This is a genomic window from Caulobacter sp. 1776 (genome assembly GCF_040545685.1).
In the GTDB taxonomy this organism is placed as follows: Bacteria; Pseudomonadota; Alphaproteobacteria; order Caulobacterales; family Caulobacteraceae; genus Caulobacter.
This window is the reverse complement of record NZ_JBEPMI010000007.1, coordinates 171,881-287,223: the sequence shown is the minus strand read 5'-3', so window position 1 is coordinate 287,223 and position 115,343 is coordinate 171,881. Positions and strand designations below refer to the sequence as shown.

Sequence of the window (115,343 nt, the reverse complement as noted above, 5' to 3'; positions counted from 1 at the left end):
TTGACCGCAATCACGGGCGAGGCCTCGGTCGCGCCGTAGCCTTCCAGCACTGGCACGCCGCCGAACTTCTCGCCGATGAGGTTGTGTGTCTCCTCCCGAACCTTCTCGGCGCCACAGACGATGAACTTCAGGCCCGAAAGCTCGTCGCTCTCAGCGGAGCGGGCGTACTGGTTGACGAAGGTGTCGGTGGCCAGCAGCACCGAGGCGCCGGCGTCCTTCAGCAGTGGCGGGATCTGCTTGGTATGCAGCGGTGAGGGGTACTGGAAGGCCTTCATGCCGGTCAGCAGCGGCAGGATCACCCCGCCGGTCAGGCCGAAACAATGGAAGACCGGCAGCGGATTGAAGAACACCCAGGCCGGGTCCAGCGCGATATGCGCGGCGATCTGCTGGGCGTTCGACACCAGATTGGCTTGGCTCAACACCACACCGCGCGGCGCGCCGAAACTACCCGAGGTGAACAGGACAACGCCCTTGTCCGACGGCTTGGCCGGGGCCCGGAAATGACGGGGGAAGAAACCCGCCGCGGCCGCGAACAGCTTGTCGGGCAAGCCGATCGTGGCGCGTACATCCTCCAGATAGGTGATCTCGGCGTGGTCGCCGATGGCGTCGATGATGTCGTGCAGCTTGCCCAGCTCGATGAACTTGTGGGCGGTCAGCACGCGCTTGACCTGGGCCAACTTGCAGGCGGCCTTGATGTTTCGCAGGCCGGCTGTGAAGTTCAGCATGGTCGGCACGCGGCCGAAGGCGTGCAGGGCGAAGAAGGTCACGACCGAACCGGATCCCGACGGCAACAGCACGCCGACATTCTCGCCCGGCTTGGTCATCGCCGCGATCTTGCGGCCCAACGCGAAGCTGGCGCGGATCAGATCCGTATAGCTCAGCGGGTTGCGATCCTGATCTTCCAGGATCGATTTCTTGGCGCCGTACTTGTCACGAGCGTCGATGAGGGCGTCGAAGATGGCCTTTTGACCAGCTTGCGCGTCGTAAGCTACCGCCATACCGGCGAAACCTCCCCGAAGAGCGATAGGTGCTCTCGTTCGTTAAACGCCGAGTCTGCCGGGGAAGGTTCAGCTTTGCAAGAAAGAGTCACGAACCGTGAGGTTCAGCCCTTGCGGCGTAAGGCCTTGGCCTCGATGCGAGCGCGGATGAAATCGACGATCGCCGCCAGCCAAGGGTCGCGAATGGCGTCCGATTCCAAGTGCAGGTCATGGCCTGCGCCCGGGTAGCGGGTCTCCTTGCAGTCGACCATCGCGGCGCATAGACGGCGCTGGGGCGTGGCGGTCACCGCCTGGTCCCGGCCGGCGTCCAGCATCAGCGTTGGGCCGTCGGCCTTGCGAATGTCGCGAGCCGCGGCCTCCGAAGCGTCGAAGAAAGCCGCGAACCAGCCCAGGCTGCGACCGCCCATTCGCAGGTCGGGATTGGCCAGCATCCAGGCGGCCTGGACCTTGCCACGTTGCGGATCATGGGTCGCGCCCGATTGGACGCCGTCGGGTCCATCGCGCCGCCAGCCGGACTGATCCAGCGTGCGGATCCAGCCCAGACGCAACGTCCGCATGGCCGGCGCGAACCGCGCGAAGTCCTCGCGCGATCGAGGCGCGGCGGTCAGGCCGAAGGCGGGCGAGGACAGGATCAAACCGTCCATCGACAAGCCCTGCTCAGCCGCCCGCAGGGCGACAAGACCGCCTTCGGAATGGCCGAGCACCACGAACGGGATGTCCATCCGCGGTCGGACCACGCCGTTGGTCAGGGCGCGGACAGCCGCGACGTCGGGATCGAAGCTGTCGGCGTGGCCGAGATCTCGCCAGGGCGTGGCGCGTTCGGATCCGCCCTGACCTTGGCGCTCCAGCACCCAGACCGTAAAGCCCTGGGCGTTCAGCGCCGACGCCGTTTCGAACCAGGCCTCGGCGCTTTCGCCATAGCCGGTCAGGATCAGGATCGTGGCGCGCGGCGCAACGGGCGGGGCCGAGACACCGTAACGCTGGATCAGCCCTTCGCCACTCCGGACGTAGCCCCAGCTCCACCCCTGAGGCGGATAGAAACGCGAGCCCAATGAGGGCGGCGTCCGTGTCTCGGCGAAAGGCGCGCGCGAGGCTCCGTCGCCGCAGGCGGAGACGGTCAGAACCGGGACGAGGGCCAGGGCGACAGCAAGGAGACGGCGACGCATATGGCCCAGTCATTTCGCGCGTCGTCGCCTTAAGCAAGATCAAGCGCTTGATCCGGAGGGCAAGAAGACCGATTTAGGCGCCATGGCCACGGTGATCGACACCCTGAAGGCTCGCGGCTCGGAAGACCGGGCGGCGCGCCATCCCGAAAAGCAGAACCGCCCCGATACGCCGGTGCTTCGCAAACCCGATTGGCTGCGCGTCCGCGCGCCGGGCTCGGGTCAGTACAACGAGACCAAAAGCATCGTGCGCGAGCACAAGCTGACCACGGTCTGCGAGGAAGCGGCCTGTCCGAACATCGGCGAGTGCTGGAGTCAGAAGCACGCGACCATGATGATCATGGGCGAGATCTGCACCCGGGCCTGCGCATTCTGCAACGTCACCACCGGCCTGCCCACTCAGCTGGATCCCGACGAGCCGCGCCGCGTGGCCGAGGCCGTCGCCAAGATGGGTCTCAAGCACGTGGTCATCACCTCGGTGGACCGCGACGACCTGATCGACGGCGGCGCCCGCCACTTCGCCGAGGTGGTCACCGCGATCCGCGCCGCCGCGCCGGGCACGACCATCGAGATCCTGACCCCGGACTTCCTGCGCAAGGACCGCGCCGAGAACGTGGTCATCGACGCCCGTCCGGACGTCTTCAACCACAACCTCGAGACCGTGCCGCGGCTCTATCTGAAGATCCGGCCCGGCGCCCGCTACTATCACTCGCTGCGCCTGCTGGAGCGGGTCAAGGAGCGCGATCCTTCCCAGTTCACCAAGTCCGGCCTGATGGTCGGCCTGGGCGAGACCAAGGAAGAGGTCATGCAGGTGATGGACGACATGCGCTCGGCCGGCGTCGACTTCATCACCATCGGCCAGTACCTGCAGCCGACCCGCAAGCACGCGGCGATCGACCGGTTCGTGACCCCGGAAGAGTTCAAGGCCTATGAGGCGATCGCCCGAGCTAAAGGCTTCCTGATGGTCTCCGCCAGCCCGCTGACCCGCTCGTCGCACCATGCGGGCGAGGACTTCGCCAAGCTGCAGGCGGCGCGGCGCGCCCTCGACGCGCGCACGGCGTAAAGCCTTGCACCGCCATGTCGTCACGCGCGTGCTGCCGTACGCGCCTGAGCAACTGTTCGAGCTGGTCGGAGACGTCGAGACCTATCCTAAGTTCGTGCCGTGGATCACGGGCATGCGCACCTGGAACGGCCGTGTCGATGGCCCCGTCAGCACGGTCGACGCCGAGGCCCAGGTCGGCTTCTCGTTCCTGCGCGAGAAATTCGCCACCCGCGTTCGTCGCGACCGCGAGGCGCTGAGCATCGACGTCAGCCTGCTCTATGGTCCGTTCAAGCGCCTGGCCAACGGCTGGCGTTTCGTGCCGGAGGGCGACGTCACCCGCGTCGAGTTCGTGATCGACTTTGCCTTCAAGTCGGCGATGTTGGACGCTCTGCTGGCCTCCAATATCGACAGGGCCGCCAACAAGCTGATCGCCTGTTTCGAGGATCGCGCGCGGCAGATCTACGGCGTGAACGCTTAGTCCTTCTTCGCCACCGCTTCCTCGATCCGCTCCTCGAAGTCACCGAGGTTGGCGAACAGGTTTTCGATCGCGAAGACCAGACCGAATACCCGCGCGGCGTCGTCGAACTCCAGATCGCGGGTGACCCCTTCAGCGCGCAAACCCTCGACACAGGTCTGGAACGCCTGGTGCGCCGCGGCGAACGCGATGCGGTCGGGTCTCGCGCCGCCGGCCAACAGGTCGGCCGTTCCGCGCAGAAACCGCGCGCTGGCTTCCAGCATGTCGGCGGCGGCGGGGGAGAGATCGGCGGCGGGCAAGGGCTCGTGCAACGTTCGACCCACCATCACCGTATCGTTGCGCAGCCGCCAGAGCGTGCGGGGCAGGGCCTCGGAAACCGAACGGTCGCTGAGCTTGCTGGCGCTCTCGCGATCGGCCTCGGTGACAGCCGTTTGGAGTTTGGCTAGCGCCGCCCGGAGATCGTCCTGAGCCCTCAGATAGTCAGTCGGCCCCGGCGTCCCGCGCAGAATCAGGACGTAGCTGTCGAGGATATGGGCCTGCAGGCCGGCGATCTTCTGGACGCTGGCAACGACCGAGGTATGGGCCCTGGCCGGAAAGATCAGCAGGGTGGCGGCGACGCCGACGATGCTGCCGACTGTGATCTCGGCGACCCGGAGGGCGGCTGCGATCAGCGGATCCATGTGGGTGGTCGTGCCGATCAACATGATTACGGCGGTGACCGGCGCCACCTTCAGGGCTGGCCGGATCGAAACCACGAAGGCGAGCAGCGCCACGGTGACGCAGAGGATCAACCCGCCGAACTGTGGCCACCGGGCGTGGAAATAGGCGGCCGCGGCGCCGGCTAGGGCGCCAACGACCGTGCCCATGAAGCGCTCGACCGAAGCCGTGATGGTCGCGCCCAGGCTGGACTGCACCACGATCACGGCTGTGAAAACGGCCCAGTAACCCTGCGGCAGACGCAGTAGGGTCGCCAGGGCGAAGGCCGCGCCGACGGCGGCGGAGACGCGGATGGCGTGGCGGATTTCGGTCTTGCGAGCGGCCGCGGCCTTCAGCGCCCTTTGCGAAAGATGGACGCCGGCGAAGCGTCTCCAGTCGCTGGGCGCGGTCTCGGGCACTAGGCCACCGCCTCGCGAAGCATTTGCAGCGCCGTCCGCACCGCCGCCAGTTGGACGGCCTCGCGCGTCTCGCCCTCGAACCGTTCGTGTCGATGGACGACCGATCGATTGGCGCGGGCGACGGCGAAATGCACCGTGCCGACCGGCTTCATCGGCGTGCCGCCGCCAGGACCGGCGATGCCCGTGATCGCCACCGCGACGTGGCCGTTGCTCTCGCGCAGCGCGCCCTCGGCCATCATACGCGCCACCGGTTCGGAGACCGCGCCATGGTCGGCGATCAGGTCGCCGGGCACGCCCAGCATCTCGGACTTGGCGCGGTTGGTGTAGGTGACGAAGCCGCGCTCGAAGACGTCCGACGCGCCGGAGATCGAGCAGATCGCGCCAGCCACCAGCCCGCCGGTGCAGCTCTCGGCCGCGACCAGACGCAGCGACTTGCCGCGCGCCTCGTCGATTAGCAGTCGGGCCAGGGTCTCGATGTCGAGCGGAAACATGCGGCTCTCCGGATTCGCGCCTTCAGCTTAGCCCGTTCAGGCCGGTGTCTCGATGGCCACGACAGCCGAAGCCGCCAATCCTTCGCCCCGACCCGTGAAGCCCATTTTCTCCGTCGTCGTCGCCTTGACGCTGATCCGGTCGACGGGCAGGTCCAAGATCCGGGCCAACCGCTCGCGCATGGCTTGGCGGTGCGGTTTGATCTTGGGGCGCTCGCAGATCAGGGTCACGTCGACATTGACGATCGCGCCGCCCTTGGCCGTCACCAATTCGGCGGCGTGCTTGAGGAACTGGTCCGAAGCCGCGCCCTTCCATTTCGGATCGGTCGGCGGGAAATGGTCGCCGATGTCGCCTTCGCCGATCGCGCCCAGAATAGCGTCGGTCAGGGCGTGCAGGCCGGCGTCGGCGTCGGAATGGCCGATCAGCGTCTCGTCGTGCTTGATGGCCACGCCACACAGCCAGACTTCTTCGCCTGGACCCCAACGGTGGGCGTCGAAGCCCTGGCCGACCCGGGTGATGCGCGCGGCGCCGGCGAGTCGTTCGGCCATGGCGAAATCCTCGGGATAGGTGAGTTTCATCAGAAGCGGATCGCCCGGCGCGATGGCCACGCGACCGCCGGCGGCTTCCACCACCTGGACGTCGTCGGTTGGCTCGCCGCCGGACCAGGCGGCGTAGGCGTCGAGCAGGGTCTTGCGGCGCGCGGCCTGCGGGGTCTGGGCGCGCCAGAGGTGCTCACGCGGCGTCGTGACCGGATTGGCGCCCGGCTCGGCGCGCTTCAGCGTATCGGCGACGGGGAGGGCGGGCAGGGCGGCGTCCGCCGACCCGAGCGCTTTCAGAACGCCTTCGATCGTCGCGCCGCTGAGGAACGGCCGGGCGGCGTCGTGGATCAAGACCGGCTCGTCCTCGGGGCGATGTTCTAGGGCCCCGAGCCCCGATTGGACGGACAATGCTCGGGTCGCGCCACCGCGGGCCACATGCCAGCCGGAAAGACCGGCCAGCACCTCGGGCAGCGATATTTCGCCGTCCTCGGTCGTCACGATAACGATTTCCGCAGCCCCGGCCGCGAGGAAAGCCTCGACGGACCAGCGCAGAACGGCTTTACCCGCCACCGGCCGCCACTGCTTGGCCTGGCCGGGCCCGGCGCGGGTTCCCGAGCCGGCGGCGACGATCACGGCGGAAAAAGTCATGGCGGCTGTTTAGTCCGGTGGCCGCGCTTGTCCAGCCAATCCGGGCTTTACTGCGCCGCACAATGTGCCTAAAAAGATAGCTACGGGGATGATCACAAAATGAGCAACAAGCTCGAGGTCGGCGGGATCAAGGTCCCCGGTCGTGTGTGGATCGCACCCATGACCGGGGTCTCGGACCTGCCCTTCAGAGAAACGGCCACGGCGCTCGGCGCGCCTTACGTGGCGACGGAAATGGTGGCCAGCGCGGAGTTCGCGCGGGGACGGCCCGACGTGGTGCGCCGCGCGGCGGTCGGCGAAGGCTTGCCGCTGACGGTGATCCAACTGGTCGGTCGCGACGTCGCCTTCATGGCCCAGGGCGCGCGGATGGCGCAGGACGCCGGGGCCGAGATCATCGATCTGAACTTCGGTTGTCCCGCCAAGGAAGTCGCCGCCGGCGCCGCCTGTGGCTCGGCCTTGATGCGCGAGCCCGATCTGGCCGAAGCCCTGGTCGCCGCCGCCGTCCAAGCCGTCGACGTGCCCGTGACTGTCAAGATGCGCCTGGGTTGGGACGACGCCAGCCTCAATGCGCCCGAGATCGCCGCGCGCGCCGAGGCTGTCGGGGCCCAGGCGATCACGGTGCATGGCCGCACCCGCAACCAATTCTACAAGGGCGTGGCCGACTGGACGGCCGTCGCGGCAGTCAAGAAGGCCGTTTCCGTGCCGGTTCTCGTCAATGGCGACATCGTTGATGGCGACAGCGCCCGCATGGCGCTGGAGCAATCCGGCGCGGACGGCGTGATGATCGGACGGGGCGTCTATGGCCGTCCCTGGATCGCCAGCGCGATCGAGGCCGCCCTCGAAGGCCGCGGCTTCGCCGAGCCCGAGGCCGAGGAACGCTTGGCTATCGCGCTCACCCATTTCCGCCGCAGCCTCGACTTCTACGGCGAACGCCTAGGCCTGAAGATGTTCCGCAAGCACCTGGCCTCGTACATCGAGGCCGCGCCCTGGCCGGAGACCGCGGATGAACGACGCGCGGCCCGCGCCGCCCTATGCCGTCTTGAAGATCCCGCCGCCGTGGAAGCCGCCCTGCGCGACCTATGGCTGGCGGGCGGGAGATTAGCCGCATGACCGACCGTGCCCGTGTTCTGGGTGGCGTCGCCCCCGAGGCCTTGAAGGCCGCCGCGTTCGATCTCAGTCCCGAGCCGGCCCTGGTGGTCGACCGCGAAGGCGGGCTGGTGGCCGTCAACGAGGCCGCCGAGGCGCTGTTCGGTCATGGCCTGTCGCTGCTGGCCCGTGGCCGCTTCCGCGCCGCCCTGCCGCCGGGCTCGGTGCTGGTGGCGTTGCTGGACCGGGCGATCTTCGAGGGCGCGCTGGTTCGCGAACACGGTGTCGAGGTCAATCTGTTCGGCCAGCCGCCATTCGAGGCCGACGGCGCCGCTGCGCCGCTGGGCGACGGCTCGGTGCTGCTGACGCTGCACGTAAAGGGCGTCCTGGGCGTCGACAAGGCGGCCGACGCCGCCGGCCTGCGTTCGGTCGTCGGACTGGGCAAGATGCTGGCTCACGAGATCAAGAATCCGCTGGCCGGAATTCGCGGCGCGGCCCAACTGCTGAAGACCGGCGCCAGCGCCGTCGATCAGCCGCTGGCCCAGTTGATCGTCGACGAAACCGACCGCATCCGCCGCCTTGTCGACCGCATGGAGGCTTTTTCCGACGAAGCGCCGACCCCGCGCGAGCCGGTCAATATTCACCAGGTGCTGGACCGCGTCCGGGCCCTGGTCGCCAACGGCGTCGCCGACGGCCTGCAGCTGAAAGAGAGCTACGACCCTTCGCTACCGCCGGTCTGGGGCGACGAGGACCACCTGATCCAGGTCTTCCTGAACCTGACCAAGAACGCCGCCGAGGCGGCCCACATGCGTGGCGACGATCGCGGCGTGATCTCGATCCACACGGCCTGGCGCCCCGGCGTTCGCGTTCGCGGGGCCGACGGCAAGACCGCCAGCGGTGCGCCTATCGAGGTCAAGGTTATCGACAACGGCCCCGGCGTGCCGGCCAGCCTGCGCGACCACTTGTTCCAGCCCTTTGTCACCACCAAGGCCAATGGCACCGGCCTTGGCCTGGCCCTAGTCACCAAACTCGTCACCGCCCACGGCGGTCTGATCGACTTCGAATCCGAGCCCGGCCGCACCGTCTTCCGTGTGCTGCTTCCCGTGGCCCCCGAAACCGCCTCCGGAGACGCCTGAGCATGAACGCCGCGAGCAAGAAAATCCTGATCGCCGACGACGATAGCTCGGTGCGGCTGGTGCTCAGCCAGGCCTTCACCCGTCTCGGCTACCAGGTGCGCGCCACAGGCAACGCCACGACGCTGCTGAAGTGGGTCACCGATGGGGAGGGCGACCTCGTCGTCACCGACGTGATGATGCCCGACGAGAACGTGTTCGACGTGCTGCCGCGCATTCGCAAGGAGCGGCCCAAGCTGCCGATCATCGTGATGAGCGCCCAGAACACGCTGTTGACGGCGGTCAACGCCGCTGACGCGGGCGCCTTCGAGTACGTCTCCAAGCCTTTCGATCTCGACGACGTGACCGCCGCGGCGCGGCGGGCCCTGTCGCGTCCGGCCGACGCCGAGGCCTCCAAGGCCCAGGCCCGCGCCATGCGCGACGAGCGTCTGCCGCTGATCGGCCGTTCGGCGCCGATGCAAGAGGTCTATCGCACCATCGCCCGCCTGGTCGGGGCCGACCTGACGGTCTTGATCCTGGGCGAGAGCGGCACCGGCAAGGAGCTGGTCGCCCGCGCCCTGCACGAGTTGGGACGTCGCCGCGACGGCAAGTTCGTGGTCCTGAACCTGGCCGCCGTGCCTCGTGAGCGGGTCGAGGTCGAGTTGTTCGGGCGCGGCGAGGGCGACAATGGTCGCCTCGTCGAAGCCGACGGCGGCACTCTGTTCCTGGACGAGATCGGCGACATGCCGCTGGACGCCCAGACCCGCCTGCTGCGGGTGATCGACGGCACCGAGCCGGTGATCAATCCCAAGACCGGCCGCCGCCCGAACGTGCGGATCATCGCCGCCACCAACCGCGACCTGCGGGGCCTGATCCAGCAGGGACTTTTCCGGGAAGATCTGTTCTTCCGCCTGAACGTCGCGCCGGTGCGCCTGCCGCCGCTGCGCGACCGGGTCGAAGACATCCCGGACCTGGCTCGCACCTTCCTGCTGCGCGCCGCCCGCGAGGGCCTGCCCGCCAAGACGATCGACCAGAGCGCCCTGGATCGCCTGAAGACCCATCCCTGGCCCGGCAACGTCCGGGAGCTCGAGAACCTGATGCGCCGGATGTGCGCCCTGTACGCCGAGGAGCTGATCAGCGCCCGCATCGTCGACCGCGAACTGCAGGACCATACGCCAGCGGTGCGCTCGGAAGAGGGGCCGGTGACGCTGTCGACCCTGGTGGAGCGACACTTGGCCTCGCATTTCGCCGACCAGCCCGATGGCGTTCCGCCGCCCGGGCTCTATGACCGGATTCTGGAGGAGGTCGAGCGGCCGCTGATCCAGCTGACCCTGTCGGCCACACGCGGCAACCAGGTGCGGGCGGCGGAGATCCTAGGCCTGAACCGCAACACCCTGCGCAAGAAGATCCAAGACCTCGGCGTGGAGATGACTCGCGGCCGTCGCTAGTCGGCACTGCTGAAGCTTTATCAGCACATAGCTGTTGAATTTAGGACACACGCTCCTAAACTCCGCGCCGATGTCTTCAGTGGCTTACGCGACGGGATCGGATGACCCGCCGACCCGGTTCAGCCGGGCCTGGTGGCGGGAGCTTCTGCGGTCGCGCTATTTGACGGGCGGCGGCTACGCGCTGGCGGTGATCCTGACCGTCGCCGGCGTGGCGCTTGCCTCGTCGCCTCCGAAAACCGATTCGATCAGCACGGCCAGCACCGTCATCCTTGTGGTGCTGAGCTTCAATCTGGTGCTGATCCTGGGCGTGGCCACGGTGGTTGGCCTGCGCCTCTATGACCTGATCGACGCCCGGGCCAGCGACGCCGGCGCGCGCCTGCACCTGCGCTTTGTGGGCCTGTTCTCGCTAGCCGCTGTCGCGCCGGCGGTGATCGTGGCTCTGTTCTTCGGCGTGCTGGTCAATCGCGGCGTCGACGGCTGGTTCAGCCAGCGGGTCCAGACCGTGGTCGGCAATTCGGCCAAGGTCGCCAACTCATACGTCGAGCAGCAGACGCGCTATATTTCCGAACATATCGGCCCCATGGCCGCCAACCTGAACGAGGCCGCACCGGCGCTGGCGCACTCGCCGGTGGCCTTCGGGCATTTCTTGGCCGAAGAGACCAAAGGCGCCGGCTTCGCCGCGGCCTACGTGCTGGATCGCGATGGCCGCATCCTGGCGCGCGCCGAACTCAATGACGCCCCGCCGTTCCTGGCTCCGCCACCGACCAGCTATCAGGCGACTGACAGCGGCGAGGTCACCGCCCAGCGCTTCGTGTCCGCCGACCTGTTCCGGGCGCTCTATAAGCTGAAAGCCTTTCCGGACGCCTATCTCTATGTCGTCCGGCCGATCGAGAAGGGCATCCTGACCCACCTGATCGAGACCCAGGATGCGCTCGTCTCGTACCGCGACGCCGAGCGCAGCCGGGGGCGCATCCAGGCGATCTTCGGGCTCAGCTATCTGGAGACGGCGCTGCTGGTGCTGGTCGCGGCTATCTGGGTGGGCATCGCGGCGGCCAATTCGATCGCGGGCCCCGTCGCGGGCCTCGTGGAGGCGGCCGGCCGGGTGTCGGGCGGCGACCTCGACGCCCGCGTGGAGGCCGACACTGGTCCTGACGAAATCAGGGCGCTGTCCAACGCCTTCAACATGATGACCAGCGAACTTCAATTGCAGCAGGCCGCGCTGAAAGCCGCCAGCCTCGACGCCGAAAGCCGACGCCAATTCATCGAAACGGTGCTGTCTGGTGTCAGCGCCGGCGTCGTCAGCCTTGACGAACGCGGCATGGTGTCGGCCGTCAATCGCCGGGCCGTCACGTTGCTGGACCTGCCGGGCGACGCCTTGGGCGTCGACCTGATCCAGCTCGCTCCCGAGTTCGGAACGGTGATGGAGGCGCTGCAGGAAAGCCGCCCCGATACCGACGTCGAGGTCGACATCATGCGTGACGGCGAGACCCGCCGTCTGCGCGTGCGCGCCGCCGGCCACGTGGCCCAAGGGTTGGTGCTGACCTTCGACGATATCACCCGCCTAGTGGCCGCCCAGCGCAACGCCGCCTGGAAGGACGTGGCGCGTCGCATCGCCCACGAGATCAAGAACCCGCTGACGCCGATCCAACTCTCGGCCGAACGCCTGCGCCGCAAGTACCGCAAGGAGATCGCCAGCGACCTGGAGACCTTTGATCGCTGCACCGAGACGATCATCCGCCAGGTCGGCGACATCGGCCGGATGGTCGACGAGTTCTCGGCCTTCGCGCGGATGCCCGCGCCGCGCTTCGAGCCGGCTAACCTGACCGAGATGCTGCGCCAGGCGGTCTTCGCCCAGCGGTTCCAGGACGCCGAGATCGAGGTGAAGCTGGAAGAGCCGGGCGGTGAGGATGTCTGGGTGACCAGCGATGAGCGGATGATCGGGCAGGTTCTGACCAATATCCTGAAGAACGCCGGCGAGGCCGTGGGCGCGCGTCGCCTGGCCGAGCCCGGCTTGCGCGGCCGGATCACCGCGACCCTGGTCTCGGACGCCGATGACCTGTGCGTGACGGTCGAGGACAACGGCGTTGGCCTGCCCGCCAAGGACCGAGATCGTCTGACCGAACCCTATGTGACCACCCGCGAGAAGGGGACGGGCCTCGGCCTGGCCATCGTCAAGCGGATCATGGAGGACCATGGCGGCGGCCTGGTTCTCACCGATGCGCGCGAACTCCCCGGAGCCCGCGTGATCCTGAAGTTTCCGACGACAGCGCGCCTGCCCGTCGCGGCCCAGAGTGGCGTTGAGGAGATGATATGAGCGCCGACGTTCTTGTTGTGGATGACGAGGCCGACATCCGCGAACTGGTGGCCGGCATCCTGGAGGATGAAGGCTACGCGGTTCGCACGGCCGCCGATTCCGATCAGGCCCTGGCGGCCATTCGCGCCCGCAAGCCCGCGCTCCTGGTCCTGGATATCTGGATGCAGGGCGGCGGCATGGACGGCCTTGAACTGCTGGACATGGTCAAGGGGTTGGATGCCGACCTGCCAGTGATCATGATCTCCGGCCACGGCAATATCGAAACCGCCGTCAGCGCCATCAAGCGCGGCGCCTACGAGTTCCTGGAAAAGCCGTTCAAGTCCGACCGCCTGCTGCTGGTGGTCGAGCGGGCGCTAGAGGCCGCCGGATTGCGCCGCGAAAACCGCCGCCTGCGCACCCAGACCCTGGCGCCGGACGGCCTGATCGGCAAGTCGGCGCCGGCCCAGGCGTTGCGCCAGCTGATCCTCAAGGTCGCGCCGGCCAACAGCCGCGTGCTCGTCTCAGGACCGCCCGGCTCGGGCAAGGAGCTGGTGGCGCGCCTGATCCATGGCGCCAGCACCCGCGCCCGCCAGGAGTTCGTGGCCGTCAGCGCCGCCGGCATGGCGCCGGAGCGTCTGGATGTCGAACTGTTCGGCGAAGAAGGCGAGGGCGGTCGTCCGCGCAAGATCGGCGTGTTCGAGCGCGCCCACGGCGGCACGCTCTATCTCGATGAAGTGGCCGACATGCCACGCGAGACCCAAGGGCGCATCCTGCGGGTCCTGGTCGAGCAACGCTTCCGCCGGGTGGGTGGCGACAATGACGTCCAGGTCGACGTTCGGGTTATCTCGTCCAGCTCTCGCGACCTGCGCGACGAGATCGCCGCCGGACGCTTCCGAGAGGACCTTTTCCACCGTCTAAACGTGGTGCCGGTGCGGGTGCCGGGCCTGGCGGAGCGCCGCGAGGACATTCCGGAACTGATCAACTTCTTCGTCGAGAAGATCAGCGAGGCCACGGGTCTGCAACGCCGCAAGCTAGGCGAGGACGCCCTGGCCACGCTTCAGGTCCAGACTTGGCCAGGCAATGTCCGCCAGCTGCGCAACAACGTCGAGCGGATGCTGATCCTGGCCTCGGGCGAGCCCGGCGACCTGATCACGGCCGAGATGCTGTCGGGCCAAGATCAGCCCAGCGCCGGCAATGCGGGCGCGATCGGGGCCGAGCGGATCATTGCCTTGCCGCTGCGCGAGGCCCGCGAGCTGTTCGAGCGCGAATATCTGAACGCCCAGATCCTGCGGTTCGGCGGCAACATCTCGCGGACCGCCAATTTCATCGGCATGGAGCGCTCGGCGCTGCACCGGAAGCTGAAGTCCCTGGGCGTCGCCGGAGCCCGGGCGGAAGAGGAAGAGTAGATGTCGCGTTTCGCCTATGTGAACGGCCGCTTCGTGCGTCACGGCGAGGCCGCCGTCCATATCGAGGATCGCGGCTACCAGCTGGCCGACGGCGTCTATGAAGTCTGGGCGGTGTTCGACGGCAAGCTGGCCGACGCCGAGGGCCACTTCGCCCGCCTGTGGCGCAGTCTGGACGAACTGCGCATCGCTCATCCGATGAGCGAGGCGTCCCTGACGCTTGTGCTGCGCGAGGCCGTGCGGCGCAATAAGGTCAAGCAAGGTCTCTGCTATCTGCAGGTGACCCGTGGCGTGGCCAAGCGCGACCACGCTTTCCCCAATCCGGCCGTACCGCCCGCTGTCGTGATCACCGCCAAGTCGGTCGATCGCGCCGCTGCCGACGCCAAGGCCGCTCAAGGCGCTTCGATCATCTCCGTGCCCGAGAACCGCTGGGGCCGTTGCGACATCAAGTCGATCGGCTTGCTGCCCAACGCCCTGGCCAAGCAGGCCGCCCGGGAACGGGGCGCGATCGAGGCGTGGTTCGTCGACGACCTGGGCCTGGTCACCGAAGGCGCCTCGTCCAACGCCTGGATCATCGATGCGGAAGGCGCGCTGCGGACCCGCGACACCAACGCCAACATCCTAAGGGGCGTAACCCGTTCGACCTTGCTGGAGGTCGTCCGCGAGAGCGGCCTGCCGTTCAGCGAAAAGCCCTTTACGATCGCCGAGGCTCAGGCCGCGAGGGAGGCCTTCATCACCGGCGCGGGCTCGCTGCTCACGCCGATCGTTCAGGTCGACGGCGTCAAGTTGGGCGATGGCAAGCCGGGCGAGGTGGCGATGCGGCTACGGCGTCTCTATATCGAGCGTGCGCGTCAAAAAGCCGTCTGAAGTCGGAGCGATATTCGGCACGGAGGGCTTTCGCCGACGCGACCTTGCGGAAATTTTCACTGACGGCTTGTCGCTTTCAGCGAAAAATCATCTAGCATGGTCTTGTTTGTGTGGGGGGCGTGTGGCCCTCCGAGAACAATGAGAGGGGAACCCCCGAATGTCCGCCGAAAAGAAACAAAACCTTCAGGACACCTTCCTGAACAGCGTGCGCAAGTCGAAGACGCCGCTCACCATCTTCCTGGTCAACGGCGTCAAGCTGCAGGGCGTGGTCAGCTGGTTCGACAACTTCTGCGTCCTTCTGCGTCGTGATGGCCAGTCGCAACTGGTCTATAAGCACGCCATCTCCACCATCATGCCGGCGCAGCCCGTTCAGCTCTATGAGCCCAGCGCCGACTCCGACGACTGAATTTAGAGACGCTTGTCCAAATCCACATCCAGGTCGATTGACCACGCCGCGCCGATCCTGAAGGCGCTCGTCATCCATCCGGCGCGGCAACTTCGCGGCCAGGCGGCCCTTCAAGCCCGGGATCCCAACGCCCGGCTCGAAGAGGCCGTCGGCCTCGCGGTCGCGCTCGATCTCGACGTCGTCGAGACGATGATCGCGCCGCTGCGCGCGGTCTTGCCCGCGACCCTGTTCGGCAAGGGCAAGGTCGAGGAGTTCGCGGCGATCTGCGAGGTCGAGCATATCGACGTCGCGGTCTTCGACGACCAGCTGACTCCGATCCAGCAGCGCAACCTGGAAAAGGCGCTGAAGGTGAAGGTCGTGGACCGCACCGGGCTGATCCTAGAGATCTTCGCCCGTCGGGCCCGGACCCGTGAAGGCCGTCTGCAGGTCGAGCTGGCCAGGCTCGAATACGAGCGCTCGCGCCTCGTTCGCACCTGGACCCACCTGGAACGCCAGCGCGGCGGCACCGGCAACACCGGCGGCCCCGGCGAAACCCAGATCGAGCTCGACCGCCGCCTGATCCGCGACAACATTCTCAAGCTCAAGAAAGAGCTGGAGGAAGTGCGTCGCACGCGGACCCTGCACCGCAGCGCCCGCAAGAAGGTCCCGTATCCGACCGTCGCCCTGGTGGGCTATACCAACGCCGGCAAGTCGACGCTGTTCAACCGGCTGACCGAGGCCGAGGTACTGGCCAAGGACATGCTGTTCGCGACGCTGGACCCGACCTTGCGCACCGTGAAGCTGCCTGACGGGCGTCCGGCGATCCTGTCCGACACCGTGGGCTTCATCTCCGACCTGCCGCACGAGTTGGTCGAGGCCTTCCGCGCCACGCTCGAGGAAGTGCAGGAGGCCGATGTCGTCCTGCACGTCCGCGACGTCGCCAATCCCGACAGCGAGGCCCAGGCCCGCGACGTCAAGACGGTGCTCGCCGAGCTCGGCGTGACGTTCGACGAGGGCAAGACCGTCGTCGAGGTCTGGAACAAGGTCGACCTGCTGCCCGAGGAAGAGCGCGAGATCGTCGAGGGCCAGGCGCGTCGCGCCGAAGCCTCCGCTGTCTCGGCGGTGACGGGCGACGGCTGCGAGGCGCTGCTGCGCCGGATCAGCGGCCTGATCGACGACTCGCCGCCGGTCGAGGTCCAGCTGGGCGCCCATCACGGCCAAGCGCTGGCTTGGATCTACCGCAATGGTCGCGTGCTGAGCCGCTATGAGGCCCCCACCGGCGAGGTCCGCCTGGTCGCCCGCCTCGACGCCCAGGCCCTGGGCCGCTTCGAGCGCCAGTTCCCGGACGCCGAAGTCCAGGCGGCGGACTAGGCCTTCTCCGCCGCCTTGGCGTCGTTCCACAGCGCGTCCATCTCGGCCAGGTCCGACTGGTCGGGCGTCCTGCCGCGCTGGGCCAGTCCCGCTTCCACGAAGGCGAAGCGGCGGGTGAACTTGGCGTTGGTGGCGCGCAGGGCGTCTTCCGGATCTACGTCCAGCTTGCGGGCCAGGTTGGCGCAGACGAACAGGATGTCGCCCAGCTCCTCGCGCGCCTTGGCCATGTCGCCGGCCTCGATCTCGACCGCGATCTCCTCGGTCTCCTCGCGCAGCTTGGCCAGCACCTCGGCCGCCGTCGGCCAGTCAAAGCCGACGCGTGCGGCGCGCTTGGTCAGTTTCACGGCCCGGGTCAGGGCGGGCAGGCCGGCCGGGACGTCGTCCAGCACGCCGGTCTTGGCCTTGGCCCTGCGCTCCTCGGCCTTCAGCTGCTCCCAGCCGGCCACCTGGGCGGAAAGGTCGTCATAGGCGTGGTCGCCGAACACGTGGGGATGCCGGCGGATCATCTTGTCATTGATGGCCGCGGCGACGTCCTTGAGGTCGAAGGCGCCCTGCTCCTCGGCCATGCGCGCGTGGAAGACCACCTGCAGCAGCAGGTCGCCCAGCTCTTCCTTCAGCTCCGGCAGGTCGTTGCGCTCGATGGCGTCGGCGACCTCGTAGGCCTCCTCGACCGTGTAGGGCGCGATCGTCGCGAAGGTCTGCTCCAGATCCCACGGACAGCCGCCGTTCGGATCGCGCAGCTTCGCCATGATCTCGATCAGGCGGAAGAGAGGATGCTGATCTTCACTCGGCGGGGCCAGGGGCTGTGAGGGCGACATTCGGACTCGACTCGGCTGCGGGCTGCGCGGGATCCGTCGCCGCGTCCCGCGCCGCGAGTTGGCGCTGGATCTCGGCGAGACGGTTCGCATCCAGCGGATAGCGCAGCATGATCGCCGCGACCAGCAGTCCCATCGCGGCCGGCACGACCGCGTAGAGAACCGTCAGCGCCGTCTCGCCGGTCGCGGTCGGCGCTTTCGGGTCGAAACCCAGCCAGGCCAGCACCGGGAAGACCCCGATCGCCAGGGCGTAGCCCAGCTTCAGGGTGCCGGTGACGATGGCGTAGAGCAAGCCCGTGCGATCGACGCCGCTCTCCAGTCGCTCCTCGTCGCCGATATCGGCCATCATCGAGCGCACCAGCATCGGGGCGGCGGTGTAGGGCAGGCCGGCCAGGATCAGGATGACCATGCCGATCCCCGAATTGCCGGGCGGGGTCAGGACGGCGGCGAACTGCACGATGGCGTAGAGCACGCCGCCCAGCGCCATGGCGCGGTGCTTGCCGAGCTTCTTGGCCAGGATCGGCCACAGCGGCGCGCCGGCCAGGGCGGCCAGGAAATAGACCAGCAGCAGGATCCCGGACTGGGCCTTGTCGAAATGCTTGATCCGCTCGAAGAAGAAGATGAACAGCGCGCCGGCGATGCCGGGGGCCACGCCCATCAGCAGGTCGGCGGCCAGCAGGCGGCGCACCGACGGCCGGGTCAGCAGGGCCAGGTACTGCCGGATCCCGGCTTCGTGGCGCATGACGGGCGCAGGCGGTTCGCCGACCCTCCAGACCGCCAGCAGGATGGTGACCGGCAGCAGCGTCACGATGAACCAGCCCATGGCGCGGATGCCGGCCACATGATCGCCGTTGGTCAGCTTGGCCATCAGCGGCGGCAGGCAGAGGACCAGGATCATGCCGACGACATTGCCGCCCTGCCACCAGCCATAGATGCGCGAGCGCTGCTGATAGTCGCTGGACAGCACGCCGCCCCAGGCCGTGTGCGACAGCACCGCCATCGAATAGCCGGCATAGGTGACCAGCAGCCAAGCCCAGAGATAGAGCGCCGAGGTTCCGGGCTTGCCCATGAACAGCGCGAAGGCCCCGACGCCGACGATCGGCATGCCCGCCAGCATCCAGGGCCGGAAGCGGCCGAGGCGGGTGCGGGTGCGGTCCATCATCCCGCCGACGAACGGATCGAAGGCGATGTCGATCAGCCGCACCAGCAGGAAGGCCGCGCCTACCGCCGACAGCGAGAGCCCGATGGTGCTGACATAGAATTCCGGCAGATAGACCACCAGAGGCAGGCCGAGGGCGGAGAGCGGAATGGTGGGGGCCGCGAAGGCGGCCAGGGTTCCGGCCGACTTTCTTTGAGATGAAGGGGCCTCGGACATCTCGTTACTCCTCCCCGCGCTGTTGATCGCGCTCGTTCACTGGGCCGCTGAACGGCTGTTTGAACCAGTGTGCGAGCAATGTTCGCCGAACGCCAGCCTGTTCCTCGCGACGAGATGAGAGGAAGCATACGGGAGGTTTTTGGACGGGGACGAAAGAGGCTGAACGCTCGTGCTCACATCACCCCTCTCTCTTCGAGAGAGGGTTCAATTCCCGCGCTCCGACGAGCGTTCACCTTGCGGCTTTAGCCTCAGCGGCAGCCCCGCCGCCACGAAATAGACTTCGTTCGCCGTCGCGGCGAGCCGCTGGTGCAGACGGCCAGCCTCATCGCGGAACCGGCGTCCCAGCGGCGTCTCGGGCACGATCCCCAGCCCCACCTCGTTGCTGACCAGCCAGAGCCGGGCCGGGCAGGCCGCCACCACCGCGATCAGTTCGGACGCCGCCGCCTCGACGTCATGCTCGGCCAGCATCAGGTTCGACAGCCACAAGGTCAGGCAGTCGACGACCGCCACCGCCTCGGCGGGGAGGGTGGTGATCGCCGCCGGGAGCTCCAAGGGCGCCTCCACCGTGATCCACGATTCGCCTCGGTCGGCCCGATGCCGCGCGATCCGCTCCGCCATCTCGTCGTCGAACGCCTGGCCGGTGGCGATCAGCACCGGACGCCCCGCGCCGGCGGCGGTTTCCGCCGCCTTCTGGGCGAAGGCGCTTTTGCCGGAACGGGCTCCGCCCAACACCAGGGTCGAGGTCATGGAAGCTCCACATTGACGGTGTGCGGCGCAGCATATAGGGCTGACGACGCGTCAGGCTCCTCGAAAGAGGATTAAAAGGGAACGAGGTTCAAGACCTCGGCTGCCCCCGCAACTGTAAGCGGCGAGCTCTCGCGTCACAGGCCACTGGGGTCAAAAACCCTGGGAAGGCGACGCCAAGAGCATTGACCCGTGAGCCAGGAGACCTGCCCGGCGCGGTCGTTCATCGCTTGGCCGGGGTGCGCCAAACGAACGGGGTCTCCCGAGAAACGACTGTCACAGGACCGCGTGTCGGTCCGAGGCGTACGCGTGGCTTTCGAGCTTGCGGGTGTGTCTTGGATCAGCGCGCGGATCGTTTCGAACGGGAAGTAGAAGACCATGATCCGAGCGTTTCTCAGCTCCACCGCCCTCGCCACCGTCCTCGTCGCCAGCCCCTTGCTTTCAGGCGCCGCGATGGCCGACGACCAGAAGGCGCCCGAGGCCGACGTCGCCGGCAAGGTCGGCGCCAACGGCGTCGCCGAGCTGGTCGTCACGGCCACCCGCACCGCCCAGCCGATCGAGAAGGTCGGCGCGTCGGTCACCGTCCTGACGCAAGGCGCGATCGAGGCCAGCCAAGCCATCTCGATCACCGAACTGCTGGCCCAGCAGCCCGGTGTCAGCTTCACCCGCAACGGCGGGCCGGGAACGACCACCAGCCTGAACATCCGCGGCGCCGAGAACCAGCACACGGTGGTGCTGATCGACGGCGTCAAGCTAAACGACCCGTCCTCGACCCAGGGCGGCTTCAACAGCGGCAACCTGCTGGTCGGCGACATCTCGCGCATCGAGATCCTGCGCGGCGCCCAGTCGACCTTGTGGGGCAGCCAGGCCATCGGCGGCGTGGTCAATATCGTCACCGCCGAGCCGACCAGGCCGTTCGTCAGCTCGGCCGACGTCGAGGTCGGGGCCCGCAAGACCGGCTATGTCCGTGGCGGCCTCGGCGGCGCGACCGACAAGGTGGTCTGGCGCCTGGCCGGCGGCTATTACACGACCGACGGCTTCTCGGCCTACAAGACCGGCAAGGAGAAGGACGGCTACCAGAACGCCGGCGCTTCGGGCCGCGTGCGCGTCCAACTCACCGACACCGTCTCGGCCGAGGTCCGCTCGGTCTATTCGCGCGGCAAGAACGATTTCGACGGCTTCGCCGGCGACAGCCCCGAGTTCGGCCGCACCAAGGAGCTGGTCGTCTATAGCGGCCTGAACTTCGCCCTACTGGACGGTCGCTTCAACAACCGGGTGGGCTACGCCTATACCGACACCGACCGCGCCAACTATAACCCGGCCCGCGCCGTGCCGATGACCTTCGACTCCGCCGGCAAGAATCGGCGCTGGGAATATCAGGGCGTGTTCGCGATCAGCGATGCGTGGTCCGCCTCGTTCGGCGCCGAGAGCGAAAATTCGCGCATGCGCACCCGCTCGCCGACCGTCGCCCAGCCGCTGATCCCGTTCCGCACCGGCAAGGTCGGCGTCGACAGCGTCTATGGCCAGCTGCAGGCCGAGGTGGTCCCGGGTCTGACCCTGACCGCCGGCCTGCGCTACGAGGATCACGACACCTACGGCTCGCATACCCTGGGCCAGGCCTCGGCCGCCTGGGCGCTGAACGAGGGCAACACGGTCCTGCGCGCCAGCTTCGGCCAGGGTTTCCGCGCCCCCGGCCTCTACGAGCTCTACAGCGAATACGGCAATCTCGCCCTGTCGCCGGAAGACTTCGACAGCTGGGACGCGGGGATCGAGCAGCGCTTCCTGGGCGGCAAGGCCCGCGCCTCGGCGACCTGGTTCCATCGCGAGGCCGACAACGAGATCCGGTTCTTCTCGTGCACCGGCGCTCCGGATCCGCTGTGCGCGCCGGGCGGGGCGCCGCGCTTCGGCTATTACAACAATGTCCAGAAGACCAAGGCCCAGGGCCTGGAGCTGATCGGCGAGCTGAAGCCGGTCACCGGCCTGACGCTTACAGGGAACTATAGTTATACCGACGCCGAGTCCGACTCCGGCGCCAGCAAAGGCAAGCAGCTGACCCGTCGCCCGAAAAACATGGGCAACCTGTCGGCGACTTATCGGTGGCCGGTCGGCCTGACCACGGCGGTGGCCGTCCGCTATGTCGGCAAGACCTACAACAACGACCTGAACACCCAGGTGGTCGCCGGCTACACGACCGTCGACCTGCGGGCTTCGTACCCACTGAAGGACGGTCTTGAGCTGTTCGGCCGTGTCGAGAACGCGTTCGACAAGGACTACCAGACCATCCTGAACTACGGGACGCCCGGTCGCGGGGCCTTCGTGGGCCTGCGGGCGCGGTTCTAAGCGGCGTAACGGGCAGATGGCGAAGATGAGCCCTCTCATCGGCGCCTTCCGGCACGGCGGCCGTCTCCGCGAGGCGATGGCCGCCTATCCGGACGCGCCGCGTCCCTGGCTGGATCTCTCGACCGGGGTCAATCCCGAGCCGTGGACCGGCCAGCGGGCGCCGGCGGACGCCCTGCGGCGGTTGCCGGATCCCCTGGCGCTCGTCGACTTGGAAGCGGCGGCCGCCCGGGCTTTCGGCGTGGCCGATCCCGGACGCGTGGCCGCCGTCGCCGGCGCGGAAGCGGCCCTGCGGCTTCTGCCGAGCTTGATCGGCGGCGGGGAGGTCGCCCTGGCGTCGCCGATCTATGGCGGCCATCGCGAGGCCTGGGCGTCGCCGCCGCCGCACATGGTCGCGTCGCTGGACGCGCCGGAGGTCGAACGGGCCGACGTGCTCGTCCTGGTCAATCCGAACAATCCCGACGGCCGGCGGATCGCGCGCGCAAGGCTCGCCGCCCTGGCGACCGAACGGTCCGACCAGGGCCGTTGGACGGTCGTGGACGAGTCCTTCGTCGAGGTCGCGCCGGAACTCAGCGTCGCCGATCTCGAGATCGATCGGCTGGTGGTCTTGCGATCGTTCGGCAAGTTCTATGGCCTACCAGGTGCGCGCTTAGGGTTTCTAATTGGAAACAAGGTGTTCTCGCGGGAAGTTCGTGCTCTGCTCGGCGACTGGCCCTTGAGCGCCGACGCCCTGGCCTTGGGTCTGGGCGCCTATGCCGACGATATCTGGCGGTCGACGGCGCGCGCTTGGCTGGCCAGCCAGACCGCCCAGGTCGACGCGGCCCTAGCCGAGGTCGGGCTGAAGACCATCGGCGGCTGCGACCTGTTCCGCTGGGTCGAAGTCCCCGACGCTCACGGCCTGTTTTCCCGGCTTTGCGCGCGCGGCGTGCTGACCCGCCCGTTCGCCGACCGAACCGACCGACTTCGGATAGGTCTGCCTTCTCGAAGCGATTTCAATCGTTTCTGTCAAGATTTTCGGGTGACGCGAGCATGACCGCGAGCCGTCGCGAGGTCGTCGGCGGCGCCCTGGCGCTGGCGGCGGGCGGGCCGCCCAAGGTCGCGCCGCGCCGGATCGTATCGCTGAACAGCTGCCTGGACGCCATGCTCGTGCACCTCGCCGATCGGGGTCAGATCGCCGCGCTCAGCCACTACGCCCGCGAGCCGCAGGGCTCGACCGTCGCCGCCCAAGCCAGGACCCTGCCGTTCACCTGGGAGAGCGCCGAGGAGGTCATCGCACTGCGGCCCGACCTTGTCCTGGCCAGCCAGCACTCGGCCTTGGCCACTCGCAACGCGCTGAAGCGGCTGCGCACGCCCGTCCAGCGCTTCAAGGTTCCCAAGTCGGTCGAGGAAAGCCTGGCCCAGGTCCGCAGATTGGCCGGGCTGATCGGCCATCGCGAGCGCGGCGAGGCCCTGGTCGCCCGCATCGAGGCGGCCATCGCCGCCGCGACTCCGACGCCGGGCGCGCGGCGGCTCAGCGCCCTGATCTACCAACCCAACGGCTTCGCGGCGGGACCCGGCACCCTGGTCGACGAGATGATGACCCACGCCGGCTTCGACAACGTCGCTCGCCGCTATGGCCTCAAGACCTGGGGCAATGTTTCGCTCGAACGGCTGCTGGCCGATCCGCCGCGCGTGCTGCTGGTCGGCGAGCCCGGGCCCGGCGCGCGCAGCTGGGCCGACCGGGTCATGACCCATCCGGCTCTGAAGTCGATCTCCGGCCGGATGCGGCAGGTGAGGCTGCCTGAAAAGCTTCTCTATTGCGGCGGACCGGTGCTGATCGAGACCGCCGCGGCCCTGACCCGGGCTCGCGCCCAAGCGCTGAAGGCGGGAGCATGACGCCGCGAACCCATAAGCCGGTATCCCCCTGGCTGGTCTGCGGCGTCCTGGCGGGGCTGTTGGTCGCCCTGTTCGGCGTCAGCCTGTGCGCCGGCCGTGTCTGGGCCCCCTGGAGCGCCTGGATCTCGCACGGCGTCGACCCGCGCTGGGCCATCGTCTTCGGCCTGCGACTGCCGCGCACGATCCTGGCGATCCTCGTGGGCGGCGCCTTGGGGCTGAGCGGCGCGGCGCTGCAAGGCTACACCCGCAATCCGCTGGCGGATCCGGCCGCGCTGGGCGTCTCCACGGCGGCGGCGCTGGGCGCGGTGCTGACCCTCTATCTGGGCGCGGCGAGCGAGGCGACCTGGATCCTGCCGCTGGCCGCGATGATCGGGGCGGGCCTGGGCGTGGCGGCGCTGCTGGGCCTGGCCGGGGTCACCTCCAGCATCGTCACCTTCATCCTGGCCGGCTTCGTCATCCAGACGGTCTGCGGGGCCGCCATCGCCCTGGCCCTGAACCTCGCGCCCAATCCGTGGGCCGTGAACGAGATCGTCAACTGGCTGATGGGCTCGCTGGCCGACCGCAGCGTCGAGGAGGTGCGGATCGCCGCGCCGGGCGTCCTGGTCGGCGGCGTTTTGCTGCTGAGCCTGGGCCGCTCGTTGGACGCCCTGACCTTGGGCGAGCAGGGCGCTAGGTCACTGGGCGTCGAGCTCTCCCGTGTTCGCCTGCTGATGGCCATCGGCGTAGCGGTGGCGGTCGGCGCCAGCGTCGCGGTGACTGGCGTCATCAGCTTCGTCGGCCTGATCACGCCGCACCTGCTGCGACCGCTGCTGGGCTCGAAGCCGAGCGCGGTGCTGGCCCCGTCGTTCCTGGGCGGCGCGGCCCTGACCTTGGGGGCCGACATCCTGGTGCGCATGACCCCGGCGGCCAGCGAGATCCGGCTCAGCGTCGCCATGGCCGCGCTGGGCGGACCGTTCTTCCTGGCCATGCTGATCTCGATGCGACGGAGGCTGGCGTGAGCTTGGAACAGACCCTCCGCGCCGATGGGCTGGCGATCAGTCTCGGCGGCCGCCAGGTGTTGGGCGGGATCACCGCCGACTTCGTCCGTGGCGAGCTGGTTGCGATCGTCGGTCCCAACGGCGCCGGAAAGTCCACGTTGCTCAATGGTCTGGCGGGCCTTCTTAAACCCGATAACGGGGCGGTTCTGCTGGACGGCGCGCCGATCGCGACCTTGCCAGGGCGACAACGCGCGCGTCGTCTGGCCGTCCTGGCCCAGACGCCTGAGATCGCCTGGGACGTCGATGTCCGCGCCTTCGTCGGGCTGGGGCGGACGCCGCACCTGGGGGCCTTCGGTACCAGCGCCGAGGACAGGACGATCATCGACTCCGCCATCGCCTCGGCTGGCCTAGAAGCCTTCGCCGAGCGCCCGGTCACGCGCCTGTCCGGCGGCGAGCGGGCCCGCGCCCTGATCGCCCGCGCCCTGGCCGGCGAGACTGACTGGCTACTGGCCGACGAGCCGCTGACCGGCCTGGACCCCGGTCATGCCCTGGACGCCCTGGCCCTGTTCCGTCGCCTGGCCCACGATCAGGGCAAGGGGGTGATCATCACCCTGCACGACCTGAACCTGGCCGCGCGCTTCGCCGATCGGGTGCTGGTGTTGAGCAACGGCGACCTCGTCATCGACGGATCGCCCGAGATCGCCCTGACGCCCGAGATCCTGTCGAGGGTCTACGGCGTCGTCGTCCGTCGTCATGCGGGCGAGGGCGGGCCGCTGATTGAAGTGGTGGCCCGTGTCGGCTAGCCCCTGGATCGTCCTCGGAGCCGCCGCGCTGGATGCCGTCGTCGGCTATCCGGACGCGCTGCATCGGCGGGTCCCGCACCCGGTGGCGTGGATCGGCGCGCTGATCTCGACGCTGGAGGCGAAGTTCAACCGCCCGGCGTGGGGAGAGCTCACGCGACGTCTGCTCGGCGTAGCGACCCTTCTGATCATCGTCGGCGTCAGCGGGGCGGCTGGCGGGTTGATCGCCCGATACGGCGGTCCGTGGGCGACCGCGATCGTCGGCGCTCTAGGTCTGGCCCAGCGCAGCCTGTTCGACCATGTTCGGGCGGTCGCCAAACCCTTGAGCCTCGGTGATCGCGCGGCCGCGCGAATGGCCGTCGCCAGGATCGTCGGTCGTGACGTCGAACGGCTCGACGAAAACGGCGTGGCGGCGGCCGCGATCGAGAGCCTGGCCGAGAGCTTCAACGACGGCGTCGTTGCGCCCATTTTCTGGTTCGTCGTCGGCGGGCTGCCGGGACTGTTCGCCTACAAGGCCGTCAACACCGCCGACAGCTTGATCGGCCACCGCGAGCCGCGCTGGTGGTCGTTCGGCTGGGCCTCGGCAAGGGTCGATGACCTGTTGAACCTGATCCCGGCTCGACTGGCTGGCGCCCTGATCGCCCTGGCGGGGCGCGGGGGCTGGCGGGTGATGCTGCGTGACGCCGGCCAGCACGCCTCGCCGAACGCCGGCTGGCCCGAGGCGGCCATGGCCGGCGCGCTCGGCGTCCGGCTGGGCGGCCCCGCCTGGTACGACGGCGCGCTGTCCCCACGGCCCGTTCTGGGCGAAGGTCGCGACGCCGATCCGGCCGACCTGTGGCGCGCCTTGCGAGTCTATGTTCTCGCCTGCGCGATCCTCTGGTCGATGCTGATCCTGGGAGGACTCGCATGGCCGCGCTGATGATCCAGGGCTGCGGGTCCGATGTCGGCAAGTCGGTGCTGGTCGCCGGACTGTGCCGACTGTTCGCCAATCGCGGCCTGACCGTCCGGCCGTTCAAGCCGCAGAACATGTCCAACAACGCCGCGGTCACCGCCGACGGCGGCGAGATCGGCCGCGCCCAGGCGTTGCAGGCCATCGCCTGCCGCACGCCGCCCACGGTCGACATGAACCCGGTGCTGCTGAAGCCGCAGAGCGATGTCGGCGCCCAGCTGGTCGTGCTCGGCAAGATGGCCGGAACCTGGAAGGCGCGCGGCTACCAGGAGCGCAAGGCGGCGTTGCTGGACACCGTGGTAGAGAGCTTCCGCCGCCTGGAGGCCGAAAGCGACCTCGTCATCGTCGAGGGGGCCGGCAGTCCGGCCGAGATCAACCTGCGCGCCAACGACATCGCCAATATGGGCTTCGCGATCGCGGCCGACGTGCCGGTCGTACTGGTCGGCGACATCGATCGCGGCCACGTCATCGCCGCCTTGGTCGGCGCCCACGCCGTGCTGGACGAGGCCGATCGCGCCATGATCCGCGGCTTCCTGATCAACAAGTTCCGCGGCGATCCCAGCCTGTTCCAGGACGGCCGGGCCGAGATCGTCCGCCGCACGGGATGGCCAGACCTGGGCATGGCGCCCTGGCTGGCGGCGGCGCGGCGGTTGCCGGCCGAGGACGCCGTGGTGCTGGACCGGTTCGCCGGGCCTGGCCAGCGCAAGGTCCGCATCGTCACGCCGATGCTGTCGCGGATCGCGAATTTCGACGAGTTCGACGCGCTGCGCGCCGAGCCCGAGGTCGACTTCGCCTTCGTCCCGCCGGGAACGCCGCTGCCCGGCGACGCCGATCTGGTCATTCTGCCTGGGACCAAGGCGACCTTGGCCGACCTGGCTTTCCTGCGCGCCCAGGGCTGGGACATCGATCTGGCGGCCCACGTCCGGCGTGGCGGCCGCGTGCTGGGCGTCTGCGGCGGCTACCAGATGCTGGGCCGCCGCGTTTCCGACCCTGAAGGCGTCGAGGGCGCGCCGGGGTCCGTCGAGGGGTTGGGTCTGCTGGACGTCGAGACCGTGATGACCGGCGACAAGACCTTGCGACCGATCGCGGGCCGGCTGCCTGGCGGCGCGCGCTTCGAGGGCTATGAGATGCACATCGGCCGCACGACCGGCGCCGTCTCCCCCATGTTGACCTTTGAGGATGGCGCCACCGACGGCGCCATCTCGCCCGACGGGCGCGTGAGCGGCTGCTACGTCCATGGCCTGTTCGACCGAGGCGAGGCGCGGACGGCGCTGCTGGCCGAGCTCGGCGCGACCGCCGAGGGCGTCGATCAGCTTGTCCGCGTCGACCAGGCCCTGAACGAGATCGCCGCCGCGCTCGAACAGGCCTTCGACATTCCCGCTCTCGCGGCCCTGGCTGGCCTGGAGACCTTCCAATGACCCTTCCCATCGTCACCGCCGTCGACCAGGCCCATGCCGCGCCGCTGCGCGCCCTGATCGACGGCAAGGCCAAGCCGCTGGGCGCGTTGGGCCGCCTCGAGGACCTCGCCATCCAGCTGGGCCTGATCGCTGATGGTCCGCCGCCGACGTTCGAGCGGGCGCTGCTGCTGGTGTTCGCCGGCGATCATGGCATGACCGCCGACGGCGTGTCGTCCTATCCCGCCAGCGTAACCCAGGCCATGGTCGCCACCTTCCTGGCCGAGAAGGCCAGCGCCAATGCCCTGGCCAAGGCTGTCCGCGCCGAGCTGCGCGTGGTGGACGCCGGGGTGGACGCCGACCTTCCCGCCCATCCCAAGCTGCTGGACGAGAAGGTCCGCCGAGGCTCTCGCAACGCCGCCGTGGAGCCGGCTCTGACGCCAGAGGAGGTCGCCGAGGCCCTGGAGCGCGGCGTCCGTATCGCCCGCGAAGCGGCCGCCGAAGGCTTCGAGCTGCTGGCGCTCGGCGAAATGGGCATCGGCAACACGGCCTCGGCGGCGCTGATCATGCATCGCCTGGCGCCGGCGCCGCTGGTCGAATGCGTCGGGCGCGGCGCCGGGCAGGACGACGAGGGCCTGGCCCGCAAGCTGGCCGTGCTGGAACGGGCGGCGGCGCGGTCGGCCGCCACGGACCCCTTGGCGGTGCTGGCCGAGTTCGGCGGCCTCGAGATCGCGATGATGGCCGGGGCGGTGATCGGCGCGGCGTCGGCGCGGATCCCGGTGCTGGTCGACGGATTCATTGTCTCGGCCGCGGCCCTGGCGGCGATCCGCATCGATCCGGCGGTCAAGGACTATTGCGTGTTCTGCCATCGCTCGGCCGAACGCGGACACCAGCGCATGCTCCAATCGCTGGAGGTCGAACCGTTCCTGGATCTAGGCTTGCGCCTAGGTGAGGGGACCGGCGCCTTGCTGGCCCTGCCGATCATGCGCGCCGCCTCGCGACTGCTGAGCGACGTGGCCAGCCTCGACGATGTCTTGAACGGGCGGCTCTGAGCGTGGGGTGGGCGCGCCATCAGGTCCGGTTGCTGCTCTGCGCGATCCAGTTCCTGACGCGCGTCCCGACGCCGAGCCTGGCGACCTTCCAGCCCGACTGGATCACCCGTTCGGCGCGCTATTTTTCGCTGGTGGGGCAGGGCGTTGGGGCGATCTGCGCCGTGATGCTCGTTCTGGTTGAACGGATCTGGAGCGCGCCAGTCGGAGCGGTGTTGGCCCTCGCGGTCGGCCTGCTGATCACCGGCGCCTTCCACGAGGACGGCCTAGCCGATACAGCCGACGGCCTGGGCGGCGGCCAGACGCCCGCGCGCCGCCTGGAGATCATGAAGGACAGCCGGATCGGGACCTACGGCGTCTGCGCCCTGGTCCTGGCCCTGGCGCTGAAGGGAACAGTGCTGGCTACGACGCGGGTCGAGACGGCGGCCCTGATGCTGCTGGCCGCGCATGGCCTGGGTCGCGCCGCCGCCGTCGCGGTCATGCGCCTGACGCCCTACGCGCCGAGCGGCGAAGCCGGAAAATGGAAGCCGGTTCCCGACGGCGTTCGGACCGTTGAGACGCTCGTCGCGCTCCTGATCGCCCTCTGGCCGTTGGCGTTTTTGCCGTTGAACGCCGCGCTCGCCGGCCTGGCCGGCGGCGGCGCGCTCGCGATCGGTCTCGCGCTGTTGGCGCGTCGCCTGATCGGCGGCCATACGGGCGACGTCCTCGGCGCGGTCGAGCAGGTGTTTGAGGTCGGGTTCCTGCTGGGCGCGGCCGCGCTGGCATGAGGCTGCTGGTGGGACCGATTTCGGCGGTAGAGCGCTTGCTCAGCGACCAACGGGTGGACCATGTGCTGTCCCTAGTCTCGCCGGAGGGAGAGGTTCCGGCCGTCACGGCGCCCCGGACCTTGATGCGCTTCAACGACATCATCGAACCGCGAGACGGGCTGCTCGCGCCGTCGCCGGAGCAGGTCGCGGCGATCCTGGCCTTGCCTGAGGTCCTGGGGGCCGCCGCTACATTGCTGGTCCACTGCCACGCGGGCGTCAGTCGCTCGACGGCGGCGGCCTACATCCTGGCGTGCGCGGCTCGGCCGGCGGGGGAGGAAGAGGCCTTGGCGGCCTACCTTCGCGCCGCCTGTCCGGAAGCGACGCCGAATGCCCTCATGATCGCCCTGGCCGACGAGCAGCTCGGACGCGGCGGGACGATGACGCGCGCCGTCGCCGCCATAGGCCGGGGCGCCGACGCCTTCGAGGGAGCGGTGATCGACTGGCGGCTGGGCTAGCGCTTCAGCGGGCTCATCGGCAGCTCGATCCGCACCAACTTCCAGCTGAAGAGCCCGTGACGCTCCAGGACCAGGCCGAACTCGCCGTGATCGTCGGCCTTGTCGCGATAGGTCACCCGAAAATGGTCGAGCCCCTGATAGGCGTAGTGGGTCTCGGTGTCGGACTTGGTCTTGGGCTCCGGCTTGGGCTGCTCCATCGGCGGCGCGTCCTTGGAGAGTTCGATCTTCGACGGGGCCCGGTTCGTCGCGACCATGTTGGCGATGGCGTCGGGGGTCGCGTAGGCGTCGACGGCCTTGTCGACCACGCCAACCAGCAGCATCTGGCCGAAGGCGGCGAAGGGGTTGTCGCGCAGCTCCGGGTCCTCGGCGAACGACCGGGTCATCGCCGCCTTGAGCTGGGCTTTCAGGCTCTCGCGCACGGCCGGGAAGTCGACCTTCTGTTCCAGCTTGTCGCGATCGCCGGCCTTGGCCGCCGCCGTCAGGCTGTGCAGCGCCAAGATCGGCGAGGCGAAATAGCCGGCGACCATCAGCGCCAGGACAAGGCCCAGGCCGGCGGCGAGGATGCGGTTCGTGCGAGTCATCAAGTTCTCCCGCCTCGATAGGGGCAGACGGGAGAACCAGGGTCAACCTGACGCTCAGCGCGTCGGCGGCCGCGAGGCGCGCAGGATCTCGGCCCAGACCGCGGGCCGCTTGCCGGTGCGCTTCACCAGGTCGTCGCGCAGCGCCAGGTAGCGGCCGTCCAGCAGGCTGGCCAGGGTGTAGGTGCCGACGCCGTTGCCGACGTCCCAGGCGTGGGGCGCGTATTCGGCCTGGCCCGAGGCGGCGCGGTCGCGGTCGAACTGGATCTTGGAGTTGGCGAATTCGATGTGGGTCTTCTCGCCCTTGGCGAAGGCCGCCAGCCAGTCCAGCGAATGGGGCAGGCTGGCGCCCGTCGGGCTCTTCCAGGTGAACCAGTCCTCGCCGTGGGCCTGGGCGGCCAGCGCGGCCATCATCAACGGATCGAGGTCGTAAGTGACGTAGTGCAGGGCGTCGCGTTCGTGGAAGTCGAACATCGAGCCGTCGGCGTACAGGTTGACCGTGATCTGCTTGCGGAAGGCTTCGCGGGCGCGGGCGATCACCTTGGCGTCGCCGGTCTGGAACGCCGCCATGGTCGCCAGTTTCACGCGATGACTTTGCCAGTTGGTATTCGAGTTCCGCGTGCCGGCGTCCATGGCGTCGAGATAGCCGACGGCCATCTTTCGCCAGAAGGCGTCGACCTTGGCGCGGATCGGGGCGGGCAGGTCGTCCTCGGTCAGGTCGTAGGCCATGATCAAGGTGTCGAAACCCGTCTCGTCGATCGGGTTGAACGAGATCTCGTAGATGTCGGCCCAGTTCTCGAGATAGCGCCCCGTCGCCTCCAGGAACCGACGATCGCCGGTGAGACGGTAGGCGAGGGCGAAGTTGAGCACGATCGGCTGATCTTCGCGGGCCTTGAGGCTGATCTCACGGATGCCCTTGCCGGGCAGGGTGCCTTCGGTGTGCGCGTGGGGGATGGCGGCGGGCGGGCGGTCCAGGGTCGCCGTGGCGCGGGAGATCACCATTTCCGAGAGCGCGGGCGCGACGGCGCCCTTGCCGAAGGTCGGGCCCAGCAATCCATAGTCGGCGGCGTGCGCCGTGGACGCGATGGCGGTCAGGGCGCAAGCGGCGAGCCATGCGGTTTTCAAGGAGGCCTCCCTAGTCTTTTCGCCAGCATGGGTCGCGAGCGTTGCGGCAAGATATCTGACCAGCGGCGAGGTTTGTCAATTATTGGTCATGCCAATATTCAAATATTGGTCCGACCGTTCACGCGGAAATTCAAGGCGCCGGTTTCGTGACCGATAACGCCTCGCCCGGACGAGCGGTCGGCCGAAACGCTTGTGTTGCGCCGCGTTCCTGACCATCTTCCCGCCCTTCAAGGGGAGCCGCGCTTGACGTCCAAGAGACCGACCATCGACGACGTCGCCCGACTGTCGGGCGTGGCGCGCGTGACGGTGTCCCGAGTGCTCAACGGCGGCCCCAACGTCCGCGACGAGGTCCGCGCCCGCGTCATGCAGGCCGTCGAGACGCTGGACTACAAGGTCAATCCCCAGGCCCGCAGCCTGGCGGGCGGCGCCAGCCGGCTGCTGGCCTTCGTCTTCGCCTCGGATCCCGAGAACGACCCGAATTCGTATTACGAGTCCGCCCTGGAGCTGGGCGCGCTGCGGGCCTGCCTGGCGCTGGGCTACCAGGTGCTAATCCAGAACGTCCCGGACCAGACCCCCGACTGCCACAAGCGCGTCCTGGAGCTGATCACCAGCCAGCGCTGCGAAGGCCTGATCCTGTCGCCGCCCTATAGCGACGACGTCGCCTTGATCGAGGCCGTGCTGGCCCAGGGCTGCAAGGTCGTGACGGTGTCGCCGGGCGGGCCCAGCAAGGGCCGGTTCGACGGCGTGGGCGTCGACGACGAGGCCGGCGGCTACGACGTCACCCGCGAGTTGTTGCGCCTGGGCCATCGGCGATTCGGCTTTCTCGCGGGCCTGGAGGGCCACCTTTCCGCCGATCGACGCCTCAAGGGCTTCCGGCGCGCCCTGGCCGAGCAGGGGCTGGACGACAAGGACTGCGTCGTGGTGCGCGGCGACTTCACCTTCCGCTCGGGCACGCATCTAGCGCCGCGGCTGCTGGACCATCCGCTGCGCCCGACGGCCCTGGTCTGCGCCAATGACGACATGGCGGCCGGCGTGCTCTCGGCGGCCCACGCGCGCGGCCTGAGCATCCCCCAGGACCTGTCGATCACCGGCTTCGACGACGCTCCGGTCGCGGCCATCGTCTGGCCGCCGCTGACCACCGTGCATCAACCCGTCAAGGTGCTGGGCCAGCGCGCCGTCGAAATGCTCGTGGCCCGCCTGACGGGGGCGAACCTCGCGCCGGAGCCGGTGTTCCAGCAACTGGAGCACGCCGTTGTGTCGCGCCTGACGACGACGGCGATCTAGGGTCATCCTCAACGATTTTGTTTCGTCCTTGACAACGTTGTCGCCTGTGTCGCTTATTGGAAGCGCTTCCAACGTCACGCAAGCGCGTTGAGTCACGACAAAAACAAGAAATTCACCGCCGCCTGGCGGTTCAGAGGGGAGAGCTAAAATGCGAAACCGCATGACGAGCGGCGGGCGTCCGTCCATTCGACGCTTCTACGCCACGGCCTCGGCCGCCGCGATCACCCTAGCCATCGCTGGCCCCGGCGTCGCCTGGGCGCAGACGGCGGAAAAACCGCAGGACGACACCGTCCAGGCGATCGTGGTCACCGGCATCAAGGCCGGCATCCAGAATTCCATCAACATCAAGAAGAACGAGACCTCGATCGTCGAGGCCGTCTCGGCCGAGGACATCGGCAAGCTGCCGGACGTGTCGATCGCCGAGTCGATCGCGCGCCTGCCCGGCCTGGCCGCCCAGCGGGTCAACGGCCGCGCCCAGGTGATCTCGATCCGCGGCCTGGCCCCGGACTTCACCACCACCTTGCTGAACGGCCGCCAGCAGGCCAGCTCGGGCGACAACCGCGCCGTCGAGTTCGACCAGTATCCGTCGGAACTGCTGTCGAGCGTCGTGATCTACAAGACGCCGGACGCCCAGGTCTCGGGCATGGGTCTGTCGGGCACCGCCGACCTGCGCACCGTGCGTCCGCTGGCCTATGGCAAACGCGCTCTGGCCCTGAACCTTCGCGGCGAGAAGACGTCCGGCAAGAAGCTGAACGACGACTCGCACAATGTCGGCGGCCGCTTCAGCGCCAGCTACATCAATCAGTTCGCCGACGACACGATCGGCGTGGCCATCGGCTACGCGCACCTCGATTCACCCTCGCAGGTGAAGCACTACAAGGCGTATGGCTACGAGGCGTTCCCGAACGACTCGACCTCGCCGGACAGCGCCGACGGCGCCTTGATGCTGAACGGCCAGGAGGTCTTCGCTACGTCGCGCAACAACAAGCGCGACGCGGTCATCGGCATCTTCGAATACCAGCCGAACGACAGGATCCACTCGACGCTGGACCTGTACTACTCGACCTTCAAGCAGAAGGAGACGACGCGCGGCGCCCAATGGTTCTCGAACCCGTATGCCGATGGCGCGACGTTCACCGGCGTCACCACCGGAGACGAGGGCGGCTCGAAGTTCGCGACCGGCGGCGTGCTGAACCACGGCGTTCCGCAGCTGCGCAACGACTACAACACCCGCATGGACCAGCTGTTCTCGGCCGGTCTGAACAACGAGTTCCAGCTGACCGAGCACACCCGCTTGGTCGCCGATCTGTCCTATTCGTCCAACAAGCGGAAGGAACAGATCATGGAGACGTACGCGGGTTACGGCCGCGGCGTCGGCGGCGTCACCGGCGCCACGCCGGATGTGGGCCGCACCTATGACACCATCGGTTTCAAGGTCGCCGACAACGGCTTCTCGCAATATGACGAGGGCTTCAACTACGCCGACGCCAGCAAGGTCACCCTGGGCGATCGCGCGCCCTGGGGCGGCTGGGGTCACGACGGCTCGATCCGCTTCCCGCACGTCAAGGAAGATGTGAAGGCGGTCGACATCCGTCTCGAGCATGAGATGGACGGCTTCGTCACCCAGCTTTCGGCCGGCGTGAACTATACCAAGCGCGACAAGGGCAAGACCGTCCTGGACAACGACCTGTTCCTGAAGAACGGTCGCCAGCAAGTCTATGTCGACGCGGCCGACCTGGTCGACCCGACCAACCTGGGCTTCGCCGGCTTCGGCGACGTGCTCAGCGTCAAGATCGGCGACGTCTGGCGGAAATACTACAACTGGGCGCCGATCCTGGACGCCAACTACTACGACAAGAACTGGGACATCACCGAGGAGGTCACGACCTTCTTCGGGCGCGCCAACTTCCAAGCCGGCGACCTGCGCGGCAATATCGGCGTCCAGGTCGTCAAGCAGAAGCAGGAATCCAGCGGCGTCGTGATCAACGGCCTGGCGTCCGGTCAGCCGATCGTGCCGACCAAGATCAACGCCAAGGACGACTACACCGACGTCCTGCCCAGCCTGAACCTGATCTACGACCTGGGCGGCGGCCATCGCCTGCGCTTCGCGGTGTCGAAGACCATGGCGCGTCCGCGCATGGACGACATGCGGGCCAACGTCACGCCGGGCTTCAATTCGCTGGTCTGCTCCAGCCAGCCCTGCGGTCCGGGCACGACGGTGAACCCGTGGTCGGCCTCGGGCGGCAATCCGCACCTCAAGCCCTGGATGGCGAAGGCCGCCGACCTGGCCTACGAGTGGTATGTCAGCCCCGCGACCTATCTGTCGGTGGCCGGCTTCTACAAGAAGCTCGACACCTACATCTACCAGCAGACCGGGACGTTTGACTTCACCGGCATCCCGATCCCGGTGGGGGCCAGCATTCCGGCGGGCACCACGATCAACCCCATGGGCCAGATCACCCTGCCGGCCAACGGCAACGGCGGTACGGTCAAGGGTCTGGAGTTCAGCGGCGCGGTCGATTTCGGCCAGTTTGCCGAGTTGCTGAAAGGCTTCGGCGTCCAGGGCAGCCTGTCGCTGACCAAGTCGAACCTGAACCCGACCACCAACACCGACCCGAAGGCCAAGGTCCGCATCCCGGGCCTTTCGGGCACGGTCTACAACCTCACCGGCTACTATGAGCGCGGCGGGTTCCAGGCGCGGATCAGCCAGCGCTATCGTTCGGCCTTCAAGGGCGAAGTGGTGCAGCTCTACGCCACGCGCGGCTTCACCGAGATCCTGGCCGACAAGCAGGTGGACGCCCAGATCGGCTACACCTTCCAGGACGGCCCGATGGAGAACCTGGGCTTGCTGCTACAGGTCAACAACCTGACCAACTCGCCGTATCGGACCCGTCTGGGTCTCGACAATGGCGGGACCAAGACCAGCAGCGGCGCCTCGCTGCCGGAGACCTACGAGAAGTACGGCCGTCAGATCCTGTTCGGCGTCAACTATCGGTTCTAAGCAGGAGGCTGAACCCGCTGCTCTCCCCAGCGGCCGGGCTCGCCAGGCAAGAACCAACGGAGGCGGGGCCGCGTGAGCGGCCCCGACCTTTGCTCAACGGGAGGCGGGTGGTTGCAACCGCTCAAGAAGATACTGATCGCCGGCGGCGGGTCCGCCGGATGGATGACGGCGGCGCTGTGCTCGCGCCTGTTCCAGGGCCTGTACGAGATCGTCCTCGTCGAGTCCGAGGAGATCGGCACGGTCGGGGTGGGGGAAGCGACCATCCCCGCCATCAAGAAGTTCAATGAGCTTTTGGGCCTCGACGAGGACGACTTCCTGCGCAAGACGCAAGGCACGTTCAAGCTGGGCATCCAGTTCAACAACTGGTGGCGCAAAGGCGAGAGCTATCTGCACGGCTTCGGCGTGATCGGTCAGGACCTGGGCTGGCTGCGCAGCCACCAGTACTGGCTGCGGATGCGCGAGCTGGGCCGCGCGCCCGACTTCAACAACCTGGCGATCAACAACGCCATGGCGCTGCGGGACAGGTTCATGCGTGCCCGGCCGGATATGGCCGAGTCCCCGATCGGCCATATCGCCCACGCCTTCCATTTCGACGCTGGCCTCTACGCCAAGCATCTTTCCACCTACGCCCAGGCGCGCGGCGTGACGCGGCGCGAGGGCAAGATCGTCGATGTCACGCTGCGGTCCGAGGACGGCTTCGTCCAGTCGGTGACCATGGACGACGGCGCGGTGATCGCCGCCGACTTCTTCGTCGACTGCTCGGGCTTCCGGGGCCTGATCATCGAGCAGGCCCTGAAGACCGGCTACGAGGACTGGACCCGCTGGCTGCCCGCCGACCGGGCCATCGCCGTGCCGTCCGAACGGTCGGAGCACTTCACCCCCTATACCCGCTCGACCGCGCACGACGCCGGTTGGCAGTGGCGCATCCCGTTGCAGCACCGCACCGGCAACGGCCACGTCTATTCTAGCCAATATATCGACGACGACGAGGCCGAGCGCGTCCTGCTGGCGAACCTGGACGGCGCCCCGCGGGCCAATCCGCTGCGCCTCCGCTTCACGACCGGCAAGCGCAAGAAGATCTGGAACAAGAACTGCGTGGCCGTGGGCCTGGCCAGTGGTTTCATGGAGCCGCTGGAGTCGACCAGCCTGCACCTGATCCAGTCGGCGGTGATCCGCATGGTGCGCCTGTTGCCCGACGCTGGCTTCGACCCGGCGACGATCGACGAGTTCAATCGCCAGAGCGATTTCGAATACGAGCGCATCCGCGACTTCATCATCCTGCACTACAAGGCCACCGAGCGCGACGACACGCCGTTCTGGCGGTACTGCCGCGACATGGAGGTCCCCGCGACCCTGCGGCGGAAGATGGACCTGTTCGCCGCCAACGGCCGGGTATTCCGCGAGGACGACGAGCTCTTCACCGAGGAAAGCTGGATCCAGGTCTTCCTGGGGCAGGGGATCATCCCGCGCGGCTACGACCCGCTGGTCCGGGTCCACTCGGACGAGGACATCGCCCGATACCTCGGCGACATCGAAACGGTCATCGGCAAATGCCTGAACGTGATGCCCAGCCACGCCGAGTTCGTGGCGCGGACGTGCCAAGCGCCGCCGCTGAACGCGACCCCAGTTCCCATCCCATAAAGACGCTTACACGGAGTATCGCCATGACGACCGCCGCCCAGCCTTCATCCGCCCTGCGGATCCTGTGCCGGACCACAGCCGCCGTGGCGTTGCTCGCCTTCACCCCCGTCTCCGGCGCCGTGGCCGAGGTCACGCCGACCAAGGCCAGCGCTCCGCTGACCCCGCGCGCCAATGATCCGGCCTGGGCTCGCGCCGACGCCCTGGTCAAGCGGATGACGCTCGACGAGAAGATCACGTATCTGCACGGCCTGTTCCCGCCGATGACCAAGACGGTCGCGGCCGACATGATCCCCTCGGCGGGCTATGTGCCCGGCGTGCCGCGCCTGAAGATTCCGACCTTGCGCCAGAGCGACGCCAGCCTGGGCGTGGCCAACCAGGTCGAGCAGCGCAAAGGCGATGTCGCCACGGCCCTGCCGTCAGGCCTGGCCCTGGCCTCGACCTTCGAACCGTCTCTGGCCTACCAGGGCGGCGCGATGATCGGCGCCGAGGCTCGCGCCAAGACCTTCAACGTGCTGCTGGCCGGCGGCGTGAACCTGACTCGCGACCCGTGGGCCGGCCGCAATTTCGAATATCTCGGCGAGGATCCGTTGCTGGCCGGTGAGATGGCCGGCGAGTCGATCAAGGGCGTGCAGAGCAACCACATCGTCTCGACGATCAAGCACTTCGCCCTGAACGCCCAGGAGACGGGTCGCCACGTGATGGACGCGCAGATCGACGAGGCGGATCTGCGCGAGAGCGACTTGCTGGCCTTCCAGATCGCCATCGAAAAGGCCAATCCGGCCTCGGTGATGTGCGCCTACAACAAGATCAACGGCGATTGGGCCTGCCAAAACGACTTCCTGCTGAACAAGGTGCTCAAGCGCGATTGGAACTATCCGGGCTGGGTGATGTCGGACTGGGGCGCGGTGCACAGCACGGTGAAAGCCGCTCTGGCTGGTCTCGATCAGCAGTCCGGCCAGGAGCTGGACACCCAGATCTTCTTCGGCGACGACCTGAAGGCCGCCGTAGCCAAGGGCGAGGTCAGCCAGGCGCGCGTCGACGACATGGTGCGCCGCATCCTGCACGGGGTGATCACCTCGGGCCTGATGGACGACCCGACGCCCGCGACCGCCCAGCCGATCGACTACGCCGCCCACGCCAAGGTCGCCCAGGCCGTGGCCGAGCGCGGCTCGGTGCTGCTGAAGAACGACGGAAACCTGCTGCCCCTGGCCAAGAGCGCCAGGAAGATCGTGCTGATCGGCGCCCATGCCGACGTGGGCGTGATCTCGGGCGGCGGCTCGTCCCAGGTGCGGTCGGTGGGCGGCGCGCCGGTCGAGATCCCGCTGAACGGCGGTGAGGCGGCCTCGTTCGTCCGTGTCACCTGGCATGCCTCCTCGCCGCTGGAGGCCATCAAGGCCGCCGCGCCGGGCGCCGACGTGGTCTATGTCGATGGCAAGGATCCGGCCGCCGCCGCGGCCGCCGCCAAGGACGCCGACATCGCGATCGTCTTCGCCTGGCACTGGCAGACCGAGGCCCAGGACGCGCCGTCGATCGTCCTGCCCGAAAACCAGGACGCCCTGATCGAGGCGGTCGCCGCCGCCAACAAGAATTCGATCGTGGTGCTCGAGACCGGCGGCCCGGTGACCATGCCGTGGCTGGATCGGGTCGGGGCGGTGTTGCAGGCCTGGTATCCTGGCCAGCGCGGCGGCCAGGCCATCGCCCGCCTGCTGTTCGGCGAGGTCAATCCGTCGGGTCGCCTGGCCATGACCTTCCCCAAGACCGCCGACCAGGCGCCGCGTGCGAGCGCTCCGGGCTTCGCCGAGCAGGCCGCGATCGACGACGCCCGTCGCGCCGGCCAGAAGGTCGGTCCGATCAAGGGCTTCCCCGTGAAATATGTCGAAGGCGCCGCGGTCGGTTACCGCTGGTATGCCCAGGAGAAACGTCAGCCGCTCTATCCGTTCGGCTACGGCCTCTCGTACACGACCTTCGGCTACAAGAATCTCAAGGTCGAGGACGCGGCGGGGCTGAAGGTCAGTTTCGACGTCACCAACACCGGCAAGGTCGCCGGCGCCGACACGCCACAGCTCTATGTCACGGCCGGCAAGCGCAAGCCTATGGTTCGCCTGGCCGGTTTCCAGAAGGTCGACCTGGCGCCGGGTGAGACCAAGCGGGTCACCCTGACCGTCGAGCCGCGCATCCTGGCCGACTACGACACGGCCAAGCCAGGCTGGACGATCGCGGCGGGTCGCTATCCGCTCTATGTCGGCCGTAGCGCGGGCGAGGCGGTTTTGACCGGTGCGGCCAATCTGAAAACCTGGTCGAGGAAGCCGTGATGCGCGTGTTCCATATCGCCGTCGCCGTCGCGCTCGTCGCGGCGGCCCCGGCCGTCGCTGGGCCCAAGCTGCGGAGCTGGGTGACGACGGGCGACAAGCGCCAGCTCCTCGCCGCCCAGGCGCCCTCGGGCCCCGCCACCGCCGCAGAGGTCGCGGGTCTGCCGACCGTCGTCGTCGATCCGAAGGAGCGCCACCAATCAATGGTCGGCTTCGGCGCGGCGATCACCGACGCCTCGGCCTGGCTGCTGCAGAACAAGCTCTCGCTCCAGCAGCGCGACAGCCTGCTGCGCGAGGTCTACGGGCGCGGGGAGGGCGAGCTGGGCTTCAGCTTCACCCGCCTGACCATCGGCGCGTCGGACTTCTCGCTCGACCACTACAGCCTCGACGACGCCCCCGGCGGCGCGGCCGACCCGACGCTAGAGCACTTCTCGCTGGCGCGGCCCCAGCAGTACGTCTTTCCGACGGTCCGCGCGGCGCTGAAGATCAATCCCGAGCTCAAGGTCATGGCCTCGCCATGGAGCGCGCCGGCCTGGATGAAGACCAACGGCTCGCTGATCCAGGGCCAGCTCAAGCCCGACGCCTATCCAGTCTACGCGCGCTTCTTCGCCCGCTATGTCCGGGAAGCCGGGAAGGTCGGCATCCCGATCGACTATCTCAGCATCCAGAACGAGCCGGACTTCGAGCCCGACAGCTATCCGGGGATGCGCTGGCTGCCCCAGGATCGCGCGCGGTTCTTCGGCGAGAACCTGGCTCCGATTTTCAAGCGCGAGAGGATCACGACGAAGGTCCTCGACTGGGATCACAACTGGGACCAGCCGCAACAACCGCTGACCGTGCTGGCCGATCCAAAGGCCAAGGCCTTCCTAGCGGGCGTCGCCTGGCACTGCTACGCGGGCGAGGTCTCGGCCCAGGACAAGGTGCGGGCGGTGCATCCTGACAAGGACACCTTCCTGACCGAGTGCTCGGGCGGCGAGTGGGCGCCGAAGTTCGACGACAGCTTTTCGTGGATGGTCGAGAACCTGATCATCGGCTCGACCCGCGGCGGCGCGCGCGGAGTCCTGATGTGGAATCTGGCGCTGGACGAGACGTTCGGTCCGCACGCCGGCGGCTGCAACGACTGCCGGGCCTTCGTGACCATCGACAGCAAGAGCGGGGCGATCAACCGCACCCAGGAATATTACGCGTTCGGCCACGCCAGCCGTTTCGTGCGGCCGGGCGCCGTGCGGATCGGATCGCCGGCCAAGCTCGGCGACCTGCGGACCGTGGCGTTCCAGAACCGCGACGGAAGCCGGGCCCTGATCGTGCTCAATGTCGGCGCCCAGCCGGCGTCGTTCGCGATCACCGAGGGCGCGAACCGTTTCAAGGCCTCGGCGCCCGGCCGGGCGGCGGTGACGTTCGTCTGGTAGGCTCTAGAACCGCCGGCGGCCGATGCGCTCGAAGGCGCCGAGCGCGCCGGCGGTCAGCATACCGGCGCGCCAGGCGACGTCACGGCTCGCATCCTCGCCCCGCGCCCTGGGCGCGCCGTCGACGTCGCGCACGACCCAGGCCCACGCCGCGCCGGCGGACTGGACGGTCACCGCGTAGTCGGGGGCGGCTTGAAACGGGACGTCTTCCATGGCGGCTCACTGTGGTTCGATCGGGCCGCCAGAGAGCGTCGAACCGCGTGGTGAGGGCATGAGCGGGATGTGAGGAAACGCTGAAAAGCGCCGCGCCAGATCGAGGGCGCCGAGCCCGACGATCACGGCTAGGTGCTGGAAGAGCGTTGTGAGCGCCAGCGCCGCCAACAGCACCGCGACGGCCGAGTGCGCGCCCAGCAGAAGCAGCATCAGGTTTCCGAACACCAGGTCCTTGTTCGACAGGAAGGGGATGCGCGACACGAGGTAGCGGACGGCCAGCAGCACCAGCCAGACGCCGGGGGCGACCTCCGGAAGCGAGATCCGCCAGATCAGGATGGTCAGAACGGCCGACACTACCAGACGCAGCGCGTGAGCGGCGCCGACGAAGGCCAACTGGCCAAGCCGCAACGAAAAGACGCGACGGCCAAAGACCAGCAGGCCGATCGAGATCGCCAGGGGAATGAGCCCGGACCACAGGGCCGGTCCGAGCCGCCGGTCGAGATCCAGCGCCCGCAGCTGGGTCGCGCTCATCGCCGCCAGGGCCAGGGTCAGGACATTGCCCAGCAGGGCCGAGACGATGTTCGCGTCCTTGATGGCGCGGAACGGCGCGATGGCGCCCCCGGCCATGCGTCGCGCCCACACATAGAGATAGGCCTCGCCGCTGTAGCCGAGGACGACCTCGTTGATCACGGTCTTGCGCAACAGGGCCTCGACCCCGGCGAAGGGCAGGTTCCAGATCCGCCGGAAGACCGCGAAATCGCAGACGGGTTGCGCCAGATAGAGCAGCAGCAGGGCCGGCCAGACCGCCGGCGGCAGCCGGACGATCGTCTTCAAGGCGTCCGAGGTCGCACCGCCCAGTTGCAGAACGATCGCGGCGACCAGCCCGATCGACACGACGACGCCGAGCCCGTTCCACCAGCGGGAGGCCCCGTTCGGCGTGTCCAAGTCCAGGTCGAGCCGTGTCAAGCGAAGGCCACGCGGCTTCGACGCGCCAGCGCGGGTGGTTGGGCCGTCTGGCCCTCGTCAGCGACCGATCGGTAGTGATCGAACAGCGCGGCGAAGTGGTCGACGTCGCGCCGCACGCCGGCGGCGGCCTCGAGCGTCGCCGCCTTCAACTCTCGGGGATCACGGGCCAACAGCCGAAGGATGGCGGCGGTGGCGGCGCGCACGTCGCCGGATCGATAGATTTCCGCGGTCGACGGCTGGGCGAGGTCGGCGAAGCCGCCGCGATCCGGTCCTACCAGGGGAAGACCGCTGGCCATGGCCTCGGCCGGGAGCAAGCCGAAGGTCTCCGAGTCGCAGCCGTGCACCAGGACATCCGCGCTGGCCAGATGCGCGGCCAGCAGGCCTCGGTCGCGGATCGGCGGCAGCAGATGGACGTGGGGCTTTCCGGCGGCGGCGCGCAGAACCCTGGCGCGGTCGAAGCCATCGCCCACCAGCACGAGGCCGATCGGCGCGTCGGCGCGCGCTCTGGTCGTGGCCTCGATCACCATTGGCCAGCGCTTTTCCGGATGGAACCGGCCCACGGCCAGGGCCAGGGTCGCATCGTCAGGGCAGGAGCAGGCCTTCAGCAGCTCCGATCTCAGGCGCTCGTCCCGCAGCCGGGGAGAAAATACGTCCCGATCGACGCCGAGCGGCACGCTCGTCACGGCCGCCAGGCCGTGATGCTCAAAGCGCCGCGCCAGCCAGGCTCCGCTGGTCACGACCGAAGCGAACCGTCCCGTCAGCTGGCGAAGATAATTCCAGAACCAGTCGAACAGCTGGTCTATCCGTTCGGGGCCGGCGACCGAGGCCAACCACCTTTGCGGATAGATCGCCACAGGGTCGGCGTGCATGAACATGGCGCGGGGAACGGGCGCGGACCAGTTGGCGACGATCCAGGCCCCGCGCCAGGGCGAGGACGCCTCGACTAGATCCGGTGACAGGGAATCAAGCCACCGATGAACGGGGGCGGCGTCCCAGAACATGCGGTAGTTCGAATCGAAGGGCAGGAGCGGGGACCGGACCTGGATCAAGCCGCCCGCGCCGCGGCGCTCGAACCTGTATTCCGGTCCGGGCGCGATGACGAAAAGCTGGTGGCCCAGCTGCGTCGCCGCCTCGAACTTGCGGTCGATATAGGTCCGCACGCCCCCGCCCGTGGGCGAATAGAACTCGGCGACATCGACGATCCGCATCCGGCGTGCTTCCCCAGGAACCCCGCCTTCACCGCTAGATCAGGACCGTGACGGTGATGAGTACGTCGCCTTCATAAAAACGACGGCGAGCCCTGATGTAAGTCGCAGCGCATGCGGCTTGGGGAGCGCGTCGCCTTGGTCGGGGGACCGGGCGCGCACGGGAAGGACTGTCATGAACGTCAAGGTCTCGACCTACGCCGATGGCGCGCGCCCGTTGCGGATCGCTCTGTTTTCGGGGAACTACAACTACACCCTGGACGGCGCGAACAAGTCGCTGAACCGGCTGGTCGGTCATCTAGAGAGCGCCCTGGGCGCCGTGGTGCGGGTCTATTCACCGACCGGGCCGCGTCCCGCCTTCCCGCCGACGGGCGACCTCGTCTCGGTGCCGTCGGTGAAAATTCCGTTCAGGAAGGACTATCGCCTGGCGCTGGGCCTGCCCGAAGCCGTACGGCGGGACATCCTGGCGTTCAAGCCGACCCTCATTCACCTGTCCGCGCCGGACCTGCTGGGCTCCGCGGCCCTGAGGCTGGGCCGGACCCTGAAGGTTCCGGTGGTCGCAAGTCTGCACACGCTGTTCGATTCCTATCTCGACTACTACGCGCTCGGCTGGTTGCGGCCGCTGGCGCGTCGCGAACTCTGGAAGTTCTACGGCGCTTGCGACTACGTCATGGCGCCGACCGAGGCGATCGCCGACGAGTTGCGGGCCGAGAAGCTGCCGACCCGAGTCAGAACCTGGGCGCGGGGCGTCGATCCCGAGCTTTTCAATCCCGAACGGCGCTGCGAGGCGTGGCGGCTGAGCCAAGGGCTGAACCCGGACCGCCCGGTGATCGTGTTTCTGGGCCGGATCGTCATGGAAAAGGGCCTGGCGGCCTTCGCCGAAACGATCCGGCTGCTCGAAGGAGCAGGGCGCTCGTTTCAAGTGCTGGTGATCGGCGATGGTCCCGCCCGCCCGTGGTTCCAGCAACGCCTCCCGACAGCGGTTTTCACCGGCTTCCTGACCGGCGGCGCGCTCGCCACGGCTCTGGCCAGCGGGGACATTTTCCTCAATCCGAGCACGACCGAAACCTTCGGCAACGTCAATCTCGAGGCGATGGCTTCGGGCCTGGCGATGGTCTGCGCCGACGCGCCCAATACCCGCGCGCTGCTGCATCATGAGCGCAACGCCCTGCTTTGCGCGCCGGACAAGCCGTCGACCTATGCCGAGGCGCTGTCCGTGCTGCTCCTGGATCGCGAGACGCGGCGGCGAATGGGCATGGCGGCGCTCGAGCGCAGCACCGCCTATCGCTGGACGGAAATCCTGAATGAGGTGGTGGCGGTCTACGCCGAAGCCCTGACGCGGCGCCTGATCTCGTCAGATCCGATCCGTGAAACCGGTGGATTGGCCGAGCCTCGGCCGGCCGCGCTTTCGGTTCTTTGAGACCGGCGCGGGTTTATCACCGATGATCCTGACCACGCTTGACCGGTACCTACTGCGGCGAACCCTGACGCCGATGACGGCGGTTCTCGTCAGCACGATGGTCGCGTTCCTGCTGGAGCGCCTCATGCGGTCCTTCGAGCTGCTCTCGCAAACGACCGAGGGCTTTAAGTTTCTGACCGAACTGCTGGTGAACCTCATTCCCCACTACATGGGCCTGACCTTGCCGGGCGGGTTCTTCATCGGCCTGTTCGTCGTCGTCAACGGCCTGAACAAAAGCTCCGAAATCGACGCGATCCTGGCGAGCGGCATGTCGTTGGGCCGGTTCGCCACGCCGTTCGTCGGCCTCGGGATCCTACTGACGTTTCTGAGCCTGCTGCTCTTCGGCTTCGTCCAGCCCTACAGCCGCTATGCCTATCACGCCGTGCTGCACGCGGCCGAGAACGCCGGCTGGAACGGCTACGTGCGGCCCCGGGCGCTGCTGTCCGCCGGTCCCGATGTCCTGTTGACCGCCGACGACGCCGATCCGGACGGGCGTCATCTCCGACATGTCTTCATTCGCAAGATAGGGCCCGACGGGCGCGAAGACATCCTGACCGCCTCCGACGCCGTGGTCCGCAAGAACGCGAGCGATCAGAGCGCCACGCTGGACCTGATCAACGGCCGGCAGGTCAGCACGACCAAGGACGCCCAGGTCTATGTCGCCGCCTTCTCGCGCTTCATCTTCGACCTGCCGCTGGCTCAGTCCGCCAAGCTTCTCCGGATGCGTGGGGACGAGGTCAGCGAGCTCACTTTGGTCGAACTCGCGCAGCAGGGCTTTGGCGCGGCGACGCCCGCCTTGCCGCGACAAGCCTTGCTCGCCGAATTCTATTGCCGTTTGGCGAGGGCGTTGATCCTGCCTCTCCTGCCGCTGCTGGCCGTACCGTTCGGGCTCAGCGCCAAGAGGGCGGGCTCGGGCTCGGCGATGGTCGTCGGCGGGCTTCTGCTCTTCGCGTTCGAGACCTCGATGATCCTGGGCCAGGCCATGGTCTCGGCGGCGGGGCTGCCAGCGATCGTCACCATAGGCTTGCCGGCGGGCGTCTTCGTGGCCGCCTGCGTCGCAACCTGGGTCGCCAGTCGAAGGCGCCCGGGCGAGAACCCGGTAAGCTGGCTCGCCGAACATATCGCCGAAGCCTTCGCCGCCGTCGCGAAAGCCGTCAGTCCGCGACGCGGGCATCGTTGATCGCGCCGCGCGCGGCCCCTGTCTTGTCGGTCCATTTACGAAATGACAGCGTTGCCAAAAGCCAATTTGTGCGCTCTAGATTATCATACAAATGCAATTGACCGTGCGCGGCGAGTCTGCCGACGATCAGGTCGGGGAGGAATCCATGAAGGCCACAGGTATGCGCGCCGCGCCGAAGTGTTCCGGCGTAAGGGAATTGGCGATCGCGGCGGCCGTGGCGCTTCTTCTCGCCGGATCCGCAGTGCACGCCGCCGACCCAGAGCCCCCGCGCCTTGCGAATGGCCTTTCGAAGACCCCGCCGATGGGGTGGAACAGCTGGAACAAGTTCGCCTGCAATATCGACGAAGCCACCGTGCGCAGGATGGCCGACGCGATGAGTTCGAATGGGATGAAGGAGGCTGGCTACAGCTATATCGTCATCGATGATTGCTGGCACGGCGAGCGGGACGCCGCGGGTTTCATCACCCAGGACGCCAAACGCTTTCCCAGCGGGATCAAGGCGCTTTCGGACTACGTCCACCAGAAGGGCTTGAAGTTCGGGATCTATTCCGACGCCGGGCGACTGACCTGCGGCGGGCGGCCGGGCAGCCAGGGGCATGAATTCCAGGACGCCCAGACCTATGCGAAATGGGGCGTCGACTACCTGAAGTACGACTGGTGCTCCACCGGAACCCGCAATGCGCAGGAGGCCTACATCCTGATGGCCGACGCGTTGAAGGCGACCGGCCGCGACATTGTCTTCTCCCTCTGCGAGTGGGGGACGTCCAAGCCTTGGCTGTGGGCGTCCAACGTCGGGAATCTTTGGCGCACGACGGGCGACATCACCGACAAATGGGACGGCGCCCACGATTACTCGCTAGGCGTGCTCAAGATCGTCGACGCCAATGAGCCTCTCCACGCCTTTGCCGGCCCTGGGCACTGGAACGATCCCGATATGCTCGAGGTCGGCAACGGAGGGCTCACCGAAACCGAATATCGCAGCCACTTCAGCCTCTGGGCGCTGATGGCCGCGCCGTTGATCGCGGGGAACGACATTTCCAACATGGACGCGGCCACGCGCGACATCCTGCTCAATCGCGATGTCATCGCCGTGAACCAAGACCCTCTCGGGGTCCAGGGACGGCGGGTCCGCGACGATGGCGACGCCGAGGTCTGGGTCAAGCAACTGGCCGACGGCGGCCGCGCGGTCATCCTGTTCAATCGTGGTGACAAGCCTTCAGAGATCGCCGCGAACTGGACCGAGCTTGGCTATCCGGACACGCTCGTGGCAACGGTGCGTGACCTGTGGGCGCATCGATCGCTCGGCAAGAAGACGGGCCGATTGTCGGCGACGGTACCGTCGCACGGCGTGGTCATGGTCACGGTGAAGCCCTAGCGCGGCGGGCCAAGCGTCCAGGGGAGCCGAGCCACCCGTGGCCAGCGCCGCGAGCGTTCGCGGAACGGCGGGCGTGGTTACCGGTTAAGGGGACGTCCCGTCACGCGGATGAACTCCATGGCCGAGCATCAAACTTCCCACGACCACGCCGACCAGGCTCCTTATGTACGCCTGGCGGCGATGACGGTGCTGTCCTTCTTGGCGATGTACGGGTTGATGTTCGCGATGGTCGACAAGGCCTCGAACATCCATCCGAGTCTCAACCAAGCCTATATGGCCGGACTAATGACCGCGCCGATGGTGGTGTTCGAGCTTCTGCTGATGGGCATGATGTATCCTCGCAAAGGCCTCAACAGAGGTCTTTTGGCCATCAGCGTCGTGGTGGGCCTGCTTTGCTTCGCGGGCATTCGCCAGCAGTGGCTGATCGGCGACCGCGAGTTCCTGGCCTCGATGATTCCGCATCACTCCGGCGCGATCCTGATGTGCGGCAAGGCGCCGGTGCGTGATCCCGAAATCCGGCGACTGTGCGCGTCCATCATCCAGGGCCAGCAGCAGGAGATCGACCAGATGAACGCCATGCTCGCGCGGGACGGGTAGATATCCCTGACGAGACCCACGGCAAGCCGCGATCCGGATCCGACACTCCTCGCAGGATGATCGCCGGGCGCCTCCAGTCGGTATTTGCCGCGTCGTGTGGCGATGCGTGACGAAAACGAAGCCAGACGCCGGGCGTATGTTGCCGATCGCGGCGAGCGATCCGACGGTCACTCCGGTTCGGGTTGTCGTCACGAGGGGCCTTTGAAGCAGAGCCGCGCCGAGATCGTCGCCTTCGTCGGCGGCCAGATCCTTCCGCACGAAGCGGATGTACGCGCTTGGCTGCGGCGGTCCGGCAGTTCCACCGCCGACATCGACGACGTGATCCAGGAGACCTATTGCCGTCTGGCCGCCCTGGACAGCATCATTCATATCGCCAACGGTCGCGCCTATTTCTTCCGGACCGCGCGCAACATCGCCATCGAGAAAATTCGCCGCGCGCGCATCGTTCGCATCGACTGCGTCACGGAAATCGACGCCCTGAACGTCGTAGATGAAGAGCCATCCCCCGAACGCGTGGTCGCGGGCCGTCGCGAACTGGGTCGGGTGCGGCGGCTGATAGAGGAGCTTCCCGAGCGGTGTCGACAGATCTTCACCCTTCGCCGGATCCACGGTCTGTCGCAGCGGGAGACCGCCTTGCGCCTAGGAGTGACCGAGAATGTCGTGGAGATGCAGTCGGCGCGGGGCTTGCGTTTAATCCTGCGGGCCTTATCGGAAGCGGAAGCACAAGATCAACCGGCAGTCGGCAAGGCTCATGAGCTCCATCCGGTCCGCAAGCGAGATTGACGAGGAGGCGGCCGACTGGGCCGCCCGCGTCGACGCGCATGGCCTGGACGTGGACCTTGACCCCGAGCTGCAATCCTGGCTGAGCGGTGACGCGCGTCGGGCCGGGGCGCTGCTGCGCGCCCAAGCGGCGATCAGCTTCCTGGACCGCGGCCGAGCCCTGGCCAGCGTCACGCCACCAGTCGAAGTCGTCGCCGGTGAGCACCCCAATCGACGCGCCTTGATCGCTGGGGTGGGCGGGATCGCCGCCGCCTTGGTCGGCGGGATCGGTCTGTGGGCCGCGCGGCCGCAGCGGCTGGACACCCGGCTGGGCGAAATCCGGCGCGTACCGTTGGCCGACGGCTCGCTGGTGGCGATCAACACCAAGACCGCGCTGGACGTGGCGATGAAGCCCAAGTCGCGGAGCATCGTCCTCCGGGAAGGCGAGGCCTGGTTCCAGGTCGCCAAGGATCCTGAGCGCCCGTTCGTCGTGGCGGCGGGGCCGGTCCGCGTCCGAGCGGTGGGGACGGCCTTCTCGGTGCGGCGCGGCGAGGCCGGCGCCGGGGTCGACGTGATGGTGACCGAAGGCGTGGTCGAGACCTGGGTCGAGGGCGATCCGTCGCCGCGCCAACGGGTGTCGGCGGGTAGCCGCATCATCCTGGCCAGCGCCGCCGCGCCCACCGTGGCGGAGTCGCCTTCCGAGATCGAGCGCAGCCTGGCTTGGCGCAACGGCGAGATCGCCCTGGATGGCGAGAGCCTCGAACAAGCCGCCCGCCTGTTCAATCGTTACAACAGCCGCCAGATCATCATCGAAGATCCGGTGCTGGCGCGCGAACGCTTCGTGGGTCTCTTCCAGACCAACGAGCCCGAGAGCTTCGCGACCGCGGTGGCCGCGACGCTCGGCGCGGTCGTCACCGACGACGCCGACGCCATCAGGATCAGCCGCGCCCATATCTCCTGAACCGGGCGCGAGGCCCGACCGCCGCCATCCACGCATGCGAAACGGGCGCCCAACGCCAAAGCTGACGCGAAAGCGGGCGTGTTGGACCGTGATCGGACCAATCGCGCGAGCGCCCACCGGAAATCCTCGCCCGATCCCTCGTCCTGTCAGGAGGCCGCGAGTGGCGGACCTCGGCACGATGGGGGATTGTCTATGCGTGACTGGACGAACCGTTCCGCCAGACGGCGGTTGCTATGCGCGGCCTCAGCCGTTTGGGCCCTAAGCGCGGGCGCCGCCCTGGCCCAGGCCATGCCGTTCAGGATCGACGCCCAGCCGGCGGCGACGGGCATCCGCCAGTTCGCCCGCCAGGCCGGCGTGCAGATCCTGGTGCAATCGGACGCCGCCCAGGGCAAACGGACGGGGTCGGTGAAGGGGGCGCTGCCGGTCGACCGCGCGCTCGAGCAACTGCTGTCCGGCACGGGACTGACAGTGATCTCCAATGACGGCAAGACGATCATCCTGGCGCCGCCGCGCACGGGCCTGATCCGCACGGGTTGGTCGAGCGCCGCTGGCGGCGTCTCGGCGCCGGCGCCCGAGCCGGCTCCGCCGCCCGAACCCGAGACGCCCAGCGTCATCGAGGAGATTATCGTCACCGGCACCCGCTCGACCTCGCGCACGGTCACCGAGAGCATGGCGCCGATCGACGTCATCTCGTCGGCCGAACTGACCAAGAGCGGCAAGCAGTCGACGCGCGACCTGATCTCGACCCTGGTGCCGTCGGCCAACACCTCCAACAGCGGCGCAGGGGCCAGCTTCGCGATCAAGACCGTGTCGCTGCGCGGCCTGTCGGCCGACCAGACCCTGGTGCTGGTCAATGGCAAGCGCCGGCACAACACCGCCATCCTGTTCGTTAACGGCACGACTCAGAACGGACAGTCGCCGCCGGATCTGGACCTGATCCCCTCGGCCTCGATCGAGCGGATCGAAGTGCTGCGGGACGGCGCCTCGGCCCAGTATGGCTCGGACGCCTTGGCCGGGGTGATCAACGTCATCCTGAAGAAGAGTCCAGAGGGCGGCTCGATGACCGCCCTCTACGGCAAGACCGCCGAGGGCGACGGCGAGACCGGCCAGTTCTCCGGCAATCTCGGCATGAAGTTGGGCGAGGGCGGCTATCTGAACCTGACGGCCGATGTACGGATCACCGATCCCACCGATCGCGGCGACCTGACGCCGAACACCACCCAGATGTATTTCCCGCTGAACGCCCTCGGCCAGCCGGTGCGGGTCGGCACGGCCGGTTCGACGCCGGATCCACGCGAGGCCACCGCCAACCGCCATACCAGCCATCCGGGTTCGCCGCAGGTGCAGCTGTTCTCGCTGGGCTACAGCGCCGGTTCGCCGATCGGCGACGACGTCGACCTCTATTCGTTCGGAACCTTCTCCAGCCGCAACACCGCCGCCTGGCTGACCTTCCGCAATCCGAACGCCGCCAACAACATCACGGCGGTCAATCCCGACGGCTACACGCCGCGCCTGTTCCTGAAGGACCGCGACTTCCAGGTGGCCTTCGGCGCCAAGGGCAGAGGCCTGCTCGGCTTCGACTGGGACCTGTCGACGACCTTCAGCCGCGACGATGTCGACTATTACGAGAACTCGCTGAACGCCTCGCTGGGCCCGGCCAGCCCGACCTACTTCTACATCGGCACGCTGAAATTCCAGGAATGGACCTCGAACCTGGATCTGACGCGCGAGCTCGACACCGGCCTGTTCGCTCAGCCGATGTTCGTGGCGCTCGGCGCTGAATATCGCGACGACAAGTTCGAGATCGTGGCGGGCGAACCGGCCTCGTACATCAATGGCGGCTATGTCGCGCCGGCCGGCAGCCCACAGGCCGGCGTGGTGTTCGCGGGCGGCTCGCAGGGCGTGACCGGCTTCCCGCCGTTCTCGGCGGGGTCGTTCTCGCGCGACAACATCTCGGCCTATCTGAACATCGAGCAGAAGGTGACCGACAAACTCGAATTCGCCCTGGCCGGCCGCTTCGAGCACTATTCTGACTTCGGGGACGCCAAGACCTTCAAGCTCTCCAGCCGCTACGCGATCCTGCCACGCCTGGCGATCCGCGGCACGGCCAGCACCGGCTTCCGGGCGCCGTCGCTGCAGCAACAGCACTACGCCTCGTCCAGCACGATCGGCGTGATCGTGCCGCCGGCCACGACCACCCAGCTCTATCCGGTGCAACTGCTGCCGCCGGACAACCCGGCCGCCATCGCTCTGGGCGCCAAGCCGCTGCGTCCGGAAAAATCGGTCAACTACTCGATCGGCCTGGTGGCCCAGCCGATCTCGCGGATGAACGTCACGCTGGATATCTACCAGATCAAGATCGACAACCGCATCCTGCAGAGCGGCACGCTGGGCCCGAACGCCGCCGTCAGCGCCGCCCTGGCCAGCCAGAACCTGAACCCGCAGCAAGCGGCCTTCTACTACGGCAACTTCGCCGACACGAAGACGCGCGGCATCGACTTCGTGGTCGACTACCGCACCGACTTCGGCGACTTCGGCGCGGTGCGCTGGACCTTCTCGGCCAACCACACCAAGAACGAGTTCACCCGCGTCGTGCAGCCGCCGGCGGCCCTGGCGGCGGCGGGGATCGTCTATATCGACCGCGTGAAGATCGGCGACCTGACCGTTGGCACGCCCAAGGACAAATTCATCCTGGGCGCCGACTGGACGCTTGGGAAGTTCGACACCAACCTGCGCTTGACCCGCTACGGCGAGGTTATCCAGCGCACGTCCCTGGCGGCCAATGACGAGACCGTCAGCCCTAAGCTGATCGTCGACCTCGACCTCAGCTACGCGGCGACCAAGAACATCACGGTCAGCGTCGGGGCCAACAACCTGCTGGACGCCTATCCGGACAGCGTTCGCGCCGCCAATCGTGGCACGCCCGCCTTCGCCTACTACAATCAGTACTCTCCGTACGGGATCAGCGGCGGCTTCTACTACGCCCGCGTCGCCGCCCGGTTCTAGGCTTGCCGCCGGCTCGGGCGCAGGTTCGGGCCGGTCCTCTCGGAGTTCACGATGACCCAGCGTTCCAAGCGCGGCGTCAGCCGCCGCCGGCTCTTTTCGATCGGGGGCGGAGCGATCGCCGTCTCTGGCGTGGCCGCCCTGGCGCCGCCGGGCGCCAAGGCCGACCAGCCCTTAGCCGCCGACACCCGGACAGTCACGGCGAGCGAAGGCACCAATATCTGCGCGGTCGTCTCGCCGGACGGCAAGACCGTGGCCTTCGACGTCTACGCCATGCTGTGGCTGGTCCCTATCGAGGGTGGCGCGGCCCGGCGCCTGACCGACGAGATCTACGAGATCGCCCAGCCCGACTGGTCGCCCGACGGCAAGGCCATCGCCTTCCAATCCTATCGCGACGGCAACTTCCATGTCTGGACCATCGGTGCGGACGGAACGGGCCTCAAGCCGCTGACCAAGGGCGCGTTCGACTGCCGCGAACCGCGCTGGTCGCCGGACGGCAAGACGATCGCCTTCTCGTCCGACCGGGGCGGGCGCTACGGCGTGCATCTGCTGGACGTCGCCAGCGGCGCGATCACCGCGTTCAGCTCTGGCCCTGGCGACGAGTTCGAGCCCTCCTGGGCGCCGGATGGCAAGAGCCTGGCCTTCACGGTCGACAAGGTCCGCATCGACGTCCAGGGGCTGGATGGCGCGCGGCGGACCGTGGCCAAGGTCAAGGCCTCGGCCGACCGCTTCAACGCCGCTTCGGTGGCCAGCCCGGCCTTCACGCCGGACGGCCGGGACGTGGTCTTCACCGCCATCGAGAACGGCAAGGCCGAGCTGCGCAACGCCTCCGGCGTGGTGGTCCAGGGCGAGGACGTCTTCCCGTTCCGCGCGTCGTGGCTGGCGTCCGGCGCGTTCCTCTACACGGCCGACGGCCAGATCAAGCGTCGCGAGGCCGATGGGTTGGCCACCGCGATCGCCTTCACGGCCGCCGTGCCTGTGCTGACGCCGCGCTACATCAAGAAGAGCCGAGACTTCCTATCGGCCAAGACCCGGCCCGTGGTCGGCATCGGCAGTCCGACCCTGTCGCCCGACGGCCGCCGGATCGTGTTCCGGGCGCTGAACGATCTCTATCTGCTCCAGGTCGGCGGCGGGCCGGCCATGCCCCTGATCAACGACACCTTCAGCAAGGTGGATCCGGCCTGGTCGCCAGACGGCAAGGTTCTGGCCTATTCGACCGACAAGGGCGGCTCGCTGGACATCTGGCTGCGCGACATGGCCACCGGCGCCAGCAAGCAGCTGACCCATTTCGACGGCGCGGCGGTGTCCAGCGCCTGGTCGCGCGACGGCAAGTCGATCGCCTTCCTCAGCCAGAACGGCGGCCTGTTCGTGGCCGACGTCGCGACCGGCGAGACCCGCCGAGTCTATGGCGACCTCTGGGAGCCGGGCAAACCGACCTGGGGGCCGGGCGACAAGACCATCGCCTATGCCGCCTTCAAGCCGTACTCGGCTCGTTTCCGCGAGGGCCTGAGCGAGATCCTGACGGTGGACGTGGCCAGCGGGAAGGGGACCTACGCGCCGATCCTGCCGGACCGCTCGCTAGGCACGCGCGGCGACGACGGTCCGGTCTGGTCGCCGAACGGCAAGTCGCTAGCCTATGTCTTCGCCAGCCGGCTGCACGTCTCGCCGGTGGATGAGACCGGAAAGCTGCTCGGGCCGCCCAGGCCGCTCAACGACGAGGTCACCGACGCCGTCAGCTGGAGCGGAGATGGCAAGAGCCTGATCTATCTCTCGGCGGGCCAGCTGAAGCTGATCTCGGCGAGCGGCGGCGCGCCCAAAACCGTTCCGCATGGCCTGACCTGGGCCAATGTCCGGCCCAAGGGACGAATGGTGGTTCGCGCCGCCCGCCTGTGGGACGGCAAGTCGCCCACTGTGCGCGAGAATGTCGACGTCCTGATCTCGGACGGCCGCATCGCTGGCGTCGCGCCCAAGGGCGAGGTGACGGCGGACGTGAAGATCATCGACGCGCCGTCCGGCACGGTGATGCCGGGCCTGATCGACATGCACACCCACCGCCAGATGCAGGGCTACGGCTATGGCGACCGGGAAGGGCGGCTGTGGCTGTCGCTGGGAGTGACCACCACCCGCTCGCCCGGCGGGCCGGCCTATCACACGGTCGAGGACCAGGAGGCGATCGAGTCCGGCAAGCGGATCGGGCCCCGCTACTACGCCACCGGCGAGGCGATCGACGGCTCGCGGATCTTCTACAACTTCATGCGACCGGTCACCGAGCCCGGCCAGATGGCGCTGGAACTGAAGCGGGTCGAGGCGCTGTCCTACGATTTGATCAAGACCTATGTCCGACTGTCGGGCGAGCGCCAGAAGGAGGTCATCGCCTGGGCCCACGCCAAGGGCCTGCCGCTGACCTCGCACTACCACTATCCGGCCCTGGGCCTGGGCATGGACGGCATGGAGCACCTGGGCGCGACTAGCCGCACGGGCTACTCCCGCACGGTCAGCGCGCTGGGCAACATCTATCAGGACGTCAACGCCGCCTTCGTGACCAGCAAGGCCGCGCGCACGCCAACCTTGTTCACCTCGACGGCCCTGCTGGCCGACGACCGCTCGCTGGTCGACGACCCCCGCATCAAGGCGCTCTATCCGCCGTGGGAATACGCCCGGCTGCTGGAACGGGCCAAGCAGATGGCCGCCATGGATCGCACGCCGATCCTGGCCTCGCTGGCCCGCAACGTCGCCGAGGTGGCGCGCACGGTCCGGGCGGGCGGACGCATCGTCACCGGCACCGACTCGCCGATCGACTTCAACGCCGTCAGCCTGCACATGAATCTGCGGGCCATGGTCCGCTACGGCATGACGCCATTCGAGGCCCTGGTCACCGCCACCAGCGCTTCGGGCGAATATCTTGACGAGCCGCTGGGTTCGATCGCGACCGGCAACTACGCCGATCTGGTCTGGGTCGACGGTGATCCGCTGGCGCGGATCGAGGACGCGGCCAAGGTCGCCAAGGTGATCAAGCACGGCGAGGCCTACACGGTCGCCGACTTGGTCGGCCCGTTCGGCGAGCACGCCCAGCACGCGGTCTTGGGCGCCAAGCGCCGCTTCGTCTGCGAGGCCTCGGCCGAATACTGGTGGCACGAGCCCGACTTCTTGGCCCAGGCCCGCGCCTCATGTTGCGACGGCGCCTGCGGCTTCACGCCAACCTTTAGCCTTCAAGTCTAGGGACGAGACGATGGGTATTTCGCGACGACGCTTTCTGACGTCCGTGGGCAAGGCCGGCGGCTACGGCGCGCTCTATACCACCATGATGGGCATGGGCCTGCTGGCCGCGCCGCGCGCCTATGCCGGTCCGCCGAAGCTGCCGGCCGGCGGCGGGGCGGGCAAGTCGGTGGCGATCCTGGGCGCGGGGATCGCGGGCCTGGTGTCGGCCTTCGAGCTGCGCAAGGCCGGCTACGCGGTGACGGTGTTGGAAGCCCGCGACCGTCCCGGCGGCCGCGCCTGGTCGGTGCGGAGCGGCTCCGAGATCGTCCAGACAGGGCGTCCCGACCAAGTCGTCGACTGGGCCGAGGGCAAACACGCCTATTTCAACGCCGGCCCCGCCCGCATCCCGCAATGGCACCACGCAGTTCTCGGCTATTGCCAGGAATTGAACGTGCCGCTGGAGGTGATGGTCAACGCCAACCGTTCCGCCAAGCTGGACTTCGCCGGCCAGGTGGTCACCGAGCGCCAGGCGGTCAACGACACGCGCGGCGCCTTCACCGAGCTGCTGGCCAAGGCCGTCGACAAGGGCGCGCTGGATCAGGAATTGACCGGTGTCGATAAGCAGAAACTGCTGGGCTATCTCTCGGCCTACGGCGATCTGTCGAAGAACACCTACGAGGGCTCGACCCGGGCCGGCTTCCTGGCCTCGCCGGGCGGCTACGACCATCCGCCCAAGGGCGGTCCGCCGCTGCGCATGGCCGACATGATGAAGTCGCGCTTCTGGGGCGCCAGTCTGATCTTCGAGGAGATCATCGACATGCAGGCCACCATGCTGCAGCCGGTCGGCGGCATGGATCGGATCTCGTACGCCCTCTACGAGCAAGTGAAGCCCGCCGTGACATTCGGAGCCGTCGTCAAGGCGCTGCGCAAGACGCCGAAAGGCGTGAAGATCGACTACGCCGACGCGGCGGGAGCCAAGACCCTGGAAGCCGACTTCTGCGTCTGCACCATCCCGCTGCCGGTGCTAGCCAAGATCCCGTCGGACTTCACGCCGCGCGTGAAGCAAGCGATCGCGGCGGCCGAATATCACCACGGCACCAAGGTCGCCTGGGAGAGTCGGCGGTTCTGGGAACAGGACGACTTCCAGTATGGCGGTCTGGGCTGGACCGACGAGGCCAATGAACTGGTCTGGTATCCCAGCGGCGGCATTGGCGAGAAGACCGGGATCCTGGTCGGGGCCTATTCGATCGGCTTCTCCGGGCCCGAGGCGCCGCCGAAATACGCGGCGATGTCGTTCGAGGACCGCTTCGCGATCTCGCGCAGGGTGATCGACAAGTTCCATCCTGGACACGGCAAGGAGCTGACCAAGCCCTTCACCGTGTCATGGATGCAAACACCCTACAGCGAGGGCGTGGCCGTGGGTTGGACGGAGGCGCAGCGCGCCACCGACTACGCCGAACTCTGCAAACCCGACGGCGCCTTCTACTTCGCCGGCGAGCACATGAGCTACATCAACGCCTGGCAGGAAGGCGCGGCGCTGTCGGCCCACGAGGCGATCAGGCTCATCCAGACGCGCGTGTCGGCAGGATGAGGTGGGGCTTCGAACTCGTCCCAGCGGTCGCGCGCCGGCGCCGCGGAGCCGCGGCTGGTCGCTTAGGCGCGCATCGCTAGACGAGGGGCGCTGCGAGGGGCCGGCGACGACGCATTGACCGCCAAAGCTCCGGTGACATTGAATTGGCCGACCATTCGCCGCAGGTCGGCGGCTTCGGACTTCAAGTTGGCGGAGGCCGCCGTGGCTTCCTCGACCATCGCCGCGTTCTGTTGCGTGACCTGGTCCATCTGGTTGACCGCGACATTGACCTCGCTCAGCCCTGTGGCCTGTTCGCGGGAGGACTGGGCGATTTCGGAGATCAGGCTGTCGATCTGGCCGACCTTCTCGACGATCGCGCCCAGCGCGCGACCCGTTTCGCCAACAAGCTTCACGCCGCGCTCGACCTGAGCGCCGCTGTTGGAGATGAGGGTCTTGATCTCCTTCGCCGCATCGGCCGAACGCTGCGCCAGCGCGCGAACCTCTTGGGCGACGACGGCGAAGCCTCGACCCGCTTCGCCGGCGCGCGCGGCTTCCACGCCAGCGTTCAGGGCCAGCAGATTGGTCTGGAAGGCGATTTCGTCGATCACACCGATGATCTGGCCGATCTGCGCGGAACTGGTCTCGATTTCGCCCATGGCCGCGACGGCGTCGCCGACGATCTCGCCCGAGCGCGCCGCGTCCACCCGCGTCGCCCCCGCGGCGGCGGCGGCCTGACGCGCGCCTTCGGCGCTACGATTGACCGTGGCGGTGATCTCGTCGAGGGCGGCGGCCGTCTCCTCGAGGCTGGCGGCCTGCTGCTCGGTGCGGTGCGAAAGATCGTCCGAAGCCTTGGAAATCTCCTCGGCGCCGGCGCCCACGCTGCCCGTGATCACAGCCACCGCGCTCATGGCTTCGTCAAGCGCGGCCAGGGCGCGGTTGAAGTCGTCGCGCAGCTTCTGGAACTGCGGGTCGATCGGCCGGTTCAGTCGACAGCTCAAGTCATTGGCGGCCAGGCGTTCGAGGCCGCCCGCGATTTGGTTGATCGCGTCGATCCGGCCCGTCACCACGGTGGCGAACTTCACCACCTTCGCGACACGTCCGCCAGGGCCGAACACCGGATTGTAGGAGGCCTGGATCCAGACCTCGTTGCCGCCCTTGCCGATGCGCTTGAACTCCGCGGCGACATATTCGCCGGCGTTCAGCCGCCGCCAAAACTCGGTATATTCAGGGGAGCTGGCATAGGCGCGCTCGACGAACATCCGATGCGGTTGGCCCTTGATCTCCGAAAGGCTGTAACCGAGCGCGTCGAGAAAGTTCTGATTGGCGTCGAGCACCAAGCCGTCCGTCGAAAACTCGATGACCGCCTGGGCGCGCCCGATCGCGGCCAGCTTGGCCTCGAAATCGGCGTTGCGCAATTTCTGCTCGGTCACCACCGTGGCGACCTTGACCACGCTCCCGACCTTGCCGGAACGATTGCGCACGGGGTTGTAGGAGGCCTGGATCCAGACTTCGCGGCCGCCCTTGCCGATCCGCAGATATTCGCGCGCGTCGAATTCGCCACGGCCAAGCTTGGCCCAGAAATCACGATATTCCTGGCTGGCCGCGTAGCCGGGCTCGACAAAAAGGCTGTGATGCTTGCCGACGATCTCCGCGAGGCTATAGCCCATCGCCTCGCAGAAATTGGTGTTGGCGGTCAGGATCTTGCCGCTCAAGTCGAACTCGATGGTGGCCAGCGAGCGATTTAACGCCGCCAAGGTATTGGCCGAATGGCCATTCAAACGATTGCCTATGCCGATCATCGCGCTTTCCCCAAGCCCAAGCTGTCGCGCAAAGGAAGCGACTCAAGGTCAACGAACGGTAAAATTCGAAAGTCTGCTTTGTCGCACCTAGGAAAAGAGAGCCTGATCTGAGTTTTCGTCCTAGGTAAAACGCGCTATAAACGCGCTCATACAAATTGAATTTGCGTCTTTTTTGAATTCAACTCGCGATATACGTGAAATAGTTGAATTGAACGGCTGTGTTGTGGTGACGATCTGTCGCACCGATCCCAGGTGCGAGATCACGACGTAAATCTACCTCGCCGACGCCCTAGCGCTGCTCCTATACAACCGAGCGCGGTATATGCGGCTGCCCATGGAGACGGGACGCCCCCAAAACGCCGCCGAGTTCGTGTCTACCCTTGGCGCGGTCAGGCATCACTTTAGCCGACCGCCAAACGCACCGCCCGACTGAGGTCGGAAATGGCGATCGGCTTGCGCAGGACGGCGGCGGCCTCGATCTGGTCCAGGGCTAGGGAGTCCGCGTAACCGCTCAGAAAGACGATCGGCAAGTGAGGGTGCGCCGCCTGGGCGCGGCGGGCGACCTCGGCGCCGGTCATGCCTGGCATCGCGTAGTCCAGCACCACGGCGTCCGGAACTTCGGTCTCCAGCTGAGCGAGGCCTGAAAGGCCGTCGGCGGCGGAGCGTACGAAAAAGCCTTCGCTGATCAGAGCTTCGCAGAGGCTTTCGCGGACTTGGCGGTCGTCGTCCACCACCAGCACCTTCAGGCCCTCACGCCTTATCGCGATCGGGGGCGGCGACGGTTCGGCGATCAGCGCGGGCGCCGAACCGCGCGGCAGCGAAATCCGCACGCGCGTCCCCGCGCCCGGCGCGCTTTCGATTTCGCAATCTCCGCCGCACTGCCGCGCGAAGCCGTGAACCTGGGCGAGGCCGAGACCCGTGCCTGACCCTGTTCGCGTGGTGAAGAAGGGCTCGGTGGCGCGCGCCAGCACTTCGGGAGTCATCCCCACTCCTGTATCGGCGACTTCCAGGACGATCCAATCGCCTTGGAGACGTGTGCTCAGACGCACCACGCCGCCCTCGGCCAAGGCTTCGCGCGCATTGACGATCAAGTTCAGGGCGGCGAGCTCCAGCTGGGTGGCGTCGGTGTCGGCCCAGGCGCCCTGGGCCTCGAGCTCCACTTCGAGATCGACGCCCGGACCCAAGGCCTGACGCAGCAACGGGTCACTTCGTTGCAGAGTGGCGTCGATCTCGAGCGGCTCAAGACGCAAGCGCTGGGTGCGAGAAAAGGCCAGCAGCTGGCCCGTTACCTTGGCGCCGCGATTGGCGGCTTCCAGGGCGTTGTCCACAAAGCGCCTGTAGGGCGCCTCCGGCTCGATCTTCCGCTGTAGCAGCTCCAGATTGCCGATCACGGCCGCCAGCAGGTTGTTGAAGTCGTGGGCGACCCCGCCCGTCAGGCGGCCGATGGCCTCGATCTTCTGGGCCTGCATCAACGCCTGCTCGGCCTTCAAACGTTCAGCGGCTTGGCGATCGACCTCCTCAAGCGCCCGCTCCAGCTCGGCCGTGCGCGCGCGGACGCTCTGTTCGAGCTGGCCGTTCTCGCGACGCAGGCGCCCGAGAGTCAGGGCGCTGGCCAGCACCGGCAGGAGGTTGCTGAGCTTCAGCGGCTTCAGGACATAGTCCACGGCGCCGCTGCGCATCGACTCCACCGCCGAGGCGATCGAACCCTCGCCAGTCATGACGATTCCAGCCAGGTAGGGGTCGCGCTCATGAGCCCGCTGCAGGAGTTCGACGCCGGTGGTCGATGGCATCTTGAGGTCGGTCAGCAGAACGTCGAAAGCGCCCAGGGTGATCGCCTCCAGAGCCTGGTCCGGATCGGTGAAACCGGTGACGTCGAATCCCTTCGCCTCCAGCGTCACGCGCAGCGCCTGAAGGTTCGCCGCCTCGTCGTCGACGATCAGGAGGCGGGCGTGACGGCCGTCGGCATCTTGTCGATTGTCGGTTTCGACCATGGACTGACTCATGTCGTGAAGCGGGCGAGGGCGGCGCGGAGTTCACGCAGTTTGGGCGGTTTGCTCAGCACGAGATCGATATGGGGAGGGATTTCGTCGTCGGCGAGCAGCCCCTGGCCCCAGCCGGTCAACAGGATCACCGGCGTGGCGGCCGACAGCCCCTTGATCGCCGCGGCGACGCGACGGCCATCGACATAGGGCATGCCAAGATCGGTGACCACGGCGTCGAAGCCCTCTCCGGCCTGACTGGCCTCGAAGGCCTCGATCCCCGCCGCGCCGTCATTGGCCGAGGTCACCAGGTGTCCGTCGTTCTCCAGGGCATCGCCGAGCGCCTTGAGGAGGACGGGATCGTCGTCGACGAGGAGCAGGCGTAGCCGTCGGCGCGGCGCGAGCGGCGGCGCGTCGGTCGCCAAGCGTGGCTCGTTGGCTTCGGCGAAGGTCATGCAAATGGTCGTGCCTTCGCCGGGCGCGGACCGGATGTCGAGGTCGGCGCCGTGGCGCTGGGCGACGCCATAGACCATCGCCAGGCCTAGGCCGGTGCCGCGTTCGCCCTTGGTGGTGAAGAAGGGCTCAAGACAGCGCCGGCGCGCCTCGGCGTCCATGCCGACCCCGTTGTCTGTGACCTCGATCCGCACGGCCCGGCCCGCCTCGGCCCGAGCTTCGGCGACGCTCATCTTCAGGATCCCGCCTTCGGGCATGGCGTCGATGGCGTTGAAGACGAGGTTGACCAACGCTTCGCGGATCTCGCTCGCCACGCCCAAAACTGGTGGCAGGTCGGGCGCGAGGTCGGTTTCGACCTTGATGACGACGCCGCGCTGGATGGCCATGTCGTTCCATCGCGCGCGGGTCAGTTCGAGGACCTGGCCGACGAGTTCGCCGAGCTGGACCGGCTCCGTCTCGAGTTGGGCTTCGCGCAGCCGGTAGAACTCGCGCATCTTGCCGATGGTCTGGCCCACGTCCTCGACGGCGCGGCGAATGATTTCGAGCTGGCCCCGGCCGGCGGAACTGAGACCGGTCTCGGTCTCCAGCATGGCGTCGGCGTATAGCGAGACCGGCGAAAGGGCGTTGTTGATGTCGTGGGCGATGCCGCTGGCCATCTGGCCCAGCGCCTTCAGGCGTTCTTGTTGCAGGATCGCCTGCTGCGACAGCCGCAGGTCGTCATAGGCCGCCTGGAGCGCCGCGTGCAGCTGGGCTTGGTGGGCCGCGAGGGCGACGTGTTCGCTGAGCTGACGCAAGAATTCGCATTCGGCGCTGACGAAGGCGTTGGGCTGGAACCGGGCCACGATCAGCACGCCGAACACCTTGCTTTCGACCTGCAGAGGCGCGCAGACCATCGACCTTAGGCCGCCGGCGGCCAGACGTCGTGGAAACGGGAAGGGGACCTCGGCGATGTCGGGCTCATAGACCAACCGCCCCCTCACGCACTGCGACAGGCCGTTCTGGTCGATGGCGACGCGGGCGCGTTCGGGCATGGCCAGGTCCAGGGCCAGCGACCGGCTCTTGGCCCCGACAGCCGAGACCGTCAGCTCGCGCTCGACGTCGTCATAGAGGCACAGGCACGCGAAGTCGGCCGGCAATTGATCCTCGATGCTGCGGACGACGACCTGGAAGATGCTTTGGTTATCCTGCCGCTGACCGATGGCGCGGGTGATCTCGTCCAGGAGGCTCAGGCGTTCGAATTGCGTCCGGAGCTTGGCTTCGGCCGACTTGCGGTCCGTAATGTCGGTCGACACGCCGAACACGGCATAGGCCTGACCGGTCTCGTCCCGTAGGGGAGACTTCACCGAGACGTAGGTATGCGGGCCATCGTCGTGGGGAGCGACCTCCTCCTCGGTGAGAGCATGGTCCGCGGCGGCCACGCGCATATCCACCGCCCGAAACGCGTCGGCCACCTCGACGGGGAAAATGTCGTGGTCGCTTCGTCCGATCATCGCTTTGCCGTCGACATGGAAGATCTCGGCGTAGCGGCGATTGACCATCAGGTAGCGGCCCTGGAGGTCCTTGACGTAGATAACCGCCGGAGAATTCTCGACGACGGCCTCGAGCAGCCGTTGCCCGCGAAGGCGGGCTTCGATCTCCGCCTCCAGCTGCGCCGTCCGCTCATAGACGCGACGGTCGAGCTCGACGTTCAGATCCGACAGGGCGGTCTCGGCGCGTGCGCGTTCGCGCAGGTTCCGTGACGCCATCTGGAACAGAAAAAGCAGCAGGGTCAGATCGCCGGCGATCTTGCCCAGATGAGACACCATGGCTGGAGCGTCGGCGGGCGCTCGCGAATAGAGGATCGCGCTATTGGCCAAGGCCAGAACCAAGGCCGTGGCGGGCAGAGCGCCGATGATCTGATCGTCGCCGGCGCGGCGCCAGGCCAAGGCCCCGGCGATCAGCCATAGCAGCGGCGCCAAGATCAGCGCTGGACGCGTGACGCCAAGCGGACCCGGCGGCAGATAGGTGGGCAGATGCTGATAGGCGATGAGCAGCGCGACCGCCGCCGCCAAGGTCGCCGCCCCGAAGGTCGCCAAGCCGGCGCGGCCGTTTCTCCGCCATAGCAGCGCGCCAATCACCGCCAGGGGCAGCAAGTGGCTAGGCGGCGGCCAGGTCGACGGGCGAAGCACGGCGCTGGCGGCCCCGATGGCCGCCAGAGGACCGGACCATTCGACCGTCACCAAGACATGGACCATTTCCATGGCCCCGGTCACCAAGAAGGCGATAGCCAGGCGTCGGGCGACATCGTCGGACACCTGCTCGCCAGCGCTCCACAATTTTAGCGCCAGGACGCCGGACAGCATCGCCATCCCGGTGTCGAGGATGGTGTGGAGGTTTGGATACTCGCCGCGGCCGGCGGTGAGCAGGAAGGTTCCGATCAGCCCGAACGCGACCAAGATGAAGATCGCGGCGCTCGGAAGTCGGGCGGGCGGAAGGGGTATCGGCGCCGTGTTTCCTGTGGGCAAGAACTCGGCCAAGGTGCTGATCCCAAGCTGCGCTTCGCGCTACACCGACATTGGTATCTCAAGTTCAGTTGCACGCAACCCAGCGGGGAAAACGGACCGACGATCGAGACGGGCGTGAGCGCGCGTCGATCGAACACCTCGCTACGCGGCCAGCCGCCGCTCCGGCGGCAGGCAAACGCCGCCACTCTCCGAGCCGCTAGGACTTGAGCTCAAAGCGCCGCGCCGGATTCATCGGGCGGACATCACCGTTCGACCATGCAATTGTCTGACTAATTCTGATGACAGCTGCGTCGGGGGCGCCCACACTTTCCTCAGACAAGTTTGGCGGCAACGCATCGCGAGACGCCAACGCGTGGCTAGGGATCAGAGGGCGTGAAATGCGTGAAATGAGTGGGATCAGCCTCAACCGGCGCCGCTTCCTAGGGACGAGCTCGGCCGTGGCGCTGGTCGGCGGCGCGCCGCGCCTGGCGTGGGCGACCGCGGCGCTCGATTCGCCCTATCCCGTGCCGCGCCTCAAGGCCCCCGGCGAGCGACTGTCGCTGGATCGGGCTTGGCGCTTCCACCTGGGCGACGTGCCGTTTCCGAAAATCAAGGGGCACGGCTGGTCCTACGCCAACGCCAAGGCCGGCAACGCCGTGGGGGCGGCCGCGTCCGAATACGACGACAGCGACTGGCGCGAACTCGACCTGCCGCACGACTGGGTGGTCGAAGGGCCGTTCGACAAGGACGAGAACCTGGCGCAGGGCTATCGCTCGCGCGGCAAGGCCTGGTATCGCCGCGCCCTGCGGCTGGAGCCCGGCGATCGCGGCAAGCACCTCTCGATCGAGTTCGGGGCGATCGCCACGAACGCGACGGTCTGGGTCAACGGCAGCGTCGTGGCCCACAACTGGAGCGGCTACAATGCGCTGCAGATCGACATCACCCCGTTCGCCCGCTACGGCGACGAGCTCAACAGCATCGCCGTGCGGGTCGACGCCGATCCGATGGAGGGCTGGTGGTACGAGGGCGGCGGCATCTATCGCCACGTCTGGCTGACCAAGCGCGCGGCCGTGCACATCGTCGACGATGGCGTCCATGCCGATCCTCGGCGGGACGGGGAGGGGCGGTGGACCCTGCCGGTCGCCGCCACTCTGGGCAATATCGGATCCAAGACCGAGGCGGTCGAGGTCGAAGCCGAGCTGATCGATCCTTGGGGCAAGGTGGTCGTCGCGGGCCGCGCGAGCGCCGAGATCCCGCCGTTGGGCCAGGCCGAGGCTCGTCTCGTCCTAGACGTCGCAGCCCCGCGTCTGTGGTCGGTCGGCGATCCGGCGCTCTATACGGTCCGCACCCATGTCCGGCGGTCCGGCGAGACGGTCGACGAGGCCATCACCTCGACCGGCTTTCGAACGCTAAGGTTCGACGCCGCCGAAGGCTTCTTCCTCAATGATCGGCCCCTGAAGATCCACGGCGTCTGCCTGCACCAGGACCACGCCGGGGTCGGCGTGGCCGTGCCCGACAGTCTGTGGGACTTCCGGCTGCGTCGGGTCAAGGCGATGGGCGCCAACGCCGTCCGCTGCGCGCACAATGCGCCGGCGCCGGAAATGCTCGACGCGGCCGACCGGCTGGGCGTGCTGATCCTCGACGAGAACCGCAACTTCAATCCCAGCCCCGACTACATGCGGCAGCTGGAATGGCTGATCCGCCGCGACCGCAACCACCCTAGCGTCTTCCTGTGGTCGGTGTTCAACGAAGAACCCATGCAGGGCACCGAGGCGGGCTATCAGATGGTCCGCAGGATGGTGGCCGCCGTGAAACGCCTGGACGATAGCCGGCCGGTCACCGCGGCGATGAACGACGGCATGTTCACGCCGATCAACGTCTCTCAGGCGGTCGACGTGGTCGGCTTCAACTATCAGCCCGACAAGTACGATCGGTTCCACGCCGAGCATCCGAACCTGCCGTTGATGAGTTCGGAGGATACGTCCTCGTTCATGACCCGGGGCGAATGGTTCAGCGACCGTGCGCGCAACATCCTGGCCGAGAACGACGAGGAGCCCTCATCCTGGGGCGCCACCCACCGCAAGGCCTGGGAGGCGATCGCCAAGCGCCCATTCGTGGCTGGCGCCTTCCTGTGGTCGGGCTTCGACTATCGCGGCGAACCCACGCCGTTCGAATGGCCGTCGGCCAGTTCGTTCTTCGGAGCCATGGATCTTTGCGGCTTCCCGAAGATGGCGTTCTTCCTGCATCGGGCCCAGTGGATTGCGGATCGGCCCTTGCTGGACTTGGCCCCGCACTGGACCTGGCCGGGCAGGGAAGGCCAGCCGATCAAGGTGATGGCCCTGACCAACGCCGAGGCGGTCGAGTTGCGCCTGAACGGTCGGCTGATCTCACGCCAGACGGTCGATCCCTTCGTCATGCCGTCGTGGGCCGTGCCCTACGCGCCCGGGCGGCTGGAAGCGATCGGTTATGTCGGCGGCCGGCCGGTGTCGAAAGCAATCGTCGAGACCGCCGGCCCGCCGGTCGCCTTGCGGTTGACCCCCGATCGAGCGGTCTTGACAGGTGACGGCGCCGACGCCGCGCCGGTCACCGTCGAGGCCCTGGACAAGGCCGGACGGACGGTTCCCACGGCCAGCGCGTTCGTGACGTTCGAGATCGACAACGGACGGATCATCGGCCTCGGCAACGGCGACCCCAACTGCCACGAACCGGAAAAGGGCGCCGCGCGCAGCCTGTTCAACGGCCTGGCCCAGGTGATCGTGCAGAGCGACAGAGGCTCCAGTGGTGTCGTGCGCTTGAAGGCGTCATCACCGGGACTGCGGACCGCTGAAACGCGGCTGGCAATCCAGCCGGGGTCGCGGAACGCGGCGCCGCGGACTCCGCCAGTCTCGACCCTGTCCAACTGGCGCGTGTCGCCGGTGACGCGGGATCGTCCCGACCCGTCGACGAAGCCGGCCGACAACGACATGAACTCCTGGACCGGGGCCAAGCCAGGCCCGCTGCAGGCCGCCGATCCCCACGGCGGCTTCGTCCTCTATCGCCTGACCTTCACGCCGCGCGCGACGGTGCGGCGGGCCGGCGGCACGCTGATCTTCCGCCGTCTGACGGGATCGGCCGAGGTCTATGTCGACGGCGTCAAGGTCGCGGCCAAGACGGATACAGAGCCCGGCGTCCTGACCGCACGGCTGCCCGCCAAGGAAGGCGAGCGGACCGTGACCGTGTTGATGAGCGTGGCGCCAGGCGAACCTTTCGGCATGAGCGCGCCTGTGGTCGTCGAGGAACCCGCATGAACCTTGTTCCGCGTAGGTGGACCGCGTTTTGTGGCGCGTGTTCGCCGCGTTTCGCATGGCGAACTCGCGGGGGCGGCCATGACAAGACGCTGACCCGCGATCCCTGCAAGCCTTTCGGGGCTGGAAGCCCACGCGGTCGACATGGGCTATATCAAGCTGCCCTACCGCCTTGGCCTGCTGACCGCGACGCGCTCCAATCCGATTGGCCGTATGTGTCGCCGACCGAGCAAATGACGGCGGTTCGTTGTCGGCGGCGGCGAGATCGGTCAGCGTTGAGGGCGCTTATGGGCCGCGAGCCATGGCGTCAGGTCCAGGCGCCAAATTCGGCTGACTTCGCTGGTCTCGCCCGCCGCGACGGGCGCGGTGCTGTCGAAGTAGACGGAGGTCGCTCCAGCCCCCAGGTGAGGACCTTCGGCGCCGTCGTGATTGACCTTGTCGCCCAGGTCGATCGGCTCCTCCCAGCGGCCGTCCCGTCGGAAGCTGATGTAGAGACGGTTGGCCTGCCCCTTGGGCCCGTAGTTGGCGCTGAACACCATGAAAGACTCGTCGGGCGCTACGGCGGGATCGCGCTCGTCCGCGCTGGACGGCCCAAGGGCGACGGGCGTCGCCGCCTCGTAGCGACCCGCGCGATACTGCGCCCGAACAATATGGAAGGTCCGCGAAGCCGGATCGGGCCGCTGGAAATAGACGCTGCCGTCACGCACCACGCTGGGGGAGAACAATCGCGTGCCGTCGTTGACGGCGTCGGGCAGGCGCGTGGGCTCGCCCCAGCCAGAACCCTTGCGATCGACGCGCCAAAGCTGATTGCCCTGGCCCGGACGGACCGTGCCGTCGGCGCGTACAAGGTCGAGCGCCTTGCCGCCAGGCGTCGCTGGCCGGTTTGAATCGAAGATCATGAACGATCCGTCCGGCGACATGGCCGGGTCCTTGTCGGCCCATACGCCGGAAAACGACGCCGTCTCGGGCGCCGACCAGCCGCCCGCCTTGAGCCGCGAGACCATGATCTTCGAACCGCCCGCCTCCAAGCGATCGAAATAGACCGTCCGGCCATCCGGCATGAAGGTCGCCGCATCGGCGTCCACGGGACCGGAGATCACGCCCGGCGCAAACACCGCCGGGACACCAGCCTGTTGGGAGGGCTGCTGAACCTTGGCGGCAAGGGCGGCCACGAGGACGAGAGCGATCACGATAGTCTCCAAATCGATGCTGAAGGGGCACGAGGGCGGGCGAGCACCGCGCACGCCGCGTCAAGTCCGACGAACCTTTTTCATCAGGGCGAATTGCCCTTTCCAGGGGCGCCCGCCGTAGCGGCATCGGGCGCCCTGTAAATCGAATATTGGATATACTTGACGTTAAATCAATATGCCAAAGGGAGGCGCGGCGAGCGAACCTTATAGGCGGAGTCCGCCAAGTCGCTGAATCTGGCGTGTTCGCGGACCGCCGCCGCTTCGGACATCATGAAGCGCTCCTCGTCCGTGGATTGGCGATCCAGTCCTCGAGCGTCAGGTCGCACGTCGCTTCCGTGCGCGCGCCCATGCTGTTGCGCATCATTTCGAGCGCCCAGGTCGCACGCTGAGGATCGTCGCTGGCGACCAAGTCCTGCGGCGTCCACAGACCGTACTCGCGCATATAGGCGTCGGCGGCGGTGAACAGCACGCAGATGTCGGTGGCGACGCCGGTCAGGATCAGGCGGTCGACGCCGAGCTGCGGCAGGAGCACTTGAAGGTTGCTGGCGTAGAAGCCCGAGAACCGCGGCTTGATGACGAAGAAGTCTTCTTTGCGCGGCGCCAGCCGTCTAGCGATGTCGCGGCCTGGCGCGCCAGGGCGGGTGACGTACTCGATGATCGCTGAGCGTTCGGAGCGCCAATGGCCGAAATTGTCATTGACGTAGATGGACGGAACGCCGAGGCGGTCGGCCTCGGCGCGCAGGTTCACGATACGATCAGCGATGGCTTGGCAAGCCGAGATCAAAGGCCCGGCTCCGGAAAAATCCAAGTCGTTGATCATGTCGATGATCAGGAGGCCGACCCCGCCTGGCGCGGGCCCGGCGATCTTGGCGGCGTCTTCGGTTGGTGAGTTCATATCGGCCAAACACATGAGGTGAGGCGGTTTGGCTTAAGCGCCGTCACGCGCCTTGGCCCCAGTTGGTTTCCAATCCGCCATCGATGGTGAAGCTCTGACCCGTGATGTAATCGGCGTCCTCGGACGCCAGATACACCGCCAGTCGGCCGACCTCGCGCGGCTCTCCAGCCCGCTGCAACGGGATGTTCTCCTTGATCCTCGCCTGCCCCTCGGGGCTCTCGATCCGCTCCAAGGTCGGCGGCGCGCGGGTAAGGCCCGGCGCGATGGCGTTGACCGTGATCTTCTGCGGGGCCAGCTCCAACGCAAGACCACGAGTGAAGCTCAGGAGCCCGCCCTTGGCGGCGTTGTAGGCCGTGTATTTTGGACTGGGCGTGACCTCGTGCACCGAGGTGATGTTGATGATCTTTCCGCCGCTAGCCCGCCGGCGCACGAACTCCCGGCTGCAGAAGAACGGACCGTAGAGATCGACCTTGATCATCCGGTCGAAGTCTTCCGTCGGAGTCTGGGCGAACGGCGCCTGCTTGATCTCGGTGGCGCCGGCGTTGTTGATCAGGATGTCAGGCCGCCCCAGGGCTTCGACGACGCCGTCGAAGAGAGCGCTGACCGAGGCTTCGTCGACCTGGTCCAGGCGCGTGACGAAGGCTCGCCGGCCGCACGCTTCGACCTTCTGCTTGGTCTCGGCCGCGCCGGCCTGGTCGTGAAGATAGGTGATGGCGACGTCCGCGCCCTCGCGCGCCAGTTCCTCGGCGATGCCCTGGCCGATCCCCGAATCCGATCCGGTGACGATCGCGATCTTGCCGGTCAGTTGCCCCATGGTCTCGCTCCTTGTCTTGGGTCCTTGTCTTGGGTCCTTGACGCCAACGCGCGATCAAAAAGCCGGTTCGCGAACCTTTCGCCGGGAACTGGAGTTGAGCAGGTCGCCAGCCCCAAGGAGACGCGATGTCCAAACCCGTCAGTCCGCCGCCCGTTTCTGGCGAGGGCGGCCAGGATCTTCCGGCCTATGTCAGCAATGGACTGATTGGCCTGCGCGTACGCTGCCAACCCTTGCAGGCGGGCATGGCCTTGGTCAGTGGCTATGTCGGTGAGGATCCCGAGCGGCGGATCGAGGCGGCCGCGTCGGCCCCCTATCCCTTGGCCGGCGACATCGCCATCGACGGTGTCTGGCTGTCGGATCTGGGCCATCAGATCAGCGAGCTGGAACAGACTTACGACTTCGCTTGCGGCGAGTTGACCAGCCGTTTCGTCTTCAGCGCGCGTGGGCGCCGGGTCAGCTGTTCGGTCCTGACCTTCGCCAGTCGCGAGGACCCGACCCTGGTCTGCCAGGAGATCACCCTCGGCGTCGACGCGGCCTGCGAGTTGCAGGTCCGCGCCGGTATCGCCACGGCGGGCGTTCTTGGGCGAGCGTTACGGTTCTGGCGCGACACGCCCGGCGAGGCCGAGGCTAGCGCGGACGGGGTCGTGTTGTGGGAGGCGGCCGGCGAACTCAGTCGCGTCGGCCTGGCCTATGTGTCGCAAATGTCTGGCGGAGCCGCGGCGGAGGCAGAGCCCACGCGCCCGGCGCTGGACGCCTCTGGCCTGATCAGCACCTACGGCTTTCGTGCGCGCGCCGGCTCAACCTACCGCCTGCGTCAGATCACGAGCCTCGTGCCCGGCGCGCTCCACACCCGGCCTGACGAGCAGGCCGGACGCATGGTCGCCAAGGCCCGCCACGATGGCTTTGATGCAATCCGCGCCGAGAACCGCGCCGTCTGGGACGAGATTTGGAAAGGGCGTATCAAGCTGGTTGGGGCCGAGCCGCGCTGGCAAGCCTTGGCGGATGCGGCGTTTTTCTACCTGAATAGTTCGGTCCACGCCTCGTCATGCGCATCGACCTCGATCTTCGGCCTCGCGACCTGGCACGATTATCACTACTACTATGGCCACGTGATGTGGGACATCGAGGCCTTCGCCGTTCCGGTCCTGACCTTTGTCCAGCCGCAGGCGGCCGCCGCCTTGCTGGACTATCGCTTCCGAAATCTTGACCGCGCCCGCGCCAACGCCAAGCTGATGGGGCGGGCCGGCGCGCAGTTCCCGTGGGAAAGTTCCCCATCCCTGGGCGAGGAGTGCGCGCCGCTGCCGGGCACGGCCGCCTGGCACGAGGACCATGCCTCGTTGGACGTGGCGCGCGCCTTCACGCTGTTCGCCGATGTGACAGGGCAGGGGGAGTTCCGGCTCGAAAAGGCTTGGCCCGTGCTGTCGGGCGTCGCCGACTGGATCGCCTCCCGCGCCCATCACGGGTCTGACGGCTACGAAATCCGCGCCTCGATGGGCATCGCGGAACGTGAGGAGCCGGTCGACAACGCCGCCTTCAGCAACATGGCCGCCGTCGTTGTGCTCGAGGACGCGATCCGGCTGGGCGAGCGCCTTGGCCGCCATGTCGATCCGCGTTGGCGCGCGATCGCCGACGGCATGGCCGTTCCCCGGCGTGGCGACGTCGTGATCTCGCACGACGGCTACCGCAGGACGGAGGAAAAGGGCGCGACACCCGATCCGTTGATGGGGATCTGGCCCTTTGGCTTCGCCTTGCCGCCGCGCGAGGAGCAAGCGACTCTACGGTTCTATCTCGACCAGGCCGACCGCTATCTGGGCAGTCCGATGCTGTCGGCGCTCTACGGCGCCTGGGCGGCGCGGACAGGGGATCGCGCCCTGGCCCTGCGCCTGCTCGACGAGGGCTACGCCAAGTTCGAGAGCGGGCGCTTTGGCCAAATCCTCGAATATCGGCCCGATCGCTTTCCCGAGCAGCCGCGCGCGGGGCCTTTCTTCGCCAATATGGGCGGCTTCCTTAGCGCCTTGCTTCTAGGCTTCCCGCGCCTGGAGCCGAGCGACGCCGGGCCGGAGGCCTGGGGAGGCGCGCCCGCGGTCCTGCCGCAGGGTTGGGAGGCCATCGAGATAGACCGGATCTGGGTGCGCGGCCGGCCCGTGCGATTCATCGCCCGCCAAGGCGAACCGGCGCGTCTCATCCCGTTGGAGGAGAACTTCTCATGAAGCGCTACGCCTATGCCTGGCTGACCGGGCTCTTCTTCTTCGTCTCGATCCTCGGGCACTGGCTGTTTGGCTGGTTCGCGTTCGTCGACGAGCAGACGGCCCTGCATCAGGCTCCAAAGCTTGCGCCTTATTTGGTCGAGATGGGCCGCGACACGTTCGAGAACTGGCAGTCGGAGTTCCTGCAACTACTCTGGCAGGTCGTGGGGTTGGCCTATTTCCTCTATGTCGGCTCGCCATCCTCGAAGGAAAATGACGACCGCGCCGAGGCCAAGCTGGACGCCTTGATCCGGCTCCAGGCGGGCGAGCGAGCCGAAGACATCATCGCCGAGATCGACCGGCGTTTCCTGCGCGCCGGCGGTCATTCCAAGCCGCACGGTCACGGCCTCGCGGATGTGGTCGTCGGCCAAGAATAGAGGCGATGGCGGCTCGGCGTTAGAAGCGCGCTTGAATGAACACAACGGCAGTATCCGTGGCTCTTCCGCCGAGCGCGCGCACCGCGGGCCCGGCCGCCTGACGAGCGAACTGCGCCTGAAGCCTTAAGTTACGGCTCACCTGCCAGGAGCCGTCCAGCTGGATGGCGTCGCCAACATCCTTCGAACGGTCGACGCCGACAGGCGCCAGAGGAGCTAGAGGTTGCAAGTAGATGGCGTCCCCAGTGGTCCAGCGGCGATGGACGGTATAGCTGGCTTCTAGGCTGACGGCCTTGCATGGCGTCACGCCCAGGCTAGGCCGCAATGCGACCAGGTTGCCCCAGCTCGTCAGACCGGTCTCGTTGAAATAGGCGCCCTTCGGGAACATCGGATTGAAAGTTCCGAGCTTGCCGTCCGCCGGGTCCTTGTCGCCTGACCCCAGGTCGAGGCGTAGGCCCAGGCGCGGCTTCCACGGCTGGTTCAGCGTGTAGCCGCCGCCAGCCGAGGCGGCGAAGGCGCGGATGCGGCGACCCGCGAAACGCCCGCCCTGGATCAGGCCCTCGGCCTCGTAGTCGACGGCTCCCCGGGCTCCGGCCAGGCGAGCGCCCAGGCTGACGCGACGCTCGTCGCCGGTGACCTGGCCGAACCGCACTCGGTCGCGCTCCAGCCCCAGGGCGTAGACGTCCAGTGTCTGGCGCGGCGAGAGCTTCGTGGAAGCGTAGAGGCCGTAGAACCGCTGGGTGCGGCTGCGCTTGTCGTCGAAGGCGCTCGGCGAGAGCGCCACGGGTTGAAGGTAGAAGGCGTCCAGCTTCAGCTTGCCGGCCGCGCGGGTGACGCGAAGGCCGTCGAAGCTTTGGCGAATGTTCGGCGACTCCCGAACGGCGATGAAGCGCTGGGTCGGGTTCAGTTGCAGCTCCTGGCGGCCGAGGCGCGCGCGCCAGCCGGCGGCGGGCGCGACATCGACGAACAGCACCTGGGCGTCGACGCCGTCGCGGTCGGTCGTGGCGGGCGCGTCATGCTTGCCGATGTCGCGATGCAGGCCCAGCTCGCCATAGACACGCAGCGCGGGCGTCAGATGCAGGTCCCCGCTCAGCAGCAGGCGGCCAAGGGCGAAAGTGTCGGGCTGTTCGCCGTTCAGGCCGAAGCGGGGGGCGTCGATCGCGTCGATCCGCAGACGCGCCTCGCCGCCCAGGCTGAGATAGGCTCCGCCGCCCAGCGGGATGTAGCGCAGGGTATCGAGGCCCGCACGGTCCTGGACGCCCCTCAGGTAGCTATAGTCCTCGTCCGAGCGAACTGGCTTGAAAGGCGGGCCTTCCATCGCCTGAGGTGCGCCAGCGCAGGCCATGGCGGCCAGCAGAACGGTCGTGGCGAGTTTCATAACCGTTCCCCGCGGACGGCGTGGGCCACCGCCAACAGGGCGACCACGATGACACCCAGCGCGAGGCTCCAGGCGCCGGCGATCAGCACGCCGATCGCGCCCCCGATGGCGCCGAGCGCGAAGGCGGCCACCGGCGGCCAGGTCTTGAAGATCCGCGCCTTGAGCGCCTCGTCCGGACGGCCGCCGGCGATCATGAGATCGACGATGTCGATCGCCATCTGGGTGACGTTGCCGGTCATCATGGTGGTCGGCGCCAAGTGGGAGAAGACCACGCGAGCCCCGACGTTCTGCACCGCCATGGCGATCACGCCCACCAGCCCAGCCAGCATCACGGCCGGTTCGTTGGCGCTGGCGGCGGGGAGGGCGCGGGCGGTCAGCAGCATGAAGACCAGCAGAAGCGCGGCTTGCAGGGCGAGGACCATCACCTCGCAAGGCTGTTCCCGGGCTTTGCGCCAGCGGATCAGGGCATAGGTCGCGGCGGCCGCGCCAATGAAGACCGGCAGGGCCAGCAGCTTGGTCGCCAGGCCGCTAGCATCGCCGGCCAGACCGACGCCCAGCATGACGATATTGCCCGTGGCGTGAGCGACGAAGAGGCCGAACAACAGCACGAAGCCGATCACGTCGACATAGCCGCCGACAAAGGCCATGCCCATGCCGGTCACGCCGGCCAGGCGGGTTGGACGAGGGATCATGCGACCTGCTCCCGTCGGTCCAGCAAGGCGACTAAAATGAAGCCGCCGATCAGGCCAATGTGTTCGACAAAGGCGTTCGTGGCCACGAAGCGGTCGTGACCGGCCGCCATCGTCCAGAATGCGTTGGCGCGAAAGGCCGCCAGCAGGGTGAAGACGCCCAGCATGCCCGCGCCCAGCCAGAGCCAGCGACGCGTCAGGATCAGGACCGGCCCAATGACCTCGACGGCGATGGTCAGCGCAGCCCAGAATGCCGGAGGGTTCATGCCGAAATGGGCCTGTTCGGCGACCGCGCCAGGGAAGTCGGCGACCTTGACGACCGCGCCCAGCAGATAGGCGCTGACCAGGGCCAGACGGGCGATGTGCGCGGTGGGCGACAAGTCCAGGACGGCGCCGGCGAAGCGCGGGATTTCTCGCGAGCCAGCCATGATCACACCGCCCAGCAGCCGCAGCCCATCGCGCCCCAGAAGGATCGCGCATCGGCGGTTGGAGCCTCGGCCCCCAGGGCGGCGGCGTGGTTGTGGCCGTGGACGTTGCAGCTGTTGACGCAGCCGCACGCGCTGGCCAGGGCCCGGGCGTGACCACGGGAGCGCTCCTGGTAGCCGCCGAACGTCCGCACCGGCGACCAGGCGGGCATTGGCGGCGGCAGGGCCGGGGCTAGTTTGGAAAAGTCGCCTTCGCCATGGACGACCTTGCCGCCCAGCAGGGTCAGCACCGACGACAGGTGCGGAATCTCGTCTTCAGCCACGGTCAGGTAGTCGTCGCTGAGCACCGCCAGGTCGGCAAGCTGACCGACGACGATCTGGCCCTTCTTGCCCGCCTCGTTCGAGAACCAGGTGTTGGCGCTCGTCCAGAGACGCAGGGCTTCCTCGCGGTCGACGCGGTTGGCCGGCGGGTAGAGGCGCGTCCCGCCCACCGTCTTGCCGGTCACCAGCCAGTTCAGCGAGACCCAAGGGTTGTAGCTGGCGACGCGGGTGGCGTCGGTGCCGGCGCCCACCGGGACGCCTGACTTCAGCATCTTCCCGATCGGCGGCGTGGCCTCGGCGGCCTTGGCCCCGTAGCGCTCCATGAAGTACTCGCCTTGAAACGCCATGCGGTGCTGCACGGCGATACCGCCGCCGAGCGCAGCGATGCGGTCGATGTTGCGGTCGCTGATCGTCTCGGCATGGTCGAAGAACCAATGCAGACCGTCGAAGGGCATGTCGCGATTGACCTTCTCGTAGACGTCCAGGGCCCGAGTGATCGTCTCGTCATAGGTGGCGTGGAGCCGCCATGGCCAGCGGTTCTCGACCAAGTGACGGATTACCGGCTCCAGGTCGGTCTCCATGTTGGCCGGCATCTCGGGACGCTCGACGCGGAAATCCTCGAAATCGGCGGCGCTGTAGACTAGCATCTCGCCCGCGCCATTGTGGCGGTACTTGTCGTCGCCCTGGCCAGGCTTGATCTGCTTGGACCAGCTCTGGAAGTCCGACAGTTCCGCCTTCGGCTTCTGGGTGAACAGGTTGTAGCTGATGCGCAGGGTCAGCTGGTCGTCGTCGTGCAGCTTCTCGATGATCGCGTAGTCGTCGGGATAGTTCTGGAAGCCGCCGCCAGCGTCGATCACGCCGGTCACGCCCAAGCGGTTCAGCTCGCGCATGAAGTGACGCGTGGAATTCAGCTGATATTCGGGCGGCAACTTCGGACCCTTGGCCAGGGTGGCGTAGAGGATCGTCGCGTTCGGCTGGGCCAACAGCAGGCCGGTGGGCTCGCCAGAGGCGTCGCGCTGGATCTCGCCGCCCGGCGGGTTGGGCGTGTCCTTGGTATAGCCGACGGCGCGCAAGGCGGCGCGGTTGAGCAACGCGCGGTCGTAGAGGTGGAGGATGAACACCGGCGTCTCGGGCGCGGCGGCGTTGATCTCCTCAAGGGTCGGCAGGCGCTTTTCGGCGAACTGGTGCTCGGTGAACCCGCCGACCACGCGAACCCATTGCGGCGGCGGCGTGTTGGCGGCTTGCTTCTTCAGCATGGCCATGGCGTCGGCCAGGGTCGGCACGCCGTCCCAGCGAAGCTCCATGTTGTAGTTCAGCCCGCCCCGGATGATATGCATGTGGCTGTCGATCAGGCCGGGGATCACGCGCCGGCCTTTCAGGTCGATGATCGTCGGGTTCGGGCCGGCGGCGGCGCGGACCTCGCGCGCCTCGCCGACGGCGGCGAACTTGCCGTCGCGGATCAGGGCGGCGTCGGCGCGCGGATTGCCGCGATCGAGGGTCGTGAACTTGCCGTTGACGAGGATCAGGTCGGTCATGGGGCCGGGCCTCCGGGGATCAGCGAGAAGAGAACTTGGCAACAGGGCTGCGCCCATGGCCAGGGTTTGACGGCGATTGAGCGGGGTCATGGCTGGTCGTCCGGTGTCTGGTCGGCGCGCCCGGGCGCCTTCAGGTAGGCCACCGCCGGCGGCTTGGTCAGCAGCCGCTTGGCGATCGGAACCGCCTGCTCGCCCAGCAGTATGCCCAGCAGGCCTAGTAGGGCGATGGCCGGCGGGGCGGGCGAGCGGACACCAAGGAGGGAATAGATCACCCCCACCAGGAGGCCGACGCCGACGGACAACAGGTATGGTTTCATCACCGCGCTCCAGAGGAGAAGGGCGAGGCCCGGAGGCCTCGCCGGGGATGTCAGTGGCCTTCCGACGCGCCGAACATGGTCTTGGCGTAGGTGATGCCCAGGCCATAGGCGCCGCCGAACTGCTTGGCCACGCCCGTGGTCATTTCGTACGTCTCGCCGCGGGCCCAGTCGCGCTGCATTTCCAGCAGGTATTGCAGGGCGGTGATCGGTTGGGCCCCGGCCTGAACCATTCGGGTCACGGCGCGCTCATGCGCCTCGGTGGAGATGTCGCCGCTGGCATCGGTGATCACGAAGACTTCAAAGCCCTGGTCGATGGCCGAGAGCGCCGGGCCGACGATGCAGACGCCGGTCCACAGGCCGGCCAGCACGATGCGCGACTTGCTGATGGCGTTGACCTCGGCGATGACGGCCTCGTCCTCCCAGGTGTTCATCGAGGTCCGGTCCAGCAGCGCCTTGCCGGGGAAGGGGGCGGTGACCTCCGAGAACATCGGACCCGAGAAGCTCTTCTCGGCGACCGTGGTCAGGATCGTCGAGACGCCGAAGCCGGCGGCGGCGTTGGCGACCAGGGCCGCGTTCGTGCGCAGCAGGCTGGCGTCGATCGACTTGGTGGCGAAAGCCATCTGCGACTGGAAATCGATCATGATCAGGGTGTGGTCGGTGGGGGTGAGCAGGCGCGCGCCGGGGGCGGCCTTGGCTTTCAAGGTCATGATTTGGCTCCGTTCTTCTTGGATTTGGCGGGTCCGTTAGGCCCGCCGCGTTCGATCCGATGAAGAGACTTTCGCCGCTCTCGAAGCGCTTAGAAATGGAAATGATGGAAATTCATCGTTTCCAATTTCGTCGCTCACGAGGGGTGTGATGATGCGCCGCTGGATGCACCAACTTAGCTCTGCCTACGGCTTGAAAAGGCCAGCAAGCCGTGTCGGCTTCGGTAGTGGCCATGCCGTGCGGGAGCCCAATTAGGTGATCAGCTCGCTGTGTTTGAGCAGTTTGGCGTCGATCGGCGCGACCCGATCGTCCTCGCCGCGCAGCACGGCGACGGCTTCGAGCCCGGCGGGCCTAGGTGTTGGCCCCGCATGCGAAAGCAGGAGGCGAGAGCGCGAGGACCGGCGATGAAGTCACCACGGTCCTGATCATGTTCGCGTAGCCGGCCGGGCGTCGCCGCGAACGACCAGCGCGTCGCGGTCTTACCAGCTTGGCCGGACAGACCGCGACGCGCCGTTTTACCCGGATGGACCCGCGCCGCGCACTCCTGAAGCGTCTTCCACTACGCCGTTGGGCGAGGATCCACTATCGCCGCCTTACTGACCGAAGCGGAAGCGCATGCCCACGCCGTAGTAGCGACCTTCGTAGCGGACATCGACCGGGTAGGCCCGGTTGGGCGAGTAGTTGTTGTAGTTCTCGAAGGGCTTGGCCAACAGGTTCGTGACGTCGAAGCTGATGGTTAGCTGCTTGGAGAGGTCGTAGCTTAACGAGGCGTCCAGGCGGGAGATCGCCCGGACTCCAACGCCGGCGTACTGCGAGCCGTCAGCCGCCTGACGATAGTAGTTCACCCAGGGCGAGCGGCGATTGTAGGAGATCCGTCCGGTCACGCCGTTGCGCTCGTAGAACATCGCGGCGTTGTAAGTCCATTTGGACAGACCGGTGATGCGGACATATGGGGCGTCCCCACCGAGCGTCTTGGGGAACTGGTTCTTGCCGTCGATATAGGTGACGTTGCCTTGAACGCCGAAGCCCTTGAAGGCGTCGGGCAGGAAATCCAGGAAGGTCTGGGCGTTGATCTCGAAGCCCTTGATCTTGCCCGCGCCTGAGTTCTCTGGACGACTGATCTCGATCAGACCGTAGACAGGATCCTGGACGCGGCGGGTGTAGTTGCTCGTGAACCCGAAAAGGTCGCGATAGAAGCCCGCGACGGTGATGCTGCCCGTGCTCGAGAAATAGTATTCGGCGCTGACGTCGTAGTTGTTGGACGTCAGCGGGACGAGGTCCGGATTGCCGCCCGAACCGTAGGCGTTTGGCTGCGCGGGGGCGTTGGGATCGACCGGCTGTGTGGGGTCGCGAACAACCTGGCTGACGTTCAGGGCGGGGTTCAGGTTGCCGAAATCAACGCGCGTGCGGGTCTGGGTGTAGCCCAGACGCAGCTGCACCTTGTCGGCCGGATGGATCCGCAGGCTGACGTTCGGCAACACGTCGGTATAGTTCTGTTTCACCGTGCGTGGGATCAAGCTCGTGACGCCGTTGGCCGAGACGCGCGAGGTGCCGGAATACTCGCCCAGGGTTTGGACGACCCGGACGCCGACCACGCCGTCGAAGGCGATCGAGCCCAGGTCGAAGGCGTACTTGGCCTGAGCGTATTCCGCATAGCTCTGCTCGGTGGCGCTGAAGGCGCCGCCCTGATCCAGCGGCACTTCGGGGGAGCTGAAGGCCTTGAGCGTATCTTTGTAGCCCTGGTCGTTAGGATTGAGAGCGACCGACTGCTGAAGGGCCGCGACGGAGCGTTGCTGCAGGGCCGAGACGTTGGCCGCGATCCCCTCGCGGGTCGGCATCAGATATTGGGTGAAGCCCTGGGAGTCGCCGCGGAACGGATCCTCGATCATCTGCAGCGGACCCACGGGCAGGCTGGACAGCGCGATCTTCAGCGGCAGCACCCAGGCGTAACGGGAGCCCTGGATCAGCGAGGCGTCGCGGTCGGTGTAGCGCAGGCCGAACTTGATCTCGGGAATAAGCGACGAGCCGGTGTCGTACACCGCATCGCCCCGCCATTGAACGCCGCTGCCCTTGGCGATGTAGTGGCGCTCGTAGTAGCCGCGCCAATAGTAGTTGGCCGGATTGGCGGCGTCGAACCCCGTGATGTCGAAGGCCGCGCCGTCCTTCTCATTGAATTTCACGGTGACGGTCGGCGCCGTGGTGAAGGCGCTGTCCAGGCTCCAGTTGCGAGCCTCGTACTCGCTATCCTCGTAAGCCAGATCGGTGGACAGGGTGAGACGGTCGCCACGCCAGATCGCGCCGACCGCGCCTTGATAGGTGTCCGTCTGATCGGCTCCGGTCGAACGATAGGCCTGGGGCGCCACGCCGCCGGTCTTGGTGAAGCTGGCCGCCTGATCCGTGGTCCCTGGGACCAAGGTGACGTTGGTCAGGGTCGGATCCTTCTGGACCGTCGAATCCCAGTCGCGCAGATTGACGTCCAGATTGTCGGTCGCCTGGCGGCCGCGATATCCCTGATAGATGCCGTCGAAATAGACTTCGAGCTTGTCGTTCGGCTTCCACTGGATCGCGACGTTCCCCGAAGGGCGGAAGCGCTTGCCGCCGTCGTTGTACAGGCCGACCGAGTGCGGATAGCGGAAGCTATGACCCACTGAATCCGGCGAGACGATGGATAGGGAACTGACCGTGGAGATGTCCTGGTTGTTATAGCGGACGCCGTTGCGGTACTTCGACTCGGCATAGGTGGCGTTGGCCAGGACGCCGATCTCGCCGATCGACGTTTCCCAGCGGTCCGAGATCAGGATGTTGCCGTTGGGATCGCGCTTCTTGCTCTGGTCGTTGTAGGTCAGGCGTACGCCGCCGCCGATGAACCGGCCCTTGAAGTCGAGCGGGCGGCGGGTGCGGACATTGATTAGGCCGGCTAGGCCCGGCTCTACGATGTCGGCCGTCCCGGATTTGTAGACTTCGATGCCCGCCAGCGCTTGGGCCGGGAAGTCCTGCAACTGAACGCGGCGCAGCTCGGCGGTGAAGATCTCGCGGCCGTTATAGGTCGTGGCGACGTCCGGCAAGCCCCGGATGAGCACGCGGTTGGCCTCGTCGCTGTAGCGCTCGACCTGGATTCCGGCGACGCGCGCCAAGGTTTCCGCGGCGGTGTTGTCCGGAAGCTTTCCGATGTCTTCGGCGACGACCGCATCGAGGATGGCGTCAGAGTTGCGCTTGATGGTTTGGGCTGATCGCAGGCTTTGGCGAAGGCCGGTGACAACGACCTCGGTCACGGCGGCGGTGTCCGCCGCAGCGGTCGTCGTCTGCGCGGCGACGGGCATGGCCAGAAGCGCCATCGGCGCGACCGACAGCATGAAGGCAAGGCGTCTCATTTGTTCCCTCCTGCATTGAGCGCGCGATTGGATTCTTCGCGGCCTCATTTGTCTGACTAAATGTGCAGGGCCTTCTTTTGTGGTCAATCATATTAATGCGATTAGTGTCGGAATTTGTAATGCCGATTTTATAGGTGGAGCTTTTTTGAACGATCCTTCCTACGAGGCGGGTCGAGAACCGTCGCTGGTGGGTGGGAGTTGTAGCGAGAGGCAGGCGGTATGCGCCTTCGCATACGCGTGGTTCTGCGCGACGCGCCCTCTAAATTTTCGCAGAGAGTATACTCGGACAAAACTCATCCAAGTCGTCGGGCAAGGCCGCGCCGATATGGGGACTTGCCGTCCTCGACAATGGCTACGCCCCCCGAAGCCGACATAAGCGACCTCGCCTCCGCCGTGGTGTTGCGCGTGGGCGCTCCAAAAAGCAGTTCCTGGCGCGAGGCTGCCGAACCGTGAATCCGGCGCGGCCGCGAGCCCTGGCCGCTGCCGATCAATAGCCGTAGAAGGAGTGGGACGCAGCCGGGCCTATGACCGAGGTGGGAAAGTTGTCGATTTGATCAAGCAGTACGGCTGGTCCGACGCGCTCGCCAAGGCGTTCGAGCCACATGCGCGGGCTGGCCGCGTTCCGGGACGTATCATCGCGCAACACCGCGACGGCTATGAAGTCGCCACCGACGAGGGCGAACTGCGCGCCAAGTCTTCGGGCCGTCTTTTCCGCGAGGCGCGCGAAGACGACTATCCGGCCGTCGGCGACTGGGCGGCGCTGTCATTGAATGCGGCCGCCGGCGCCGCGACCATCCATGCCGTTCTACCGCGCCGCACCGCCTTGGTGCGTCGCGCCGCCGATAGCGTGCAGAGCTCGCAGGTGATCGCCGCCAATATTGATGTCGCCTTCGTGGTCACCTCGCTGAACGCGGACCTCAATCCGCGCCGGATCGAGCGTTACCTGGCCGCTGCGTGGCAGAGTGGCGCGCGCCCTGTGGTTGTGCTGACGAAGGCCGATCTCGTCGACGTCCCGCAGGCTCATGCCGACGCAATCGCAACCCTCGCGGCCGGCTGTCCGGTGCTGACGGTGTCGGCGCGTCAGGCGCAAGGGGTCGACGCCGTACTGGCTCAGGTGGCGCCCCGCGAAACATGCGTGCTGATTGGCTCATCGGGAGTCGGCAAATCCACGCTCGTCAACCTCCTGCTCGGCGAGGAACGAATGGCGACCCAGTCGATCCGTCAGGCCGACGATCAGGGGCGACACACCACCAGTCATCGTCAACTGCTGTTGCTGCCCGGCGGAGGACTCATCCTCGATACCCCCGGCATTCGCGAGGTGGGGCTGATCGACGCCGATGAAGGGCTTAGCGAGGCGTTTGACGATGTCGAACGGCTCACCGAGATCTGTAAGTTCAACGATTGTAGCCATGTCAGCGAGCCCGGCTGCGCGGTGCGGGAGGCCTTGGATAGCGGCGCGCTCGACCCCGCCCGCTGGGCGCACTTTCAGAAACTCGGCGCCGAACTGGCGGCGGTGGAGGCGAAAGTCGAGCGGGTGGCCAGGGAAGCAGAGCGTCGCCGATCGGCCGGTCTTCAGAAAGCCTATCGCGCCGCTAAGAAAGACGCCCGGGGCGGCGACTGATCACCCCGCGCCGTCGGGGACGAAGGTTTTTTCAGAATGTGCCCCTGGATCCGGACAAACCGGGCTAGGTGAGGGGCTTACCTCACGAGAGATGCCAATGACCGCGTTCACGATCGTCACGACCACTGCGACCCAAGGGAGCGATGCGGCTGAGGTGAGCACGCTGAGCGACGATTTCACGAACGAAAGCGAAGCGCTGGGGTATTCGCGTCGTATGGCCGACGAGATGGTGGGGATGGCTCATCAGCTGTCGCTCGACTTCGACTTCAGCACGGTCGGCCTGTACGAGGGTGACATGATTGATGAGGAGATCGAACCGACGCACGCGGCGTTTCTCGGCGCATGGGTTTTGGATGAAGACGGCGCGGCTTTTGTTGGAGCGGATGAATTTCGCGAAGATTCCGGCGCGGCCTAGCGAGCTGGCGCCGGCCGACCGCGCGCCGTGATGACCGTCACGTTCGCGGCTGCATCAGCCGGTCTTCGTTGAGCTTGGGCGGTCGCCTAGGGCAGCAGCGGCGCCTCCCTGGCGCCAAGATGCGCGGCCGCGGCGGCGACGCAGCCGGCGAGGCGCGATCGCTCCTTTGCGAAATCAGCGAGCTGCGCATGCTTTCGAACGCGATATCCGGCGTTCCTGAGGCGGCTGATCAAGGTCTGAATTTCCTCATGGGACGGCGTGCGGTCTAGCGGAGTAAGGCCGATGACCGCGCCAAGGGTCTCCGCCAATTGCGTTCCTTCCTGCCGAAAGAGCGCCGCCGGACCGCGCCATTCGGGAACGTCAAGCAGGAATTCGATGACCAGCGTCAAATCCAACATCGCGCCCAGCGCCGCCGGCCAGCCGCTTTGCGTGCCCGATGAACGAAAATAGATCAGAGTGGGGTGCGACGCATGGCTCTGCAGCACCTTGGCGCACCAGTCTCTTCCGTCACGCAGAATCCGAGGGATGTCTCCCCGCGCGTCCAATTTTGCGTAGCGCTCCAAGAGGCCGATGGCCGAGGGCGGCTCGCCGGCCGAGGTTTTCAACTTGAAGATGCCCGCGTCGCGCTCGGCGATACTGTTCTGGACCCCAAGGAGATAGGTGACGGCGAGGGTCATGACGGCCACGCCGCAAAAGCCGGCGCTCATGATCACCCATCGCGCCGCTCCCATGGCGTCGATTTCGCTCAAGCCTATCGTGACCAGCGCGCTACCGGCGACATAGATCGCTTGAGGCAAGCTGGGGACAGCTGGTCTGAACGCATCGGCGAGCGCGTACGTCATGGCGCCGAAGCCTAACGTTAGCAAAAGCATCCAGATAACGAAGGAAGAGACCAGGGTGAAAGGCGCGAACGTCGTCGAGACACCGCCCGCACTGGCGCGACGTCGCCAGAGAGGCAAGGTGGCGAAGACAATCCTTCGCGCGATCTTGAGCGTCGCGCGGCCCTGACCTGGGACGACGACAGTGTCGAAAACGTCGCGCAAGGTGATCAGGACAAGCGCGGCGCCCGCCGTGAAGAAGACCGGTTCGATGATCATCGGTCGATAACGGTCCAGGACGAAACAGGTTGTGGCGGATGACGCTCGGTCGTCACCGATGGCGATCGACACGCGTATCCCAACCCGCGCGTTGTCCTCGCGGCGGTCGACAGTCGTGAGCCCCGCGGAGAAATTCACCGTTCGCATCCTGGGCGCCTGTGGACGTTCGCAGCGGACTGTGGCGCCATGTCGCAACTTCACGAGGCAATCGGCCAATGGCCTGTAAAGCCTGGCGCCCGCAAGCTGCCGCGATGACGTCGCCCGCCTACAGACCTTATTCGCAGCAGGCGTTCGAGAAGTACTATGCTCGAACCTATTCGGGTCACGTATCCATGCGGATCGGCAGCATCGCCTTGGTGGCGATGGTCCTGCTCTTTCTGAAGGCGATCGCCCTTTGGGTGGTGCTGGGCTGGGTCGCCGCGTATGTGTCGTCCGAAGTCGCGACCATGGCCTGGTGGCGCCGGATCGGGCCGCGCCTGGCCGCCGCGACACAAGAACAGTTCCGAGTCTTCCAAAAACAGCTGATCGCCATCACGATGCTGCTGACGTCGACGGCGGCCGGACCGCTTGTCCTTGCGCAGCCGACGACGAGCACGGCCGTTGTGACTCTAGTGATCGTTAGCGCTGGGATCCTGATGACCTGCGCCGCCCAGCACACGCTGACACGCGGCATGATCCTGTGGACTGCCCCGGTCCCGGCCGCCGCTCTTCTCTTCAGCATGACACGCCTGCAATCGGGGGGAGATGCCTGGATCTTGGCGGTGCTGGGCGTTTGCTTCGCGATTAACGCCCGCGACCTGCAGGTCGCCAACGCCGAGTCTTACGACGAGGTGATTCAGGACCAGATAAGCGCCGAGGAGGCCAATCAGGCCAAAAGCGCCTTCCTGGCCATGGTCTCCCACGAGATCCGTACGCCACTCAACGGGATCCTTGGCATGGCCCAGGCCATGGCGCGCGAGCCGATGTCCAGCGACCAGCATGAACGCCTGCGGGTGCTGCAGCAGTCGGGCGCGACCTTGCTGACGCTGCTCAACGACATGCTCGACATGGCCAAGATCGAAGCTGGCAAGATCCAGCTCGAAAGCCTGGACTTCGATCCCGAGGCGCTGGGCCGCGACGCGTGCGACGCGTTCGGGGCCATCGCGGAGGAAAAAGGGTTGGATCTTTCTTTCGAAGCGCGGGGCCCGCGCAGCTTTTATCGGGGAGATCCCACGCGGGTGCGGCAGATCCTCTACAACCTGATTGGCAATGCCGTGAAGTTCACCGATCAGGGGCGTATCGAGGTGCGGCTGACGTCCGAAGCGGCGGGGTTTGCTTTCGTCGTCGAAGACACCGGGGTGGGTTTCTCCAACGCGGCCTGGGCCAGTCTTTTCGAGAAATTCAGCCAGGGTGACGCCAGCACAACCCGACGCTTTGGCGGTAGCGGCCTTGGCCTGCCGATTTCACGCGACTTGGCGAGATCGATGGGCGGCGACATCACGGGTGAGAGCCGCTTGGGCGCCGGATCTAGGTTCCGCGTCGCCTTGCCCTTGGCGCGCGCTGACCTTCCGGTCACCGCCCGTTCGACGGCGCCAGCGGTCGAACCTCCGATCACCGTCCATGGTGAACGCCTGGCGATTCTAGTTGCCGAGGACAATCCAACCAATCAGCTCGTCCTGCGCAGCTTGCTCGCTGGCGCGGGGTTTGACCTGGAGGTGGTCGAGGACGGTCGCCTGGCGGTGGAGGCCTGGCGGCGGCGCGCTTTCGACCTGATCCTGATGGATATAAATATGCCGCTGATGGACGGGGTAAGCGCCACGCGCGCGATCCGGGCCGAGGAGCGCACGGAAGCGCGCGCTCGAACGCCGATCATTGCTCTGACCGCCAACGCTATGGATCACCAAAGGCGCGACTATCTCGCCATGGGTCTGGACGCCCATGTCAGCAAGCCGATCGACGTAGCGCTTCTCTTCGCCGCCATCACCGACGTCCTGGCGTCCGTGCCGATCGACCACGCTGTCGCCGGTTGAGCCGTCTGCCACCCGCTATCGCATCCCGGCCCCTGGAGAGACGGGCCGGGATGACGAGTTCTAAACGGCGACCGTGTCCAAGGCTGAAGGCTTTGCGGCGCCGGAATGCGAGCCTTCGCGGATCCTGAACCACAGGGCGTAGAGCGCGGGCAGGAACACCAGGGTCAGTACGGTGCCGCCGATCGTGCCGCCGATCAGAGTGAAGGCCAAGGACGACCAGAACACCGAGAAGGTCAGCGGCACGAAGGCCAACACCGCGGCAAGGGCGGTCAGGATCACCGGCCGGGCGCGCTGCACGGTGGCCTCGACCACGGCGCGATAGGGATCCAGGCCGTCATGCTCGTTGGTGTGGATCTGGCCGATCAGGATCAGGCCATTGCGCATGATGATCCCCGCCAGACCGATCAGCCCCAGGATGGCGTTGAAGCCGAACGGTTGATGGAAGATCAGCAGGGTAGGGACCACCCCAACCAGGGCCAGCGGCGCGGTCAGCAGCACCATCCACATCGCCGATAGCGACCGCACCTGAAAGATGATCACGATCATCATCAGGATGAACATCAGCGGGAATACCGCCGCCAGGGCCGCATTGGCCTTGCCGGCTTCCTCGATGTCCGCGCCCATCTCGATCCGGTAGCCGGCGGGCAAGGTCTGGATGGTCGGCTTCAGCGCTTGCATCATTTGGGCCGAGACGGCGGGCGGCTGAAACTCAGCCCCGACGTCGCCGCGTACCGTGATCGTCGGCAGGCGGTCGCGGCGGCGCAGGATCGGATCCTCCATACGGATCTCGGCCTTGCCGATATGGTCGAGCGGCACGCGCTGGCCTTCCGACCCGACCAGGGTGAAGGCGTTCAGGCGCGCCGGATCCAGCCGGTCGCCGCCGCTGGTGCGGGCGATCACCTGGACGGTGCGGATGTCCTCGCGCACCTGGGTGACGGGAGCGCCGGTCAGCAGGAACTGCAGCTGCTCCGAGGCGTCGTGGCTGGAGAGGCCCATGGCCCGCAGACGGTCCTGGTTAAGCACGAAGTGAATGGTCGGGACGCGCTCGCCCCAGTCGGTGTTGACCTGGCGCATGGCGCTGTTGGCCTGCATCACGCCGCGCACCTGTTCGGCGATGTCACGCACCTTGGCCGGATCGGCGCCCGTGACACGGAAGGACACGGGCCAGGGCGAGGGCGGTCCGAAGACGATCTGGGTGGCGCGGATGCGCGCCCCGGCGACCGATCCTTGCTGGGCGAACCGTCGGACCCGCGTCTCGAGGGCGTCGCGGGCCTTCTGGTTCGAGGTCAGCACGACGATCTTGGCAAACGACGGATCGGGCAGCTCGGGCGACATGGCTAGGAAGAAGCGCGGCGCCCCCTGGCCGATATAGCTTGTGACGATCTTGGCCTCCGGCTGCTTGCGCAACCACGCCTCGACCTGTTGCGCCGCGTTGCTGGTCGTCTCGATGCTCGAGCCTTCGGGCGTCTGCACCTCGATCAGCACCTCGGGGCGATCGGAGATCGGGAAGAACTGCTGCTTGACCATCCCCATCATCAGGACGGACACCACCAGCGCCGCCGCGACGCTCAACACCACCTTCAGGCGGTTGGCCACCGCCCAGGCGATCAATCCCCGGAGGCGACGATAGCGGGGCGTGTCGTAGATGGCCGCGTGACCGCCCTCGACGGGCGGGATGTTCGGCAGCAGCTTGACGCCCAGATAGGGTGTGAAGATCACCGCCACGAACCACGATGCGATCAGGGCGAAGGCCACGACCCAGAAGATGTTGCCGGCATATTCGCCCGCGCTCGACTTCGCGAAGCCCACCGGCATTAGGCCGATGATCGTCACCAGGGTGCCGGCCAGCATCGGCGCGGCGGTGTGACCCCAGGCATAGGTGGACGCGGCGATCCGGTCGCGGCCCTCTTCCATCTTCACCACGATGGTCTCGATGATGATGATGGCGTCGTCGACCAGCAGGCCCAGAGACAGGATCAGCGCGCCCAGGGTGATGCGGTCGAAGTCGCGGCCGGTGGCCAGCATGATCACGAACACCACCGCCAGAGTCAGGGGCACGGCCAGGGCGACGACGATGCCGACGCGGAAGCCCAGGCTGACCAAGCTGACGGCGATCACCACGGCCAAGGCCACGAAGAACTTCAGCATGAACTCGTCATAGGCCTCGGTGATGTTGACCGCCTGGTCGCTGACCTTGGTGAAAGTCAGGCCCAGGGGCAGTTCCGACGCGAGCGCCTTGGCTTCCTTGTCGAGATCCTTGCCCAGTTGCAGCCCGTTGTAGCGCTCCTTCATCACCACCCCGAGCTCCAGGGCGGGCTCGCCGTCGTTGCGGATCAGGAAGGTCGCCGGGTCCTCGTAACCCCGCTTGACGTCGGCGATGTCGGACAGCTGCAAGGTCTTGCCGCCGACCACGATGGGCGTGGTCTTGATCTTTTCGAGATCGTCCAGCGCTCCGTCCAGGCGCACCTGGATCTGCGGCCCGTTCGTCTCGATCGACCCCGCCGGAGTGACCAGGTTGCGGTTGTTCAGGGCGGCGAAGATGTCGCGCGGGCTGACGCCCAGGTTCGACAGGCGCGCCTGCGAGAATTCCACGAAGATGCGCTCGGGGCGCTCGCCGATGATGTTGACCTTCTTGACGCCCGGCACGTGCAGCAGGCGCTGGCGCAAGGTCTCGGCCTCGCGCACCAGCTGGCGGTGCGGCTCGCCCTTGGCCTTCAGCGCATAGAGCGCGAAGGTCACATCGCCATACTCGTCGTTGACGAACGGACCCAGCACGCCCTGAGGCAGGTTGGCTGCCTCGTCGCCCAACTTCTTGCGCGCCTGATAGAACTGTTCCGGAACCTCCTTGGGCGGGATGGGGTCCTTCAGGGTCAGGGTGGTGAAGGCCAGGCCCGGACGCGTGAAGGTCTCGGTGCGGTCGTACCACTTCAGTTCCTGCAACCGCTTCTCCAGCGGCTCGGCGACCTGATCCTGCATCTCCTGGGCCGTGGCGCCCGGCCAGGCGGTGACCACGGTCATCACCTTGATGGTGAAGCTGGGGTCCTCGGCCCGGCCCAGTTTGAAGAAGGCGAAGGTCCCGGCCAGGATCACGGCCATGATCAGGAACAGGGTGACGCCGCGCTCACGCACCGCCAGGGCGGAGAGATTGAAGCTCATTGGCCCGCTCCAAGGCTCACACGTTGCCCCTGGTGCAGCATGTGGGCGCCCAGGGCCACGAAGCGCTCGCCGGCGGCCAGGCCTTGCGAGACGGTGGCGGTTTCGTCGTCTACGGCGGTCAGGCGCACGGCGCGCCAGCTGACCGTCGAGGTCTTGGGATCGACGATCCAGACGCCCGGCCCCTTGCCCGCGTCGTAGACGGCGGCCAGCGGGATGGCGCGGCCGGCGGCCTTACTCGCGCCGGTTAGGGCGTCAGGCAGGGAAATGGTCACCGTCGCGCCCAGCGGGGCTCCGGCTAGGACGCCATCCAGCACATAACGGGCCTCGAAAGTACGGCTGGCGGGGTCGGCGGCGTCCGAGATCTGGCGCAGGCGGGCCGGGCTGGCGGCGTCTTTGCCGAATACCCAGGCGGTCGCGGCCGAGCCGACGGTGGGGCGCAAGGTCTCGGGCAGAGCGATCGTGGCCTCGCGCGGGCCGGCGTGGGCCAGGCGCACCACGGTCTGACCGGCGGCGACCACCTGGCCGGGCTCACCCAGCGTCTGGACCACCACGCCGTCCGCGTCGGCGATCAGCACGGCATAACCGGCGGCGTTGCGCGACACCCGCGCCTGCGCTTCGGCGGCTTGAAGCTGAGCCTTGGCGGCCAGGGCGGCGGCCTTGATCTGGTCGTAGGTCGAGCCCGACACCGCCCCGGCCGCGACGAGGTCGCGATAGCGGGCCTCGTCCGCCTCGGTCTGAACGGCGCGGGCCCTGGCGGCGGCGACGGCCTGATCCTGAGCGGCCTGGGCCAGGACATAGTCCGTGGCGTCGATGCGCATCAGGGGCTGGCCTCGGCGCACCGTCTGGCCGGTGTCGACCAGGCGCTCGACGATCTTGCCGGCGACGCGGAAGCCCAGTTGGCTTTCGACGCGGGCAGACACCACACCGGTGAACTGACGCTCGCCGTCGATGGCGGCCGGGGCGGTGGCGACACGCACCACCGGCGGCTGGGTTCGGGCGTCGACGGCGGCTTCCCGACCGCCGCAGGCGGCGAGCGGCGCGGTCAGGCCGCCAATGAGGGCGGCGAGGAGCAAGCGATGCGACATGGCGAAAAGGATCCTGCCTTGAGCGGAGATCCACACATCATGTCTAGTGACCAAATTGTCAATTGGTCACTATCGATTTTTGCGTCGTGACTACGGGGCGAGACTGCGCAGGATCAGGTTGATGACCCGCGTCTGGCTTTCGGGCAGGCCGTCCAGATTGAACTCCAGCAGCAGCGGATGCATGAACGGCTGCATGGCCAGCATGATCGCCGAGCAGGTCTCGTCGATCGGCGTCTTGCGCTCGAACTCGCCGGTCTCGCGGCCCAGCAGGATGATCTCGCGCAAGGTCGTCTCGACCCTGGCCAGATAGCCCAGCGCCGAGGGCCACTGTTCGGTCGCCGAGTTCGCGGCTAGGTCGTAGAGCAGTTTTTCCTGGAACAGGAGTTCGGTGCTTTTCGTGGTTATGGCGCTGAAAAGCCTTCGAAACTTCTCGGTCGGCGTGCGCGCTTCGTCCACCGCGGCCAGGGCCGCCACCATGATCTTGTCCAGGCACTGGGCGCAGATGGCCTCGCCGATCGCCTGCTTGGACTCGAAGAACTTGTAGATGTAGGCCTTCGAGAAGCCGACCGCCTTGGCCAGGTCGGCGACCGTGGTCTTGCCGTAACCGAAGCGCGCGAAGTGGGCGTCAGCCGCGTCGATGATCTGCTGGCGAATGGCGTGGTCGGCCGGGCCGCGTTGGCCGGCGGCGGGATCCGGATGGGAGATGTCCGTGGTCATGCCTAATAGGTAACATCGCGCCCCGCAATTGACAACGAGTGACCAAATTAGCATATGGTCACGATAATTCACGAGGAGGTCGCGATGCGATCGGTTTCGAGCTTGGCTCTGCTGGCCCTGGCCGGCGTCACGATCACCGGCTGCGCCGTGGGCCCCGAGTACAAACCGCCGTCGTCCCCGGTCGCCGGGGCGTTCATCGGCGCGGAGGCCGTGGCGCGGCGCGCGGCGCCGCCCGCATCCGCTGATCAGGCGGCTTGGTGGAGGGGCTTCAATGATCCCGTCCTCGATGGCCTGGTCGATCGCGCCCTGGCCCAGAACCTGGACCTGGCCCAAGCCACGGCGCGGGTGACGCAGGCGCGGGCGGGCCTGTCGGCCGCCACCGCCGCCTTGCTGCCATCAGGCGGCGCGCAGGCCAGCGCGGCGAAGTCCCATCTCTCGACGCAGACGCCCACGGGCCGGCTGGCCTCGGCCGCGCCCGGCTTCGACCGCGACGGTTCGCTCTACGACGCCGATCTGACCGGCGGCTGGGAAATAGATGTCTTCGGCGGCCTGCGGCGTGATCGCGAAGCGGCCGTCGCCGACTATCAGGCCGCACGAGTCGGCGTCGCCGCCGCCCGCCTGTCGATCGCCGCCCAGACGGCCGACACCTATCTGATGATCCGCGGCCTGCAGGCGCGCCTGGCCATCGCCCGCGATCAGATCGGGACGCAAACCCGGCTGGTCGAGACGGTGCGCCTGCAACAGAGCCGGCAGGTCGCTTCCGAACTGCAGCTACATCAGGCCGAGGGCGCTCTGGCGCAGACCCGCGCCCAGCTCCCGGCGCTAGAGGAGGGGCTCGAGGCCGCGATGAACGCGCTGGATGTGTTGCTGGCCGTGCAACCGGGTACGACACGCGCCGAGCTTGCGATCACGACGCCGGTGCCGCGCGCTCCGGCCATCACCGAGGCGGTCGGTCCGGCCGACCTGATCCGCCGTCGCCCGGACCTGGCGGTGGCCGAGTGGCGACTGAAGGCGTCGAATGCCGCGATCGGCTCGGCGATCTCCGAATACTATCCCAAGTTTTCGCTGACGGGTCTGGTCGGCGCGGCCTCGACGGCCAGCGGCGACCTTTTTCAAAGCTCGGCCAATCAGGCCCAGGGCGTACTGGGCCTGCGCTGGCGGCTGTTCGACTTCGGCCGCGTCGACGCCCAGGTCAAGGCGGCCAGGGGGCGCAACGCCGAGGTCCTGGCCGCCTACCAACAGTCGGTGCTGCGAGCGACGGCCGATGTCGAAGACGCCTTCTCCAGCCTGATCAAGCGCGAGGATCAGGCGCGGATCCTGGTCGACGGCGAGCGGTCTCTGACCAAGGCCCGCGCCGCCTCGGAGGTGGCCTACAAGGCCGGCGCGATCAGCCTGATAGAGGTGCTGGACGCCGATGGCCGCTTGCTCATGGCGCGCGACGCCCGCGCTCAAGCCGACACCGACGCCGCGCGCGCCGCCGTAAGGTCCTTCCTGGCCTTGGGTGGCGGCTGGCATAAGGAAGCGGCGGGCTGAAGCGAATTGGCGTCGGCGCGGAGCGCACTTTCTAGCGCGGGCGGGGTGGAACCGTGGCGAAAGGAGATCACGGTGGGCGTTTTGGCGGGGCTGAAGCGGAACCTCGACTGGTTTCCGCGCTACCAGCAGCCACCGACGCGAGTCTTGTGGGGGCCGCAGGACGCTACATGCCTGAAGCGTCGGCGCGGGCCTATCTCCGTGACCTTCCCGATGCCGAGTTGCATCTTCTCGACGGCGGTCACTAGCTGCTCGAAGTCCAACTCGAGCAGGTCGTCGGCCATGTGAGAGCGTTCCTGGAGAGAACGCCTGGCGCCCGCCCGCCAGTCTAAGCGCGGGCCTTCCTTGACGGCGGTAGATGGCGCATTCCGTCTGCCGATTGGGTCAACGGCTCACCCTCCCGGAGTGCGCCGCAAGCGCCGCCTAGTCCAAGGGGCGGCCGAATTGATTGGCGAGGGTTGGTGGGTTCAGGCGATCGGCCGACCGCCGCGCGACCGCTTTGGCCTCTTCGCTGTCGGAGATCGTCACGAACAGCGTAACGCCGTCGAGCGCCTGAGCCCGCTCGGTCCGCAGATAGGCGAGCTTCTCCGGTGTGATGGCGAGACAGGCTTCGCTGGCCGCGCCGACGAGATCTGCAAGGGCGTTTCTCCTGAGAGGCGCCCCGCGCGAAAGCGCTTAAGCATCTCCATGCAATCGACGAGGCACGCCTTGGCGCCGTTATCTCCAATCACCGCAGCGCTTTGCTAGGCGTGGAGGTGATCACTCGCCAAGCCGGCCTCTCCGTTTCGCGGCAAACCAATATTCCGCGGATCACCTGCTCGCGCGGGCGCCGTGGCCGCATTGTTGATAGGGTGATCGACCGAAACTCCGGCCGAAGCTCAACCGAAGCGGCGCAAGAAACGGCCGGCAAGATCGGCCGCATTGTTACGCGCGGCCGAAACGTTCTCGATCCCCTCGGCGGCGTCGCTGTCCGTCACCGTCACAAAGGCCGTGACATCCGCGAGCTGCTCGCCCAGCGTTTCCTTAACCGCCGCCAGGGCAGTGGTCATCGCCTCAATCAGGTTGTCGAAGTAGCTGTCGAAGTCCGATTTGTCCTGTTGCGCGAGCAGTGCGTTCACCCGTGAAAAGGCAGCCCTGTCCCAGCCTTCCACCACCCATTCGGCGGGCGCCCAACGGTAGTAGATCTCATCCTCGGCTTCGGCGGCTAAATGCGCCTGGTAGCCCTCTTCAGTGTTGGCGGCCATCGAGACGTTAGCGCCGTCGTTTGACGTAAATAGAGCCAGCGCATATACGCGCTCGTCGTCATGCTTAGATAAGAGATTTATTACCGACAACAGAGACGCTTCTCGAAGGTTTGTGGAAATGCCCTTCCAATTCACCAACTCCTCCCTCGAGGCGAGAGATGCTTCCAGGCCGGCGCGTTGCAAACGCCGCTTAGTTCAGGGGCTGGCCGAATTGACCGGCGAGCGTTGGTGGGTTCAGGCGATCGGCTGACCGCCGCTCGACCGCTTTGGCCTCTTCGCTGTCGGAGATCGTCACGAACAGCGTAACGCCGTCGAGCGCCTGCGCCCGCTCGGCCCGGAGATAGGCGAGCGCATCGATCATCGCGTCGATGAGGCGGTCAAAATAGGCGCTGAAATCCTCATTTCCATCGAGGCTCGCCGCAGTGAGGTCGCTATTGACGTCCGCGAAATGGTCGTCGCCAAAAAACTCGTATCGCCACTCGGCGGGGGCCCAGCGTAGATAGGCCGAGTATTGCGGGGTCATTTCCTCAACTTCGGCCTCGGAGGCGCGTTTTTCGGCGTACCCCTCCTCGGTATTGGCGCAGAACCCAACGCTCATGCCGTCATCCGCCGTCTGAAGGCAGATCGCATAGAGGCGTTGGCCTTCGAGTAACGGCGTCAGCGCGTCAACCGCCGCGATCGTCGCCGTGCGAAGCTTCTCTACTCTCGCGTCCCAGTCCACGCGCGCTTCCTTTCGATTACGGCCAGCCGAACACGTCCTGGCCAATCTGCTGCAACTCGGTCTTCATAGCCTTTGTTGCGTCGGCCTTGGGGAGATTTTGCGCCGCAATGCGGGAGTCTGCCGCCTCCAATCGGGAGGCCACCGTGCGTGCGTTGGCGACGCTGTGCCCCCGGTTTGGCGCCCACATGAGAGCGTCAGGGTCGTTGACCCCGTCGATGCCATATTTCGACAAGACGCCGCGGCTGCGGGCGAGCGCCGATTGCATCGCAGGATTTTCGGCGAATTCGCCCTTGTAGACGATGTGGTGCGCGTGCGGGCGAGGCATGCCTTCGGGAGGCGATGTCCCGGTCTTTTTGGCGAACCACTGGCCCCAATTGCATTCCGCTAGGCCGAGCGGGTCCATCCATCGCACCGGATCGTGCACATAGGCGTGGGTTCTACGTCCGCCGGCCACCCCGATCGGGTCGGGCGACAGGTACTGCCCCGTCTCCGGATCATAGTAGCGGTTGAGATTGTAGTGCAGACCGCTCTCGGCGTCCTCCCATTGGCCCGGGAAACGCAGCGCGCACGACGTCTGGTCCGCCCCGTCCTCGACCTCGCCTTGCCGTTCGCGCAGCACGTCCCGTGCGGTGCGCGTGCGGCCCCATAGCTCGGCCTCGGCGCGCCAGCGGCACGCGCCCTCCGCGTTGAACAGTGCGCTGGGCGCGCCGATCTGATCGGCGACGATCGGCAGCAGCTCCGACTCGCCGCGCGCGGGCGCCCCGTCGTCCCCAGCGCGGACGAGTTCCTTGGCGAGCGGACGCACGCCGTCCGGCTCGAAGTGCCAGCGTTCGATGTGGAGCGGGTTGGAGCCGGGAGCTCCCGCGCCACCGTCTCCGCCTCGACGCCACGCCTCGGCGATGGCCTGACCCTGCCACACATAGTCCACCCGACGGTTGGGCTCGTCGAGCAGCGCCTTGCCCACCCGGCGCCCGAACGCGTCGTAGGTGTAGCGCCAGCGCGCGCCGTCGGGCGTCTCCAGCCCCACCAGCCGGTCGAATCCGTTCCAGAGGTAACGCCAGCGCCGCGGGCGGAAACCGTTTTGCGTGAGCACACGCTCGGTCATGCGCCCGCGCGCGTCGTAGCGGAACCGGTTGGGGCCAGCTTCGACGACACAGTCGCGCCAATAGCGATGTTCACCCGCCAAGCCTTCGGCGACATTCATCAGCGCGTCGTAGCGATAGGTCTCGCGGCCGCCGCCGCGCTCCACCGCCACGGCCTGATCGCGCGGGTCGTAGTGATAGCGCGTCACACCCTGCGCGCCCGCCGCCGCGCCGGTCTCGGCGGCGCTCGCCAGGCGGCCGACACGATCCCATTCATAACGCCGAGTCAGGGCGTCGGGCTCCTGCCGCCCGGCCGCGAAGACGGCGACGCCGCCCGCTCGCTGCTCCGCCAGCCGCCCGCCCAGATCGTAGCGCTGGCGAAGCTGGAACGCGGTGGGCGTGCCGATCGCCGACAGCTCCCGCAACGTCTCTAGCCCGCTCGCATCGTGGGCGAAGCGCAGGGCATGGCCGTTGCTCTCGTAGCGCGTCAGCAGACCGGCCTCGTCGAACGCCAGCGCCGTCTCGCCGCTGGGGCTGGAGCGCCCCACGCATCGGCCCGCCTCGTCATAGCGGTAGGCGACGGCGATCCCGTTCTGCTCTTCGCGAACAAGCCGGCCCTTATCGTCGTACTCGAGCGAGACATCGGCGATCCGCCGCGGCGCGCCGTCGGCCAGCACCCAGGTGCTGGCGCCGACCAGCCTGTCCTGATCGTCATAGCGATACGAGATCGCGTCCTCGCCCGCGGTCACCCGCACGATGCGGTCGCGTGGGTCCCATTCGAAATGCTGTTCGGCGCCGTCCGGCATCCGCTTGCTCAGGACGCGACCGAGGAGGTCGCGGTGATAGAGCGTCTCGCGACCCGCCCAGTCGATCTGGGCGGAGAGCCGCCCGGCCGGATCGTATCGGAATCGCCATTGCTGCCCGACCGCGTCGGTGATCGTTGCCAAGCGGCCCGCGCCGTCATAGGCGAACTGCGTCGTGGCGCCGAGCGGGTCGATGATCTGACGCAGCGTGTCGAACGCGCCATGGACAAAGCGGGTCGTTTGCCCGTCGGCGCGGACGCGAGCCTTGATCAGCCCTTCGCCGTCGTAGGCGAAGCGCATCTCCCCGGCGTCCGGCGTGTGCGCGTGACTGACCGAGCCGCGTGGGTTCTCGGGGGAGGGCTGATACGCCCAGCTGCTGGTTCGTCCGGCGGGGTCGGTGAGCGCCAAAAGACGCCCCATCCGATCCCACGCGTAGCGCGAGACCCGGTCGCCGGGATCGCGGCGGGCGAGGGGACGGCCGGCCGCGTCATTTTCCCATTCCGTGGCGCCAAATCCAGCGACCTGCTCGCGGACCAGCACGCCGCGCTCGTCATACTCCGCGGAGCCCGAGGCGCCGTCCGCTTCCTTCCAGCCGACGATGTTGCCGCGCGCATCACGGGTCCAGCTGGTCACGCCGTCCGGGCCCTCGAACTCGACGAGCGCGCCCCAGCTGTCATAGGCCCAACGGGCGCTGCGTCCGGCCCAATCGGTCTGACTGATCAGGCGCCCGTCGCCGTCATAGGCGAAACGTGTCTCGCGGCCGGCCGGGTCGATCCGGCGCTGCAACCGCTCGAGCGAGTCCCATTCGCTGATCGTGCGCGCGCCGAGCGGATCCTCCTCCTCGACGACCAGGCCGTTGGCGTCATAGCGGAAGCTGGAGACCGCTCCGGTGGCGTCGACATAGCGCGAGCGTCGCTCCTCCGGGAAGTAGAGGAAGCGATCGTTGAACATCCCCTCGCCGGTGTGCGTGCCGACGACTCGACCCACCGAATCGTAGGCGATTTCCACCTCGGTCAGGCCGCTGTCACGCCACCCGTTCAGCCAGCCTTCGGGCGTGTAGCGATAGTGGAATTCGCCAGTGAACGCGCCCAAGACATGCAGCAAGCGCCCATCGGCATCGTAGTCGTAGCGCACCAGCGGCTCGCGCTCGCCTTCCATCCACAGCGCGCTTAGCCATCCCTCCGGCGTCGTTTGCACGCGGAACATCGCGCCGTCCGCATGCTGGATCTTAGCCAGACGCCCCTTGGCGTCGCGATGAAACAGGATGCGGTTGCCGTTACGATCCTCGATCCCTCCCAGTTCAAGGACCGCCGGGTCGCCAACAGGCGCGAAGAGCAGGAACTGCTGGGTGCGACTGTCGAACAGGCGAAGCTGGTCGCGCGTGCCGGTCAGCCGATAATAGGGCGCCTTGAGGTGACGGGCGTCGATCTGGAGCCCGCTTCCGATCGCGAACAACAGTCGCTGGCCGCCCGCGTCCTCGAGCAACGCTGTGCCAGCCTTTTGGTCGAGCAGCACCCGTTGCGACCAATTGCAGATCCAACGCGGGCCGAGCACGCCCTCAACCCGCATGCGTCCGGGGTAGGTCCGCTCCAATCGCAAGGGCAGGGCGCCGGGATAATGGAAGTCGACCCGATGGTCGGCGTAGTCGCCCGTGACGATATCGACCGGCTCGCCGAACAGCCGCCGCAAACTACCGTCGAGCAGTCCACCCTGGCGCACGGCCGACCGCATGCCCACGACTTCGGCCACCGAGAGCAGCAGCTGCTCCGCGATCGACAGCTCGGCGTCGGGGGTGCCGTAGCTGCCGGTCGTATCGTCGCCGAGTACGGTATTGCAGCCTTCCTGGACGACCGCATCGCACGACAGCTTGTGGCCGATGCGCGCCATCGGCAGGCCGTTGATGAAGATGGTCTTGCTGCCCTCGATGATCAGCGAGGGCGCCGACGGATGCTTGGTGCAGGCGGCTATGTCGGTGACGCGCGCCGCGGGCTTGCCTTCGAAGAACACATTGAAGGAACCGCTGGCGATCGGGCCGGACAGGGTGGCCATCTTAGCGCCCGCCCCGGCGATAGCGGCGGTGACGAACCCACCCGCCGCGCCGGCGCCGAACGCGACCGCCGCCCCCACGAGCGGCGCCGCCATGCCCGCTGTACCGATGATCGCGGCGGCGCTCACCGCGACGAGCGCTCCGACGACGATACCGGCGGCTATGCCAGCGAGCAGGCCGGCAAAGGCGTTGCTATGCGCGATTTGGTGCGTGAGGTGCGCGGCCTGCTTCCCGGGGCCCGCGAGGCGTTTGGCGCCAAATTGTTGCGCGACCCAGAACGCCCCTTCGTCCGCATGAACCTGTTCGGCGATCCACGCTCCCGCCATGGCTCCCGCGATCGGCGCGGCGACCCGGCCGCCAAAGCATTTCAGCGCGGTCAATCCGCCCGAGCTGTAGGCCGAATAGGCCCCCGCGGCCACAATGCCGGCGGAGGCGACGTGTCCCGTCGTCGCGATCGCCGAAACCGTGCCCGCGTTGCTCTTGGCCGCGGTGCGCTCGCTAAGCTCGCGCAGCTTGTCGTGGGCTATAGGGGTCGCGTCGGTCACGGCGCGAAGGTGAAGGACGTGATCGCTGAGATTAGCGCGTTGCGAGTTTCCTCATCGCGCCCGCCCGGGATCGAACCGGTGAAGGTGAGTATGGCGTTGGCCTCGTGCAGCACCAGCGCCATCACCTGATGGATGGGCTTGCCGTCGCTGCGCCAACCGAGCTCCATGAGCTGCGCCTCGCGACCGTCGACCTGACCGGCCGTGTCGGCGAAAATCTCGCATCCGACGAGCTGCGACATGAAATTCTGGCGCATCTGAGCGACATAATCGCGGAAGGTCATGCCAAGGGGGAGGCGATCCCGCGCGATGACCAGATTGGCGCCATGCACCTTGGCGTCCATGGGCAAAAGCACGTTGACGCTTTGATCCTGCCACTCGGAGGCCAGTGTTAGCGATCCCTCGGCGATCCGATACACTTTTTGCGTCCTATTGGTGCGGTATAGGGTCTCTATACCCTGGGACGCCAAGATGGCCTACCCCCATTCGGGAGCGCAATGACTGACTAGAAAGATCTCGTCGCTCACGATCGATATTCGCGCTTCGAGGTGCGAAGAGTTCGAAAGGCTAAGCTTCCCGCGTCATCTCAAATCGGTAGTGGTGACTCGTATTGTCGACGGCATCCGGACCAGCGAATCAAGCGCCGGTCGACTATCTTCGCGCGACGGAACGGTAGCGGAGATTTGCTAGCTTGGGCGGCTGGCCGGATGCACCACCGGTCAGGATGCCACATCAGGCGCAGAGAAGTACGCCGTCGGCGTAGCGCCGAACGCCTTGTGAAAGGCGACAGTGAATGCGCCTGGCGCGCCATAGCCGGCCTCGAACGCGACCTCGGTGACGCTCGCCCCACCTCCAAGCATTTGAACCGCGTGCATCAGGCGCGCTTGCTGGCGCCAGCGGCCGAGCGAGAGGCCTGTTTCGGCAAGAAAAGACCGTTCGATCGTCCGACGGCTCGCGCCCGCATCGCGGCAGAGCGACGCCAACCCGGTTCGGGCGCCCGGATCATCCGCGAGCCGTTCGGCGACGCGGCGCGCTCGGACGTCGGAGGGCATCGGCAGTTCCAGGGCAAGCGCGGGCAGGGCGCGCAATTGACGCGTGAGCAGCGCGCTGACGTGGCGATCGGCCCCATGGGCGCAGGCGTGAAGGATGAGTTCTCTGACCAGATTGGACACCGCGACGACGCAGCATTTGCGTGGCAGTCCGCGAACCAGAGCGGGCCGGAAATAGAGCGTCCGCATGGCGACATGCCCCGACATGGCGATTGCATGTGGCACGCCGGCCGGAATCCAGACCGCTCGGTGCGGCGGCGTAACCCACGCCCCTTCCTCGGTGCGAACGGTCATCACGCCCGCCGAGGCGTAGACCAGCTGGTCGCGATCATGTGCGTGGGTCGTGATCATCTCGCCCGACACATAGTCACGCGCGAAACTGGTCATACCCGGGCCGTGCGCGGCTCTGTCTTCGCGGTGCGCGGATTGGCGAAAATTCGACATTATTTGTCAATCTATCGAAAGATTGCCGTATCGGAAAGCGTAGCATGGCCGTCTCCAAGGAGATGATGATGGCGATCTTTCGAGGCCCACTGCCGCGCCGGACGGTGTTGCGCGGGGCGACTGCGGCGGTGGCGCTGCCGTTCCTTCAGGCCATGACGCCCCCCAGCGCGTCGACCGCAGCGCGCGAACGGCCCAGAAAGCCAAGATTGCTTGCGATCGAGATGGTTCACGGCGCGGGCGGCAGCACCGCGTATGGCCGCTCTCGCAATCTCTGGTCACCGGAAGGCGAGGGGCGCGACTTCGTGTTCACGCCCAGCCTCGCGGCGCTTGCGCCCTTTCGCGAGCAGGTGACGATCGTCAGCAATACGGACCTCCGGCCCGCCGGGTCCCTCTCGCCGGCCGAGGACGGCGACGGTGTGGACCATGCGCGTTCGTCCGCCGTCTTCCTGACCGGAGCGCACCCAGCGCGGAACATCGAAGGAAAGGTCCTAGCGGGGCCTTCGATCGATCAGATTTTCGCACGTTCCCTGCGGGGCCAGACACGTATCAGCTCGCTCGAACTGACCGTCGAAGACCTTGGTGAGCCGCCTGGTCCAGTATGGCCGCAGGGCTATAGCCCGGCCTATCGGCACGCGATCAGCTGGATCGACGCGCGTACGCCGGCCATGCCCGAAGTCTCGCCGGGAAAGGTCTTCGCGAGGCTGTTTGGCGCGGTCCCCGCGGACGCGGCGCAAGGCGGCAGCGTCCTCGACGCGATGATCGATCCCGCCCGGAAACTTCATGGCGACCTCGCCGGCGAGGACCGCCATCGGCTCGCCGCGCATCTCCAGGACATTCGCGATCTTGAGCGGAGCATCCACGATTTCGCAGGCATGAAGCGGGCCGCCTCAAACGGGGAGGCCGGAGGTCCGCTTTCATTTCCGGATCATGTGCGAATACTCGGCGAGCTGACGCGCCTGGCGTTCGCCGCCGACCTCACCCGTGTCGCCACCATCAAGCTTGGCCTGGATCGCAATCAGCGCATCTATCCTGAAAGCGGCGTGATGACTCCCTTCCACACGGCCTCGCACCATCGCCAAGAACCCGAACAGATCGAGGCCTTCACGCGGCTCAACGCCTTCCATGTCGCGCAGGTCGCCGACCTGATCGGTCGGTTCGACAGGACCGGCGATGGCGAGGCGAGCCTGCTCCAGCGGTCGCTCGTGCTGTACGGCAGCCCGATGGGCGATTCACATGTCCACGCCCACAGCTACTTGCCCGTTTTCCTGGCTGGCCGCGCCGACGGTGCGATCGAAGGCGGACGACATGTGGTCTGCGCGCCCGGCACGCCTTTCGCCGACCTGTTGCGCACGATCGTTGCTCGCCTCGACGCGCCGGTAGGACGGATCGGCGACAGCGTCGGCCTCGTGCCGGTCTAGCCTCGGAGGCTTCGGCCGGTTCGGCCGCCGAGCTAGTCGAATGGAGACCATGATGCGAAAAATCGTACTGATCATGACCCTGTCGATCGACGGCTACGTGGTCGCCCCGGAAGGCATGGCGACGGGTGGCTTTCCTGAGCCGGCGGAACTCAAGCGCTGGAAGCTGGACCGCATTCGTCGCGCTGGCGCGCACATCATGGGCCGCGTGAGCTACGAGGAAATGGGACCTTATTGGCAAAAATCCGACGATGCCTACGCCGCGCCGATGAACGACATTCCCAAGGTCGTGTTTTCGAAAACGCTGAAGGAAGCGACCTGGCCCGATTCCACGATCGCGAACGGCGATCTACGAGAGGAAATTTCTAAACTGAAACAGCAGCCTGGCGGGGAAATCATTGCGTGGGGCGGCGCAGGGTTCGCCCAGGCATTGTCGAAAGCAGGGTTGATCGATGAGTACGCCATTCTGACTCGGCCGATCGCCTATGGCGGCGGCAAACCCCTATTCAGCGGTCTGACGGACGCGCTCGAACTAAACGTTCTTGCGACGACCGCCTACGACAATGGCGCCATGCTTCGTATCTACGTCCCCTGCTGATCCATCGCGGCGGTCATCAGCGAAGAGCATCTTTATACAACCCTTATGTTGCGGCCCGCCTTCGATATGGAGCCCTTACGCGCCTTCGTGGTCCTTGATCTCCGACACCAAAGGAGGCCGAGATGGCTGATCTTCTCTATGGCGCGCTGGGATTAGGCCTGTTCGCACTGTTCGGCGCCTTCGCCGCCGGGCTGAGGCGCGTCTGACCATGCTGGTGAATCTTATGTGGGCGGCCGGGGCGATCATCGTCGCCGGCTACATGGTCGCGGCCATGCTGCGCCCCGACAAGTTCTGACGGACATCCTCAAATGACTTGGCAAGGATGGGCGGAAATCGCCCTAACCCTGAGCCTGGCGGTCGCCATCGGCTGGCCGCTGGGCGTTTTCATGTCGCGCGTCTGGAACGGCGAGCGAACCTTCCTCGACCCGGTGATGCGTCCCGCCGAGGGTTTGTTCTACAAGGCCTGCGGCGTCGACCCGAATAAGAGCCAGGCCTGGCACGGCTACGCCCTGGCGTTGCTGACGTTCAACCTGGTCGGTTTCCTGTTCGTCTATGCGGTGCTGCGTCTGCAGGGCGTGCTGCCGCTGAACCCGCAAGGCTTCCTGGGCTTGTCGGGCCACCTGTCGTTCAACACGGCGATCAGCTTCGTCACCAATACCAACTGGCAGAGCTATGCGGGCGAGGCGACCATGTCGACGCTCAGCCAGATGCTGGTGCTGACGGTGCAGAACTTCGTCTCGGCGGCCACCGGCGCGACGGTGGCCGCCGCCCTGGCGCGGGCCTTCGTCGCCAACCGGGGCGAGGGCGTCGGCAACTTCTGGGCCGATCTGATCCGCACCACGCTCTATGTGCTGCTGCCGCTGTCGTTCGTGGTCGCTATCATCCTGGTCGCCTTGGGGCTGCCCCAGACCCTGTCGGCCGGCGTGACGGTCCACACGCTGGAAGGCGCTGAACAGAAGATCTCGCTCTACGCCGTGGCTTCGCAGGAGGCCATCAAGATGCTGGGCATCAACGGCGGCGGGATCTTCAACGCCAACTCCGCCCATCCGTTCGAGAACCCGACGCCGCTGACCAACCTGATCACGGCCGTCTCGATCAACGTGCTGGGCTGGGCCGCCTTCTTCGCGTTCGGCCGCATGGTCCTGGCCAAGAAGGATGTGCGGGCCCTGGTGATCGCCGCCTTCGTTCTGCTGTTCGCCGGCGCGGCGGGCGTCTACGCCACGGAAACTCAAGCGCCCCCGGCGCAGGTCGCCGCCAAGGTCGACACGTCGGTGAACATGGAGGGCAAGGAGGTCCGCTTCGGCGCGCCCGCCACGGCCGCCTGGGTCGCCGCCACCACCGGCGCGTCCAACGGCTCGGTCAATGGCATGCACTCCAGCCTGATGCCCTTGGGCGGCGGCATCGCGATGTTCCTGATGCAACTGGGCGAGATCCTGCCCGGCGGCATCGGCTCCGGCGTCGCGATCATGGTCGTCATGGCGCTGCTGTCAGTGTTCGTCGCGGGCCTGATGGTCGGCCGCACGCCCGAATATCTGGGCAAGAAGGTCGAAGCGCGAGAGATCCAGTTCTCGATCCTGGCCGTCGTGATCATCCCGCTGTCGATGCTGGGTTTCTCGGCCATCGCCGCCGTCTTACCCGAGGCGCTGAAGGGCCTGATGCACGCCGGGCCGCATGGCCTGTCGGAAATCCTCTACGCCTACGTCTCCGGCACGGCCAACAATGGCTCGGCCTTCGCCGGCTTGACCGCCAACGCCCCCTGGTGGGACGTGACGCTCGGGATCGCCATGGCCGCAGGCCGCTTCTTGCCGATCGTGGCCGTCCTGGCCATCGCTGGCGCCCTCGTCGCCAAGCCCAAACTCGCCCCCACCGCCGGCACGCTGCCGACGGACGGCGGACTCTTCATCGGTCTCCTGATCGGCGTGATCCTGATCCTGGGCGGCCTGCAATTCTTCCCCGCGATGGCGCTGGGACCGATCGTCGAGCACTTCCAGGCGCTCGGCGCGGTCGCGGCCCTCCGCTGAGTGGTGATCCCATGACATCGATCGACATCCACGCCGGCGAGGGCCGCCGCAAGGCCTCGGCCCTGGCCGCCGGCCTTTCCGGAGCGGTCCTGGCCCGCGCGACCAAAGACGCTTTCTTGAAACTGGATCCACGCAAGCTGACCGGCAATCCGGTGATCTTCGCCACCTGGATCGTGGCCCTGCTCTCGACCGCCTCAGCGGTCGCGGCCGCAGTCTCCCACCAACCGGCGGGCTTCGCCATCCAGGTCGCGGTCTGGCTCTGGGCCACCGTGCTGTTCGCCAACCTCGCAGAAAGCGTCGCCGAAGGGCGGGGCAAGGCGGCCGCCGACAGCCTGCGCGCCACCCGGGTGACCACCAAGGCCAAACTGATCATCGATCCGACCACCGGGACCTGGATCCCGACCCCGGCCCACAAGCTGGGCATGGGCGAGATCATCCTGGTCGAGGCCGGCGAGGTGATCCCGACCGACGGCGAGATCATCGAGGGCATGGCCAGCGTCAACGAGGCGGCCATCACCGGCGAAAGCGCGCCGGTAATCCGCGAGAGCGGCGGCGACCGTTCGGCCGTCACCGGGGGGACCACGGTCGTCTCGGATTGGATCAAGGTGCGCGTGACGGCCGAGGCCGGCTCGACCTTCCTCGACCGCATGATCGCCATGGTCGAGGGCGCCGACCGTCGCAAGACGCCCAACGAGATCGCCCTGGCGGTGCTGCTGGCCGGCCTGACCCTGATTTTCCTGATCGCGGTCGTGACCCTGCTAGGCCTGGGTAAGTTCTCGGGCGTGGTCCTTGACCCGCTGGTGCTGGGCGCGCTGTTCATCACGCTGATCCCGACGACGATTGGCGGGCTTCTGTCGGCGGTCGGCATCGCCGGCATGGACCGTCTGCTGAAGGTCAACGTGCTGGCCACCTCGGGCCGGGCCGTGGAGGCCGCTGGCGACGTCGACACCCTGCTGTTGGACAAGACCGGCACCATCACCTTCGGCAACCGCATGGCCACCGAGGTGATCGCCGCTCCCGGCGTGCGTCCCGAGGTCGCCCTGCGCGCCGCCGTCAGCGCTTCGCTGGCCGACGAGACGCCGGAAGGCCGCTCGATCGTCGAACTGGGCCGTAATCAGGGCCTGGTCGTCCAGGTTCCGACCGGCGCAACCTCGATCGCCTTCAGCGCCAGCACCCGTCAGTCCGGACTCGACGCTCCAAATCAAAGCGGGGGCGGCATGTCCTGGCGCAAGGGCGCGGTCGACGCGGTCTATCGCAGCCTGGCCCTCGATCCCAAGATGGTTCCGACCGAGGTCGCCGCCGCAGTCGACCGTATCGCCCGCTCGGGCGGCACGCCGCTGGCGGTCAGCGAAAACGGCGCTCTGGTCGGCGTGATCCATCTGAAGGACGTCGTGAAGCCCGGCGTGAAGGAGCGCTTCGCCGACCTGCGCCGCATGGGCCTGCGCACCGTGATGATCACCGGCGACAACCCGGTCACCGCCGCCGCCATCGCGTCCGAAGCGGGCGTCGACGACTTTCTCGCCGAGGCCACGCCCGAGGACAAGCTGCGACTGATCCGGGAAGAGCAGGGCAAGGGTCGCCTGGTGGCCATGTGCGGCGACGGCGCGAACGACGCGCCCGCGCTGGCTCAAGCCGACGTCGGCGTCGCCATGCAGACCGGCGCCCAGGCCGCCCGCGAGGCTGGCAACATGGTCGATCTCGACAGCGACCCGACCAAGGTCATCGAGATCGTCGAGGTCGGCAAACAGATGCTGATCACCCGCGGCGCCCTGACGACCTTCTCGATCGCCAACGACGTGGCCAAGTACTTCGCCATCATCCCGGCGATGTTCGTGGTCTCGCTGCCGGCCTTGGGGGCGCTGAACGTCATGCATCTGCACAGCCCGCAAAGCGCGATCCTGTCGGCGGTGATCTTCAACGCCCTGGTGATCGTCGCCCTGATCCCGCTGGCCTTGAAGGGCGTGAAGTACCGCGCCATCGGCGCCGGCAAGCTGCTGTCGCGCAACCTCACCGTCTATGGGCTGGGCGGCCTGATCGCGCCGTTCGTCGGCATCAAGCTGATCGACGTCGTGGTCTCGGCCCTCGGCCTGGCCTAAACAACGGCAATCGGAGACTCATCCGCCATGCTTTCGCATCTTCGCCCGGCCTTTGTGTCGATGGGCCTCTTCACCGCCCTGCTGGGAGTCGCCTATCCGATGGCCGTAACGGGCGTCGCCCAGGTGGCGTTTCCGGCCCAGGCCGGCGGCAGCCTGGTTCGCGACGCCAAGGGGACCGTCGTCGGCTCGGCCCTGATCGGCCAGACGTTCGCCAAGCCGGAATATTTCCACGGCCGCCCTTCGGCCGCCGGCAATGGCTATGACGCCGGCGCGTCCAGCGGTTCGAATATGGGACCATTGAACGACAAGCTAATCGAACGGGAAAAGACCGACGCCGCGGCGCTGCGGGTCGAGAACCCGGGTGCGATGATCCCGGCCGACGCGGTCACCACGTCCGGCTCGGGCCTGGATCCCGATATCTCGCCGGCCAATGCCCGCTTCCAGGCCCCGCGCGTGGCCAAGGCTCGGGGATTGCCCCCGGGGGCGGTGCTGGCGGTCGTCGAGGCCAACATTCAGCCACCACTGCTAGGCTTCATCGGCCAGCCACGGATCAACGTGCTGGCGCTCAACAGGGCGCTCGACGCCCGTTTTCAAAAGGGCGGCTAGTTGCCGGCGGACGATCGCTCTTCCCAGAAGGAACCGGGACGTCCCGATCCCGAGGCGCTCCTGGCCGCCGCCAACAAGGCGAGCCGGGGGCGCCTCAAGGTGTTTCTGGGCATGGCCCCGGGCGTGGGCAAGACCTACGAGATGCTGCGCGCCGCCCGTCGCCGGAAGGCAGAGGGCGTCGACGTTCTGATCGGGTTGGTCGAGACCCACGGTCGTCGTGAGACCGAGAGCCTGCTGCGTGGCATGGACGTTCTGCCGCGCAAGCCGATCGACCATCGCGGCCGCGTGCAGATGGAATTCGACATCGACGCGGCGCTAGAGCGCCGGCCGAAGATTCTGCTGGTCGACGAATACGCTCATTCCAATGCGATCGGCTCGCGCCATCCCAAGCGCTGGCAGGATGTCGAGGAGCTTCTGGCCGCCGGGATCGACGTCTGGACGACCCTGAACGTCCAACACCTGGAGAGCCTGGTCGACGTCATCCATCGGATCACGGGCGTGCGCCAGCGCGAGACCGTGCCGGACAGCGCGTTGTCCCGAGCCGACGCCATCGAGTTGGTCGACATTACGCCCGACGAGCTTCGCGAGCGGATGGCCGCCGGCAAGGTCTATGTCCCTGAGACCGCGCGACTGGCGGCCGACAACTTCTTCAAGATCGAGAACCTCACCGCCCTGCGCGAACTGGCTCTGCGCCGGGCGGCCCAGACCGTCGACGACCAACTGGTCGCCGCGATGCGCGAAAAGGGCGTCGAAGGGCCCTGGGCGGCCGGGGAGCGGATCCTGGTGCTGGTCAGCGGCGACGCCATGGCCGGCGCTCTGGTCCGCGCGGGCCGGCGGCTTTCCGACATGATGATGGACGCGCCCTGGATCGTCGCGCACGTCGAACGCACCGACCGGCCGGAAGTCGGGCAGGGCGGCGCGGCCCGCCTTCGCGAGGCCTATCGCCTGGCCGAGCAGCTTGGCGGTACGACGGTGGCGCTGACCGGCGGCGACATCGTCGGCGCGGTGATGGCCTACGCCCGGCGCAATAACGTCACCCAGATCGTCATTGGCAAGTCGGTCGAGACTCGTTGGCGCGAGCTGCTTGGGCGGTCCCTGGCCGGGGCCCTGCTGCGCGAGGCGCGAGGGGTGGCGGTGCATGTCGTGACAGAAGCGGGTCCCGAGCGCGAGCTGAGGCCAGTGCGACCGATGAGTGTTGGGCCTTGGCAAGGCTATCTGGTTGGCGCGCTGTTCGTGGGCGCCGCGACTCTGGCGGCCTGGGGGCTGGACCTGGCCTTCGACCGGGTCGATCTGGGGATGATCTTCCTGGCGGCCGTCCTGGCCGCCGGTGTGCTGCACGGCTTGCGGCCCGCCTTGGCGGCGGCGACCGTGGCTTTCGTCGTCTACAACTATCTGTTCCTGGCGCCGCGCTACAGTCTGGCGATCGGCTCGCCGACGGACTTCATCACCCTCGTCGTCTTCTGGGCGGTGGCCCTGGCGTCCGGCGGCTTGGCGGGCCGGGTTCGCGATCAGGCCGTGGGCTCGCAACGCCGCGCCGCCGCCGTGACGACGCTGCTGGCGGCAAGCCGGACTCTGTCGGCCGCGACCGGTCGCGACGCCGTCGCCCGCGCCTTAGCCGAACAGGTCTCAGCGGCGGCCGTCGCTCGGGCGATCGTGTTGCTGCCGGAGGGGGAAGACCTCGCGCCTGTCGCCGGCTCGCCGGGCGTGGAGACGCTGGACGCCGCCCAAATGGCTGCTGCGCGCTGGGCCTGGGAGAAGGGGGAGGCCGCCGGCTTCGGCACCGGCACCCTGCCGCAGACGCGTTGGACGTTCTGGCCGTTGGAGGGCGTGCGGGCTCGCGCGGGCGTGGCCGGGGTCGAGGCCGGTGACGCGCCGCGTGGCGCCGATCTCGAGCGCTTGATCCTGGCCCTGCTGGAACAAGGCGCCGTGGCGCTGGAGCGCTCGCAACTGGCCACTGAGGCGCTGGAGACCGAAACCCTGCGGCGCGCCGATCGCTTCCGGTCCGCCCTGATGAACTCGGTCAGTCACGACCTGCGCACGCCGCTTTCGACGGTGCTGGGCGCCTCCAGCACGTTGCTCGACTACGGCGACAAGATGAAGAAGGCCGTGCGCGACGACCTGTTGCTCAGCATCCGCGAGGAGGCCGAGCGTCTCAGCCGCTACGTCGCCAACCTGCTGGATATGACCCGACTGGAGGGTGGCGGACTGCGGCTGCGCCTGGACTGGATCGACGTGCGCGACGTGCTGAACGCGGCCGCTGAACGCGTGTCGCGCCGGCTAGGCGGCCGAGCGCTGTCGCGGGACTATCCGGATAGCCTGACCCTGGTTTGGGCGGACTCGAGCCTCTTGGAACAAGCCATTGTAAATATTTTAGAAAATGCCATCTTCTACAGCAGCCCCGACAGCCGGATCGAACTGGCGGCCTACGAGGATCGCGGCAATGTCGTAATCAGCGTCGAGGACGAGGGCAGGGGTGTCCCCCCCGCCGAGCTGGAGCTGATCTTCGACAAGTTTCGCCGCCTGGAAGAGCCCAGCGACCGCCACCAGGGGGCGGGTCTGGGTTTGGCCATCGCCAAGGGTTTCGTCGACGCCATGGGCGGTCGGATCGCCGCCGCCAGTCCGATCCACCAAGGACGCGGCACGCGGATGCTGATCAGCTTGCCCAAGACCGTCGCCACGCCGCACGATCTGCTATGAGCCGCCCATGAGCGCCGTTCGCCAACGCATCCTCGTCATCGACGACGAGCCGCAGATTCACCGGTTCCTGGGCCCGGCGCTGGACGCCGCCGGTTACGAGCCATTGCGCGCCGACGGCGGCCAGGAAGGCCTGCGGGCCATCGCGCTGTGGTCGCCGGACGCCGTGGTCCTTGATCTCGGCTTGCCGGACATGGACGGCAAGGCGGTGCTGGAGAAAGCCCGGGCGTTCTACGACGGGCCGATTCTCATCCTGTCGGCGCGCGATCGGGAGATCGAGAAGATCCAGGCGCTGGATCGCGGCGCCAACGACTATGTTGAAAAACCCTTTGGCGTCGGTGAGTTGCTGGCGCGGCTGCGGGTGGCGCTCCGACAGTCAACAGCGTCGCGACGCCCCGCTGGGCCGATGTCGCTGGGCGATGTCGTAGTCGATCTCGACCGACGGCTGGTGACCAAGGCAGGGCTCGCCGTCAAGCTGTCGCCCAAGGAATTCGAGCTCCTGGCCCGCTTCGTCCAGGCCACCGGCAAGGTGCTTACCCACAAGGAACTCCTGGTCAGCGTCTGGGGCGTCGCCCATGCCGAGGACACGCAGTACCTGCGAGTCTTCGTAGGCCAGCTCCGTCAAAAGCTGGAAGATGATCCGAGCAAACCCGCGCTCATCGTGACCGAGCCCGGCGTCGGATACCGGATGCGGGAATAGCCTGGGCTATAGCGAGCAAGACTTGGGCTTAAAACCCGCCGCCGAATATTTCCAAAACCGTGCATGCTCGCTGAGTATAGCGAACTATAAAAAGCGTGCTTGCGCACTCAATGCGTGACCCTTTGTTTCTGCTGACGACGGAACTGCCGAGGATGACGGTGTTGGTGCTAGGCGAACGCTCAAAAGCTTGGCCGCCGGGCCTGCGTCGACCGAGGCCACGCTTGCCCACGGCGCGAGGGTAGGGGCCTTTTTGCCTTCCAAGGTTGCTTTGTCCAAAAAGCAATCTTGGCTTGCGAAGGCGGCCGCCGATGATAAGGTTGCAATGTTCCAGCCTTAAACCGGAGGACGCAATGACGCTTGCTGCTAATCGGGTCATGGCGCGGGCCTATGCCCGCGAGCTGACCCTAGACGAAGTGGATGCCGTTTCGGGCGCCGAGCCCCCTACGCCGAAGGACGAAATGCCGATCATCATCATCGCGCCGAACGGTTGCTCGACGTTGACGATGTCGTCGGGCGGCACCGTCGTCGACGAAGGCGACGCTTGATTTTCTCCGGGCGGCCCGTCCGCCGGGCCGCCCGAACGATCAATGTGGCGTCATGAAATTCCTGATCGACACCATTCCATTCGACGAGCACGCGTCGGCGGTCGAATGGGCTTTGAAGCGTCGCGGGCACAGCACCCGAATGCTGCACCTGACCGACCATCCAGCAATCCTTCCGCTTAGCCTGCATTTGCAGAACGGCCGGACATCGTTCGGCTTCACCAACCTTGCTGGAGAAACCTTCTCGGAAGCCTTCGACGTCGCGCTGACGCGCCGTCGGCGTCCCAACAACCTCTCGTCTTCTCTGGCCCCTGCCGACGTGGAATTCGCCAAACGTCAGAGCCAGATCATCAGCGAGGGCCTCTATCCGTATGTCGACGTAAAGGGCATGTGGGTGAACCCGCCGGCGTCGAGGCGCAACACCAGCCTCAAGCCGCTTCAATTGGCGCTGGCGGCTCGTAGTGGCCTCCAGGTGCCCGATACGCTCATCAGCAACAGCTTCGAAGACGTCGTCAGCTTTTGCCGGCAACAAGGTGGCAAGGTCGCCTTCAAACCTCTCGAACCTGGAACATGGACGAACGGCGCCGGATCAAGCTGGTTCAGCTACACGGTAGTTCTCGACCAAGCCGAGCTTGAGCGTCAGCGGGCGTCGATTGAAGCCTCCGCGGGAATCTACCAGCACTATGTGGAGAAGGCCTTCGAACTTCGCGTGGTCGTGATGGGACGCAGTTGCTTCTCAGCTAGGCTCGACAGCCAGGACCACGCCGACACGATGGTGGATTGGCGCCATGCCCACCACAGTAACGCGGACCTCCGCGCCTCGCATCACGCTCTTGATCAAGCGATCCAGGACGCATGCTTTGAGTTCATGGACGCGATGGATCTCGTATTCGGCGTTTTCGACTTCGCGGTCGGCAAGGACGGCAAAACTTATTTCCTCGAAGTCAATCCGATGGGCCAGTTTCTATTTCTGGACACGATCTCGTCCCTGCCACTCCTACAGATCTTCGCGGACTTCCTGGAATCGAATGATCCTCGTTTCGCCTGGCAGGGCAGCGACGATCCGGTCCGGTTCGCCGATTTTTGGCGTTCAGCCGAGAAGACGCATCTCTACGAGCACGTCTACCCGCGCCACACGCCGGTCCCCTTGGGCTCGTTCCTTTACGTCGAGTGAGACCGCCCATGAACCTGATCGCCGGCTTTTTCGCCTCCGCGCTCCTGCTTCTCCCTATTAACGATGGAGGTGGGCAGATCGGCTCAATCGCTCGACCGGACGGGACGGGCCTGGTGCTCCAGCCCGGTCGGACCGCCGAGTCGGATGTCGTTGCACTGCTGGGCAAACCCTCGCACAGGATTCGAAATCCGGGCGGCGGGGTGACTGTCCGATGGACGAGCGTCGAGCCGAGTCTTGTGGAAACCTATCAGGTCTTCACGCTCGTCTTTTCTCGCCGGGGCAAGCTGGTCTCCGCAGAGCGATCGCAATTGAGCCGCTACTGACGTGCGATCGCATCGAAATCCTCCGAAGGTCCGTAAATGATCATTGCATCCTTGCTAGCTTCGGCAAGCCTCGCGGGATGCGCCCCACTGGCGGGAGCCTCGCGGACGGTTGGCCCGACGGTGCAGTTCGTGCTGGTTGGCGAAATCCACGGCACCAACGAAGCCCCGCAAATCCTGTCGGATCTTCTATGCGCAGCCAAGGTCACGCGCAGGCCGGTCGTCGTTGCGCTGGAACAGCCCGAAAGCGCTCAGGCCGATATCGATCGGTTTCTGGCCTCGGACGGCCGGGAGAAGGCCGCGTCCGTCTTCAAAACCTCCGCGATTTGGCGCCAACCGATACCCGACGGTCGTTCGAGCCAAGCCTATTTCGAGCTCTTCCAGCGTCTGCGGGTGGCGAAGGCGGGTGGCTATCGGATCTCCGTCGTGGCGTTTCAGCCCAGCCTTTCGGGAGCGATGCCGCCGCAGAGCGATTACAACCGCCTGATGGCCGAGCGCCTTCTCGCCGCATCCAAGGCGCGTCGCAACGCCCTGACGCTTGTCCTGGTCGGGAATGTCCATGCCAGCAAGGCGGCCATCAAGAGCGGCGACACGACGATCGTGCCGACCGGAGCCTGGCTTCCGGCGAACAAGACCTTGTCCCTGCTGGTCCGCAACGGTGGCGGGCTGGCCTGGAACTGCTGGGGGAAAGACAACTGTGGTCCTCACCCGACTGGCAACGAACCGCCCCGTCCAAGGGCCGTGCGCTATGAGCTGCCGATCCGCGAAGGCTACGACGGAGAAATCGACCTTGGCGCGCCAACCACGCCATCTCCGCCGGTCGCGCCGGCTCCAGACTAGGCTCGAGGCTCGACCGTCTGGCGCTTTTCAACGTCCACTGCAGTCGATCAGGGAAGGCGCCCGTCGTGCAGTCTGCGATCTGCTGGCGCGCGCCGTCCGCCCCGGTGGGGCGCTCCGGCGGAAAGGCTTCATGCAGCGATGAGCAGTCTATTTCGCCCTGAAAGCCTGGACGCGCCGATGCGGCGCATCGAGGGCGAGGTGCTGCTCTGGATGCCGGCGCCATGGAAGGCGCTCGTGCTGGCCAGCGCCGGGGCGCTCCTGGTTGGACTCGGCGCGGCCGCGGCCACCTCCTTCACACGCAAGGAAACCGTGTCGGGCTGGATCGTGCCCGACGGCGGGCTGATCAAGATGACCGCCCGGCAGGGCGGGGTCGTGCAGGCGGTTCTAGTCCAGGAAGGCCAATGGGTCGCCGCCAATGCGCCCCTGGCTCGCATTCGCCTGACCGAACAGGTCGATGGCGACGATGCTGGGGCCGAGATCGAGCACCAGGGCGATGCGCAGCTTCGCGCCGTCCAGGATCAGACCGCGGCGAATCTCGACCGCATCGACATAGAGACGCTCGGGCTCCAACAGCAGGCGCGCGATCTCACCCGCCAGCGCCAAGAGGCGGAGGTCGCCCTGGCGACGGTCGTCGCCCGCCAGGGCCTGGCGCAGGCCGATCTTGAGCGAACCTCCCGGCT

At 67.1% G+C, this 115,343-nt stretch carries 89 protein-coding genes and 1 riboswitch (2 of these 90 running past the window's edge); of the genes, 53 read left to right on the top strand and 36 right to left on the bottom strand.

Annotated features, from left to right (window positions below; all coding sequences use genetic code 11):
• A protein-coding gene (locus tag ABIC66_RS19855; protein ID WP_354072429.1) for an AMP-binding protein crosses the window boundary here: on the bottom strand, positions 1 to 998 show its 5' portion. It extends 556 nt beyond the left edge of the window; only the first 998 of its 1,554 coding nucleotides appear in the window; it begins with the start codon at positions 996 to 998; its stop codon lies off the left edge, out of view.
• A 104-nt stretch (positions 999 to 1,102) separates the two neighbouring features.
• On the bottom strand, positions 1,103 to 2,164 hold the full coding sequence (locus ABIC66_RS19850) for an alpha/beta fold hydrolase (RefSeq protein ID WP_354072427.1): 1,062 nt from the start codon (positions 2,162 to 2,164) through the stop codon (positions 1,103 to 1,105).
• An 82-nt stretch (positions 2,165 to 2,246) separates the two neighbouring features.
• On the opposite strand from ABIC66_RS19850, the gene lipA reads away from it, so the two are divergent.
• Together lipA and ABIC66_RS19840 are read left to right on the top strand one after the other, a co-directional pair.
• Positions 2,247 to 3,224, top strand: a complete 978-nt coding sequence (gene lipA, locus ABIC66_RS19845) for a lipoyl synthase (protein ID WP_354072426.1) — start codon at positions 2,247 to 2,249, stop codon at positions 3,222 to 3,224.
• A 4-nt stretch (positions 3,225 to 3,228) separates the two neighbouring features.
• On the top strand, positions 3,229 to 3,681 hold the full coding sequence (locus tag ABIC66_RS19840; protein ID WP_354072424.1) for a type II toxin-antitoxin system RatA family toxin: 453 nt from the start codon (positions 3,229 to 3,231) through the stop codon (positions 3,679 to 3,681).
• On the opposite strand, the gene ABIC66_RS19835 is transcribed toward ABIC66_RS19840, so the two are convergent.
• The 3 genes from ABIC66_RS19835 to ABIC66_RS19825 are packed head-to-tail and all read right to left on the bottom strand — an operon-like array spanning position 3,678 to position 6,469.
• On the bottom strand, positions 3,678 to 4,793 hold the full coding sequence (locus tag ABIC66_RS19835) for an FUSC family protein (RefSeq protein WP_354072422.1): 1,116 nt from the start codon (positions 4,791 to 4,793) through the stop codon (positions 3,678 to 3,680). The genes ABIC66_RS19840 and ABIC66_RS19835 overlap by 4 nt on opposite strands.
• On the bottom strand, positions 4,793 to 5,284 hold the full coding sequence (locus ABIC66_RS19830) for a CinA family protein (protein WP_354072421.1): 492 nt from the start codon (positions 5,282 to 5,284) through the stop codon (positions 4,793 to 4,795). The genes ABIC66_RS19835 and ABIC66_RS19830 overlap by 1 nt, the downstream gene beginning before the upstream one ends.
• A gap of 36 nt (positions 5,285 to 5,320) precedes the next feature.
• Positions 5,321 to 6,469 (bottom strand): bifunctional 2-C-methyl-D-erythritol 4-phosphate cytidylyltransferase/2-C-methyl-D-erythritol 2,4-cyclodiphosphate synthase, encoded by a 1,149-nt coding sequence (locus ABIC66_RS19825; protein ID WP_354072419.1) that lies wholly within the window; start codon positions 6,467 to 6,469, stop codon positions 5,321 to 5,323.
• Positions 6,470 to 6,568: 99 nt separating this feature from the next.
• On the opposite strand from ABIC66_RS19825, the gene dusB reads away from it, so the two are divergent.
• The 8 genes from dusB to hflX all read left to right on the top strand — a co-directional run bounded on the left by dusB (position 6,569) and on the right by hflX (position 16,431).
• Complete coding sequence (gene dusB / locus ABIC66_RS19820; protein ID WP_354072417.1) at positions 6,569 to 7,576, top strand: tRNA dihydrouridine synthase DusB; 1,008 nt, start codon at positions 6,569 to 6,571, stop codon at positions 7,574 to 7,576.
• Positions 7,573 to 8,688: a two-component system sensor histidine kinase NtrB gene (locus ABIC66_RS19815; RefSeq protein WP_354072415.1), complete on the top strand. Its 1,116-nt coding sequence runs from the start codon at positions 7,573 to 7,575 to the stop codon at positions 8,686 to 8,688. Before dusB ends, ABIC66_RS19815 begins: the two co-directional genes overlap by 4 nt.
• A 2-nt stretch (positions 8,689 to 8,690) precedes the next feature.
• The gene (locus tag ABIC66_RS19810) at positions 8,691 to 10,112 is read left to right on the top strand and encodes a sigma 54-interacting transcriptional regulator (RefSeq protein ID WP_354072414.1); all 1,422 of its coding nucleotides are present in this window, start codon (positions 8,691 to 8,693) and stop codon (positions 10,110 to 10,112) included.
• Between the two features lie 70 nt (positions 10,113 to 10,182).
• A complete protein-coding gene (locus tag ABIC66_RS19805; protein ID WP_354072412.1) occupies positions 10,183 to 12,426 on the top strand; it encodes a sensor histidine kinase NtrY-like in 2,244 nt (747 codons plus the stop codon).
• Complete coding sequence (ntrX, locus tag ABIC66_RS19800; protein ID WP_354072411.1) at positions 12,423 to 13,811, top strand: nitrogen assimilation response regulator NtrX; 1,389 nt, start codon at positions 12,423 to 12,425, stop codon at positions 13,809 to 13,811. Before ABIC66_RS19805 ends, ntrX begins: the two co-directional genes overlap by 4 nt.
• Entirely contained in the window at positions 13,812 to 14,675 is an 864-nt protein-coding gene (locus ABIC66_RS19795) for a D-amino-acid transaminase (protein ID WP_354072409.1), read from the top strand. It abuts the gene before it with no gap.
• 157 nt (positions 14,676 to 14,832) lie between these two features.
• Positions 14,833 to 15,081, top strand: a complete 249-nt coding sequence (hfq, locus tag ABIC66_RS19790) for an RNA chaperone Hfq (protein ID WP_013079113.1) — start codon at positions 14,833 to 14,835, stop codon at positions 15,079 to 15,081.
• Positions 15,082 to 15,093: 12 nt separating this feature from the next.
• Complete coding sequence (hflX, locus tag ABIC66_RS19785) at positions 15,094 to 16,431, top strand: GTPase HflX (RefSeq protein WP_354072406.1); 1,338 nt, start codon at positions 15,094 to 15,096, stop codon at positions 16,429 to 16,431.
• Here hflX and mazG read toward each other — a convergent pair.
• The 3 genes from mazG to cobU all read right to left on the bottom strand — a co-directional run bounded on the left by mazG (position 16,428) and on the right by cobU (position 19,368).
• On the bottom strand, positions 16,428 to 17,249 hold the full coding sequence (gene mazG, locus ABIC66_RS19780; protein ID WP_354072404.1) for a nucleoside triphosphate pyrophosphohydrolase: 822 nt from the start codon (positions 17,247 to 17,249) through the stop codon (positions 16,428 to 16,430). The two genes, hflX and mazG, sit on opposite strands and share 4 nt — an antisense overlap.
• Complete coding sequence (locus tag ABIC66_RS19775) at positions 17,215 to 18,621, bottom strand: MFS transporter (protein WP_354072402.1); 1,407 nt, start codon at positions 18,619 to 18,621, stop codon at positions 17,215 to 17,217. Before ABIC66_RS19775 ends, mazG begins: the two co-directional genes overlap by 35 nt.
• A gap of 204 nt (positions 18,622 to 18,825) precedes the next feature.
• On the bottom strand, positions 18,826 to 19,368 hold the full coding sequence (gene cobU / locus ABIC66_RS19770) for a bifunctional adenosylcobinamide kinase/adenosylcobinamide-phosphate guanylyltransferase (protein ID WP_354072400.1): 543 nt from the start codon (positions 19,366 to 19,368) through the stop codon (positions 18,826 to 18,828).
• 36 nt (positions 19,369 to 19,404) lie between these two features.
• Positions 19,405 to 19,593: riboswitch (cobalamin riboswitch) on the top strand.
• Positions 19,594 to 19,743: 150 nt separating this feature from the next.
• Between cobU and ABIC66_RS19765 the strand changes: the two genes are divergently transcribed.
• Genes ABIC66_RS19765 through ABIC66_RS19720 form a run of 10 tightly spaced genes read left to right on the top strand, consistent with a single transcriptional unit; the run spans position 19,744 to position 30,007 of the window.
• Complete coding sequence (locus tag ABIC66_RS19765; RefSeq protein WP_354072398.1) at positions 19,744 to 21,705, top strand: TonB-dependent receptor plug domain-containing protein; 1,962 nt, start codon at positions 19,744 to 19,746, stop codon at positions 21,703 to 21,705.
• 25 nt (positions 21,706 to 21,730) lie between these two features.
• Entirely contained in the window at positions 21,731 to 22,735 is a 1,005-nt protein-coding gene (locus tag ABIC66_RS19760; RefSeq protein ID WP_354072396.1) for an aminotransferase class I/II-fold pyridoxal phosphate-dependent enzyme, read from the top strand.
• A complete protein-coding gene (locus ABIC66_RS19755) occupies positions 22,732 to 23,577 on the top strand; it encodes an ABC transporter substrate-binding protein (protein WP_354072394.1) in 846 nt (281 codons plus the stop codon). The genes ABIC66_RS19760 and ABIC66_RS19755 overlap by 4 nt, the downstream gene beginning before the upstream one ends.
• Positions 23,574 to 24,575, top strand: coding sequence for a FecCD family ABC transporter permease (locus ABIC66_RS19750; RefSeq protein ID WP_354072392.1), 1,002 nt, complete (start codon positions 23,574 to 23,576; stop codon positions 24,573 to 24,575). Before ABIC66_RS19755 ends, ABIC66_RS19750 begins: the two co-directional genes overlap by 4 nt.
• Positions 24,572 to 25,357 (top strand): ABC transporter ATP-binding protein, encoded by a 786-nt coding sequence (locus ABIC66_RS19745; protein WP_354072390.1) that lies wholly within the window; start codon positions 24,572 to 24,574, stop codon positions 25,355 to 25,357. The genes ABIC66_RS19750 and ABIC66_RS19745 overlap by 4 nt, the downstream gene beginning before the upstream one ends.
• Positions 25,347 to 26,273: an adenosylcobinamide-phosphate synthase CbiB gene (gene cbiB, locus ABIC66_RS19740; RefSeq protein WP_354072388.1), complete on the top strand. Its 927-nt coding sequence runs from the start codon at positions 25,347 to 25,349 to the stop codon at positions 26,271 to 26,273. Before ABIC66_RS19745 ends, cbiB begins: the two co-directional genes overlap by 11 nt.
• A complete protein-coding gene (locus ABIC66_RS19735) occupies positions 26,261 to 27,721 on the top strand; it encodes a cobyric acid synthase (protein WP_354072386.1) in 1,461 nt (486 codons plus the stop codon). The genes cbiB and ABIC66_RS19735 overlap by 13 nt, the downstream gene beginning before the upstream one ends.
• Complete coding sequence (cobT, locus tag ABIC66_RS19730) at positions 27,718 to 28,749, top strand: nicotinate-nucleotide--dimethylbenzimidazole phosphoribosyltransferase (RefSeq protein WP_354072384.1); 1,032 nt, start codon at positions 27,718 to 27,720, stop codon at positions 28,747 to 28,749. The genes ABIC66_RS19735 and cobT overlap by 4 nt, the downstream gene beginning before the upstream one ends.
• A gap of 2 nt (positions 28,750 to 28,751) precedes the next feature.
• Positions 28,752 to 29,513: an adenosylcobinamide-GDP ribazoletransferase gene (gene cobS, locus ABIC66_RS19725; protein ID WP_354072382.1), complete on the top strand. Its 762-nt coding sequence runs from the start codon at positions 28,752 to 28,754 to the stop codon at positions 29,511 to 29,513.
• Between the two features lie 35 nt (positions 29,514 to 29,548).
• On the top strand, positions 29,549 to 30,007 hold the full coding sequence (locus ABIC66_RS19720; RefSeq protein WP_354072380.1) for a tyrosine phosphatase family protein: 459 nt from the start codon (positions 29,549 to 29,551) through the stop codon (positions 30,005 to 30,007).
• On the opposite strand, the gene ABIC66_RS19715 is transcribed toward ABIC66_RS19720, so the two are convergent.
• Both ABIC66_RS19715 and ABIC66_RS19710 read right to left on the bottom strand, forming a co-directional pair.
• Entirely contained in the window at positions 30,004 to 30,588 is a 585-nt protein-coding gene (locus tag ABIC66_RS19715) for a DUF2939 domain-containing protein (protein WP_354072378.1), read from the bottom strand. The genes ABIC66_RS19720 and ABIC66_RS19715 overlap by 4 nt on opposite strands.
• Before the next feature lie 54 nt (positions 30,589 to 30,642).
• Positions 30,643 to 31,710 (bottom strand): alginate lyase family protein, encoded by a 1,068-nt coding sequence (locus ABIC66_RS19710; RefSeq protein ID WP_354072376.1) that lies wholly within the window; start codon positions 31,708 to 31,710, stop codon positions 30,643 to 30,645.
• A gap of 243 nt (positions 31,711 to 31,953) precedes the next feature.
• Between ABIC66_RS19710 and ABIC66_RS19705 the strand changes: the two genes are divergently transcribed.
• From ABIC66_RS19705 to ABIC66_RS19685, 5 genes are all read left to right on the top strand, one after another.
• Positions 31,954 to 32,994, top strand: a complete 1,041-nt coding sequence (locus ABIC66_RS19705; RefSeq protein WP_354072374.1) for a LacI family DNA-binding transcriptional regulator — start codon at positions 31,954 to 31,956, stop codon at positions 32,992 to 32,994.
• Between the two features lie 148 nt (positions 32,995 to 33,142).
• The gene (locus ABIC66_RS19700) at positions 33,143 to 35,995 is read left to right on the top strand and encodes a TonB-dependent receptor (protein ID WP_354072373.1); all 2,853 of its coding nucleotides are present in this window, start codon (positions 33,143 to 33,145) and stop codon (positions 35,993 to 35,995) included.
• 111 nt (positions 35,996 to 36,106) lie between these two features.
• Positions 36,107 to 37,636: a tryptophan halogenase family protein gene (locus tag ABIC66_RS19695; RefSeq protein ID WP_354072371.1), complete on the top strand. Its 1,530-nt coding sequence runs from the start codon at positions 36,107 to 36,109 to the stop codon at positions 37,634 to 37,636.
• A gap of 23 nt (positions 37,637 to 37,659) precedes the next feature.
• Entirely contained in the window at positions 37,660 to 39,948 is a 2,289-nt protein-coding gene (locus ABIC66_RS19690; RefSeq protein ID WP_354072369.1) for a beta-glucosidase, read from the top strand.
• Positions 39,948 to 41,354 (top strand): glycoside hydrolase family 30 protein, encoded by a 1,407-nt coding sequence (locus ABIC66_RS19685; RefSeq protein WP_354072367.1) that lies wholly within the window; start codon positions 39,948 to 39,950, stop codon positions 41,352 to 41,354. Before ABIC66_RS19690 ends, ABIC66_RS19685 begins: the two co-directional genes overlap by 1 nt.
• A gap of 3 nt (positions 41,355 to 41,357) precedes the next feature.
• Here the strand turns inward: ABIC66_RS19685 and ABIC66_RS19680 are convergent, their stop codons facing one another.
• Genes ABIC66_RS19680 through ABIC66_RS19670 form a run of 3 tightly spaced genes read right to left on the bottom strand, consistent with a single transcriptional unit; the run spans position 41,358 to position 43,738 of the window.
• Positions 41,358 to 41,564, bottom strand: a complete 207-nt coding sequence (locus tag ABIC66_RS19680) for a hypothetical protein (protein WP_354072365.1) — start codon at positions 41,562 to 41,564, stop codon at positions 41,358 to 41,360.
• A 6-nt stretch (positions 41,565 to 41,570) separates the two neighbouring features.
• Entirely contained in the window at positions 41,571 to 42,530 is a 960-nt protein-coding gene (locus ABIC66_RS19675) for a hypothetical protein (RefSeq protein WP_354072363.1), read from the bottom strand.
• Positions 42,527 to 43,738, bottom strand: a complete 1,212-nt coding sequence (locus tag ABIC66_RS19670) for a glycosyltransferase (protein ID WP_354072361.1) — start codon at positions 43,736 to 43,738, stop codon at positions 42,527 to 42,529. Before ABIC66_RS19670 ends, ABIC66_RS19675 begins: the two co-directional genes overlap by 4 nt.
• Before the next feature lie 172 nt (positions 43,739 to 43,910).
• Between ABIC66_RS19670 and ABIC66_RS19665 the strand changes: the two genes are divergently transcribed.
• The 9 genes from ABIC66_RS19665 to ABIC66_RS19625 all read left to right on the top strand — a co-directional run bounded on the left by ABIC66_RS19665 (position 43,911) and on the right by ABIC66_RS19625 (position 57,858).
• The gene (locus ABIC66_RS19665) at positions 43,911 to 45,155 is read left to right on the top strand and encodes a glycosyltransferase family 4 protein (protein ID WP_354072359.1); all 1,245 of its coding nucleotides are present in this window, start codon (positions 43,911 to 43,913) and stop codon (positions 45,153 to 45,155) included.
• A 22-nt stretch (positions 45,156 to 45,177) separates the two neighbouring features.
• Positions 45,178 to 46,374 carry an LptF/LptG family permease gene (locus tag ABIC66_RS19660; protein ID WP_354072357.1) on the top strand — a complete coding sequence of 399 codons (1,197 nt, stop codon included), beginning with the start codon at positions 45,178 to 45,180 and terminating at the stop codon, positions 46,372 to 46,374.
• Positions 46,375 to 46,465: 91 nt separating this feature from the next.
• A complete protein-coding gene (locus tag ABIC66_RS19655) occupies positions 46,466 to 47,749 on the top strand; it encodes a glycoside hydrolase family 27 protein (RefSeq protein WP_354072355.1) in 1,284 nt (427 codons plus the stop codon).
• A gap of 117 nt (positions 47,750 to 47,866) precedes the next feature.
• On the top strand, positions 47,867 to 48,346 hold the full coding sequence (locus ABIC66_RS19650) for a DUF305 domain-containing protein (protein WP_354072353.1): 480 nt from the start codon (positions 47,867 to 47,869) through the stop codon (positions 48,344 to 48,346).
• 201 nt (positions 48,347 to 48,547) lie between these two features.
• Complete coding sequence (locus ABIC66_RS19645) at positions 48,548 to 49,129, top strand: RNA polymerase sigma factor (protein WP_354072351.1); 582 nt, start codon at positions 48,548 to 48,550, stop codon at positions 49,127 to 49,129.
• Complete coding sequence (locus ABIC66_RS19640; RefSeq protein ID WP_354072349.1) at positions 49,098 to 50,066, top strand: FecR family protein; 969 nt, start codon at positions 49,098 to 49,100, stop codon at positions 50,064 to 50,066. The genes ABIC66_RS19645 and ABIC66_RS19640 overlap by 32 nt, the downstream gene beginning before the upstream one ends.
• A 288-nt stretch (positions 50,067 to 50,354) precedes the next feature.
• Positions 50,355 to 53,072 carry a TonB-dependent receptor domain-containing protein gene (locus ABIC66_RS19635; protein WP_354072347.1) on the top strand — a complete coding sequence of 906 codons (2,718 nt, stop codon included), beginning with the start codon at positions 50,355 to 50,357 and terminating at the stop codon, positions 53,070 to 53,072.
• A gap of 51 nt (positions 53,073 to 53,123) precedes the next feature.
• On the top strand, positions 53,124 to 56,288 hold the full coding sequence (locus ABIC66_RS19630) for an amidohydrolase family protein (RefSeq protein WP_354072346.1): 3,165 nt from the start codon (positions 53,124 to 53,126) through the stop codon (positions 56,286 to 56,288).
• A gap of 10 nt (positions 56,289 to 56,298) precedes the next feature.
• On the top strand, positions 56,299 to 57,858 hold the full coding sequence (locus ABIC66_RS19625) for a flavin monoamine oxidase family protein (RefSeq protein WP_354072344.1): 1,560 nt from the start codon (positions 56,299 to 56,301) through the stop codon (positions 57,856 to 57,858).
• Between the two features lie 62 nt (positions 57,859 to 57,920).
• On the opposite strand, the gene ABIC66_RS19620 is transcribed toward ABIC66_RS19625, so the two are convergent.
• The 3 genes from ABIC66_RS19620 to ABIC66_RS19610 all read right to left on the bottom strand — a co-directional run bounded on the left by ABIC66_RS19620 (position 57,921) and on the right by ABIC66_RS19610 (position 64,503).
• Positions 57,921 to 59,636, bottom strand: a complete 1,716-nt coding sequence (locus ABIC66_RS19620) for a methyl-accepting chemotaxis protein (RefSeq protein WP_354072342.1) — start codon at positions 59,634 to 59,636, stop codon at positions 57,921 to 57,923.
• Between the two features lie 401 nt (positions 59,637 to 60,037).
• The gene (locus tag ABIC66_RS19615) at positions 60,038 to 61,627 is read right to left on the bottom strand and encodes a response regulator (protein ID WP_354072340.1); all 1,590 of its coding nucleotides are present in this window, start codon (positions 61,625 to 61,627) and stop codon (positions 60,038 to 60,040) included.
• Positions 61,628 to 61,635: 8 nt separating this feature from the next.
• Positions 61,636 to 64,503, bottom strand: coding sequence for a hybrid sensor histidine kinase/response regulator (locus tag ABIC66_RS19610; RefSeq protein WP_354072338.1), 2,868 nt, complete (start codon positions 64,501 to 64,503; stop codon positions 61,636 to 61,638).
• Positions 64,504 to 64,949: 446 nt separating this feature from the next.
• On the opposite strand from ABIC66_RS19610, the gene galA reads away from it, so the two are divergent.
• A complete protein-coding gene (gene galA / locus ABIC66_RS19605) occupies positions 64,950 to 67,838 on the top strand; it encodes a beta-galactosidase GalA (protein WP_354072336.1) in 2,889 nt (962 codons plus the stop codon).
• Between the two features lie 266 nt (positions 67,839 to 68,104).
• Here the strand turns inward: galA and ABIC66_RS19600 are convergent, their stop codons facing one another.
• The 3 genes from ABIC66_RS19600 to ABIC66_RS19590 all read right to left on the bottom strand — a co-directional run bounded on the left by ABIC66_RS19600 (position 68,105) and on the right by ABIC66_RS19590 (position 70,734).
• The gene (locus ABIC66_RS19600) at positions 68,105 to 69,025 is read right to left on the bottom strand and encodes a TolB family protein (protein ID WP_354072334.1); all 921 of its coding nucleotides are present in this window, start codon (positions 69,023 to 69,025) and stop codon (positions 68,105 to 68,107) included.
• Between the two features lie 268 nt (positions 69,026 to 69,293).
• On the bottom strand, positions 69,294 to 69,920 hold the full coding sequence (locus ABIC66_RS19595) for a cysteine hydrolase family protein (protein WP_354072332.1): 627 nt from the start codon (positions 69,918 to 69,920) through the stop codon (positions 69,294 to 69,296).
• A 43-nt stretch (positions 69,921 to 69,963) separates the two neighbouring features.
• The gene (locus tag ABIC66_RS19590) at positions 69,964 to 70,734 is read right to left on the bottom strand and encodes an SDR family NAD(P)-dependent oxidoreductase (protein ID WP_354072330.1); all 771 of its coding nucleotides are present in this window, start codon (positions 70,732 to 70,734) and stop codon (positions 69,964 to 69,966) included.
• A 125-nt stretch (positions 70,735 to 70,859) separates the two neighbouring features.
• Here ABIC66_RS19590 and ABIC66_RS19585 point away from each other — a divergent pair, with 125 nt between their 5' ends.
• Both ABIC66_RS19585 and ABIC66_RS19580 read left to right on the top strand, forming a co-directional pair.
• Positions 70,860 to 72,944, top strand: a complete 2,085-nt coding sequence (locus ABIC66_RS19585; RefSeq protein ID WP_354072328.1) for a glycoside hydrolase family 65 protein — start codon at positions 70,860 to 70,862, stop codon at positions 72,942 to 72,944.
• A complete protein-coding gene (locus ABIC66_RS19580; protein ID WP_354072326.1) occupies positions 72,941 to 73,357 on the top strand; it encodes a DUF6766 family protein in 417 nt (138 codons plus the stop codon). Before ABIC66_RS19585 ends, ABIC66_RS19580 begins: the two co-directional genes overlap by 4 nt.
• A gap of 19 nt (positions 73,358 to 73,376) precedes the next feature.
• On the opposite strand, the gene ABIC66_RS19575 is transcribed toward ABIC66_RS19580, so the two are convergent.
• The 7 genes from ABIC66_RS19575 to ABIC66_RS19545 all read right to left on the bottom strand — a co-directional run bounded on the left by ABIC66_RS19575 (position 73,377) and on the right by ABIC66_RS19545 (position 82,095).
• On the bottom strand, positions 73,377 to 74,732 hold the full coding sequence (locus tag ABIC66_RS19575) for an alginate export family protein (RefSeq protein WP_354072325.1): 1,356 nt from the start codon (positions 74,730 to 74,732) through the stop codon (positions 73,377 to 73,379).
• Entirely contained in the window at positions 74,729 to 75,424 is a 696-nt protein-coding gene (locus ABIC66_RS19570; RefSeq protein ID WP_354072323.1) for a YoaK family protein, read from the bottom strand. Before ABIC66_RS19570 ends, ABIC66_RS19575 begins: the two co-directional genes overlap by 4 nt.
• A complete protein-coding gene (locus tag ABIC66_RS19565; RefSeq protein WP_354072322.1) occupies positions 75,421 to 75,849 on the bottom strand; it encodes a DoxX family protein in 429 nt (142 codons plus the stop codon). The genes ABIC66_RS19570 and ABIC66_RS19565 overlap by 4 nt, the downstream gene beginning before the upstream one ends.
• Before the next feature lie 2 nt (positions 75,850 to 75,851).
• A complete protein-coding gene (locus ABIC66_RS19560; protein ID WP_354072320.1) occupies positions 75,852 to 77,702 on the bottom strand; it encodes an amidohydrolase in 1,851 nt (616 codons plus the stop codon).
• 86 nt (positions 77,703 to 77,788) lie between these two features.
• On the bottom strand, positions 77,789 to 78,019 hold the full coding sequence (locus ABIC66_RS19555) for a DUF1427 family protein (RefSeq protein ID WP_354072318.1): 231 nt from the start codon (positions 78,017 to 78,019) through the stop codon (positions 77,789 to 77,791).
• Between the two features lie 50 nt (positions 78,020 to 78,069).
• A complete protein-coding gene (locus tag ABIC66_RS19550; RefSeq protein WP_354072317.1) occupies positions 78,070 to 78,726 on the bottom strand; it encodes an isochorismatase family protein in 657 nt (218 codons plus the stop codon).
• 591 nt (positions 78,727 to 79,317) lie between these two features.
• Entirely contained in the window at positions 79,318 to 82,095 is a 2,778-nt protein-coding gene (locus tag ABIC66_RS19545; RefSeq protein ID WP_354072315.1) for a TonB-dependent receptor, read from the bottom strand.
• Between the two features lie 550 nt (positions 82,096 to 82,645).
• Between ABIC66_RS19545 and rsgA the strand changes: the two genes are divergently transcribed.
• Both rsgA and ABIC66_RS19535 read left to right on the top strand, forming a co-directional pair.
• Complete coding sequence (gene rsgA, locus ABIC66_RS19540; protein WP_354072313.1) at positions 82,646 to 83,716, top strand: ribosome small subunit-dependent GTPase A; 1,071 nt, start codon at positions 82,646 to 82,648, stop codon at positions 83,714 to 83,716.
• Between the two features lie 97 nt (positions 83,717 to 83,813).
• Positions 83,814 to 84,131, top strand: a complete 318-nt coding sequence (locus ABIC66_RS19535; RefSeq protein ID WP_354072311.1) for a hypothetical protein — start codon at positions 83,814 to 83,816, stop codon at positions 84,129 to 84,131.
• Between the two features lie 86 nt (positions 84,132 to 84,217).
• On the opposite strand, the gene ABIC66_RS19530 is transcribed toward ABIC66_RS19535, so the two are convergent.
• A complete protein-coding gene (locus tag ABIC66_RS19530) occupies positions 84,218 to 85,366 on the bottom strand; it encodes a hypothetical protein (protein WP_354072310.1) in 1,149 nt (382 codons plus the stop codon).
• Between the two features lie 77 nt (positions 85,367 to 85,443).
• Between ABIC66_RS19530 and ABIC66_RS19525 the strand changes: the two genes are divergently transcribed.
• Positions 85,444 to 87,237 (top strand): ATP-binding protein, encoded by a 1,794-nt coding sequence (locus ABIC66_RS19525; RefSeq protein WP_354072308.1) that lies wholly within the window; start codon positions 85,444 to 85,446, stop codon positions 87,235 to 87,237.
• A gap of 60 nt (positions 87,238 to 87,297) precedes the next feature.
• Here the strand turns inward: ABIC66_RS19525 and ABIC66_RS19520 are convergent, their stop codons facing one another.
• From ABIC66_RS19520 to ABIC66_RS19510, 3 genes are all read right to left on the bottom strand, one after another.
• On the bottom strand, positions 87,298 to 90,393 hold the full coding sequence (locus ABIC66_RS19520; protein ID WP_354072306.1) for an efflux RND transporter permease subunit: 3,096 nt from the start codon (positions 90,391 to 90,393) through the stop codon (positions 87,298 to 87,300).
• Positions 90,390 to 91,478 carry an efflux RND transporter periplasmic adaptor subunit gene (locus ABIC66_RS19515; protein WP_354072305.1) on the bottom strand — a complete coding sequence of 363 codons (1,089 nt, stop codon included), beginning with the start codon at positions 91,476 to 91,478 and terminating at the stop codon, positions 90,390 to 90,392. Before ABIC66_RS19515 ends, ABIC66_RS19520 begins: the two co-directional genes overlap by 4 nt.
• A gap of 90 nt (positions 91,479 to 91,568) precedes the next feature.
• Complete coding sequence (locus ABIC66_RS19510) at positions 91,569 to 92,195, bottom strand: TetR/AcrR family transcriptional regulator (protein ID WP_354072303.1); 627 nt, start codon at positions 92,193 to 92,195, stop codon at positions 91,569 to 91,571.
• An 84-nt stretch (positions 92,196 to 92,279) separates the two neighbouring features.
• Between ABIC66_RS19510 and ABIC66_RS19505 the strand changes: the two genes are divergently transcribed.
• Positions 92,280 to 93,728: an efflux transporter outer membrane subunit gene (locus ABIC66_RS19505; protein ID WP_354072301.1), complete on the top strand. Its 1,449-nt coding sequence runs from the start codon at positions 92,280 to 92,282 to the stop codon at positions 93,726 to 93,728.
• 119 nt (positions 93,729 to 93,847) lie between these two features.
• On the opposite strand, the gene ABIC66_RS19500 is transcribed toward ABIC66_RS19505, so the two are convergent.
• The 6 genes from ABIC66_RS19500 to ABIC66_RS19475 form a co-directional block, all read right to left on the bottom strand.
• Positions 93,848 to 94,009 carry a hypothetical protein gene (locus tag ABIC66_RS19500; RefSeq protein ID WP_354072299.1) on the bottom strand — a complete coding sequence of 54 codons (162 nt, stop codon included), beginning with the start codon at positions 94,007 to 94,009 and terminating at the stop codon, positions 93,848 to 93,850.
• Positions 94,010 to 94,603: 594 nt separating this feature from the next.
• Positions 94,604 to 95,104, bottom strand: coding sequence for a DUF4303 domain-containing protein (locus ABIC66_RS19495; RefSeq protein WP_354072298.1), 501 nt, complete (start codon positions 95,102 to 95,104; stop codon positions 94,604 to 94,606).
• A gap of 55 nt (positions 95,105 to 95,159) precedes the next feature.
• Positions 95,160 to 95,690 (bottom strand): DUF4303 domain-containing protein, encoded by a 531-nt coding sequence (locus ABIC66_RS19490; protein WP_354072296.1) that lies wholly within the window; start codon positions 95,688 to 95,690, stop codon positions 95,160 to 95,162.
• 16 nt (positions 95,691 to 95,706) lie between these two features.
• Entirely contained in the window at positions 95,707 to 100,167 is a 4,461-nt protein-coding gene (locus tag ABIC66_RS19485; RefSeq protein ID WP_354072294.1) for an RHS repeat-associated core domain-containing protein, read from the bottom strand.
• Positions 100,164 to 100,583, bottom strand: a complete 420-nt coding sequence (locus tag ABIC66_RS19480) for a DUF1795 domain-containing protein (RefSeq protein ID WP_354072293.1) — start codon at positions 100,581 to 100,583, stop codon at positions 100,164 to 100,166. The genes ABIC66_RS19485 and ABIC66_RS19480 overlap by 4 nt, the downstream gene beginning before the upstream one ends.
• A 300-nt stretch (positions 100,584 to 100,883) precedes the next feature.
• Positions 100,884 to 101,657: an AraC family transcriptional regulator gene (locus tag ABIC66_RS19475; protein WP_354072291.1), complete on the bottom strand. Its 774-nt coding sequence runs from the start codon at positions 101,655 to 101,657 to the stop codon at positions 100,884 to 100,886.
• Positions 101,658 to 101,701: 44 nt separating this feature from the next.
• On the opposite strand from ABIC66_RS19475, the gene ABIC66_RS19470 reads away from it, so the two are divergent.
• The 12 genes from ABIC66_RS19470 to ABIC66_RS19415 all read left to right on the top strand — a co-directional run.
• Positions 101,702 to 103,075 carry a DUF1552 domain-containing protein gene (locus ABIC66_RS19470; RefSeq protein ID WP_354072290.1) on the top strand — a complete coding sequence of 458 codons (1,374 nt, stop codon included), beginning with the start codon at positions 101,702 to 101,704 and terminating at the stop codon, positions 103,073 to 103,075.
• Between the two features lie 40 nt (positions 103,076 to 103,115).
• Complete coding sequence (locus tag ABIC66_RS19465; protein WP_354072288.1) at positions 103,116 to 103,670, top strand: dihydrofolate reductase family protein; 555 nt, start codon at positions 103,116 to 103,118, stop codon at positions 103,668 to 103,670.
• Between the two features lie 308 nt (positions 103,671 to 103,978).
• Positions 103,979 to 105,691: a potassium-transporting ATPase subunit KdpA gene (gene kdpA, locus ABIC66_RS19460; protein ID WP_354072286.1), complete on the top strand. Its 1,713-nt coding sequence runs from the start codon at positions 103,979 to 103,981 to the stop codon at positions 105,689 to 105,691.
• Between the two features lie 11 nt (positions 105,692 to 105,702).
• Complete coding sequence (gene kdpB, locus ABIC66_RS19455) at positions 105,703 to 107,787, top strand: potassium-transporting ATPase subunit KdpB (protein ID WP_354072284.1); 2,085 nt, start codon at positions 105,703 to 105,705, stop codon at positions 107,785 to 107,787.
• A gap of 27 nt (positions 107,788 to 107,814) precedes the next feature.
• Positions 107,815 to 108,393, top strand: a complete 579-nt coding sequence (kdpC, locus tag ABIC66_RS19450) for a potassium-transporting ATPase subunit KdpC (protein ID WP_354072283.1) — start codon at positions 107,815 to 107,817, stop codon at positions 108,391 to 108,393.
• On the top strand, positions 108,394 to 111,090 hold the full coding sequence (locus tag ABIC66_RS19445; RefSeq protein ID WP_354072281.1) for a DUF4118 domain-containing protein: 2,697 nt from the start codon (positions 108,394 to 108,396) through the stop codon (positions 111,088 to 111,090). It abuts the gene before it with no gap.
• Positions 111,091 to 111,097: 7 nt separating this feature from the next.
• Complete coding sequence (locus ABIC66_RS19440; RefSeq protein WP_354072279.1) at positions 111,098 to 111,787, top strand: winged helix-turn-helix domain-containing protein; 690 nt, start codon at positions 111,098 to 111,100, stop codon at positions 111,785 to 111,787.
• A 350-nt stretch (positions 111,788 to 112,137) separates the two neighbouring features.
• Entirely contained in the window at positions 112,138 to 112,332 is a 195-nt protein-coding gene (locus ABIC66_RS19435; RefSeq protein WP_354072277.1) for a hypothetical protein, read from the top strand.
• A 52-nt stretch (positions 112,333 to 112,384) separates the two neighbouring features.
• Complete coding sequence (locus ABIC66_RS19430; RefSeq protein ID WP_354072275.1) at positions 112,385 to 113,503, top strand: MvdC/MvdD family ATP grasp protein; 1,119 nt, start codon at positions 112,385 to 112,387, stop codon at positions 113,501 to 113,503.
• Between the two features lie 8 nt (positions 113,504 to 113,511).
• A complete protein-coding gene (locus ABIC66_RS19425) occupies positions 113,512 to 113,826 on the top strand; it encodes a hypothetical protein (protein WP_354072273.1) in 315 nt (104 codons plus the stop codon).
• Positions 113,827 to 113,946: 120 nt separating this feature from the next.
• Positions 113,947 to 114,663, top strand: coding sequence for a hypothetical protein (locus ABIC66_RS19420; RefSeq protein WP_354072272.1), 717 nt, complete (start codon positions 113,947 to 113,949; stop codon positions 114,661 to 114,663).
• A gap of 138 nt (positions 114,664 to 114,801) precedes the next feature.
• A protein-coding gene (locus tag ABIC66_RS19415; protein WP_354072271.1) for an HlyD family secretion protein crosses the window boundary here: on the top strand, positions 114,802 to 115,343 show its start. 703 nt of this gene lie beyond the right edge of the window; only the first 542 of its 1,245 coding nucleotides appear in the window; the start codon lies at positions 114,802 to 114,804; its stop codon lies off the right edge, out of view.

What these genes read in the sequence shown, in the direction of transcription:
- ABIC66_RS19670 (WP_354072361.1), bottom strand. Translation starts at nt 43,738, where the DNA reads ATGCGGATCGTCGATGTCGCCGAGTTCTATTCGCCCACGGGCGGGGGC.
- ABIC66_RS19680 (WP_354072365.1), bottom strand. Translation starts at nt 41,564, where the DNA reads ATGGAAGACGTCCCGTTTCAAGCCGCCCCCGACTACGCGGTGACCGTC.
- ABIC66_RS19805 (WP_354072412.1), top strand. Translation starts at nt 10,183, where the DNA reads ATGTCTTCAGTGGCTTACGCGACGGGATCGGATGACCCGCCGACCCGG.
- cobT (WP_354072384.1), top strand. Translation starts at nt 27,718, where the DNA reads ATGACCCTTCCCATCGTCACCGCCGTCGACCAGGCCCATGCCGCGCCG.
- hfq (WP_013079113.1), top strand. Translation starts at nt 14,833, where the DNA reads ATGTCCGCCGAAAAGAAACAAAACCTTCAGGACACCTTCCTGAACAGC.
- ABIC66_RS19810 (WP_354072414.1), top strand. Translation starts at nt 8,691, where the DNA reads ATGAACGCCGCGAGCAAGAAAATCCTGATCGCCGACGACGATAGCTCG.
- ABIC66_RS19515 (WP_354072305.1), bottom strand. Translation starts at nt 91,478, where the DNA reads ATGTCGCATCGCTTGCTCCTCGCCGCCCTCATTGGCGGCCTGACCGCG.
- ABIC66_RS19470 (WP_354072290.1), top strand. Translation starts at nt 101,702, where the DNA reads ATGGCCGTCTCCAAGGAGATGATGATGGCGATCTTTCGAGGCCCACTG.
- ABIC66_RS19585 (WP_354072328.1), top strand. Translation starts at nt 70,860, where the DNA reads ATGTCCAAACCCGTCAGTCCGCCGCCCGTTTCTGGCGAGGGCGGCCAG.
- ntrX (WP_354072411.1), top strand. Translation starts at nt 12,423, where the DNA reads ATGAGCGCCGACGTTCTTGTTGTGGATGACGAGGCCGACATCCGCGAA.
- ABIC66_RS19565 (WP_354072322.1), bottom strand. Translation starts at nt 75,849, where the DNA reads ATGGCTGGCTCGCGAGAAATCCCGCGCTTCGCCGGCGCCGTCCTGGAC.
- ABIC66_RS19650 (WP_354072353.1), top strand. Translation starts at nt 47,867, where the DNA reads ATGGCCGAGCATCAAACTTCCCACGACCACGCCGACCAGGCTCCTTAT.
- ABIC66_RS19535 (WP_354072311.1), top strand. Translation starts at nt 83,814, where the DNA reads ATGACCGCGTTCACGATCGTCACGACCACTGCGACCCAAGGGAGCGAT.
- ABIC66_RS19825 (WP_354072419.1), bottom strand. Translation starts at nt 6,469, where the DNA reads ATGACTTTTTCCGCCGTGATCGTCGCCGCCGGCTCGGGAACCCGCGCC.
- ABIC66_RS19555 (WP_354072318.1), bottom strand. Translation starts at nt 78,019, where the DNA reads ATGAAACCATACCTGTTGTCCGTCGGCGTCGGCCTCCTGGTGGGGGTG.
- ABIC66_RS19700 (WP_354072373.1), top strand. Translation starts at nt 33,143, where the DNA reads ATGCGAAACCGCATGACGAGCGGCGGGCGTCCGTCCATTCGACGCTTC.
- ABIC66_RS19425 (WP_354072273.1), top strand. Translation starts at nt 113,512, where the DNA reads ATGAACCTGATCGCCGGCTTTTTCGCCTCCGCGCTCCTGCTTCTCCCT.
- ABIC66_RS19465 (WP_354072288.1), top strand. Translation starts at nt 103,116, where the DNA reads ATGGAGACCATGATGCGAAAAATCGTACTGATCATGACCCTGTCGATC.
- ABIC66_RS19550 (WP_354072317.1), bottom strand. Translation starts at nt 78,726, where the DNA reads ATGACCTTGAAAGCCAAGGCCGCCCCCGGCGCGCGCCTGCTCACCCCC.
- ABIC66_RS19850 (WP_354072427.1), bottom strand. Translation starts at nt 2,164, where the DNA reads ATGCGTCGCCGTCTCCTTGCTGTCGCCCTGGCCCTCGTCCCGGTTCTG.
- ABIC66_RS19665 (WP_354072359.1), top strand. Translation starts at nt 43,911, where the DNA reads ATGAACGTCAAGGTCTCGACCTACGCCGATGGCGCGCGCCCGTTGCGG.
- ABIC66_RS19635 (WP_354072347.1), top strand. Translation starts at nt 50,355, where the DNA reads ATGCCGTTCAGGATCGACGCCCAGCCGGCGGCGACGGGCATCCGCCAG.
- ABIC66_RS19615 (WP_354072340.1), bottom strand. Translation starts at nt 61,627, where the DNA reads ATGGTCGAAACCGACAATCGACAAGATGCCGACGGCCGTCACGCCCGC.
- ABIC66_RS19685 (WP_354072367.1), top strand. Translation starts at nt 39,948, where the DNA reads ATGCGCGTGTTCCATATCGCCGTCGCCGTCGCGCTCGTCGCGGCGGCC.
- lipA (WP_354072426.1), top strand. Translation starts at nt 2,247, where the DNA reads ATGGCCACGGTGATCGACACCCTGAAGGCTCGCGGCTCGGAAGACCGG.
- ABIC66_RS19430 (WP_354072275.1), top strand. Translation starts at nt 112,385, where the DNA reads ATGAAATTCCTGATCGACACCATTCCATTCGACGAGCACGCGTCGGCG.
- kdpC (WP_354072283.1), top strand. Translation starts at nt 107,815, where the DNA reads ATGCTTTCGCATCTTCGCCCGGCCTTTGTGTCGATGGGCCTCTTCACC.
- ABIC66_RS19625 (WP_354072344.1), top strand. Translation starts at nt 56,299, where the DNA reads ATGGGTATTTCGCGACGACGCTTTCTGACGTCCGTGGGCAAGGCCGGC.
- ABIC66_RS19590 (WP_354072330.1), bottom strand. Translation starts at nt 70,734, where the DNA reads ATGGGGCAACTGACCGGCAAGATCGCGATCGTCACCGGATCGGATTCG.
- ABIC66_RS19510 (WP_354072303.1), bottom strand. Translation starts at nt 92,195, where the DNA reads ATGACCACGGACATCTCCCATCCGGATCCCGCCGCCGGCCAACGCGGC.
- ABIC66_RS19580 (WP_354072326.1), top strand. Translation starts at nt 72,941, where the DNA reads ATGAAGCGCTACGCCTATGCCTGGCTGACCGGGCTCTTCTTCTTCGTC.
- cobU (WP_354072400.1), bottom strand. Translation starts at nt 19,368, where the DNA reads ATGACCTCGACCCTGGTGTTGGGCGGAGCCCGTTCCGGCAAAAGCGCC.
- ABIC66_RS19775 (WP_354072402.1), bottom strand. Translation starts at nt 18,621, where the DNA reads ATGTCCGAGGCCCCTTCATCTCAAAGAAAGTCGGCCGGAACCCTGGCC.
- ABIC66_RS19560 (WP_354072320.1), bottom strand. Translation starts at nt 77,702, where the DNA reads ATGACCGACCTGATCCTCGTCAACGGCAAGTTCACGACCCTCGATCGC.
- ABIC66_RS19795 (WP_354072409.1), top strand. Translation starts at nt 13,812, where the DNA reads ATGTCGCGTTTCGCCTATGTGAACGGCCGCTTCGTGCGTCACGGCGAG.
- ABIC66_RS19640 (WP_354072349.1), top strand. Translation starts at nt 49,098, where the DNA reads ATGAGCTCCATCCGGTCCGCAAGCGAGATTGACGAGGAGGCGGCCGAC.
- ABIC66_RS19830 (WP_354072421.1), bottom strand. Translation starts at nt 5,284, where the DNA reads ATGTTTCCGCTCGACATCGAGACCCTGGCCCGACTGCTAATCGACGAG.
- ABIC66_RS19715 (WP_354072378.1), bottom strand. Translation starts at nt 30,588, where the DNA reads ATGACTCGCACGAACCGCATCCTCGCCGCCGGCCTGGGCCTTGTCCTG.
- ABIC66_RS19735 (WP_354072386.1), top strand. Translation starts at nt 26,261, where the DNA reads ATGGCCGCGCTGATGATCCAGGGCTGCGGGTCCGATGTCGGCAAGTCG.
- ABIC66_RS19500 (WP_354072299.1), bottom strand. Translation starts at nt 94,009, where the DNA reads ATGGCCGACGACCTGCTCGAGTTGGACTTCGAGCAGCTAGTGACCGCC.
- ABIC66_RS19765 (WP_354072398.1), top strand. Translation starts at nt 19,744, where the DNA reads ATGATCCGAGCGTTTCTCAGCTCCACCGCCCTCGCCACCGTCCTCGTC.
- kdpB (WP_354072284.1), top strand. Translation starts at nt 105,703, where the DNA reads ATGACATCGATCGACATCCACGCCGGCGAGGGCCGCCGCAAGGCCTCG.
- kdpA (WP_354072286.1), top strand. Translation starts at nt 103,979, where the DNA reads ATGACTTGGCAAGGATGGGCGGAAATCGCCCTAACCCTGAGCCTGGCG.
- ABIC66_RS19570 (WP_354072323.1), bottom strand. Translation starts at nt 75,424, where the DNA reads ATGATCCCTCGTCCAACCCGCCTGGCCGGCGTGACCGGCATGGGCATG.
- ABIC66_RS19595 (WP_354072332.1), bottom strand. Translation starts at nt 69,920, where the DNA reads ATGAACTCACCAACCGAAGACGCCGCCAAGATCGCCGGGCCCGCGCCA.
- ABIC66_RS19690 (WP_354072369.1), top strand. Translation starts at nt 37,660, where the DNA reads ATGACGACCGCCGCCCAGCCTTCATCCGCCCTGCGGATCCTGTGCCGG.
- ABIC66_RS19750 (WP_354072392.1), top strand. Translation starts at nt 23,574, where the DNA reads ATGACGCCGCGAACCCATAAGCCGGTATCCCCCTGGCTGGTCTGCGGC.
- ABIC66_RS19575 (WP_354072325.1), bottom strand. Translation starts at nt 74,732, where the DNA reads ATGAAACTCGCCACGACCGTTCTGCTGGCCGCCATGGCCTGCGCTGGC.
- ABIC66_RS19630 (WP_354072346.1), top strand. Translation starts at nt 53,124, where the DNA reads ATGACCCAGCGTTCCAAGCGCGGCGTCAGCCGCCGCCGGCTCTTTTCG.
- ABIC66_RS19655 (WP_354072355.1), top strand. Translation starts at nt 46,466, where the DNA reads ATGCAATTGACCGTGCGCGGCGAGTCTGCCGACGATCAGGTCGGGGAG.
- ABIC66_RS19755 (WP_354072394.1), top strand. Translation starts at nt 22,732, where the DNA reads ATGACCGCGAGCCGTCGCGAGGTCGTCGGCGGCGCCCTGGCGCTGGCG.
- dusB (WP_354072417.1), top strand. Translation starts at nt 6,569, where the DNA reads ATGAGCAACAAGCTCGAGGTCGGCGGGATCAAGGTCCCCGGTCGTGTG.
- mazG (WP_354072404.1), bottom strand. Translation starts at nt 17,249, where the DNA reads ATGTCGCCCTCACAGCCCCTGGCCCCGCCGAGTGAAGATCAGCATCCT.
- ABIC66_RS19525 (WP_354072308.1), top strand. Translation starts at nt 85,444, where the DNA reads ATGGCCTGTAAAGCCTGGCGCCCGCAAGCTGCCGCGATGACGTCGCCC.
- ABIC66_RS19660 (WP_354072357.1), top strand. Translation starts at nt 45,178, where the DNA reads ATGATCCTGACCACGCTTGACCGGTACCTACTGCGGCGAACCCTGACG.
- ABIC66_RS19815 (WP_354072415.1), top strand. Translation starts at nt 7,573, where the DNA reads ATGACCGACCGTGCCCGTGTTCTGGGTGGCGTCGCCCCCGAGGCCTTG.
- galA (WP_354072336.1), top strand. Translation starts at nt 64,950, where the DNA reads ATGCGTGAAATGAGTGGGATCAGCCTCAACCGGCGCCGCTTCCTAGGG.
- ABIC66_RS19760 (WP_354072396.1), top strand. Translation starts at nt 21,731, where the DNA reads ATGAGCCCTCTCATCGGCGCCTTCCGGCACGGCGGCCGTCTCCGCGAG.
- ABIC66_RS19620 (WP_354072342.1), bottom strand. Translation starts at nt 59,636, where the DNA reads ATGATCGGCATAGGCAATCGTTTGAATGGCCATTCGGCCAATACCTTG.
- ABIC66_RS19520 (WP_354072306.1), bottom strand. Translation starts at nt 90,393, where the DNA reads ATGAGCTTCAATCTCTCCGCCCTGGCGGTGCGTGAGCGCGGCGTCACC.
- ABIC66_RS19435 (WP_354072277.1), top strand. Translation starts at nt 112,138, where the DNA reads ATGACGCTTGCTGCTAATCGGGTCATGGCGCGGGCCTATGCCCGCGAG.
- ABIC66_RS19545 (WP_354072315.1), bottom strand. Translation starts at nt 82,095, where the DNA reads ATGAGACGCCTTGCCTTCATGCTGTCGGTCGCGCCGATGGCGCTTCTG.
- ABIC66_RS19505 (WP_354072301.1), top strand. Translation starts at nt 92,280, where the DNA reads ATGCGATCGGTTTCGAGCTTGGCTCTGCTGGCCCTGGCCGGCGTCACG.
- ABIC66_RS19440 (WP_354072279.1), top strand. Translation starts at nt 111,098, where the DNA reads ATGAGCGCCGTTCGCCAACGCATCCTCGTCATCGACGACGAGCCGCAG.
- ABIC66_RS19475 (WP_354072291.1), bottom strand. Translation starts at nt 101,657, where the DNA reads ATGTCGAATTTTCGCCAATCCGCGCACCGCGAAGACAGAGCCGCGCAC.